General features: G+C 67.0%; 105 protein-coding genes, 1 other RNA gene and 2 pseudogenes (1 of these 108 running past the window's edge). 57 read left to right on the top strand and 51 right to left on the bottom strand.

What is annotated here, in order from left to right:
* Nucleotides 1-414 (bottom strand): annotated as a pseudogene (locus ASE66_RS33025) (alcohol dehydrogenase catalytic domain-containing protein); the annotation flags it as partial.
* 96 nt (nt 415-510) lie between these two features.
* On the opposite strand from ASE66_RS33025, the gene ASE66_RS00180 reads away from it, so the two are divergent.
* Nucleotides 511-867, top strand: a complete 357-nt coding sequence (locus ASE66_RS00180; protein WP_057187563.1) for a winged helix-turn-helix transcriptional regulator — start codon at nt 511-513, stop codon at nt 865-867.
* A 77-nt stretch (nt 868-944) separates the two neighbouring features.
* Entirely contained in the window at nt 945-4,523 is a 3,579-nt protein-coding gene (locus ASE66_RS00185; RefSeq protein ID WP_057187564.1) for a PAS domain-containing hybrid sensor histidine kinase/response regulator, read from the top strand.
* A gap of 125 nt (nt 4,524-4,648) precedes the next feature.
* Here the strand turns inward: ASE66_RS00185 and ASE66_RS00190 are convergent, their stop codons facing one another.
* Nucleotides 4,649-5,209 (bottom strand): thioesterase family protein, encoded by a 561-nt coding sequence (locus ASE66_RS00190; protein ID WP_057187565.1) that lies wholly within the window; start codon nt 5,207-5,209, stop codon nt 4,649-4,651.
* A gap of 289 nt (nt 5,210-5,498) precedes the next feature.
* Here ASE66_RS00190 and ASE66_RS00195 point away from each other — a divergent pair, with 289 nt between their 5' ends.
* A complete protein-coding gene (locus ASE66_RS00195) occupies nt 5,499-5,963 on the top strand; it encodes an Lrp/AsnC family transcriptional regulator (protein WP_200964529.1) in 465 nt (154 codons plus the stop codon).
* A gap of 62 nt (nt 5,964-6,025) precedes the next feature.
* Complete coding sequence (locus ASE66_RS00200) at nt 6,026-6,283, top strand: exodeoxyribonuclease VII small subunit (RefSeq protein WP_057187566.1); 258 nt, start codon at nt 6,026-6,028, stop codon at nt 6,281-6,283.
* An 18-nt stretch (nt 6,284-6,301) separates the two neighbouring features.
* Here ASE66_RS00200 and ASE66_RS00205 read toward each other — a convergent pair whose 3' ends face one another.
* Nucleotides 6,302-7,222 carry a LysR family transcriptional regulator gene (locus ASE66_RS00205; RefSeq protein WP_057187567.1) on the bottom strand — a complete coding sequence of 307 codons (921 nt, stop codon included), beginning with the start codon at nt 7,220-7,222 and terminating at the stop codon, nt 6,302-6,304.
* A gap of 85 nt (nt 7,223-7,307) precedes the next feature.
* Here ASE66_RS00205 and ASE66_RS00210 point away from each other — a divergent pair, with 85 nt between their 5' ends.
* Nucleotides 7,308-7,856: an NAD(P)H-dependent oxidoreductase gene (locus ASE66_RS00210; protein ID WP_057187568.1), complete on the top strand. Its 549-nt coding sequence runs from the start codon at nt 7,308-7,310 to the stop codon at nt 7,854-7,856.
* Nucleotides 7,857-7,908: 52 nt separating this feature from the next.
* Here the strand turns inward: ASE66_RS00210 and ASE66_RS00215 are convergent, their stop codons facing one another.
* Nucleotides 7,909-8,499 (bottom strand): biotin transporter BioY, encoded by a 591-nt coding sequence (locus ASE66_RS00215; protein ID WP_057187569.1) that lies wholly within the window; start codon nt 8,497-8,499, stop codon nt 7,909-7,911.
* 156 nt (nt 8,500-8,655) lie between these two features.
* On the bottom strand, nt 8,656-9,324 hold the full coding sequence (locus ASE66_RS00220) for a GntR family transcriptional regulator (RefSeq protein ID WP_057187570.1): 669 nt from the start codon (nt 9,322-9,324) through the stop codon (nt 8,656-8,658).
* A gap of 113 nt (nt 9,325-9,437) precedes the next feature.
* Here ASE66_RS00220 and ASE66_RS00225 point away from each other — a divergent pair, with 113 nt between their 5' ends.
* Entirely contained in the window at nt 9,438-10,358 is a 921-nt protein-coding gene (locus tag ASE66_RS00225; protein ID WP_057187571.1) for a pirin family protein, read from the top strand.
* A gap of 10 nt (nt 10,359-10,368) precedes the next feature.
* Nucleotides 10,369-11,316, top strand: coding sequence for a DMT family transporter (locus ASE66_RS00230; protein WP_057187572.1), 948 nt, complete (start codon nt 10,369-10,371; stop codon nt 11,314-11,316).
* On the opposite strand, the gene ASE66_RS00235 is transcribed toward ASE66_RS00230, so the two are convergent.
* Complete coding sequence (locus tag ASE66_RS00235; RefSeq protein ID WP_057187573.1) at nt 11,313-12,527, bottom strand: MFS transporter; 1,215 nt, start codon at nt 12,525-12,527, stop codon at nt 11,313-11,315. The two genes, ASE66_RS00230 and ASE66_RS00235, sit on opposite strands and share 4 nt — an antisense overlap.
* 152 nt (nt 12,528-12,679) lie before the next feature.
* Here ASE66_RS00235 and dxs point away from each other — a divergent pair, with 152 nt between their 5' ends.
* The gene (gene dxs, locus ASE66_RS00240) at nt 12,680-14,590 is read left to right on the top strand and encodes a 1-deoxy-D-xylulose-5-phosphate synthase (RefSeq protein ID WP_057187574.1); all 1,911 of its coding nucleotides are present in this window, start codon (nt 12,680-12,682) and stop codon (nt 14,588-14,590) included.
* Between the two features lie 3 nt (nt 14,591-14,593).
* Complete coding sequence (locus tag ASE66_RS00245; RefSeq protein WP_057187575.1) at nt 14,594-15,340, top strand: TlyA family RNA methyltransferase; 747 nt, start codon at nt 14,594-14,596, stop codon at nt 15,338-15,340.
* A gap of 98 nt (nt 15,341-15,438) precedes the next feature.
* On the opposite strand, the gene ASE66_RS00250 is transcribed toward ASE66_RS00245, so the two are convergent.
* Entirely contained in the window at nt 15,439-15,924 is a 486-nt protein-coding gene (locus tag ASE66_RS00250; protein ID WP_057187576.1) for a hypothetical protein, read from the bottom strand.
* A gap of 88 nt (nt 15,925-16,012) precedes the next feature.
* On the opposite strand from ASE66_RS00250, the gene ASE66_RS00255 reads away from it, so the two are divergent.
* Nucleotides 16,013-16,771, top strand: coding sequence for an SOS response-associated peptidase (locus ASE66_RS00255; protein ID WP_057187577.1), 759 nt, complete (start codon nt 16,013-16,015; stop codon nt 16,769-16,771).
* Between the two features lie 62 nt (nt 16,772-16,833).
* Entirely contained in the window at nt 16,834-18,441 is a 1,608-nt protein-coding gene (locus ASE66_RS00260) for a gamma-glutamyltransferase family protein (protein WP_057187578.1), read from the top strand.
* 9 nt (nt 18,442-18,450) lie between these two features.
* On the opposite strand, the gene ASE66_RS00265 is transcribed toward ASE66_RS00260, so the two are convergent.
* From ASE66_RS00265 to ASE66_RS00275, 3 genes are read right to left on the bottom strand one after another with little or no spacing between them, the layout of a single operon-like run.
* Entirely contained in the window at nt 18,451-19,086 is a 636-nt protein-coding gene (locus ASE66_RS00265) for a DUF4166 domain-containing protein (RefSeq protein WP_057187579.1), read from the bottom strand.
* Between the two features lie 3 nt (nt 19,087-19,089).
* Complete coding sequence (locus ASE66_RS00270) at nt 19,090-20,496, bottom strand: FAD-binding oxidoreductase (protein ID WP_057187580.1); 1,407 nt, start codon at nt 20,494-20,496, stop codon at nt 19,090-19,092.
* Nucleotides 20,497-20,514: 18 nt separating this feature from the next.
* Nucleotides 20,515-21,774 (bottom strand): class I SAM-dependent RNA methyltransferase, encoded by a 1,260-nt coding sequence (locus ASE66_RS00275; RefSeq protein WP_057187581.1) that lies wholly within the window; start codon nt 21,772-21,774, stop codon nt 20,515-20,517.
* Nucleotides 21,775-21,853: 79 nt separating this feature from the next.
* Here ASE66_RS00275 and ASE66_RS00280 point away from each other — a divergent pair, with 79 nt between their 5' ends.
* The 12 genes from ASE66_RS00280 (at nt 21,854) to ASE66_RS00330 (ending at nt 32,515) form a co-directional block, all read left to right on the top strand.
* Nucleotides 21,854-22,897, top strand: coding sequence for a cysteine synthase A (locus ASE66_RS00280; RefSeq protein ID WP_057187582.1), 1,044 nt, complete (start codon nt 21,854-21,856; stop codon nt 22,895-22,897).
* Nucleotides 22,898-22,902: 5 nt separating this feature from the next.
* Nucleotides 22,903-23,475, top strand: a complete 573-nt coding sequence (locus tag ASE66_RS00285) for a hypothetical protein (protein WP_057187583.1) — start codon at nt 22,903-22,905, stop codon at nt 23,473-23,475.
* A gap of 177 nt (nt 23,476-23,652) precedes the next feature.
* Nucleotides 23,653-24,717, top strand: a complete 1,065-nt coding sequence (locus tag ASE66_RS00290) for a D-alanine--D-alanine ligase family protein (protein WP_057188614.1) — start codon at nt 23,653-23,655, stop codon at nt 24,715-24,717.
* A 255-nt stretch (nt 24,718-24,972) separates the two neighbouring features.
* Nucleotides 24,973-25,128, top strand: a non-coding RNA gene (gene ssrS, locus ASE66_RS31200) — 6S RNA.
* 6 nt (nt 25,129-25,134) lie between these two features.
* Nucleotides 25,135-25,710, top strand: coding sequence for a 5-formyltetrahydrofolate cyclo-ligase (locus tag ASE66_RS00295; protein ID WP_057187584.1), 576 nt, complete (start codon nt 25,135-25,137; stop codon nt 25,708-25,710).
* 180 nt (nt 25,711-25,890) lie between these two features.
* Nucleotides 25,891-26,724, top strand: a complete 834-nt coding sequence (locus tag ASE66_RS00300) for a TIGR00282 family metallophosphoesterase (RefSeq protein WP_057187585.1) — start codon at nt 25,891-25,893, stop codon at nt 26,722-26,724.
* On the top strand, nt 26,724-27,878 hold the full coding sequence (locus tag ASE66_RS00305) for a benzoate/H(+) symporter BenE family transporter (protein ID WP_057187586.1): 1,155 nt from the start codon (nt 26,724-26,726) through the stop codon (nt 27,876-27,878). Before ASE66_RS00300 ends, ASE66_RS00305 begins: the two co-directional genes overlap by 1 nt.
* Nucleotides 27,875-28,528 (top strand): thiamine phosphate synthase, encoded by a 654-nt coding sequence (locus tag ASE66_RS00310; protein ID WP_057187587.1) that lies wholly within the window; start codon nt 27,875-27,877, stop codon nt 28,526-28,528. The genes ASE66_RS00305 and ASE66_RS00310 overlap by 4 nt, the downstream gene beginning before the upstream one ends.
* Nucleotides 28,525-29,445: a tetratricopeptide repeat protein gene (locus ASE66_RS00315; protein WP_057187588.1), complete on the top strand. Its 921-nt coding sequence runs from the start codon at nt 28,525-28,527 to the stop codon at nt 29,443-29,445. Before ASE66_RS00310 ends, ASE66_RS00315 begins: the two co-directional genes overlap by 4 nt.
* Nucleotides 29,446-29,530: 85 nt before the next feature.
* Complete coding sequence (locus ASE66_RS00320) at nt 29,531-30,319, top strand: inositol monophosphatase family protein (RefSeq protein ID WP_057187589.1); 789 nt, start codon at nt 29,531-29,533, stop codon at nt 30,317-30,319.
* Between the two features lie 86 nt (nt 30,320-30,405).
* Nucleotides 30,406-31,443, top strand: a complete 1,038-nt coding sequence (locus tag ASE66_RS00325) for a hypothetical protein (protein WP_082613116.1) — start codon at nt 30,406-30,408, stop codon at nt 31,441-31,443.
* A 52-nt stretch (nt 31,444-31,495) separates the two neighbouring features.
* Complete coding sequence (locus tag ASE66_RS00330) at nt 31,496-32,515, top strand: peptidoglycan -binding protein (RefSeq protein WP_057187590.1); 1,020 nt, start codon at nt 31,496-31,498, stop codon at nt 32,513-32,515.
* Nucleotides 32,516-32,533: 18 nt separating this feature from the next.
* Here the strand turns inward: ASE66_RS00330 and ASE66_RS00335 are convergent, their stop codons facing one another.
* Entirely contained in the window at nt 32,534-32,926 is a 393-nt protein-coding gene (locus ASE66_RS00335; RefSeq protein WP_274532914.1) for a VOC family protein, read from the bottom strand.
* Nucleotides 32,886-33,230, bottom strand: a complete 345-nt coding sequence (locus tag ASE66_RS00340; protein WP_057187591.1) for an ArsR/SmtB family transcription factor — start codon at nt 33,228-33,230, stop codon at nt 32,886-32,888. Before ASE66_RS00340 ends, ASE66_RS00335 begins: the two co-directional genes overlap by 41 nt.
* Before the next feature lie 145 nt (nt 33,231-33,375).
* On the opposite strand from ASE66_RS00340, the gene ASE66_RS00345 reads away from it, so the two are divergent.
* The 4 genes from ASE66_RS00345 to ASE66_RS00360 all read left to right on the top strand — a co-directional run bounded on the left by ASE66_RS00345 (nt 33,376) and on the right by ASE66_RS00360 (nt 37,080).
* Complete coding sequence (locus tag ASE66_RS00345) at nt 33,376-33,906, top strand: dihydrofolate reductase family protein (RefSeq protein WP_057187592.1); 531 nt, start codon at nt 33,376-33,378, stop codon at nt 33,904-33,906.
* Nucleotides 33,907-34,079: 173 nt separating this feature from the next.
* A complete protein-coding gene (locus ASE66_RS00350; RefSeq protein ID WP_057187593.1) occupies nt 34,080-34,823 on the top strand; it encodes a glucosamine-6-phosphate deaminase in 744 nt (247 codons plus the stop codon).
* Nucleotides 34,824-34,830: 7 nt separating this feature from the next.
* On the top strand, nt 34,831-35,853 hold the full coding sequence (locus ASE66_RS00355) for an N-acetylglucosamine-6-phosphate deacetylase (protein WP_057187594.1): 1,023 nt from the start codon (nt 34,831-34,833) through the stop codon (nt 35,851-35,853).
* Between the two features lie 36 nt (nt 35,854-35,889).
* Entirely contained in the window at nt 35,890-37,080 is a 1,191-nt protein-coding gene (locus ASE66_RS00360) for an ABC transporter substrate-binding protein (RefSeq protein ID WP_057187595.1), read from the top strand.
* A gap of 91 nt (nt 37,081-37,171) precedes the next feature.
* Here the strand turns inward: ASE66_RS00360 and ASE66_RS00365 are convergent, their stop codons facing one another.
* From ASE66_RS00365 to ASE66_RS00375, 3 genes are all read right to left on the bottom strand, one after another.
* Nucleotides 37,172-38,539 (bottom strand): dicarboxylate/amino acid:cation symporter, encoded by a 1,368-nt coding sequence (locus ASE66_RS00365; protein WP_057187596.1) that lies wholly within the window; start codon nt 38,537-38,539, stop codon nt 37,172-37,174.
* Nucleotides 38,540-38,727: 188 nt separating this feature from the next.
* The gene (locus ASE66_RS00370; RefSeq protein WP_057188617.1) at nt 38,728-40,506 is read right to left on the bottom strand and encodes an SLC13 family permease; all 1,779 of its coding nucleotides are present in this window, start codon (nt 40,504-40,506) and stop codon (nt 38,728-38,730) included.
* 37 nt (nt 40,507-40,543) lie between these two features.
* Nucleotides 40,544-41,533, bottom strand: a complete 990-nt coding sequence (locus ASE66_RS00375) for a magnesium transporter CorA family protein (RefSeq protein ID WP_057187597.1) — start codon at nt 41,531-41,533, stop codon at nt 40,544-40,546.
* Between the two features lie 221 nt (nt 41,534-41,754).
* On the opposite strand from ASE66_RS00375, the gene ASE66_RS00380 reads away from it, so the two are divergent.
* Nucleotides 41,755-44,253: a methyl-accepting chemotaxis protein gene (locus tag ASE66_RS00380; RefSeq protein WP_057187598.1), complete on the top strand. Its 2,499-nt coding sequence runs from the start codon at nt 41,755-41,757 to the stop codon at nt 44,251-44,253.
* 13 nt (nt 44,254-44,266) lie between these two features.
* Here ASE66_RS00380 and ASE66_RS00385 read toward each other — a convergent pair whose 3' ends face one another.
* Nucleotides 44,267-45,127 carry an SDR family oxidoreductase gene (locus ASE66_RS00385; protein WP_057187599.1) on the bottom strand — a complete coding sequence of 287 codons (861 nt, stop codon included), beginning with the start codon at nt 45,125-45,127 and terminating at the stop codon, nt 44,267-44,269.
* Nucleotides 45,128-45,141: 14 nt separating this feature from the next.
* The gene (locus ASE66_RS00390) at nt 45,142-45,999 is read right to left on the bottom strand and encodes an SDR family NAD(P)-dependent oxidoreductase (protein ID WP_057187600.1); all 858 of its coding nucleotides are present in this window, start codon (nt 45,997-45,999) and stop codon (nt 45,142-45,144) included.
* Nucleotides 46,000-46,067: 68 nt separating this feature from the next.
* Here ASE66_RS00390 and ASE66_RS00395 point away from each other — a divergent pair, with 68 nt between their 5' ends.
* Nucleotides 46,068-46,859, top strand: a complete 792-nt coding sequence (locus tag ASE66_RS00395) for a class I SAM-dependent methyltransferase (RefSeq protein ID WP_057187601.1) — start codon at nt 46,068-46,070, stop codon at nt 46,857-46,859.
* Between the two features lie 20 nt (nt 46,860-46,879).
* Here ASE66_RS00395 and ASE66_RS00400 read toward each other — a convergent pair whose 3' ends face one another.
* Nucleotides 46,880-48,655, bottom strand: a complete 1,776-nt coding sequence (locus tag ASE66_RS00400; protein ID WP_057187602.1) for an acyl-CoA dehydrogenase — start codon at nt 48,653-48,655, stop codon at nt 46,880-46,882.
* A gap of 168 nt (nt 48,656-48,823) precedes the next feature.
* Here ASE66_RS00400 and ASE66_RS00405 point away from each other — a divergent pair, with 168 nt between their 5' ends.
* Together ASE66_RS00405 and ASE66_RS00410 are read left to right on the top strand one after the other, a co-directional pair.
* Nucleotides 48,824-49,798: an L-threonylcarbamoyladenylate synthase gene (locus tag ASE66_RS00405; protein WP_413814237.1), complete on the top strand. Its 975-nt coding sequence runs from the start codon at nt 48,824-48,826 to the stop codon at nt 49,796-49,798.
* 71 nt (nt 49,799-49,869) lie between these two features.
* Nucleotides 49,870-50,778, top strand: a complete 909-nt coding sequence (locus ASE66_RS00410; protein ID WP_320409738.1) for a LysR family transcriptional regulator — start codon at nt 49,870-49,872, stop codon at nt 50,776-50,778.
* Between the two features lie 4 nt (nt 50,779-50,782).
* Here ASE66_RS00410 and ASE66_RS00415 read toward each other — a convergent pair whose 3' ends face one another.
* Nucleotides 50,783-51,769, bottom strand: a complete 987-nt coding sequence (locus ASE66_RS00415) for an MDR family oxidoreductase (RefSeq protein ID WP_057187604.1) — start codon at nt 51,767-51,769, stop codon at nt 50,783-50,785.
* A gap of 88 nt (nt 51,770-51,857) precedes the next feature.
* Entirely contained in the window at nt 51,858-53,093 is a 1,236-nt protein-coding gene (locus tag ASE66_RS00420) for an MFS transporter (protein WP_057187605.1), read from the bottom strand.
* A 249-nt stretch (nt 53,094-53,342) separates the two neighbouring features.
* On the opposite strand from ASE66_RS00420, the gene ASE66_RS00425 reads away from it, so the two are divergent.
* Complete coding sequence (locus ASE66_RS00425; protein ID WP_057187606.1) at nt 53,343-53,693, top strand: VOC family protein; 351 nt, start codon at nt 53,343-53,345, stop codon at nt 53,691-53,693.
* Between the two features lie 69 nt (nt 53,694-53,762).
* Nucleotides 53,763-53,897, top strand: a complete 135-nt coding sequence (locus ASE66_RS33620; RefSeq protein ID WP_274532915.1) for a hypothetical protein — start codon at nt 53,763-53,765, stop codon at nt 53,895-53,897.
* A gap of 43 nt (nt 53,898-53,940) precedes the next feature.
* Here ASE66_RS33620 and ASE66_RS00430 read toward each other — a convergent pair whose 3' ends face one another.
* The 6 genes from ASE66_RS00430 to ASE66_RS00455 form a co-directional block, all read right to left on the bottom strand.
* Nucleotides 53,941-54,858, bottom strand: coding sequence for a dihydrodipicolinate synthase family protein (locus tag ASE66_RS00430; protein ID WP_057187607.1), 918 nt, complete (start codon nt 54,856-54,858; stop codon nt 53,941-53,943).
* 40 nt (nt 54,859-54,898) lie between these two features.
* Nucleotides 54,899-55,432, bottom strand: coding sequence for an O-acetyl-ADP-ribose deacetylase (locus ASE66_RS00435; RefSeq protein ID WP_057187608.1), 534 nt, complete (start codon nt 55,430-55,432; stop codon nt 54,899-54,901).
* Between the two features lie 75 nt (nt 55,433-55,507).
* Nucleotides 55,508-57,025: a tripartite tricarboxylate transporter permease gene (locus tag ASE66_RS00440; RefSeq protein ID WP_057187609.1), complete on the bottom strand. Its 1,518-nt coding sequence runs from the start codon at nt 57,023-57,025 to the stop codon at nt 55,508-55,510.
* 21 nt (nt 57,026-57,046) lie between these two features.
* Nucleotides 57,047-57,535 carry a tripartite tricarboxylate transporter TctB family protein gene (locus tag ASE66_RS00445; RefSeq protein ID WP_057187610.1) on the bottom strand — a complete coding sequence of 163 codons (489 nt, stop codon included), beginning with the start codon at nt 57,533-57,535 and terminating at the stop codon, nt 57,047-57,049.
* Between the two features lie 91 nt (nt 57,536-57,626).
* Nucleotides 57,627-58,622: a Bug family tripartite tricarboxylate transporter substrate binding protein gene (locus tag ASE66_RS00450; protein ID WP_057187611.1), complete on the bottom strand. Its 996-nt coding sequence runs from the start codon at nt 58,620-58,622 to the stop codon at nt 57,627-57,629.
* 68 nt (nt 58,623-58,690) lie between these two features.
* Complete coding sequence (locus tag ASE66_RS00455; protein WP_057187612.1) at nt 58,691-59,725, bottom strand: 4-hydroxythreonine-4-phosphate dehydrogenase PdxA; 1,035 nt, start codon at nt 59,723-59,725, stop codon at nt 58,691-58,693.
* Between the two features lie 242 nt (nt 59,726-59,967).
* Here ASE66_RS00455 and ASE66_RS00460 point away from each other — a divergent pair, with 242 nt between their 5' ends.
* The 4 genes from ASE66_RS00460 to ASE66_RS00475 all read left to right on the top strand — a co-directional run bounded on the left by ASE66_RS00460 (nt 59,968) and on the right by ASE66_RS00475 (nt 64,502).
* The gene (locus ASE66_RS00460; protein ID WP_057187613.1) at nt 59,968-60,654 is read left to right on the top strand and encodes a GntR family transcriptional regulator; all 687 of its coding nucleotides are present in this window, start codon (nt 59,968-59,970) and stop codon (nt 60,652-60,654) included.
* Nucleotides 60,655-60,870: 216 nt separating this feature from the next.
* Nucleotides 60,871-62,556: an aspartate-alanine antiporter gene (aspT, locus tag ASE66_RS00465; protein ID WP_082613117.1), complete on the top strand. Its 1,686-nt coding sequence runs from the start codon at nt 60,871-60,873 to the stop codon at nt 62,554-62,556.
* 17 nt (nt 62,557-62,573) lie between these two features.
* Entirely contained in the window at nt 62,574-64,169 is a 1,596-nt protein-coding gene (locus ASE66_RS00470; protein ID WP_057187615.1) for a bifunctional aspartate transaminase/aspartate 4-decarboxylase, read from the top strand.
* A gap of 51 nt (nt 64,170-64,220) precedes the next feature.
* Complete coding sequence (locus ASE66_RS00475) at nt 64,221-64,502, top strand: hypothetical protein (protein WP_057187616.1); 282 nt, start codon at nt 64,221-64,223, stop codon at nt 64,500-64,502.
* Between the two features lie 34 nt (nt 64,503-64,536).
* Here the strand turns inward: ASE66_RS00475 and ASE66_RS00480 are convergent, their stop codons facing one another.
* Together ASE66_RS00480 and ASE66_RS00485 are read right to left on the bottom strand one after the other, a co-directional pair.
* A complete protein-coding gene (locus tag ASE66_RS00480; RefSeq protein ID WP_057187617.1) occupies nt 64,537-65,769 on the bottom strand; it encodes an HlyD family secretion protein in 1,233 nt (410 codons plus the stop codon).
* Nucleotides 65,762-66,232, bottom strand: a complete 471-nt coding sequence (locus ASE66_RS00485) for a hypothetical protein (RefSeq protein WP_057187618.1) — start codon at nt 66,230-66,232, stop codon at nt 65,762-65,764. Before ASE66_RS00485 ends, ASE66_RS00480 begins: the two co-directional genes overlap by 8 nt.
* 157 nt (nt 66,233-66,389) lie before the next feature.
* Between ASE66_RS00485 and ASE66_RS00490 the strand changes: the two genes are divergently transcribed.
* The 8 genes from ASE66_RS00490 to ASE66_RS00525 all read left to right on the top strand — a co-directional run bounded on the left by ASE66_RS00490 (nt 66,390) and on the right by ASE66_RS00525 (nt 75,181).
* On the top strand, nt 66,390-67,304 hold the full coding sequence (locus ASE66_RS00490) for a LysR family transcriptional regulator (RefSeq protein WP_057187619.1): 915 nt from the start codon (nt 66,390-66,392) through the stop codon (nt 67,302-67,304).
* 114 nt (nt 67,305-67,418) lie between these two features.
* Nucleotides 67,419-68,303: a shikimate dehydrogenase gene (locus ASE66_RS00495; RefSeq protein ID WP_057187620.1), complete on the top strand. Its 885-nt coding sequence runs from the start codon at nt 67,419-67,421 to the stop codon at nt 68,301-68,303.
* A gap of 63 nt (nt 68,304-68,366) precedes the next feature.
* The gene (locus ASE66_RS00500; protein ID WP_057187621.1) at nt 68,367-69,503 is read left to right on the top strand and encodes an ABC transporter substrate-binding protein; all 1,137 of its coding nucleotides are present in this window, start codon (nt 68,367-68,369) and stop codon (nt 69,501-69,503) included.
* A gap of 275 nt (nt 69,504-69,778) precedes the next feature.
* Nucleotides 69,779-70,657 (top strand): branched-chain amino acid ABC transporter permease, encoded by an 879-nt coding sequence (locus ASE66_RS00505; RefSeq protein ID WP_057187622.1) that lies wholly within the window; start codon nt 69,779-69,781, stop codon nt 70,655-70,657.
* Nucleotides 70,654-71,670 (top strand): branched-chain amino acid ABC transporter permease, encoded by a 1,017-nt coding sequence (locus tag ASE66_RS00510; protein WP_082613118.1) that lies wholly within the window; start codon nt 70,654-70,656, stop codon nt 71,668-71,670. Before ASE66_RS00505 ends, ASE66_RS00510 begins: the two co-directional genes overlap by 4 nt.
* Nucleotides 71,667-72,410, top strand: a complete 744-nt coding sequence (locus ASE66_RS00515; protein WP_057187623.1) for an ABC transporter ATP-binding protein — start codon at nt 71,667-71,669, stop codon at nt 72,408-72,410. The genes ASE66_RS00510 and ASE66_RS00515 overlap by 4 nt, the downstream gene beginning before the upstream one ends.
* A gap of 11 nt (nt 72,411-72,421) precedes the next feature.
* Nucleotides 72,422-73,159 (top strand): ABC transporter ATP-binding protein, encoded by a 738-nt coding sequence (locus ASE66_RS00520; RefSeq protein WP_057187624.1) that lies wholly within the window; start codon nt 72,422-72,424, stop codon nt 73,157-73,159.
* 126 nt (nt 73,160-73,285) lie between these two features.
* Nucleotides 73,286-75,181, top strand: a complete 1,896-nt coding sequence (locus ASE66_RS00525; RefSeq protein ID WP_057187625.1) for a bifunctional sugar phosphate isomerase/epimerase/4-hydroxyphenylpyruvate dioxygenase family protein — start codon at nt 73,286-73,288, stop codon at nt 75,179-75,181.
* A 129-nt stretch (nt 75,182-75,310) separates the two neighbouring features.
* Here ASE66_RS00525 and ASE66_RS00530 read toward each other — a convergent pair whose 3' ends face one another.
* Nucleotides 75,311-76,297 carry an MBL fold metallo-hydrolase gene (locus ASE66_RS00530; protein ID WP_057187626.1) on the bottom strand — a complete coding sequence of 329 codons (987 nt, stop codon included), beginning with the start codon at nt 76,295-76,297 and terminating at the stop codon, nt 75,311-75,313.
* Between the two features lie 205 nt (nt 76,298-76,502).
* On the opposite strand from ASE66_RS00530, the gene ASE66_RS00535 reads away from it, so the two are divergent.
* Entirely contained in the window at nt 76,503-77,465 is a 963-nt protein-coding gene (locus ASE66_RS00535; RefSeq protein WP_057187627.1) for a LysR family transcriptional regulator, read from the top strand.
* A gap of 205 nt (nt 77,466-77,670) precedes the next feature.
* Nucleotides 77,671-78,795, top strand: a complete 1,125-nt coding sequence (locus tag ASE66_RS00540; protein WP_057187628.1) for a zinc-dependent alcohol dehydrogenase family protein — start codon at nt 77,671-77,673, stop codon at nt 78,793-78,795.
* Between the two features lie 3 nt (nt 78,796-78,798).
* On the opposite strand, the gene ASE66_RS00545 is transcribed toward ASE66_RS00540, so the two are convergent.
* Nucleotides 78,799-79,992, bottom strand: coding sequence for an MFS transporter (locus ASE66_RS00545; RefSeq protein WP_057187629.1), 1,194 nt, complete (start codon nt 79,990-79,992; stop codon nt 78,799-78,801).
* Nucleotides 79,993-80,040: 48 nt separating this feature from the next.
* Here ASE66_RS00545 and ASE66_RS00550 point away from each other — a divergent pair, with 48 nt between their 5' ends.
* Complete coding sequence (locus tag ASE66_RS00550) at nt 80,041-80,586, top strand: Lrp/AsnC family transcriptional regulator (protein ID WP_057187630.1); 546 nt, start codon at nt 80,041-80,043, stop codon at nt 80,584-80,586.
* Between the two features lie 3 nt (nt 80,587-80,589).
* On the opposite strand, the gene ASE66_RS00555 is transcribed toward ASE66_RS00550, so the two are convergent.
* From ASE66_RS00555 to ASE66_RS00585, 7 genes are all read right to left on the bottom strand, one after another.
* Complete coding sequence (locus ASE66_RS00555) at nt 80,590-81,318, bottom strand: class I SAM-dependent methyltransferase (RefSeq protein WP_057187631.1); 729 nt, start codon at nt 81,316-81,318, stop codon at nt 80,590-80,592.
* 107 nt (nt 81,319-81,425) lie between these two features.
* Nucleotides 81,426-82,859: an aldehyde dehydrogenase family protein gene (locus tag ASE66_RS00560; protein WP_057187632.1), complete on the bottom strand. Its 1,434-nt coding sequence runs from the start codon at nt 82,857-82,859 to the stop codon at nt 81,426-81,428.
* A 38-nt stretch (nt 82,860-82,897) separates the two neighbouring features.
* On the bottom strand, nt 82,898-83,593 hold the full coding sequence (locus ASE66_RS00565) for an ABC transporter ATP-binding protein (protein WP_057187633.1): 696 nt from the start codon (nt 83,591-83,593) through the stop codon (nt 82,898-82,900).
* A gap of 1 nt (nt 83,594) precedes the next feature.
* The gene (locus ASE66_RS00570; protein WP_057187634.1) at nt 83,595-84,344 is read right to left on the bottom strand and encodes an ABC transporter ATP-binding protein; all 750 of its coding nucleotides are present in this window, start codon (nt 84,342-84,344) and stop codon (nt 83,595-83,597) included.
* Nucleotides 84,341-85,294, bottom strand: a complete 954-nt coding sequence (locus ASE66_RS00575; protein ID WP_057187635.1) for a branched-chain amino acid ABC transporter permease — start codon at nt 85,292-85,294, stop codon at nt 84,341-84,343. The genes ASE66_RS00570 and ASE66_RS00575 overlap by 4 nt, the downstream gene beginning before the upstream one ends.
* Nucleotides 85,294-86,187, bottom strand: a complete 894-nt coding sequence (locus ASE66_RS00580; RefSeq protein WP_244494761.1) for a branched-chain amino acid ABC transporter permease — start codon at nt 86,185-86,187, stop codon at nt 85,294-85,296. Before ASE66_RS00580 ends, ASE66_RS00575 begins: the two co-directional genes overlap by 1 nt.
* 177 nt (nt 86,188-86,364) lie before the next feature.
* Nucleotides 86,365-87,660 (bottom strand): ABC transporter substrate-binding protein, encoded by a 1,296-nt coding sequence (locus tag ASE66_RS00585; protein WP_057187637.1) that lies wholly within the window; start codon nt 87,658-87,660, stop codon nt 86,365-86,367.
* Nucleotides 87,661-87,907: 247 nt separating this feature from the next.
* On the opposite strand from ASE66_RS00585, the gene ASE66_RS00590 reads away from it, so the two are divergent.
* The 4 genes from ASE66_RS00590 to ASE66_RS00605 all read left to right on the top strand — a co-directional run bounded on the left by ASE66_RS00590 (nt 87,908) and on the right by ASE66_RS00605 (nt 93,200).
* Nucleotides 87,908-89,050: a CaiB/BaiF CoA transferase family protein gene (locus ASE66_RS00590; protein ID WP_057187638.1), complete on the top strand. Its 1,143-nt coding sequence runs from the start codon at nt 87,908-87,910 to the stop codon at nt 89,048-89,050.
* Nucleotides 89,051-89,057: 7 nt separating this feature from the next.
* Nucleotides 89,058-90,215: an acyl-CoA dehydrogenase family protein gene (locus ASE66_RS00595; RefSeq protein ID WP_057188620.1), complete on the top strand. Its 1,158-nt coding sequence runs from the start codon at nt 89,058-89,060 to the stop codon at nt 90,213-90,215.
* Between the two features lie 5 nt (nt 90,216-90,220).
* Nucleotides 90,221-91,060 (top strand): MaoC family dehydratase N-terminal domain-containing protein, encoded by an 840-nt coding sequence (locus tag ASE66_RS00600; RefSeq protein WP_057187639.1) that lies wholly within the window; start codon nt 90,221-90,223, stop codon nt 91,058-91,060.
* A gap of 184 nt (nt 91,061-91,244) precedes the next feature.
* Complete coding sequence (locus tag ASE66_RS00605) at nt 91,245-93,200, top strand: bifunctional 2',3'-cyclic-nucleotide 2'-phosphodiesterase/3'-nucleotidase (RefSeq protein ID WP_057187640.1); 1,956 nt, start codon at nt 91,245-91,247, stop codon at nt 93,198-93,200.
* 14 nt (nt 93,201-93,214) lie between these two features.
* On the opposite strand, the gene ASE66_RS33885 is transcribed toward ASE66_RS00605, so the two are convergent.
* Both ASE66_RS33885 and ASE66_RS33890 read right to left on the bottom strand, forming a co-directional pair.
* Nucleotides 93,215-93,454 (bottom strand): autotransporter domain-containing protein, encoded by a 240-nt coding sequence (locus ASE66_RS33885; RefSeq protein ID WP_156411972.1) that lies wholly within the window; start codon nt 93,452-93,454, stop codon nt 93,215-93,217.
* Nucleotides 93,455-93,465: 11 nt separating this feature from the next.
* Nucleotides 93,466-98,169: pseudogene (locus ASE66_RS33890) on the bottom strand (autotransporter domain-containing protein); the annotation flags it as partial.
* 185 nt (nt 98,170-98,354) lie between these two features.
* Here ASE66_RS33890 and ASE66_RS00620 point away from each other — a divergent pair.
* Complete coding sequence (locus ASE66_RS00620) at nt 98,355-100,079, top strand: ABC transporter ATP-binding protein (protein WP_057187643.1); 1,725 nt, start codon at nt 98,355-98,357, stop codon at nt 100,077-100,079.
* 177 nt (nt 100,080-100,256) lie between these two features.
* Here the strand turns inward: ASE66_RS00620 and leuB are convergent, their stop codons facing one another.
* The 10 genes from leuB to ASE66_RS00670 form a co-directional block, all read right to left on the bottom strand.
* Nucleotides 100,257-101,366 carry a 3-isopropylmalate dehydrogenase gene (leuB, locus tag ASE66_RS00625; RefSeq protein ID WP_057187644.1) on the bottom strand — a complete coding sequence of 370 codons (1,110 nt, stop codon included), beginning with the start codon at nt 101,364-101,366 and terminating at the stop codon, nt 100,257-100,259.
* A 91-nt stretch (nt 101,367-101,457) separates the two neighbouring features.
* Nucleotides 101,458-102,030: a Fic/DOC family protein gene (locus ASE66_RS00630; RefSeq protein WP_057187645.1), complete on the bottom strand. Its 573-nt coding sequence runs from the start codon at nt 102,028-102,030 to the stop codon at nt 101,458-101,460.
* On the bottom strand, nt 102,027-102,248 hold the full coding sequence (locus tag ASE66_RS00635; RefSeq protein ID WP_057187646.1) for a hypothetical protein: 222 nt from the start codon (nt 102,246-102,248) through the stop codon (nt 102,027-102,029). Before ASE66_RS00635 ends, ASE66_RS00630 begins: the two co-directional genes overlap by 4 nt.
* A 153-nt stretch (nt 102,249-102,401) precedes the next feature.
* On the bottom strand, nt 102,402-103,970 hold the full coding sequence (locus tag ASE66_RS00640) for a GMC family oxidoreductase (protein ID WP_057187647.1): 1,569 nt from the start codon (nt 103,968-103,970) through the stop codon (nt 102,402-102,404).
* Between the two features lie 27 nt (nt 103,971-103,997).
* Nucleotides 103,998-104,540: a twin-arginine translocation pathway signal gene (locus ASE66_RS00645; RefSeq protein ID WP_057187648.1), complete on the bottom strand. Its 543-nt coding sequence runs from the start codon at nt 104,538-104,540 to the stop codon at nt 103,998-104,000.
* Nucleotides 104,541-104,595: 55 nt separating this feature from the next.
* The gene (locus tag ASE66_RS00650) at nt 104,596-104,991 is read right to left on the bottom strand and encodes a VOC family protein (protein ID WP_057187649.1); all 396 of its coding nucleotides are present in this window, start codon (nt 104,989-104,991) and stop codon (nt 104,596-104,598) included.
* A 12-nt stretch (nt 104,992-105,003) separates the two neighbouring features.
* Nucleotides 105,004-105,441: a c-type cytochrome gene (locus tag ASE66_RS00655; RefSeq protein ID WP_057187650.1), complete on the bottom strand. Its 438-nt coding sequence runs from the start codon at nt 105,439-105,441 to the stop codon at nt 105,004-105,006.
* Between the two features lie 105 nt (nt 105,442-105,546).
* Nucleotides 105,547-105,876, bottom strand: coding sequence for a ribbon-helix-helix domain-containing protein (locus tag ASE66_RS00660; RefSeq protein ID WP_057187651.1), 330 nt, complete (start codon nt 105,874-105,876; stop codon nt 105,547-105,549).
* 175 nt (nt 105,877-106,051) lie between these two features.
* Nucleotides 106,052-107,653: an arylsulfatase gene (locus ASE66_RS00665; protein WP_082613119.1), complete on the bottom strand. Its 1,602-nt coding sequence runs from the start codon at nt 107,651-107,653 to the stop codon at nt 106,052-106,054.
* Nucleotides 107,654-107,818: 165 nt separating this feature from the next.
* On the bottom strand, nt 107,819-109,000 hold the full coding sequence (locus ASE66_RS00670) for a lytic murein transglycosylase (RefSeq protein WP_057187652.1): 1,182 nt from the start codon (nt 108,998-109,000) through the stop codon (nt 107,819-107,821).
* A 145-nt stretch (nt 109,001-109,145) separates the two neighbouring features.
* On the opposite strand from ASE66_RS00670, the gene ASE66_RS00675 reads away from it, so the two are divergent.
* Genes ASE66_RS00675 through ASE66_RS00690 form a run of 4 tightly spaced genes read left to right on the top strand, consistent with a single transcriptional unit; the run spans nt 109,146 to nt 110,897 of the window.
* Nucleotides 109,146-109,406 carry a SemiSWEET family sugar transporter gene (locus ASE66_RS00675; protein WP_057187653.1) on the top strand — a complete coding sequence of 87 codons (261 nt, stop codon included), beginning with the start codon at nt 109,146-109,148 and terminating at the stop codon, nt 109,404-109,406.
* A gap of 40 nt (nt 109,407-109,446) precedes the next feature.
* Nucleotides 109,447-109,803 (top strand): DMT family protein, encoded by a 357-nt coding sequence (locus ASE66_RS00680; RefSeq protein ID WP_057187654.1) that lies wholly within the window; start codon nt 109,447-109,449, stop codon nt 109,801-109,803.
* A 3-nt stretch (nt 109,804-109,806) separates the two neighbouring features.
* Nucleotides 109,807-110,568, top strand: coding sequence for a class I SAM-dependent methyltransferase (locus ASE66_RS00685; protein ID WP_057187655.1), 762 nt, complete (start codon nt 109,807-109,809; stop codon nt 110,566-110,568).
* Between the two features lie 38 nt (nt 110,569-110,606).
* Nucleotides 110,607-110,897 carry a hypothetical protein gene (locus ASE66_RS00690; RefSeq protein WP_057187656.1) on the top strand — a complete coding sequence of 97 codons (291 nt, stop codon included), beginning with the start codon at nt 110,607-110,609 and terminating at the stop codon, nt 110,895-110,897.
* Nucleotides 110,898-110,900: 3 nt separating this feature from the next.
* Here the strand turns inward: ASE66_RS00690 and ASE66_RS00695 are convergent, their stop codons facing one another.
* Together ASE66_RS00695 and ASE66_RS00700 are read right to left on the bottom strand one after the other, a co-directional pair.
* Nucleotides 110,901-112,019 carry a PQQ-dependent sugar dehydrogenase gene (locus ASE66_RS00695; protein ID WP_057187657.1) on the bottom strand — a complete coding sequence of 373 codons (1,119 nt, stop codon included), beginning with the start codon at nt 112,017-112,019 and terminating at the stop codon, nt 110,901-110,903.
* Nucleotides 112,020-112,214: 195 nt separating this feature from the next.
* Nucleotides 112,215-112,682, bottom strand: partial view of an NAD(P)H-dependent oxidoreductase gene (locus ASE66_RS00700; RefSeq protein ID WP_057187658.1) — the end only. 837 nt of this gene lie beyond the right edge of the window; only the last 468 of its 1,305 coding nucleotides appear in the window; its start codon lies off the right edge, out of view; it ends in the stop codon at nt 112,215-112,217.

A 112,682-nucleotide genomic window follows, 5' to 3' on the forward strand; every position in this document is an offset into this window, starting at 1 on the left:
GTCGAACAGCGCCTCCCAGGCGGTGATCGCCGTCAATGGCATCGCCGCCGCTTCCGCAACCGAGAGCGAAGTCGGCCGGCGTCCGACGATGCGCTCGTCGACCAGATGATATTCGGCATTCGTGCCCGAACGGCCGATCGCACCGGCGTAGAAGACCTTGTCGCCCGGCTTGAACAATGTGGCGTCGGGACCGACCGCCTCGACCGTGCCGGCGGCGTCCCAGCCGAGCACCTTCACACCGCCCGGGTCGGGCTGCGAGCGCAGGCGCATCTTGGTGTCGACCGGATTGACCGAGATCGCCTCGACCCTGACCAGCAGGTCGCGGCCGGCTGCGTCCGGCTTGTCGAGCGTGAGGTCGAGGAGTGCTTCGGGATGCTCGATCGGATGGGATGCGCGGTAGCCAACGGCCTTCATCGGAAAATCTCCTGTTGCAGGCCGAGAAATACTGTTACGCTTCGATCCTGCAATACGCACAAAACGGACCAGTAGTATCAAGATGGATACTGTCGGATGCTGAAGACCAAGAAGCGCTATGACTGCGCTGCCGGCTGCCCGGTCGAGGTGACGCTCGACCTGATCGACGGCAAGTGGAAGGGCGTGATCGTCTACCACCTGCTCTCCGGCACGCTGCGCTTCAACGAGATCCGCCGGAAGTTGCCGAGCGCGACGCAGCGCATGGTCACCCGGCAATTGCGCGAACTGGAGGAGAGCGGGCTCGTCACCCGCACGGTCTACCCGCAGGTTCCGCCGCGGGTGGACTATGCCCTGACCGAGGAAGGCCGTTCGCTCGAGCAGATCGTCCGCGCCATGCACGCCTGGGGACAGCAGCGGCTGGAGCGGCTGGCTCAGCTCGCGGCGGCCGCCTGAACACCGCCAAAAGGCCGATGGCGGCGACGGCTCCGCAGCGATAGATTTGCCGGCGATCGCCGTTGCAAGGAGACGCGATGCTACCGGCCTGGTCCGTCGTCCTGAGCGCGCTCGGCTATCTCTGCGTTCTGTTCGCGATCGCCCATCTCGCGGACACTACCGGACGTCGCCTGATGACCGGGCGGGCGCGCACGACGATCTATGCGCTGGCGCTCGGAGTCTACTGTACGTCCTGGACCTTCTACGGCTCGGTCGGCTTCGCAAACCGCGCCGGCTTCGACTTTCTCGGCATCTATGTCGGCCCGGCGCTGGTGATCGGACTGGGGCACCGCTTCGTCGCCCGCATCGTCAGCATCGCCAAGTCGCAGAACATCACCTCGATCGCCGACTTCGTCGGCGCGCGCTACGGCAAGAGCGAGCGCGTCGCGGCGCTGGTCTGCATTGTCGCGGTGGTCGGCGCCCTGCCCTATATCGCCCTGCAATTGAAGGCGGTGGCGAACTCGCTCTCGGTGTTCTTCGCCGCCGCCGGCGGCCCTCCGCCGATGACCGACATCCCGATCCTGAGCGACCTCGCCTTCCTGGTCGCACTGGTGCTGGCCGGCTTCGCCTGCGCCTTCGGCACCCGCCATATCGACGCGACGGAGCACCAGGACGGGCTGGTGCTGGCGATCGCGGCCGAGTCGCTGGTCAAGCTCGTCGCTTTCCTGGCTCTCGGCGTCTTCGTCGTCTACGGGCTGTTCGACGGCGCCGGCGACCTCTTCGTCCAGGCGGCGCGGGCGGCTGCGGCTGCGGACAAGCCGCCGATCTGGGACCGGACGTCGAGCTGGCCGATGTTCCTGACCCTGACGGCGCTATCCTCATGCGCCGCGCTGCTGCTGGCCCGGCAGTTCCACATGGCGATCGTCGAGAACCGCGATGTCCGCGACGTGCGCCGCGCCGCCTGGATGTTCCCGCTCTATCTCGTGCTGATCAACCTGTTCGTGCTGCCTTTGGCGGCGGCGGGCGAGGTCCTCCTGCCCGGCTCGGGCATCGATCGCGACATGACCGTGCTGCTGCTGCCGCTGGAGAAGCAGGCGGGCTTCATCGCGCTCTTCGTCTTCATCGGCGGGCTGTCGGCGGGCACCGCCATGGTCATCGTCGCCTCGGTCGCACTCGCGATCATGATCTCGAACCATCTCGTCACGCCGCTGCTGCTGCGCGGGCGCGGCGTCAGCGTCGATCCCGAGCGCGCGGCCGCGCTGATCGAGCGCAAAGGCCGCAGCGGCCCGACCGGCGGCGACCTCGGCTCGCAGGTCGTGCATATAAGGCGCGGCGCCATCGTCGTCGTCATCCTGCTCGGCTACGCCTATTACCGGGCCGCGGGCGAGGCGGCGCTGGTCTCGATTGGCCTGCTCTCCTTCGCCGCGACCGCACAGATCGCACCGGCCTTCTTCGGCGGACTGATCTGGCGGCGCGGCACGGCGCTCGGCGCCGCCGCCGGCCTGTCCGCCGGCCTGCTGACCTGGCTCTACACACTTCTGATACCGAGCCTGGCGCTGCCCGGCGGGTACTGGGCGGGAATCGTCGAGCATGGGCCGCTCGGCATCGCCCTGCTAAGACCTGAGGCACTGTTCGGCCTGTCATTGCCGCCGTTGCCTCATGGCGTGCTCTGGAGCCTCGGCATCAACCTCGCCTGCTATCTCGGTTTCTCCATGCTGCGGCCGGCAAGCGCGATGGAACGGCTTCAGGCCAACGCCTTCGTCGAGTCCGACCGGGCGACCATGGCCCAGTCCTTCTCGCTCTGGCGCTCCAGCGTCACCGAGGCGGAGCTGCAGTCGACCATCGGCCGCTACCTCGGCCAGGAGCGGACACAGCGCGCATTCGAGGGCTTTGCCCATTCGCGCGGCGAGGTGCTGAACGGGGCGCGCGAGGCGGACATCCATATGCTGCGCTTCGGCGAGCATCTGCTCTCCTCGGCGATCGGCGCCGCCTCGTCACGCCTGGTGCTGTCGCTGCTTCTGAAGCGGCGCAATCTCTCGACCGAAGCCGCCTTCAAGCTGCTCGACGACGCCTCGGCCGCGCTGCAATACAATCGCGATATCCTGCAGAACGGCCTCGACCACGCCGGCCAGGGCATCACCGTGCTCGACCGAGACCTGCGCCTGCTCGCCTGGAACAAGGCCTTCATCCAGCTTTACGATCTGCCGCCCTCGCTGGTGCGCTTCGGCACCGGGCTCGACGAGATCGTGCGCTACAATGCGCAGCGCGGCGCCTATGGCGCCGGCCCACTCGACGAGCTCATGGCGGCGCGACTGGAGAGCTTCATCCACGACCGCGAACCGGTCCGGCTCAAGCTCTTCCCTTCCAAGAACGTGATCGAGATCCGCTCGAACCCGCTGCCCGACGGCGGCATCGTCACCACCTATACCGACATCACCGTTTCGGTCGCCGCCGAGGAGGAACTGGAGCGGACCAACGAAACGCTGGAGAGGCGCGTCGCCGAGCGCACCGAGGAGATCCGGCACGTCAACACCGAATTGCAGCGGGCCAAGGCCGAGGCCGACGAGGCCAACGCCTCGAAGACGCGCTTCCTCGCCGCCGCCAGCCACGACATCCTGCAGCCTCTGAACGCTGCCCGGCTTTACGCCTCGGCCCTGGTCGAGCGCGACCGCACCAGCGCACAGCCCGACCTCGCCGAGAACATCGACGCCTCGCTCGACGCGGTCGAGGAAATCCTGACCGCGCTGCTCGAAATCTCGCGGCTCGACGGCGGCGCGCTCAAGCCCGAGATCAGCAGCTTCCGCCTCGACGAATTGATGCGCCAGCTCCAGCGCGAATTCGAGCCGAGCGCCCAGGAAAAGGGGCTCCAGCTCGTCTTCGCGGCGACCTCGACGACGGTCCGTTCGGACCGGCGCCTGTTGCGCCGCCTGCTGCAGAATCTCGTCTCGAACGCGATCAAGTACACGCCGAACGGCAAGGTGCTGGTCGGCTGCCGCCGGCGCGACGGACAGGTCGCGATCGAGGTGCTCGACACCGGGCTCGGCATCCCGGCGAGCAAACAGAAGACCGTGTTCCGCGAGTTCCAGCGCCTAGACCAGGGCGCCAAGGTGGCGCGTGGCCTCGGCCTCGGGCTCTCGATCGTCGAGCGGATCGCGCGCACGCTCGACCACAAGCTCGTGCTCGCCTCGACACCGGGACGCGGCACGCGCTTCTCGATCGCGGTGCCGCGCGCCGCGCCTCTCCCGGCGATGGCGACGAATGCGGCCGCACGCAGCACGCCGTCGAGCAGCCAGCTCGCCGGCCTCAAGCTGCTCGCCATCGACAACGAGCCGACGATCCTCGACGGCATGCGCCTCCTGCTCGGCGGCTGGGGCTGCAAGGTCGAGACCGGGCGCGACCTCGACGAAGCCGTAGCGGTCATCGCCTCGAATGGGGCTCCGGACGTGCTGATCGCCGACTACCATCTCGACCATGGCGAGAACGGCATCGCGCTGATCTCGGCGCTGCGGCAGCACGTCGGCGGGCTACCGGCGATCCTGCTGACGGCAGACCGCTCGCCCGAGGTTCGGGAGGAGGCCGCGGCGCTCGATATCCATGTGCTGAACAAGCCACTGAAGCCAGGAGCGCTACGGGCTCTCTTGGCGCAATGGCGGGCGACGAGGCTGGCGGCGGAGTGAGAAAGCACGTCATGCTCGGGCTTGCCCGAGCATCTCAGGCCGGATGAGGTGTCGGTAGATGCTCCATCGTTATGAGATTCTCGGGTCTGCGCTTCGCTCCGCCCGAGAATGACGGCGCTGAAGCGCTACGTCCCCGCCGCCCCAGCCTGCCGCAACGCCTCCTCGGCCGCGAGGAAGGCTGAGACCTCTGGGCTGGGCACCGGGCTTTCCACTGCGACGCCCATTTCGGCGAAAAGGCGGGCAGCCGGCACATAGGCCCGGCCCTTGCGGTCGTAGAGCGCGGCGCGCACCAGCGCGACCGCGGCGACGATCTCCTGGCCGTCGCGCCCTGCCGCCAGGATGCGGTGCTGGATCACGACCCAGCCCTCGCTCCAGCAGAGCAGCCGCGTCTCCAGCCTGAGCGCGCGGAACAGGCGGACCTCGCGACGGAAGCGGATCGTGCCGCAATTGACCACCGGAACCCAGCCATGGCGCAGGATCGCGCGCCAGAGACCGCTGCGCAGCATCAGATCGGCGCGGCCGAGATCCATCAGCCCCCAGTAGCGGGCATTGTTCATGTGCAGGCTGGTGTCGAGATCGTGGGGCCAGACCCGGAAGGGCAGGACCGAGGCCTCGAAGGGAGGCTTCAGCTTCGGCTGGAACGGCCGCGTCAGCAGCAGCCAGATGAGGCGGAACCAGAGATTCATCGGCAGCGTCCCGGATAGAATAGTTTAGTTGTAAACGTTTTTACGGGCGCGGCCAGACCTGCCTAGCGGATGCCGTTGAGAGCAAGCCCTCCCGCCTCGCTCGACTGGAATAATCCTAATGCTGCGCTGCACGATCCTGCGGCGCAGGACGCCGCGACAGCGCCGCCATGCGGATAATGCGGGATCGTGCGCAAGATCATGCTTGCCAAGCGCAGTTTTTGCGCAGAAACATCTGCGCTTTCCGGCGACCGCGCCAGCCGCCGCCGGCCCACGGGACGACGCTCCAGCGATGCAGATCGAACTCGACTCGCGCGACAAGACGATCCTGAGGATCCTCCAGAAGGACGGCCGGATCACCAATTCGGACCTGGCCGAGAAGGTGCATCTCTCGCCTTCGGCCTGCCTGCGCCGCGTGCGCCAGCTGGAGGAGAGCGGGCTGATCCGCGGCTATGTGATGATGCTCGACGAGCGCATCGCCGGCTTCCCCGGCACCGCCTTCGTCTTCGTCACGCTCGACCAGCAGGGCCGCGCCTCGCTGGAGAGCTTCGAGAAGGCGGTGCAGGACCTGCCGGAAATCCTCGAATGCCATCTGCTCGCTGGCGCGCATGACTACCTGATGCGGGTGATTTACCGCGACAGTGCCGATTTCGAGCGCATCCACACCGACATCATCACGCAATTGCCGGGCGTCACGCGGGTGCAGTCGACCCTGACGCTGCGCACGATCAAGAAGACTTCGGCCCTGCCGATGTGAGGCTCGGGGTTGCGGCGAAAGGGACCAGAGCCGATAACGGGCCGCCAACAGGATTCGCGCCCGTGACCGACGCCAAGACCAATGCCGATGTCGCCGGCCTGCCCTTCGAGGCGGCCCTGAAGGAGCTCGAGGGCATCGTCGCCCGGCTCGAGCGCGGCGATGTCGCGCTGGAAGAATCGATCGATATCTACACCCGCGGCGAGGCGCTGAAGGCACGCTGCGATGCGCTGCTGAAGCAGGCCGAGGCCCGGATCGAGAAGATCACGCTCGGCGCCGATGGCAAGCCGACCGGCACCCAGCCGCTCGACGTCGGGAACTGACTGGCAATCCAACCAGCATCAGGCCGGTGGACTGACCGCCGCTGCTTCGCCGAGTACGGCCTCGATCAGGCGCGCGACATGCTGGACCGCGGGATCGCGCTCGCTGCGGCGATGCCAGGCGAGGTGCAGCGGGAAGCCATCGACCACGACCGGCGGCTCGAAAGTGGCGAAGCGACCGGCTTCCTCCGGCGGCAGAGTCCGGCTCGGCAGGAGCGCAATCAGGTCCGAGGTCAGCAGCAAGGGCGGCACGCTGAGGAAGCTCGGCACGACCAGGCCGATATGGCGCTTGCGACCGAGCCGGGCGAGCGCTTCGTCGAGCGGGCCATGGCTCTCGCCGCGACCCGAGACCAGGACATGCGGGAATGCGAGCCAGCGATCGAGGTCGAAGCCCGCTTGCGCTGGATGGCCTTGCCGCATCGCAACGACATAGCGCTCGCGCAACAATTCCCGTCGGGTGAAATCGGCGTCGATCATCGGGAAGACCGAGATGGCGAGATCGGCCTGCCCCTGCGCCAACGCGTCGAGCGTCGCCTGCGCCCCCTGCCAGGGCAGGATGGCGAGCGTCAGTCCGGGTGCCGTCCGCATCAGCTGCTCATAGGCCCGGCCCGTCACCAATTCCGGCGGCAGTTCGGCCGTCATCACCCTGACAGTCTGCTTCAGGCTCGTGAGGTCCGGCTCCGGCGCATCGAGCAGCACGGCCACCTGGGCGAGGATGTCACGCAGCGGCTGCTGCAGCGCCTGCGCCTTTGTTGTCAGTCGCATCCGTCCCCTGCCCCGTAGCAGCAGCGGGTCGCCAAAGAGGTACCGGCAGCGTTCGAGCGCGCTGGAAGCGGCCGGCTGCGACAGGCCGATCCGCTCCGCCGCGCGCGAGACATGCGCCTCGTCGAGCAGGGCGTCGAGGATGACGAGCAGGTTGAGGTCGATCGCCCGCAAATTCATAAGATCAATAATACGATATATCGATCATCCATTGGAGTAATTTCTTGGGCACCAACATCCTCCTGTCGAACCCAAGGAGGTCGCCATGATGAACACGCTCATCCTGCTCTTCCACCCCGATTATCAGAACTCGCGCGCCAACAAGGCCCTAGCCGAGGCAGCCTGCAGCCGGCCCGGCACGACCGTCGTCGATATGCAGGCGCTCTATCCGGATGGGCGGATCGATGGCGATGTGGAGGTTGCGCGGCTGCTCACGGCCGAGCGCATCGTCCTGCAGTTCCCGGTGCAATGGTATTCGACGCCGCCGCTGCTCAAGGCCTGGCAGGACGCGGTGCTGACCCGGATGTTCTACATCCACTACGCAGCGGAGGGCGCAAAGCTCGCCGGCCGCCCCCTCCTGATCGCCGCCACCGCCGGCAACGTCCTCGAGGCCTATATGCCGAGCGGGGCCAATTTGTTCTCGCTGCGCGACCTGCTGAAGCCATTGCAGGCGACGGCGCATCGCTGCGGCCTCGCCTGGCAGGAACCGTTCCTGGTCTATGACGTGCGCCGGACCGGCGCCGACGCGCTGGAGGCCGCCGCTGACCACTACGTCGCGCGGCTCGCCCAGCTCGAAACCCGGCAGGCCGCCTGACCGGCCGGGAGAGCGTGAGCGAGGCCGACGAAAAACGCCGGCCCGCTTGGACTTAGGCCTGTTCGGTGTTGCTCGTGCGGCGCACGAGCGCCATCAGGACCGCAGCGCCCAGCCCCGATTTCACCAACGTGCCGAGCAGGAAGGGCACGACACCGGCGAGCATGGCCTTCTCCGGACCGATCAGCGTTGCAAGCCAGAGCCCGCCGAACATCAGGCAGAGCGCATGGCCAAGCAGCATTGATGCGAAAGCCAAAGCCGGCCGGCTGCCATTCCAGCCGCGCTCGGCGAGCCAACCGACCAGCATTGCGACAAACGGGAAAGAGGCCAGATAACCAGCGGTCGGGCCCATGAAGGGCGCCGGTCCGCCGGTCCCGTTGGCGAGCACGGGCAGGCCGAGCGCCGCCTCCCCGAGCCAGGCTATGACGGTGATCGCGCCGAGCCGCCAGCCGTAGAGCGCGCCGATCAGGATCACCGCCAGCGTCTGCATGGTCATCGGCACCGGCAGCATCGGCACGCTGATCTGCGAGGCGATCGCCAGGACCAGGGTGCCGAGCACGACGGCCCCGAGCTGGACGAAAGCCGGGCGCGCCTGCAGATCGAGCGGACTGAAGCGGGCTGGCGTGGCGTAGCTGAGGTCGCTCATGGGTCAATCTCCATCGATTTCAGAATTATAGATAATTCTTTGACTTGATCTATCGTAGAGTCCACAGGCGCGAGCAGATTGCAAGCGAGCAGTACGCGGCTGCCTGCGAGCGCAAAAAAGCACGGCCACGCCGCGACCTTGCGCATGCTCCGGGCTTCAGCCCTGGATGGCGAAGACGTCCCGCGTCCCGCCCGCAGCCGTCCGCACCGGCTTGGAGCCGATCCATTGAACATGGCGGGCGAGGATCGCCGCCGCTTCTTCCACCTGTCCGGTGCGCAGCGCGGCGAGGATAGCGCGGTGGTCGTGATCGGTGCGCGCCTCCCAGTCCGAGCGCCAGGCCGAGAACAGGAAGCGGGCGCTGGCGGCATGGAGATCGTCGATCGCGGCGAGCAGGCGCGGCATGGCGCAGGGCGTGACGATCAGGCGATGGAAACGCCGATTCGCGTCCTCCCAGGCGCGGACATCCGGCGAATTGTCGCCGGCGCGGGTGGCTTCCTCGGCTTCGTCGAGGATGGCGCGCGTCAGATGCGGGCCGGCATGGCGCAAGGCGAGCACCTCCAGCGCCGCGCGCATCTCGGCGACCTCGCGGACCTCGCGCAGGTCGAAGGCAGCGACGCGCACGCCACGGCGCGGCTCGCTGACGGCGAGCCCCTGCGCCTCCAGCCGCTGGAAGGCTTCGCGCACCGGGACATGGCTCGCGCCGAACTCGACCGCGACATGGTCCTGTCGCAGACGAGCGCCCGGCTCGAGCTGCCCGGAAATGATCCGCTCGGCGAGGATGCGGCTGATGCGGACCGGCAGGGTCTCGGATGTCTCATTGGCCATGAATTATCGATAATTTCTCCGAGCGCCGACGTCGAGCCCGCTGCGGCCGGTTGTACCCTTGTCGTGCGCGGCGTCCGGGGCCAGTCTTCCCGGGCTCACAGGAGGACATCGCCATGTCGCAGCTGCCCGACCACGATCCGATCGCGGGCGACACCCGCTCCTGCGAGGCGCTCGAGCAGGTGATCGTGCCGCGCGCGCATGATCTCGGCGGCTTCTCGGTCCGCCGCGCTTTGCCCTCGATCGGCCGCAAGATGGTCGGCCCCTTCATCTTCTTCGACCAGATGGGCCCGGCCGAGTTCCTGCTCGGTGAGGGCATCGATGTGCGCCCGCACCCGCATATCGGGCTCTCCACCGTCACCTATCTCTTCGACGGCGAGATCATGCATCGCGATTCGCTCGGCACGGCGCTGCCGATCCGGCCCGGCGCGGTCAACCTGATGACGGCCGGGCGCGGCATCGTCCATTCCGAGCGCACCGCGCCGGAAGAGCGGCTGAAGGCGCCCAAGCTCTATGGCATCCAGACCTGGCTCGCGCTGCCGAAGACGCATGAGGAGGTCGCACCGGAATTCATCCATCATGCCGCGCCGGAACTGCCGCGCATCGTCGGCGAAGGCAAGCGCGTCAGCCTGATCATGGGCTCGGCCTTCGGCGAGACCTCGCCGGTGAAATTCCCCTGGGACACGCTCTATGCCGAAGCCGTGCTGGCGCCGGGCGCGATCCTGCCGCTCGACCCGGACTATCATGAGCGTGCCGTCTACATCGTCACCGGCAAGATCGACATTGCCGGCGACGAGTTCGGCGCCGGCCAGCTCCTGGTCTTCAAGCCGGGCGACCGCATCTCGATCCTCGCCGTCGACCAGAGCCGGCTAATGCTGATCGGCGGCGAGCCGATGGACGGCCCGCGCCATATCTGGTGGAACTTCGTGTCGTCGTCGAAGGAGCGGATCGACCAGGCCAAGCAGGAATGGAAGACCGGCCGCTTCGACACCGTCCCCGGCGACGCGGAAGAGTTCATCCCGCTGCCGGAGCGCTGAAGCCGCAGCCATGCCTGCCGACAGACCCGACCATCCAGCCTCCGCCGAGCCGGATGCGGCAGGCAGCGCGCGCTCCTCGCGCAAGCGGCTGAGCGGCTTCATCTGGGCGACGTTGACGGTCTCGATCTTCGCCGGCTGGTTCGTGGTCACGCGCTTCAGCGTGACCCGCATCCTCAATGTCTGGGACCTGACCGCGCTGCGCTACGGCATCGGCGCGATCCTGCTGGCGCCGGTATTGCTGCGCGATCTGCCGCCGCGAGCCTGGCGCAACGGCTTCGTCTTCGCCGCGCTCTGGGGCGCGCCCTTCGCGATCCTGGTCGCGCTCGGCGTGCAGATGACCTCCGCCGGACGGGCCGCCTCGGTGACGCCGACATTGATGCCGGTCTTCGCCGGCCTGCTGGGCTGGCTGCTGCTGCACCAGCCTCCCGGCAAGATCAGGCTCGCCGGATACGCCGCCATCGCCGCCGGGCTCTGCGGCCTCATCCTGACCGCGACCGGCGAACAGGGCGCGCCGAGCCTGCTCGGGCTCGGGCTGCTCGCCTTGGCGGCGGTGATGTGGGCTGGCTACACGCTGCTCCTGCGTGGCAGCGGCCTCAACCCGATGCAGTCGGCGGCGCTGATCTGCTTCTGGTCGGGCGTGATCTTCCTTCCCCTCTATGTCGCTCTCGACATCGGCCATCTCGGCCAGGCTCCACGGGCCGAGATCGCGATCCAGGGTGTCTACCAGGGCGTACTGATGAGCATCGCCGCGCTGATCGGCTTCAACCGCGCCGTGGCCCTGCTGGGCCCGTCGGCCGCAGCGGCGATGATCGCGCTCGTGCCGGTCGTCGCCTCGTTGCTCGCCATCGTCTTCCTGGGCGAGGTCCCGACAGTGGCCGAGGGCATCTCGATCGCGTTCATCGTCGGCGGCGTCCTGCTGGCGGCCCGGCCGGAGCGCCCCGCCCCCCAAGCAGCCTAGCCTGGGCTGAGCTCCGCCACCGGCATCACCTTCAGCCGCGGCATCTGCGAGGCGAGGATCGCCAGGGTCGAGAGGGCGAAGAGACCCACCGGCAACCACATGGCCATCTCGACGCCGAACCATTCGCCGGCAAGGCCGCCAGCGAGCGCTCCCACCGGACGCATGCCGTACATGGCGGTGGTAATCGTCGCGCTGACCCGGCCGAGCAAGGGCTGCGGCGTCACCGCCTGGCGTAGGGTCGTCTGGGTGATGAACCAGAGAATCGGGCCGAAGCCGAACAGGAAGAAGGCGAGTGCCAGCGCCGGCCAGCCGAGCGCAGGTGGCGCAAGCGCCAGCGCGGCTGCCCCGAAGAGCGAGACTGCCGGACCGAAGACGAGCAGCACCCCGGTCGGCAGGCGCGCGATCAACCAGGCGCCGGTGAGCGCCGCCGCAATCGCGCCGGCGCCATAGACGGACGAGGCCAGGCCGACGGTCGCCGGGTCGAGCGCCAGCACGCGCAGCGCATAGGGCGCGAGCAGCGCCATGAAAGCGAAGAAGGCGAGGTTCCAGCCGATGGCGCAGAGCGCGATCGGCCTCAGATAAGGATGGCGCGCGACGAAGGCTCCGCCCTCGGCAATGGCGCGATGCAAGGGCTGGCGCGGCTGCGCCGGCGGCCGCTCGGCCGGCAGGCGAGAGGCGGCCATGATCACGACGACGCCGCAGGCGGCACAGAGGCCAAGGCCGAGCCAACCAGAAGCCCGCGCCACGGCCCAGCCGGCGATCAGCGGCGCGACGAGGCTGAGGGCGGCGCGGCCGAGCTCGAGGCGGCTATTGGCCCGCGGCAATTCGGCCAGTGTCACCGCCTTGGGCATCAGCACGAAAATCGAGAGCGCGATGGTGACTGGCCCGGCCGCCGCGATGAAGGTCGAGAGCGCCAGTCCCGGCCCGATCGCGCCGCCGGCGAGCAGAAGCGCACCGAGGCCGGAGCCCAGGGTCATCAGTGCTCCACCCGCGAGGATCAGCGTGCGTGGCGCCATGCGATCGGCGAGCACACCGGCCGGCAGCGAGATCAGGAGCCACGCTGCCGATTGCGCCGCGACGAGGAAACCGACGAAGCGCGGGTTCGCACCGCCCTGTGTCGCCGCGAGCGTGATCGTATCGAGCGCGAGCTTGTCGGCGAACTGCGCCGTGACGCCTGCCAGCAGCAAGGCGATGAAAAAGGGCGAGGTCATGGGAGGCGTCCAGCGAAGAGGATGACCCGATTTTCCAGATCGGGCCTGCCGCTCCCACCCGTTTCCTGTCGACCTGCGACGACGAGCCGGTTTGCCAGCACCGCCGCGAAGGACTATTTCGAAGGCACGATCCAGCAAGCTTCGGCCAGCCCTTGCCTCGCCCCCACACTCCCCTCCTCGACCAGGTACCCGATCCGGCGGCTTTGCGCCGGCTCGACGACGCGCAGTTGCGCCAGCTCGCCGATGAGCTCCGGGCCGAGACGATCGACGCCGTCTCGGTCACCGGCGGCCATCTCGGCGCCGGCCTCGGCGTGGTCGAGCTCACCGTCGCCCTGCACCATGTCTTCGACACGCCGCGCGACCGCGTGATCTGGGATGTCGGCCACCAGGCCTATCCGCACAAGATCCTGACCGGCCGCCGCGCCGAGATCCGCACATTGCGCCAGCCCGGCGGGCTCTCGGGCTTCACCAGGCGCGCCGAGAGCGAATACGACCCGTTCGGCGCCGCCCATTCCTCGACCTCGATCTCGGCTGGTCTCGGCATGGCGGTCGGGCGCGATCTCGCCGGCAAGGCCAACAACGTCATCGCCGTGATCGGCGACGGCGCGATGTCGGCCGGCATGGCCTATGAAGCCATGAACAATGCCGGCGCGACCGGTTCGCGGCTGATCGTCATCCTCAACGACAACGACATGTCGATCGCTCCGCCGGTCGGCGCTATGTCGGCCTATCTCGCCCGCCTCGTCTCCGGCCGGACCTACCGCTCGCTGCGCGAGATCGCCAAGTACCTGGCCGAGAGGCTGCCGCGCTTCTTCCACGAGAAGGCGAAGCGGACCGAGGAATATGCCCGCGGCTTCTGGACAGGCGGGACTCTGTTCGAGGAACTCGGCTTCTACTATGTCGGCCCGATCGACGGGCATAATCTCGACCATCTGCTGCCGGTGCTGCGCAATGTCCGCGACGCCGAGACCGGACCGATCCTCGTCCATGTCGTGACGCAGAAGGGCAAGGGCTACGCCCCGGCCGAGGCCAGCGCCGACAAATACCATGGCGTGGTCAAGTTCGACCCGGTCACCGGCCTGCAGGCCAAGGCGCCGGCGAATGCGCCGAGCTACACCAATGTCTTCGCCAACGCCCTGATCAAGGCGGCGCGCGAGGACGAGAAGATCGTGGCGGTCACCGCGGCCATGCCGTCCGGCACCGGGCTCGATGCCTTCGGCAAGGAATTCCCGGGCCGGACCTTCGATGTCGGCATCGCCGAGCAGCACGCGGTGACCTTTGCGGCGGGCCTGGCGACCGAAGGCTTCAAGCCGTTCTGCGCGATCTACTCGACCTTCCTGCAGCGCGCCTACGACCAGGTCGTGCACGACGTCGCGATCCAGAAGCTGCCGGTGCGCTTTGCGCTCGACCGGGCCGGCCTCGTCGGTGCCGACGGGGCGACCCATGCCGGCGCCTTCGACGTCGCCTATCTCGCCTGCCTGCCCGACATGGTGGTGATGGCGGCGGCCGACGAAGCCGAGCTCACCCATATGGTCGCGACCGCGGCGGCCTATGACGCTGGCCCGATCGCCTTCCGCTATCCGCGCGGCGAAGGCGTCGGCGTCGAGATGCCCCAGCACGGCGTGCCGCTCGAAATCGGCAAGGGTCGGATCGTCAAGCAGGGCACGCAGGTCGCCCTGCTCTCGCTCGGCACGCGGCTGGCCGAATGCCTCACCGCCGCCGAGCAGCTCGGCCAGCGCGGGCTTTCGACCACGGTCGCCGACGCCCGCTTCGCCAAACCGCTCGACGAAGAGATGATTCTGCGCCTCGCCCGTGAGCACGAGGTGCTGATCACGGTCGAGGAAGGCTCGGTCGGCGGCTTCGGCAGCCATGTGCTGCACTTGCTGGCGCGCGAAGGCGCGCTCGATCGCGGGCTGAAGATCCGCAGCCTCGTCCTGCCCGACGTCTTCCAGGAGCACAACAAGCCCGAGGTGATGTATGCGCAGGCCGGGCTCGACGCCGCCGGCATCGTGCGCAGCGTCGAGACCGCGCTCGGCCCCGCCAGCGCCATCCGCCGCGCCTGACGCATGACCGCCGGCCTGCCGCGCCGGGTGCGCGCCGACCTGCTCCTGCTTGAGCGCGGCCTGTTCGAAAGCCGGGCGCGAGCGCAGGCGGCGATCGTCGCCGGCCTCGTCAGCGCCGATGGCGTCGTGCTGCGCAAGGCGTCGGAGACGGTTCTCGCTGCGGCGGTGATCGAGGCGCAGGCGGCGCATCCTTACGTCTCGCGCGGTGGGGTGAAGCTCGCCGCGGCGCTCGATACCTTCGGCTTCGACCCCAAGGGGCTGACCTGCCTCGACGTCGGCGCCTCGACCGGCGGCTTCAGCGATGTCCTGCTCCGGCGTGGCGCGATGCGTGTCTACGCCATCGATGTCGGCCAGGCGCAGTTGCATGAGAGCCTGCACGGCCATCCCCGCCTGACCAGCCTGGAGCGCCAGGACATCCGCACGCTCGATCCCGGCCTGTTTGCTGAGGTGCCGACGCTCGCCGTGATCGACGTCAGCTTCATCTCGCTGAAGCTGGTGCTGCCGGCAGTGGCGAAGCTGCTGGCGCCGCAAGCCCGCCTGGTCGCGCTGGTGAAGCCGCAATTCGAGACCAAGCGCTCGGCGCTGAAGAAGGGCGTGCTGCGCGACGAAGTGCTTCAGCAGCAGATCTGCGCGGAGATCGCGGAGGTCACCGCCGGCCTCGGCTTCGCGATCAGCGGGCTCGTCCCCTCCCCGATCGAGGGCGGCGACGGCAACCGCGAATTCCTGCTCGGCGGCGAGCGGGTTGCCTAGAGAATTTCCGCGTTTCTCCGAATCGCGGAAATTCTCCAGCTCTTTGTTTTATCGCATTTTCTTCACGCGAACCGGTGTCCACTTCGCTCGAAAATGCTCTAGCCCGCCATCACGGCGTCGATATCGGCCTGCACCGCGCCGGCATCGATATAGGCCGCCTCGCCCCGGCCGTTGGCGTTGATGAAGGCGTTGGCGCGCGCGATCAGGCGGCGCAACGACAGGCTGGCGACATCGACGATCAGGCCCGGGTCTTCTTCCGCCGCCATTTCGTCGAGCAGTGCCGTCGCCGTGTAGATCAACCGGTCCATGGCGGCGCAGAGCTGCTCGAACCCCTCCGCCTCGCGCCGGCCGAGCGCACGATAGGCGGCCATGGCATCGCCGGCACAGCGCAGCGGGGAAGCCGCGAAATGCTCGACATAGCCGAGCGCGCGCCAAGCCTTGAGATCACTGAGAATCTCGCGGTCGAGAGGCACCATCTCCAGCAGCATCAGCGCCTCGCTGTGCCGATTGAGATAGTCGGTCGAGAGTTGCGGAGTGGTTCCGCCCGCCGCGGTCGGTGATGTCTCGGTCGCGGAAGCAGACATGAAGAGGCCCCGGAAGCGGCGCGACTATGCTGTGCCAACCGCAAACAAAGTCTTGATCCGGTCACGATAAGGCGAAAGTGATCTCGGCATGTGTGGTCGCTATGCCATTACCTTGCCGCCGGAGGCGATGCGCGAGGCCTTCGCCTATCGGGAGCAGCCGAATTTCCCGCCGCGCTACAATATCGCGCCGACGCAGCCGGTGCCGGTGGTGCGCCTCGACGAGGGTCGGCGCCAGTTCATCCTGATGCGCTGGGGCTTCATCCCGGGCTGGGTCAAGGATCCCAAGACCTTTCCCTTGGTCATCAATGTCCGCAGCGAGAGCGCCGGCGAGAAGCCGTCCTTCCGCGCCGCCCTCGCCCGCCGGCGCTGCCTGATGCCGGCGGATGGCTTCTACGAATGGCATCGCCTCGGCGAAGGCCGCCAGCAGGAGAACAGGCCCTATCTCTTCCGCCGGCCGGATCATGGCCTCTTCGCTTTCGCAGCGTTGTGGGAGACCTGGCACAGTCCCGATGGTTCCGAGATCGACACCGTCGCGATGGTCACCGGCCCGGCGAACGGGCAGATGGCGGCGATCCACCACCGCTCCCCCGTCATCGTGCCGCCCGAGGCTTTCGACGCCTGGCTCGATCCCTCGGCAGAGCCCGCCACTGTGCGGACGCTGATGCGGCCGCCGCCCGACGATCTGCTGGAGATGTTCCGGCTCGGTGCAGGCGTGAACAAGGTCGCCAATGATGGCCCTGAGGTGCAGGAGCCATTCAATCCCGCCTCGGAACCGGCGCCCGCAGCCAAGCCCGTCATGCGTTCTCGTCGGGGCAGCCCGGACGATGCACAGGGCAGCCTGTTCTAGCGCAGACCATGACGGCGCGCTTACTCTGGTCCCAAACGAGACCAACAGAGGAAACGCCCGAGATGGATGGCCGCCGCCCGACGATGAGCTCCCTGCACGGCATGGTCGCCGCCGCCCACCCGCTGGCGGCGCAGGCCGGCGCGCGCATCCTCAGCCAGGGCGGCAATGTCTTCGACGCGGTCGGCGCGGTCGCGGCGGCGCTCAACGTGGTCGAGCCGTTCATGTCGAGCCTTGCCGGCATGGGCTCGGCGACGATGTGGGTCGCGGCCGAGAAGCGCGTTCGCGTCCTCGACTTCGTGCCGCGTGTGCCAGAAAGCTTCCCGATCGAGCGCTTCAACCAGCGTTCCGATCTCGAGCGTGGGGCGCTCGCCGTCGCCCCTCCCGGCAACCTCGCCGGCTGGTGCGAGCTCAACCGGGCCTATGGCCGCCTTTCCCTGGCGCAGATCTTCGCGCCGGCGATCGCGCTCGCCGAGGACGGCTTCCCGATCGCCGAGTTCGGCGTGACCGAATTCAATGAACAGGCGCCGCTGCTGCGCGAGCGGCCGGAGCTCTACGAAAACTGGGCGCGCAACTACCTGCGTGAAGGCGGGACAAGCGTCACGCTCGGGCAGATCCTGCGCCAGCCGGAGCTGGCGACGACCCTGCGCGACATCGCCTCCAAGGGACCTGGCCATCTCTATCAGGGCCCGCTCGGCGAGACGATCATCAACCATCTCAAGGCGCAGGGCGGCACGCTGACCATGGCCGACCTCGCCAAGGTCGCGCCCGATTGGCGCGAGCCGCTCGCCGTCGCCTATCGCGACCGCCAAGTGCACGTGCCGCCGCCGGCCTGCGAAGGCTTCCAGTTCCTGCTGACGCTGCGCATTCTCGACGGCTTCGACCTCGGCAAGCTCGAGCGCAACGGCGCCGAGCATCTCGACATCGTCTACCGCGCCATCCGCCTCGCAGCCGGCGTCCGGATCTCCAACAACAATCCCAAGCCCGAGAAGCTCGCCGAGATCCTCGCCGACGCCTTCGTCGAGCAGCTGCGGGCACGGGTCCGCGACGGCAAGCCGATCGACGGCCCGACCGAGCAATGGATGCCGCAGGCGCCAGCGGGCGAGGACCCCGGCCACACCACCTCGTTCTCGATCGCCGATCGCGACGGCAATCTGATCTGCGTGACGCAGAGCATCGGCAGCCCGTTCGGCAGCGGCGTCGTGGTGCCGGGGACGGGGCTGTGCCTTAACAACTTCCTCTACTGGGCCGACGTCCAGCCCGGCAGCCCGAACCGCTCGCTACCGGGCTCGGAACTGCCGATGTGCATGTCGCCGACACTCTCGACCCGGGATGGCGCGCCGGTGCTCGCCCTCGGCACGCCCGGCAGCTACGGCATCCTGCAGACGCAGGTGCAGGCCATGGTCCAGCATGTCGATTTCGGGCAGCCCCTGCAGGACGCGATCGAGGCCCCGCGCGCCCGGCTCTGGGACGGCCGCTCCATCGAGGTCGAGAACCGCATTCCGGCCGGAACGGTCACAGAGCTGGCCGCGCGCGGCCATGCGATCGTTCCGTTCGATACCGGCTGGACGATGCGGGTCGGCGGCATGCAGGCGGTGTCGCGCGATCCGGCGAGCGGGCGGCTGACGGGCGCCTGCGATCCGCGCCGCGACGGCTATGTCGCGACGCCGTAACGGGCACGCCTAGCCTTCCGCTACAGCCGATCCGGGCGCCTCCTCCGGAAGCGAGAACACCCCGCTGTAGCGGAAGAGCTCGCCGAAGAGCGGATGCCTCAGCGTCATCCGCATGCTGAAGCTGCGATCATCGATCGGCCGCTCCTCGATATAGCCGGTGCCGAGGAGAAGCCCGACCGGCAAGGGCAGATCGTAGCCGAAGAGCCGCCAGACATAGCCCACGTCGCGGAAGACCATCGCCCCCTCCTCCGCCGTCACCTTGAGGCGCATGCCGACGCCGAAGCGGACGAATTCGATGACCTGGTTCGGGCCGGTCTGCTGCATGCGCGAGCGGAAATGGAACGGCTTGCGCCCGGCGAAGTGGAATACCCGGTCCCAGTGCAGCGTCCCGTCTTCTGGTCGGGCGGTGTAGTGCACCTCGATCGGCACGTCGCGGCCGCGATAGGGCACCAGCGCCCCGACGATCCGGGCGAAGGGCAGCAGCACCTTGGCGAAGGCACTGTGCTCGACCTCGTGCATTACGCCCTTGACGCAGATGTAATCGTCGCTGAACGAGCGCAGGAAGTAGTGGCGCCGTATGACCTCGCCGAGCTTCGCCCAGTCCTCGCCAAGCACCTCCTGGAAGACCGGCCGGCGTTCGGGCATGCGCTACAGCACCGAACCGGGATTGAGCACACCCCTGGGATCGAGCGCCGCCTTCACCGTCCGCATCAGGTCGAGTTCGACCGGGTCCTTGACCCCCGGCAGAAGCGAGCGCTTGAGACGGCCGATGCCGTGCTCGGCCGAGATCGAGCCCTTGAGCTCGGTGACGATGGCGTGCACCGCCTCGTTCATCGCGCCCCAGCCGGCGAGATAGGCGGCCTTGTCGGCCCCGACCGGCTGGCTGACGTTGAAATGGATGTTGCCGTCGCCGAGATGGCCGAAGGGCACCGGCCGGCAGCCCGGCACCATCGCCTCGACCCTGGCGATGGCGCGCTTCAGGAATTCCGGCGTCGCATGGAGCGGCACGGAAATGTCGTGCTTGATCGAGCCGCCCTCATGGGTCTGAACCTCCGACAGCATCTCGCGCAGCTTCCAGAGATCGGCGCGCTGGCCGAGCGAACCGGCGAGCACGGCATCGGTGACCAGCCCCTCCTCCAGCGCCTCGCCGAGGAAGGCTTCGACCGCATCGCTCAGTCCGGCCTCGGCCTGGGCCGAAACCTCCATCAGCACGTACCAGGGCGACGGCTCGGAGAGTGGATCGCGGGCACCGCTGGCGTGGCGGACGACGAAGTCGAGGCCGATGCGCGGCATGATCTCGAAGGTGGTGAGCGTGCCGCCGGCGCTGGCCTTGGCCTTGTTGAGCAGGGACAGCGCCGCTTCCGGGTCGGGCACGGCGAGGAAGGCGGTGGCGCGCGCCGCCGGCAGCGGGAAGAGCTTCAGCACGGCGGCGGTGATGATGCCGAGCGTGCCTTCCGAGCCGATGAAGAGGTTCTTGAGGTCGTAGCCGGTATTGTCCTTGCGCAATTGGCGCAGGCCGTTCCAGACGCGGCCATCGGCGAGGACGACCTCGAGGCCGAGGCAGAGCTCGCGCGCATTGCCATAGGCGATCACCGCCGTGCCGCCGGCATTGCTCGAGAGATTGCCGCCGACGGTGCAGGAGCCTTCCGAAGCGAGCGAAAGCGGGAAGAGCCGCCCGGCGGCCTCGGCCGCTTCCTGCGCCTTCTGCAGGATGACACCGGCCTCGACGGTCATGGTGTCGCCATCGACATCGACCGAGCGGATCTTGTCGAGCCGCTGCAGCGACAGGATGATCTCCCGGCCCTCGGCGACCGGGACCTGGCCACCGACCATGCCGGTATTGCCGCCTTGCGGCACGACCGTCGCGCCAGTCTCGCTCGCCCACTTCATCAGGGCCGAAACCTCGGCGACGGAGCCCGGCCGGACCACCGCTTGCGCCTTGCCGTGGAAGAGACCGCGCGGCTCCTTGAGATAGGGCACCATCGCATCGGCGTCGGTGATCACGTTCTTCGCGCCGACGATGCCGGCCAGAGCTTCGATAACGGGCGCGCTCATCCTGCCTCCAAGGCGATCTTATCTGCGGCTGCCGACGGCCTTGCGAAAGACGCCGACGAGTTCGATGTGGGCGGAATAGCGGAACTGGTCGACCGGCGTCACGCGCTCCAGCGCATAGCCGCCTGCGACCAAAAGCGCTGCGTCGCGAGCGAAGCTACCGACATCGCACGAGACATAGGCCACAACGGGCACCTTGGAGGCCGCGAGGCGCTTGACCTGCGCTTCCGCACCAGCGCGTGGCGGGTCGAGCACCACGGCGTCGAACACACCGAGCTCATGCTCCAATAGCGGCCGGCGGAAGAGGTCGCGGGCCTCGGCTGCAACCGGCCTCAGGCCCTGCGTATGATTGGCGGCCCGGCTCAGGGCCTGGACCGCGACCTTGTCGCTCTCGAAGGCCGAAACCTGTGCCTTTTCGGCGAGCCGGACGCTGAACGGACCGCAGCCGGCGAAGAGGTCGGCGACGCGCTTCGCCTTCGGGATCGCATCGAGCACGAGGCGCGACAGGATCGCCTCTCCCTCCGCCGTCGCCTGCAGGAAGCCGCCGGGCGCCGGCGTCACCGCGGCCTTGCCCATCAACTGGAAGGGCGCGCGCCGCTCGACGATGATCTCGCCATGCATGGCGAGGCGGGCAAGATCGAGCCGTTCGGCCGCCTCGGTGAGCTGTCGGCGTAAGGCATCGCCAGCCGGGCCATGGCCGCGAATATCGACATCGAGCCCGGCTTGCGAAGCGGTGAGCTGGATATCGAGTGGCTTGTTCGAGGACCGCAGCCGGTTGGCAAGAAGCTGCGCCACAGCAGGCGCCCGCTCCAGTCCCGGCGCCAGCACCGGGCAGGCTTCGACCTCGATCAGATCGTGGCTCCTGGCCGCCATGAAGCCGACGCGCATGCCATCGTCCTCGCGGCGGGCATGGAAGGTGACGCGCCTGCGGCCTTCGCCATGGGCATCGAACACGGCAGCGACCTCGGTTTCCAGCCCGGCGCGGGAGAGCGCGGTCACCACCTGCTGGCGCTTCCATTCGGCATAGAGCCCCTCGCCCATATGCTGCGCTGCGCAGCCGCCGCAACGGGTGAAGAGCGGGCAGATCGCGGCAATGCGCGAGGCAGATGGCGCGAGAATCTCGATCAGCTGCCCGCGATCGCCGTCGCGCACCACCCGAACGCTCTCGCCCGGCAGCGCGAACGGCACGAAGACCTGCCCCTCGGCCGTCTCGGCGACGCCGTCGCCGCGCTGGCCGAGCCGCGCGATCGTGAGCGTTTCATTCATGGCGAGGGCGGACATGTGCTTCCAGATCGTGACGTGATTGCGGGTTTGGCCTATCAGGTGCCGACCGACAGGGAAATGGCTGGAGTTGCCTAACATGACCATCCGCAACGGCGTCGTCGAAGCGATCGGCAACACACCCCTGATCAAACTGAAGCGCGCCTCGCAGGAAACCGGCTGCGAGATCCTCGGCAAGGCCGAGTTCATGAACCCCGGCCAGTCGGTCAAGGACCGAGCCGCGCTCGCCATCATCCGCGACGCTGAAAGGAGCGGCGCGCTCAAGCCGGGCGGCGTCATCGTCGAGGGCACCGCGGGCAATACCGGCATCGGCCTCGCTCTGGTCGGCAATGCGCTCGGCTATCGCTCGGTGATCGTGATCCCGGAGACGCAGAGCCAGGAAAAGAAGGACATGCTGCGGCTCGCCGGCGCGACCCTGGTCGAGGTGCCGGCTGTCGGCTACGTCAATCCGAATAATTACGTGAAGGTCTCAGGCCGCCTCGCCGAGGAACTGGCCAGAACCGAGCCCAACGGCGCGATCTGGGCCAACCAGTTCGACAACGTCGCCAATCGCCAGGGCCATATCGAGACGACCGGCCCGGAGATATGGCAGCAGACCGACGGCAAGGTCGACGGCTTCGTCAGCGCCGTCGGCACCGGCGGGACGCTCGCCGGCGTCGCCATCGCGCTCAAGAGCTTCAATCCAAAGATCCGCATCGCCCTCGCCGACCCGATGGGCGCGGCGCTGTATTCTTATTACACCACGGGCGAGCTCAAGGCCGAGGGCTCCTCGATCACCGAGGGCATCGGCCAGGGCCGGATCACCAAGAATATCGAGGGCGCACCGATCGACGTCGCCTTCCAGATTCCGGACGAGGAGGCGATCCCGCTCTGCTTCCAGCTGCTGGAGGAAGAGGGCCTCTGCCTCGGCGGCTCCTCGGGTATCAATGTCGCCGGCGCGATCCGGCTGGCGAAGGAGATGGGGCCCGGCCACACCATCGTGACCATCCTCTGCGACTACGGCACGCGCTACCAGTCGAAGCTGTTCAATCCGGAATTCCTGCGCTCGAAGAACCTGCCGGTACCCGGCTGGCTCGAACGCGATGGCGGGCTGGAGGATGTGCTGGCCAAGGTGATGGCCTAAACACCATGCTGCTCGACCGGCGCACGCTTCAGGGCATCGCCGAGGGCCGCATCACTGTCGTCCTGCGGCGCTGGCGCCGGCCGAGCGTCAAGAGCGGCGGCACACAGCTGACGGCGATCGGCCAACTCGCCATCGAGGCGGTCGAGCCGATCACGGAAGACCAGATCGACGCAGCCGATGCGACCGCCGCAGGCTTCGACACCCGCGACGACGCGTTGGCCGCGCTGTCGGGCCGCGAAGGCGACCTCTATCGCATCCGCATTCGTCTCACCGGCGCTGACCCGCGCGAAGCCTTGCGGGAAGCCGACGCAGTGACTGAGGCGGACATTGAGGAGTTGATGGGGCGTCTCGATCGGCTGGATTCCCGCCAGCCCTGGACACGCGCCACGCTTGAGCTGATCGCGGCGTATCCGGCACGGCGCGCCGCCGACCTCGCTGGCCTGCTCGAGCGCGAGACGCTCCCGTTCAAGCAGGACGTGCGAAAGCTCAAGGCTCTCGGCCTCACCAAGAGCCTCGACGTCGGCTACAGGCTGTCGCCGCGTGGCATGGCGCTGCTGGCGAAGCTTCCGCCGCGCTGACGAGCCTGACGCCGCCAGTCTGCTTGGCGACCGCTGTCAACGCCGGGGCCGGCCGGCGCCGCGGTGATCAGGGCCATCGTCGATGGCGAGCAGCATGTTTTCCCGCCGCCTTTGCAATTCCTCAATCATGCCCGACTGACGCTTCTCTATGGAAGCGAATCGATTAAGGCGGCGACGATGAGCGACAGGGTGCGGGTGGCGATTCTCCTCGGCGGCAGGTCTTCCGAGCACGAGGTCTCGCTGATGTCCGCCGCCAATGTGGTCAAGGCGATCGACAAGGCGAGATACGACGTCGTGCCGATCCTGATCACCAAGGCCGGTGAGTGGCGCGAGCTCGAACTGCAGAACGGCGTCCTGCCCGATCCGATCCCGCAGGACGGCGCCGAGCTCTGCCTGCTGCCCGGCGGCGGCGGGCGCCTCCTGCGCCTGCAGGACGACGCCGCTCCGCAAATGCTCCAGAAGATCGACGTGCTCTTCCCGGTGCTGCACGGCCTCGACGGCGAGGACGGCTCGGTCCAGGGGCTGGCCGCGGTCGCCGGCATCCCGCTCGCCGGCTGCGGCATCGCCGGCTCGGCCAATGCGCTCGACAAGGACCTTGCCAAGCGGCTGCTGCGCGAGGCCGGCCTTGGCGTCGCTCGTTCGCTCACCGTCCGCCGGGGCGAGACGCTGAGCTTCGAGCAGGCCAACGCTGCGCTCGGCCTGCCGCTCTTCGTCAAGCCGGCCCGGCAGGGCTCCTCGGTCGGCGTCAGCAAGGCGACGAATGCCGAGAGCTTTACCGCAGCCCTCGCCGAAGCCTTCCGGCACGACAGCGTGGTCCTGGTCGAGGAGTTCATCGACGGCCGCGAGATCGAGCTCAGCGTGCTGGAGCAGGCCGATGGCGAGACCATCGTCTCGCTGCCGGGCGAGATCGTCGCGGCCGCGAGCCATGGCTTCTACACCTACGAGGCCAAGTATCTCGACGAGGACGGCGCCCGCGTCGAGGTGCCGGCCAATCTGCCCGAGGAGACGATCGCAAATCTGCAGGTGCTGGCGAAGCGCGCCTTCTACGCCCTCGGCTGCGACGGCATGGCCCGCGTCGATTTCTTCCTGCGACCGGACGGCAGCGCGCTGGTCAACGAGATCAACACCATTCCCGGCTTCACCGACATCAGCATGTTCCCGAAGGCGCTCGCCGCCAGCGGCATCGCCTATCCCGACCTGATCGACCGGGTGATCCGGCACGGCATCTCGCGTGGTGTCTAAGGCAAGCGGCTAGGGGGCGAATAGCTTCCCCAGGGTTCTTGGTCATCCCGGACGCAGCGAAGCGGAGATCCGGGATCCATTCCGGAGCTTCTCCGATATGGGTTCCGGAATGGATCCCGGATCTCCCTGCGGTCGCCCGGGACGACCCGTGAGGAGATTGGCAGGTGATCAGCAAGCCTGCCAACCGCACGAAATTCCCGCACCTTCCACCAAACGCCTCTGGCGCTTTGCCGGCATGCGTCCTACCTTGTCTCGGCGGGGCTGCCTGGTGCGTGCGAGTTATGTATTCCCGGGCCCATACGACTCCCTAGGGAGCTGTCCCTGACCGGGTCCCTGGACCCGGACACACGGCGCCCACCTACTTTGTAGGTGTCCCGGGATCGAAATCTCCACGGCCAAGGTGGCTCCGCACTTCAGATGACCGATGCCGTCTCTCACACTCCCTCTCCCCGCAAGGCGGCGTTGCGAGCCGAGGCGCTGGCCCGGCGCGACGCCCTCGAACTCGACGACCGCCTGCTCTGGGACGAGGCTATCGTCGCGCGCGTGCTGGCGCTCCCAGTGTTCAAGGAAGGGTCGGTCTCGGCCTATTGGCCGATGCGGTCGGAGGCCGATCCGCGCCCGATCCTGGAAGCCCTGCACGAGCGCGGCCTGCCGCTCTGCCTGCCGGCGATCGTCGAGAAGCACATGCACTTCCGGCGCTGGGCGCCCTGGGAGCCCATCGTCCCCGGCGGTTTCGGCACCCTGGTGCCGGCTCCCGAGCAGCCGGAGGTCAGGCCGGCGATCCTGATCGTGCCGCTCGCCGCCTTCGACCGGCGCGGCTACCGCATCGGCTACGGCAAGGGCTATTACGACCGCGCCATCACCGAGCTCGAACCGATCGCCACCATCGGCATCGCCTATGCCGCGCAGGAGATCGAGGCCGTCCCCGCCGAGGCGCATGATCGCCGTCTCGACTGGGTCGTCACGCAGGACGAGACGATCCGCTGCGGTTGATTTCGCTGCGGCGATCACGTCATTAGCAGGCGCGCCTTTCATTCAAGACGCAGTTGTCCCACCGTGTTTTCTTCCAACCCGCAAAGTCGTACCGCGCGGCCTGGGGAAAGCCGGGACCAGCGTCTGTGAAAGTGCGACAAGACGGGCCGCGATATGGCGGTCCAATCGTTGGATAGTGACATGCGTCTACTCTTTCTCGGCGACATCGTCGGGCGCGCCGGCCGCCTCGCCGTCCAGGATCGCCTGCCCGGCCTGCGCGAGCGCTGGAAGCTCGATTGCGTCGTGATCAACGGCGAGAACGCCGCCGGCGGCTTCGGCATCACCGAGGCGATCTGCGACGAGACCCTTGCCGCCGGCGCCGATGTCGTCACCCTCGGCAACCACTCCTGGGACCAGCGCGAGGCGCTGGTCTTCATCGAGCGCCAGCCGCGCCTGATCCGTCCGGCGAACTACCCGCCCGGCACGCCCGGCCGTGGCGCGACCGTGATCGAGGCGCGTAACGGCGCTCGCGTCCTCGTCGTCAACGTCATGGGCCGGCTGTTCATGGACGCGCTCGACGATCCCTTCGCGGCGCTCGATCGCGAGCTCGCCGCCTGCCCGCTGCGCGAGGCGGCCGACGCAGTCATCGTCGATGTCCATGCCGAGGCGACCAGCGAGAAGCTCGCCATGGCCTATTATCTCGATGGCCGCGCCAGCCTCGTCGTCGGCACCCATACCCATGTCCCGACTTCGGATACGCGCGTACTGCCGGCCGGCACCGCCTACCAGAGCGATGCCGGCATGTGCGGCGACTATGACTCGATCCTCGGCATGCAGAAGGAAGAGTCGATCCGCCGCTTCCTGCAGAAGACGCCGGGCTCGCGGCTCGAGCCGGCGCTCGGCGAGGGCACGCTGTCGGGCATCGCCGTCGAGACCGACGACAGGACCGGGCTCGCCAAGGCGGCCTGGCCGGTGCGTCTCGGCGCGACGCTGGCGGAAACCTGGCCGACCGCCTGGGATCAGCAGGGCGGCTGATGTCGCAGCTCTTCTCCGCTTTCGTCGCCGTCTTCGTCGGCTACGCGGCCTCGGTCGCAGTAATCCTCGCCGCGGCGCAGGCGCTTGGTGCGACGCCGGGGCAGACCGTCTCGATGCTTGCCGGGCTCGCCTTTGCCAAGGGGCTCGCCAGCCTCATCCTGTCCTGGCGGCACCGCATGCCGATCATCTGCGCCTGGTCGACGCCGGGCGCGGCGCTGATCGCGGCTGCGAGCGGCGTCGACATGGCCTCGGCCGTCGGTGCCTTCCTCGCTGCCGCCGCGCTGATGATGGCGACGGCAGCCTTCCGCCCGCTCGGCGCGTTGGTCGAGCGCATCCCGATGAGCATCGCCGCGGCTATGCTCGCCGGCGTGATCTTCCGCTTCGTCGTCGCCGTCTTCGACGAGACGAAGCTCCAGCCGGCCTTGGTGCTGACGCTGCTCGTCGTCTTCCTGCTGGCGCGACTGTGGAATCCCTTCCTTGGCGTCATCGCGGCACTGGGTGCAGGTCTCGCGCTCGCCTTCGCCACCGGCACCGCGACGTTGCCGGCCGGGCCGGTGGCGCTGACCCATATCGAGCTGATCGTCCCGCATCTCGACCTGACCGCGATCGTCGGCATCGGCATCCCGCTCTATCTCGTCACCATGGCGGCGCAGAACCTGCCGGGCTTTGCCGTGCTGCGCGCCGCAGGCTATCAGCCGCCGACGCCCTCCTGCCTGTTCGTCACCGGGCTGATGTCCCTTCTGACGGCCCCGACCGGTGCGCATATGGTCAACATGGCGGCGATCAGCGCGTCGATCTGTACCGGCGCCGACACCCATCCCGATCCCAAGCAGCGCTGGAAGGCCGGAATCTGGTACGGCTTCTTCTGGCTCGCCATTGCGGCGACTGCCGGCCTCCTGCTCGCACTGATCCTCGCCATGCCCAAGGCGCTAATCGTTGCGGTCGCCGGCCTTGGCCTCGTCGGCTCACTGACAGGCGCGCTCGGCCAGGCGATGGGGAGCGACAAGGATCGCTTTGCCGCGGTCGTCACCTTCGCGGTTGCGGCTTCCAGCCTGTCGCTGTTCGGCGTCGGCTCTGCCTTCTGGAGCTTGGTCGCGGGGCTTATGGTCTTGACATTGGATCACGCCGCAGGCCGTTTGCGCGCCAGATCATGACTACGAACCCGCCCCGCACCCGCCTGATGCTCGTCACGCCGCCGATCTCGGATCCCGGCGCGATCACCTTTCGCCTGATGCAGGCCTTCGCCGGCGGCGATGTCGCCGCCGTGCTGCTGCGGCTCGCGCCCGGCGACGAGCGCAGCCTGACCGAACGGGTCAAGGCTCTGGCTGCGCCGGTGCAGGCACAGAACGTCGCTTTGGTGGTCGAGGCCTCGGCCCAGGTCGCCAGCCGCGGCGGCGCCGACGGCGTCCATTTGACCCAGGGGGCCGATGTGATCGCCGATGCGCGGTCCAGCCTGAAGCAGGAGCGCATCATCGGGGTAGGGGGCCTGCGCTCGCGCCATGACGCGATGGATATGGGCGAGGCCGGTGTCGACTATGTCATGTTCGGCGAGCCGCGGCCGGACGGCTCGCTGCCGCCCTTGCCGGCGGTGATCGAACGCGCATCCTGGTGGGCCGAGATCTTCGAGACGCCCTGCATCGCCTATTGCCCGGATGCTGAGTCGGTTCCGGCCCTGATCGAGACAGGTGCCGAATTCGTCGCGCTCGGCGAATGGGTCTTCGCCGACGGCGTCGACATCCGCGCCGCGGTCGCCGCGGCCGATGCCGCGATCGCCGCGCAGCACGCCCGCAGGACGACGCGATGAGGCTTGCGCTCGCCGCGCTTGCCCTGACGTTCGCCCTCCCCGCCGCCGCGGTGGAGCCGGACGTCGCCTATGGCGCCTATCAGGCCGGGCATTATCGGCGCGCCCAGTCGGAAGCGCTGAAGCGGCTCGAGGCCGATCCCAAGGACGCCGCCGCGATGACGCTGCTCGGCGAGATCTATCGGCAGGGGCTCGGCGTCCGCATCGACCCCAAGGCAGCTGCCGACTGGTACCGCCTTGCGGCCGACAAAGGCGACGTCAACGCGATCTTCGCCCTCGGCATGGCGCTGCTGGAAGGCCGCGGCGTGACGCGCGATCCGAAGGCCGGCGGCGCCCTGCTGGAGAAGGCCGCCGCCGCCGGCCACCCCGCCGCCAACTACAACCTCGCCCTCGCCTTGCTCGCGACCGGGCGGCCGCCGGACGACCAGCGCGCTATCGCCGACCTTCGGATCGCCGCCGCCGCCGATCTCGGCGATGCCCAGCATGCGCTCGCCGTGCTCTACAAGATCGGCCGCGGCGTGGCGCAGGATGACGGCATGGCGGCCGAATGGATGGGCAAGGCTGCAGCCAGCGGGCTGATCGCCGGCGAGGTCGAATACGCGATCATGCTGTTCAACGGCGATGGCATCGCCAAGGACGAACGCGCCGCGGCCAGGCTCTTCATCCGCGCCGCCAACAAGGGCAACGCCATCGCCCAGAACCGGCTGGCCAAGCTCTACCAGTTCGGCCGCGCCGTCCCGCCCGACCTGTCGGAGGCGGCAGCCTGGCATCTGGCGGCCCGTGCCCAAGGGCTCGGCGACGCCACGCTCGACCAGATCCTGGAGCGGTTGTCGCCAGAGCAGCGCACCCGCGCCGCCCGCCTCGCGGCCGACCGGATCGAGGCCACGGCCTTGACGACGCCGAGCCAACCGAGCAAGTGACGACCGAATTCGCGCCGCGCAACCGGCGCCGCTCTTTGATAGTCTGTTCCATTCTGCCGCGCTCCTGGCGCCCGAGGTTTCGACAATGATCCGCTCCCCCCTGATGACCGTGATGACCGATGCCGTGATGAAGGCGTCGCGTTCGCTGAAGCGCGATTTCGGCGAGGTCGAGAACCTGCAGGTCCTGGCCAAGGGTCCGGGCGATTTCGTTTCCAAGGCCGACCACAAGGCCGAGGAGATCCTGCGCGCGGCGCTGGAGAAGGCGCGGCCGGGCTACGGCTTCGTCATGGAAGAGAGCGGCGTCGTCGTCGGGACCGACGAGAGCAATCGCTGGCATATCGACCCGCTCGACGGCACCCACAACTTCCTGCGCGGCATCCCGCACTGGAACATCTCGGTGGCGCTGGAGCGCGACAACCAGTTCATCGCCGGCGTGATCTACGACGCCGCCAAGGACGAGCTCTTCATCGCCGAGAAGGGCAAGGGCGCCTATGCCAACAACCGCCGCCTGCGCGTTTCCGGCCGGCGCGAATCGGCCGATATGCTGATCGGCATGGGCGTGCCCCATATCGGCAAGGGCGGCCACCCGCTCTTCCTGAAGGAGCTGGGCGCGGTGATGAGCCGCTTCGCCAATGTCCGGCGCATGGGCTCGGCCGCGCTCGACATCGCCTATGTCGCCGCCGGCCGCATGGACGCCTATTGGGAACGCGGCCTCAACACCTGGGATTTCGGCGCCGGCGCGGTGATGGTGCGCGAGGCGGGCGGCACATTCGGCACGCTCGACGGCAAGCAGCCAACCTCGGCCAAGGACGTGATCTGCGGCAACGAAGCCGGCGAGCCGGCGTTGCGCGCAGTCCTCAAGACCGTTCTTTGACGAAACCGAGGCCGTTTTCGGCTTGATCCCAGCGTGGCGGGAGGCGACAGTCGCCGCCGCGACGAAACCGGATCGGATGAGCAGGCATGGCCAATGACGAGGCGGCCCCCGAGGTCCCGCCGCTGGAGCCCCCAGCGACGGCACCCCATAGGCCGCAGGCGTTCCGTTTCTCCCGCCCGCTGCGCTATTTTCTCCGCGCGCTGGTCTTCCTTGCGCTGATCGGCTTCCTGATCTTCATCCTGCAGGACGGGCTGCGCACCGCCTTCATGACCAATCCGGGCCTCAACGGCCTGATCGTCGGGGCGCTCGCAGTCGGCGTGCTGCTGGCGCTGCGCGAGATCTGGCGCGTCGACAGCGAGGCTCGCTCCGCCAACCGCATGGCCGCCGATCCGTCCGGGACGACGATCCGGCGCAACCAGGTGATCAGCCCGCTGGCACCCGTGCTGCCGGCGCTGGACCAGCGCAACCTCGCCCCCAGCCAGGCGGCAAGCCTGCTCGAATCGGTCGCGGTCAGGCTCGACGACGGCCGCGAGGTTCTGCGCTATCTCGCCGGCCTCCTCGTCTTCCTCGGCCTGCTCGGCACCTTCTGGGGCCTGCTGGAAACCGTCTCCTCGGTCGGCAATGTCATCAAGAGCCTGCGCACCGGCGCGGAAGCCGGCGTGCTCTTCGACGAGCTCAAGGCCGGCCTCGCCGCCCCGCTCGCCGGCATGGGCCTGTCGTTCTCGTCCTCGCTGTTCGGCATCGCCGGCTCGCTGATCCTCGGCTTCCTCGACCTGCAGGTGGGCCAGGGCCAGCGCCGCTTCCGTAACGAGATCGAGGGCTATCTCGGCACCGCCACCGCGAATTCCGCGACCATCCCGCTGGCGATGCCGGTTTCCGGCCCGTCCGGCGACGTCCTGGTCGAGCGCCTCGACAAGCTCCAGGCGGCGATGCAGGACGGCTCCAACAACCGCGCGGCGACGCAGGCGCTGGCCAATCTCGCCGAGGGCATCCAGGGCCTCGTCCAGCACATGCGCTCCGAGCAGCAACTGATCCGCGACTGGGTCGAGGCGCAGGCGGTGCGCGAGAAGGATTTGAAACGCCTGATCGAGCGCCTCGCCGCCGAGCGGGTGGGCGAGTCATGACGCTGCCATGCTGCTGCGGCATCGCTGACGCTGATCGCTGGAAAGGCTGAGCATGGCCCTGTCGCGCGCGCATCGCCGGGAAGAGGTCAATTTCTGGCCGGGCTTCGTCGATGCGCTCTCGACGATGCTGATCGGCATCGTCTTCCTGCTGTCGGTCTTCGTCCTCGGCCAGTTCTTCCTGTCGCAGGAGATCAGTGGCAGGGACACGGTGCTTGACCGGCTGAACCGCCAGCTTTCCGAGCTCACCGACCTGCTCGCGCTCGAACGGTCGACCGGCAAGGAAGCGAAGGACTCGCTCGCTTTGCTGCAGTCCTCCCTCGCCAGCGAGCAGGCCGAGCGCAGCCGGGTCCAGGGGTTGCTCGACGGTGCCGTCAACAACAATGCCTCGGCCCAGCTCGCCGATACGCAGAAGGCGCTCGACGCCGAAAAACAGCTTTCGACCAAGGCGCAGGCGACCGTCGAGATGGTCAACCAGCAGATCGTTGCCATGCGCCGCCAGCTTGCGGCGCTGGAGGAGGCGATCGGCGCGGCCGAGGCCAAGGACAAGGAATCGCAGACGCGCATTTCCGAGCTCGGCTCGCGCCTCAACGTCGCGCTGGCACAGCGCGTGCAGGAGCTGGCGCGCTACCGCTCCGACTTCTTCGGACGCCTGCGCCAGGTGCTCGGCACCCGCCCCGACATCCGCGTCGTCGGCGACCGCTTCGTCTTCCAGTCCGAGGTGTTCTTCGATGCCGGCCAGGCCGTGCTGAAGCCGGAAGGCCGCGGCGAGCTCGACAAGCTCGGCGGCATCATCGCCGATCTCGGCCGCGAGATGCCGCCTGACCTGCCCTGGATCCTGCGCGTCGACGGCCACACCGACAACCGGCCGATCCGCTCGCCGCAATTCCCCTCGAACTGGAGCCTGTCGACCGCGCGCGCCGTCGCCGTGGTCGAATACCTGGTCAGCAAGGGTATTCCCGCCGACCGCATCGCCGCGACCGGCTTCGGCGAGTTCCAGCCGCTCGATGTCGCCAACAACGACGAGGCCTGGCGCCGCAACCGCAGGATCGAGTTCAAGATCACCGAGCGGTGACGGAGCCGAAACGCTGCCTCAATGCCGCTGGGCGATCTGGATCAGGTTGCCGCAGGTGTCGTCGAAGACCGCGGTCGTGACCGGGCCGAGATGGACCGGCGGTTGGGTGAAGGCGACGCCGAGCGCCGATAGCCGCGCATGCTCGGCATGGACGTCCTCGACCCCGAAGGAGGTCGCCGGGATGCCGTCGGCGACGAGTGCGCTCTTCAATGGCTTCGCGGCGGGATGCTCGTCCGGCTCGAGCAGGAGCTCGACGCCGTCGGGATCGCCCGGCGAGGTCAGGGTCAGCCAGCGATGCTGGCCCATCGGGATGTCGTGCTTGAGCTCGAAGCCGAGAATGTCGCGGTAGAAGCGCAGTGCCTTCTCCTGGTCATCGACCAGCACGCTCGTCACGACGATCTTGATCGGCATCGTTTGTCTCCTTCTCCGGCGGCTCGGCCAGCGGCCGCATCCACACATCCCACATCTGCCGCAGCGGCGAGCGCTCGAGGAAATGATGCTTGCTGCGCCAGCGCCATTCAGTACGGAGCAGCCCCGCATCCTCCAGTACCTGCAGATGCTTCGACAGCGCCTGCCGCGAGAGGCTCACGCCGTGCCAGCTGATCAGGCGGACATGCAATTCGAACAGCGTCTGCCCGTCCCGCTCCGTCAGCTCGTCCAGCATGCGGCGCCGCGTCGGATCGGCCAGCGCCCGGAAGAGGCGATCGAAGTCCATAAGCCGTTGCTAGCACGCAGGCTCTCATCATGCAATTATCTGGTTGCATGATGAGAGCATGGCGTCACCGGCCGGCGGACCTTGCCTCCTGTCACGTTCGGGGGGCGTTGGAGCTATCCTCAAGCTGCATTGGAGATTTTGCAGCATGGCGAAACTCGTCTTCGGAATGAACCTATCACTGGACGGCTATGTCGACCTCCAGGCATCCGCGCCTGATGCCGCGCTCTTCTGTCACTGGACCGAGCATGTGCGCGATCTGGCCGGCAGCGTGTACGGCCGCCGCATGTATGAGACCATGCGCTATTGGGACGAAGACCGCCCCGAATGGACGAAGGAGCAGCGCGAATTCGCTGCGGCCTGGCGGCATCAGCCGAAATGGGTGGCGTCGCGCTCGTTGAAGTCGGTCGGACCGAACGCCACGCTCGTTGCCGATGGTGTCGAGGCCGTGGTCCGTGAACTGAAAGCCCGGCTCGTTGGCGAGATCGCCGTTTCAGGGCCGGAGCTGGCGCAAAGCCTGACCGACATTGGTCTCATCGACGAGTATCGGCTCTACCTCCACCCCATCGTGCTCGGACGCGGCATGCCGTTCTTCGCCGGCCCACGCCCGCCGCTCCGCCTCGTCGCCGACGATCGGATTGGCGGAGACGTGATCAGGTTGACCTACGTTCCCGCCTGATCGCGCAACTCCCTCGATAGGTCCGGGAGGCAGCGAAACCTCTACGAGCAAACCCCTGCGAAAAGCAGCGGCGTGCCATGCCACTTCAACAGGTGCGCTGCCGCCCGCTCGTGCTAGGCTGACATCTGGTATGGTAGTATACCAACGCCGCAGCCGAGCCCGGCAGGAGCAGCATGATCGATATCCGCATCACCCCTGACAAGAACGAGCTCGGCCGGCAAGCCGCGGCGCTCGGAGCCGAGACGATCCGTGCTGCGATCGCCCGCCATGGCGAGGCGACGATCATCGTCGCCACCGGCGCGAGCCAGTTCGAAATGCTGCAGAACCTCGTCGTCGCCGAGGGCATCGACTGGTCGAAGGTCACCGCCTTCCATCTCGACGAATATGTCGGCCTGCCCGAGAGCCATCCGGCGAGCTTCCGTGGCTATCTCAGGGAGCGCTTCCTCGCCCCGCTCGCAGTCAAGCCGGCCTTCAACTTCGTCAATGGCGAGGGGGGCCCCGCCGCCGAAACGAAACGCCTCAATGGCCTGATCGCTGGCCGGCGCGTCGATCTCTGCTTCGCCGGCTTCGGCGAGAACTGCCATCTCGCCTTCAACGATCCGCCGGCCGATTTCGACACCAACGAGCCCTATATCGTCGTCACCCTCGACGAGGCCTGCCGGAACCAGCAATTCGGCGAGGGCTGGTTCGAGAGCTTTGCCGCGGTGCCGGAGCAGGCGATCTCGATGAGCATCCGCCAGATCCTGAAGAGCGAGTTGATCATCCTGTCGGTGCCGGACGCCCGCAAGGCGCAAGCGGTGAAGGATGCGCTCGAAGGCGAGATCACGCCGCTGCATCCGGCCTCGATCCTGCAGCGCCACCCCAATACGGTTCTGTTCCTCGATCCGCCGGCCGCCTCGCTGCTGAAGAAGGGCTGAGGCGAAGATGCCCGTCTCGCCCGGCCTCGTCGATCTCCAGATCAACGGCTTCGCCGGCGTCGACTTCAACGACCCGGCGATCACGGCGGCCGATCTCGACCGGGCGCTGGAGGCGATGCTCAAGACCGGCGTCACGCACTGCCTGCCGACGATCATCACCGCCCACCCGCATGAATTGATCGAGCGCTTCGGCGCGCTCGACAAAGCCGTGGCCGGTAGCAGGCTCGGGCCGCTGATGTGCCCGGGCTATCATCTCGAAGGCCCGTTCCTGAACCCGGCTCCGGGCTATCATGGCTGCCATCCACCGCAGGCGATGACGGCGGCGCGGCCGGAGCTGATCGCGGAGGCCGAACGCGGCCTGTCGCGGCCGATCCTGATGGTGACGCTCGCCGCCGAGCGCGAGGGCGCCGTCGCGTTGACGAGGACATTGGCCGAAGCCGGCAAGATCGTCGCCATCGGTCATTCGGCCGCCGATTTCGATCAGGTCTCGGCAGCAGCCGATGCGGGCTTGTCGCTCTCGACCCATCTCGGCAACGGCCTGCCGCAGACGCTGCACAAGCTCGCCAATCCGCTCTTCGCCCAGCTCGCGGAGGACCGGCTGATGGCCGGCTTCATCGCCGATGGCATCCATATCCACCCTAGGGCGCTCGCCGCGCTGATCCGGGCCAAGGGCTTCGAGCGCTCGATCCTGGTCACCGATGCGGTGGTGGCCGCCGCCGCGCCGGTTGGCCGCTACCATTTTGCCGGCATGGCCGTCGATCGCATGCCTGACGGTTCGGTGCGGCAGGGCGAAGGTCTGCTCGCCGGCTCGGCGCTCTGCCTCGACGAGTCCATCAGGAATGTCGTCGCCTGGGGCATCGCGACGCCGCAGCAGGCGTTCGCCATGGCATCCGGCCACGCGCTCGCCGCGATCCGGCCAGCCCTGAAGGCTTACGGCATCGCGCTTGCGGAGGGCGAGGTCGAGTGGTCGGATGATCTTTTCGTCCGGCGGGTTCGCCTCGCCGGTCAGGAACGCCGTTACGACGCATGACCGCCGGCTGACCGGCGGCATAATAAGGGGAAGGCAATGACCAAGCATCTCAAGGGCATCGACCGCCGCACCGTGCTCGGCGGCTTAGGGGCGCTCGCCGCCGGCGGGCCGGCGCTCGCCGCCTCGCCGCCGCTGCCGACCAGTCCCGTCGTGATCAGCGTCATGGATGTCGGTGGCGCGCTCGCCTTGATGCAGAGGGCGTTCGAGGATTACCGCACCGCCAATCCCAAGCTGGTCTCGCGCATCGCCTTCGTGAAGGCCCCTGCCCCCGAACTCGCCAGCAAGCTCAAGGCGCAGCAGGATGCCGGCAAGGTCGATCTCGACCTGATCCTGACCGGCAGCGACGGTCTCGCCGCAGGCCTCGACCAGAAGCTCTGGCAGAAAATCTTGCCCGACTTCGCCGACAAATTCCCGAACATCGAGGCGAATTACGAGCCGGCGGCGCTCAACCTGCACAAGGTCCAGGGCGACGGCTTCGGCGTCGTCGTCAACTACTACCCGTCCGGCCCGCTGCTCGAATACATGCCCGACCGGGTCAAGAGCCCGCCGACCACGGCCGAGGAATTGCTCGCCTGGGCCAAGGCCAATCCGAACAAGTTCATGTATGCCCGCCCGACCAATTCCGGCCCGGGCCGCACCTTCATGATGGGCCTGCCCTACATCCTCGGCGACAAGGACCCGCAGGACCCGGTCGGCGGCTGGGACAAGACCTGGGCCTATCTGCAGGAACTCGGCCAGTACATCGAGTACTACCCGGCCGGCACCGGCGCGACGATGAAGGAGTTCGGCGACGGCTCGCGCGACATCATCATCTCGACCACCGGCTGGGACATCAATCCGCGGGCGCTCGGCATCGTCCCGAAGGAAGCCAAGATCCAGACGCTGAAGGGCTTCCACTGGGTCTCGGACGCGTTCTTCATGTGCGTGCCCAAGGGCCTGCCCAATGACCGTCTCGCCGTGGTGCTCGACATCATGGCGCATGTGCTGACGCCGAAGATGCAGGCTTATTCCTATGACGAGGGCTATCTCTATCCGGGTCCGGCGGTGAAGAACGTGCCGCTCTCGCTGGCTCCGGAGGCGAGCCAGAAGGTGATCGCCGAGTTCGGCCGACCGGAATATGCCGACCTCATCGCCAACAACCCGATCGAGCTGCCGCTGAAGCCCGACAAGATGGTCGTCGCGTTCAGGAAGTGGGACGAGTTGGTCGGCGCCAAGCGGGCGAAGTGATCTCGCGCCTATAGAGAACACATGATCCGATCAGATTGCCGCGCAATCTGATCGGATCATGCTCGTGCATCAGAACCGACGCACGCCCGCCTCAGGCGGTTTGCGCGCCGGCGTCGATCGCCTCGATGTCGCCGGCGCGGTCGTATTGCGCCTGATCGAGAATACCTTGCCGCTTGGCGACGATGGTCGGCACCAGGGCCTGGCCGGCGACGTTCACGGCGGTGCGGCCCATGTCGAGGATCGGGTCGATGGCGAGCAGCAGGCCGACGCCGGCGAGTGGCAGGCCGAGCGTCGACAAGGTCAGCGTCAGCATCACCGTCGCGCCTGTGAGTCCCGCGGTCGCGGCCGAGCCGATCACCGAGACGAAGGCGATCAGCACATATTCCTGCAGGCCGAGCGGGACGCCGTAGAACTGCGCCACGAAGATCGCCGAGATCGCCGGATAGATTGCGGCGCAGCCATCCATCTTGGTGGTCGCGCCGAGCGGCACGGCGAAGGCGGCGTATTCCCGGGGGACGCCGAGGCTCTTCTCGGTCACGGCCTCGGTCACCGGCAAGGTGCCGACCGAGGAGCGCGAGACGAAGGCGAGCTGGATCGCCGGCCAGGCGCCGGCGAAGAAGCGCAGCGGCGAAAGCCCGTGCAGGATGAGCAGCGCCGGGTAGACGATCAGCAACACGATGGCGAGGCCGAGATAGATCGCGAAGGCGTACCAGGAGAGCTGCTGCAGGGTCTGCCAGCCATATTGCGTCACCGCGTTGCCGAGCAGGCCGATGGTGCCGATCGGCGTCAGCCGGATCACCCACCACAGGATCTTGCGGACGATCGCCAGCAGCGACTCGTTGAAGGCGAGGAAGCTGTTGGCGCGCTCGCCGACCTTCAGCGCCGCAACGCCGATGACGATCGAGATGACGAGGAGCTGCAGCACGTTGAAGCCGAGCCGCGTGGTCGCCGCCCCGCCGTCGATCCGGGTCGACGCCTGCAGGCCGAGCATGTTGGCGGGAACCAGGCCCTTGAGGAAGTCGAGCCAGGAGCCGACCGAGCCGGGCGCCTTGGCGCTGGCGGCGATCGCGCCTGAATTGATGCCGGGCTGGATGACGAGACCGAGCGCGATGCCGATCAGCACGGCGATGAAGGCGGTGAGCGCGAACCAGAGCAGCGTCTGCCAGACCAAAGCGGCCGCATTGGAGAGCTGCCGGAGGTTGCTGATCGAGGCGACGATCGCCGTGAAGATCAGCGGCGGCACCAGCGCCTGCAACAGCTGTACGAAGATCGAGCCGGTCGTCTGGAGCGCGACAGTCAGCCCGTTCGGCTGCCCGGCCGCATCCGGCCCGATATTGCGCGCGATCCAGCCGAGCACGAGCCCGACGACCATCGCCGCCAGAACCTGGAAGCCGAAATTGGCGTAAAACGGCTTGGTGCCGGCGGCCGCCGCGCCGGCTCGGGATGTCACTGTGGTCATGATAGGAACTCGTCGATCGCCGCCACGCGGCTGAATATGTCTGCCGCTTATATAAGCGCCACGGGAACTTGCCGGAAGCCAAGCACATCCATTTTGCGCCATCCCGACAGCAAGGATGTTCTAAACGGAACCGCTCTGAGGAGAATTATTTTCTCCAAACCGGATTGGGCATCCGCATATGCCTCCGTTCAGCGCAGCGGCCAGACCCAGAGGATCAACGGCACCGCGAGCAGGATCACCAGCAGCGACAATGGCGCGCCGAGCCTGGAATAGTCGCCGAAGCGATAGCCGCCCGGCCCCATCACCAGCGTGTTGCACTGGTGGCCGATCGGGGTGAGGAAGTCGCAGGCCGCGCCGATCGCCACCGCCATCAGGAAGGCGTCGGGATTGTAGCCGAGCGTCTTGGCGAAACCGGCGCCGATCGGCGCCATCACCAGCACGGTCGCGGCATTGTTGAGGAAGGGCGTCACCGCCATGGCGGCGACGAGCATCAGCCCGACCGCGCCCCAGCCCGGCAGGCCGGAGCCGATCTGCGCCAGAAGTCCGGCGAAGACATCGGTCGCGCCGGTGACCCGCAGGCTGTCGCTGACCGGGATCAGTGCCGCCAGCATGATCAGGATCGGCGCCTCGACCGAATCATAGGCATCGCGCAGCGTCAGCGCGCGCGTCACCAGCAGGAGCACCGCAGCGGCGAAGAAGGCGATCGCCACCGGCAGCAGGCCGAGTGCGACGACGATCACCGTCGCGGCGACGATCGTCCCTGTGACGAGGCGGCGACGCGTGCTGCCGAGCTGAAGGCTGCGCGCCGCCAAGGGCAGCAGGCCGAGCTCGCGCAGGCGCTCGGGCAGCAGATCCTCGTCGCCCTGCAGCAGCACGACGTCACCGGCGCGCAGGCGGATGTCGCGCAGGCGCTCGGTGATGCGCTCGCCGGCTCGGCTGATGCCGAGCAGGTTGATGTGGAAGCGGGCATGCAGGTCGATCTCGGCGGCGCTGAGGCCTTCGAGCAGCGAGCCCTGCGTGACGATCGCCTCGCCGGTGCGGGCCGGGTCGAGCGAGCCCTCGCGCTGCGTGGACCGGTGCTGGCCGACAAGCTCGAGCTCGCCCGCCGCAATGACGCGCTCCAGCGCCTTGGGCTCGCCGCGCAGGAGCAGGATGTCGCCAGTGTGCAGGCTGGCATCGGGCAGCGGCGCACGGCGGCGCTCGCCATCGCGCAGGATCGCCACGACCTCGACCTCGCCATCGCCCGGCTTCCGGAGGTCGGCGACGGTCTTGCCGGCGAGCGGCCCCTTCTCGGGAAGGCGCGCCTCGGTCACGTAATCCTTGATGTCTACAGCCTGATCGAGCGAGCGCGAGCCCTGGCGATCCTTCGGCAACAGACGGTAGGCGACGCTCAGGAAAGCGCAGCCGATGACCGCAATGCCGATACCGACCGGGGTGAAGTCGAACATCGCGAAAGGCTCGCCACCGAGTTCCTGCCGCACGCGCGAGACGATGACGTTGGGCGAAGTGCCGACCAGGGTGACGATACCGCCGAGCAGCGAGGCGAAGGCCATCGGCATCAGGAAGATCGAGGGCGACTTCCCGTCCTTGCGGGCGAGCTGGTAGGCGATCGGCAGCATCATGGCGAGCGCGCCGATGTTCTTGATGATCGCCGACATGCCGGCTACGACGAAGACGAGCACAGCGACCTGCGCCTGCGTCGAGCGCAGCGCCGGCGCGATGCGCGCCAGCGCCGTTTCGACGAGGCCCGAGCGTGCCACGGCGGCGCTGACGATCAGGGCGCTGGCGACGATAATGACGATGTCGTCAGAGAAGCCCTTGAAGGCCTCCTTGGCCGGGACGACGCCGATCGCGACACCCGCGAGCAGGGCCAGAAGTGCGACGACGTCATAGCGCAGCTTGCCCCAGACGAAGGCCACCATCATCGCGGCGACCAGGGAGCAGGACAGAATCTGCGGCAGTGTCATCATGCGCCTTTACGTAAGGCGCGAGGCGCCGGCCAGGTCAGAGCCACTTCTTCCAGCGGAAGAACAGGTAGGGCAGGATCGCCGCGACCACCATGATGCCGAGCGACATCGGATAGCCGAGCTCCCACTTCAACTCCGGCATCTTCTCGAAGTTCATGCCGTAGATCGAGGCGACGAGCGTGGGCGGCATGAAGACCACGGCGACGACCGAGAACAGCTTGATGATCTTGTTCTGCTCGATGCTGACCAGGCCGAGCGTCGCGTTCAGCATGAACTGCAGCTTGTTCGACAGGAAGGTGGCGTGCTCCTCGATCGCCTGGACGTCGCGGATCGCGGCCCGCCATTCCGGGGTGAAGCCACTCGCCGCCTTCTTGGTGCGCTTGAAGTTGGCGGATAGGTAGAGCAGCACGCGCTCGACCGAGACCATGCTCTCGCGCACATTCGAGATGATGTGCTCGTACTGGCCGATCTTGCGCACCACCGCCTGATAGACACGGCCCTGCTCGACGGTGGCGCTGTTGCCATCGAAGATCTGGCGCGAACGCATGTCGATTCGGTCGCCGACGCCACGCAGCACCTCGGCAGCCCGGTCGACGATCGCCTCGATCAAGCCCTCGATCACACCGGCCGGTTCCAGCTCGCAACCGCCTGGCTTGGTGACGCGGTTCATGAAGATATTGAAGGCGCCGGGCTCGTCATAACGCACCGTGACCAGCGCCTTCTCGGTCAGGATGAAGGTGACGTCGGCGAGCCGGGGGACATTGGTGTCCGACTGGCAGATGACGCGCAGCGTCATGTAATGCGCGCCGTCCTCGGCATAGATCGTCTCGGAAGGCTCGAGATCGTGCATCTCCTCCCGCGTCGGGATCGAGATCCCCAGATGCTGCTCGACCTTGGCGTCTTCGGCCGGCGTCGGGTTGAGCAGGTCGATCCAGATCGCGCCGGGCGGAATCTCCTCCTCGACGGCAAGGGTCCGATGCGCGAGCTTGTCGCCATGCGTCTGGCAGATACCGTGGATCAGGAGCATGGCCGGTCATCCGGAATCAGGCGCAGCGGGGCGCGGATTTGCACTGCACCAACTCCAAACGTCCGGCAGTGTCAAACCGATGACGGGTCCCGGGCGATGGCCGATCCCGACGCGCTATTCACGTGCCCCGGCAAGCGGATCCAGAGCGCGGCGGCGTGGTTAGCATAAAATAAATGGCGGGATGAGACACAGAACGGATCAGTCGCCCCTCCGGATTTGCCATGCTCAACGCCGCGAAGAACCTCAGCATCAAGACCATGCTCCTGACCGTCCTCGGTCTTGCCAGCGCGGCGATCGTAACGCTCTCGACGCAATCGCTCTGGCAGGCCTGGACGCGCTACAACACGGCCGTCGAGGTTTCGGTTCTCGCCGATCTGAACAAGGCTTATTTCGCCGCGCTGCAGAACCTCCGTTACGAACGTGGCAACGGCGCGAGCGCCATGACCATGCCCACCGACAAGAACGGCGGGATGATCGAGGACGTGCTGACGCGGCGCAAGCGTTTGGACGATGCGATCGCCACGGCGCAGGCGATCGTCCGGAAGAACGGCTACAGCGTTGCGACAACCGTTTCGACCGAGATCGACAGCCATGTCGCGGCGCTGAAGCCCTTGCGGGCGAAGGTCGACGGCAACTGGAAGCTGCCGCTGGAGTCGCGTGAGAAGGAACTCGTCGGGACCAGCATGGCCCAGACCGGCAAGTTCCTGACAGCGCTCGAAAGCGCCTCGGCGACACTCGAAGAACGCATCCTCGTCCTCGATGCCAACTTCGCGAACCTTACCACCATCCGCGCGATGGCCTGGGCGGCACGCTCGCTCAGCGGATCTTCGACGATCGTGCTCAACAACGCTGTCGCCCAGGACCGGCCGCTCGATGCCAAGGAGAGCAATGCCGTCATCGTCAACGATGCGCGCATGGAATTCGCCTGGGGCGTGGTGAAGCAGCTCATCGGCCAGGCGAGCACCCCGCAGGCGCTGAAGGATGCGCTCGCGACGGCCGAGAACACCTATTTCGGCGGTACCTTCAAGGCGACGCGGGCCGACCTGGTCGCCAATGCGACGGGCGGCCGCAAGCCCGCGATCAATCCGGACCAATGGCGTGACCAGATCGTCGCCGCCTCCGAAACCGTCGGCGCCGTGGCGAGCCGCGCCATCGATGTCGTATCGGATGCCGCGGACGCGAAGGCAGCCGCAGCGATGCGCTCGCTCGTGATGTACGGCCTCGTCCTCCTGGCCGCGCTCGCGCTGGCGCTCGTCGGGCTCTGGCTGGTGCAGCGCCGCGTGACGCGCCCGATCACCGCGCTGACCGCCTCGATGACGCAGCTGGCAGAGGGCGACTTCACCGCCGAGGTCATGGATACTGGCAGGAACGACGAAATCGGTGGGATGGCGGCCGCCGTCCGGGTGTTCAAGGAGAACGGGCTGCGCGTGCAGGCCCTGGAGGCGCAGGAGCGCGTCGCTGCGGCCGAACGCGCTGCGCGGACGGAATCGATGATCGCCGTGGTCAACGATGTCGGGACGGTCGTCGCCGCAGCGGCGGCGGGCGATTTCAGCGCGCGGTTGCAGCTGGAGAACGCCGACGCGCAGATGCAGCAGCTGGTCAACGGGATCAACCAGATCAACGCTGTCGTCGATGGCGCGACGACGGAATTCGCCGACATCCTGGCATCCGTCTCGCAGGGCGATCTGACCCGCAGGATCGCTACCAGCTATCAGGGCCGTTTCGCCGAGCTGAAGCACTCGGTCAACGAGACGGTCGAGAGGCTCTCGGAGACGATCGGCGGCATCCAGGCGACGACCTCGCAGGTCTCGGCCTCAGCCCGTGAGATCAAGGCGGGCGCCGACGATCTCGCCAAACGGACCGAGGAGCAGGCCGCCTCGCTGGAGGAGACCGCGGCCACGACCGAGGAGCTCGCAGCCTCGGTCAAGGCGAGCGCCGGTTCCTCGAAGGTTGCGGCGTCGGCCTCCGACGAGGCCACGACCGTGGCGCAGCAGGGCGGCACGATCGTCCAGAACGCCGTCGCGGCGATGGAGCGGATCGAGGCGGCCTCGCGCAAGATCACCGACATCACCTCGGTGATCGATGGCATCGCCTTCCAGACCAATCTGCTGGCGCTGAACGCCGCGGTCGAAGCAGCCCGCGCCGGCGATGCCGGCAAGGGCTTCGCGGTGGTGGCTTCGGAGGTCCGGACACTGGCGCAACGCTCGGCCGAGGCGTCGAAGGACATCACGACCTTGATCCAGTCCTCGACCGTCGAGATCGAGGAAGGGGTCAAGCTGGTCCGCTCTGCCGGTACGGCTCTGGACAAGATCGTCTCGGCCTCCCTGCAGGTCGCCGCGACGGTGGTCGAGATTTCAGCAGCGGCGGGCGAACAGGCCAACGGCATCGAGGAGATGAGCCAGACGGTCGCCCATATGGACGAGATGACCCAGCAGAACGCCGCGCTCGCCGAGGAAAGCGCCGCTTCCGCGGCCTCGCTCGCCGACCAGATCCACAGCCTGGATCAGCTCGTCGCGGCCTTCCGCATCGCCGATGGCGGTGCGCGGTCGACCAATGAGCCGGAGCGCCTGCGCAATCTCGCCGCAGCCGCGATGTCGGAACCCCGCTCTGCCCCGCGCGCACCGGCACGAAAGGCGCAACCCGCCCCCGCAGCTCCGATGCCCGCCCGCAAGGTCGCGGGCGGGGGAGCGCGCGACAACCATAGCTGGGAGGAGTTCTGAGCCCTACTCGGGCTCAGACGCCGCCCTTCACCCCTTGCGGCGGCGCGATCTCCTCGGGCACGAAGAAGTCCGGCATCAGCGGCACCGACGGATCAACTCGGTAGGGCGTGAAGTCGGTGACGCCCTCGCCCGCCATGAAGTTGTCGTCGATCAGGAAGTTGCCCGAGAAGCTGCGCGAGGGCTTGCTGAAGACCATGTAGGCCGCATCGGCCAGCATCTCGGGCGTGCGGCTCGCCTGCACCATCTTGTCGCCGCCGAGCAGGTTCTGGACCGCGGCTGTCGCGATCGTCGTCCGCGGCCAAAGCGCGTTGACGGCGATGCCCTTCGGCGCAAGCTCGCCGGCAAGGCCGAGCACGCACATGCTCATCCCGTATTTCGCCATGGTGTAGGCCAGATGCGGGGCGAACCAACGCATCTTCATGTCGAGCGGCGGCGACAGCATCAGAATGTGCGGATTCTCCGCCTTCTCCAGATGCGGAATCGCGTATTTCGAGACCATGAAGGTGCCGCGCGTATTGATCTGGTGCATCAGATCGTAGCGCTTCATGTCGGTCATCTGGGTGTTGCTCAGCGAGATCGCGCTGGCATTGTTCACGACGATGTCGATGCCGCCGAAGGTCTGCGCGGTCTTCGCGATCGCCTCGGCGACGCTCGCCTCGTCGCGGACATCGACCATCAGCGGCAGGCACTTGCCGCCGGCAGCCTCGATCTCGGCGGCGGCGGTGTAGATCGTGCCCTCGAGCTTCGGATGCGGCTCGGCCGTCTTGGCGGCGATGGTGACATTGGCGCCGTCGCGGGCAGCCTTGATGGCGATGGCGAGCCCGATGCCGCGCGATCCGCCGGTGATGAAGAGCGTCTTGCCCTTGAGCGACATGGTGTCCTCCCTCGTTAAGTCTGCAAACTGAACCGGTCCGGCTGGCTGCCGTCCGCATCAGTGAAACCGTAGGTGCGCGCCAGGTCGGCGACGTGGAGCACTTGCCCGGCATGGCGGGCAGCGTCCGGGTCGGCTGCAAGCGCGGCGACGGCGCGGCCGGCATAGAGCGGCGTCTCGGTGGTCTCGTCCGCCATGCCGGCGTCGCGCACGCGTTCGGTCAAGACATGGCCGGGCGAGAGGCCGAGCGCGGTCACGCCAAAAGGCCTGAGCTCCTGCGCCATCGCCAGCGTCAGCCGGTTCATCGCCGCCTTGGCGAGGTCGTAGAAGACATCGCCGAGATAGCCGCCGGCGGTGTCGAAGCTGACCGTGACAATCAGGCCCTGGCGCATCTGCACCATGGCCGGTGCCACCGCACGCGCCAGCAGCAATTGCGCATAGACGCCGCTCTCGAAGCTCTGGCCGAGCCGCGCGACCGGGCGGCGCCAGAACGGCGCACCGAAGGCGGAACCATCAGGATAGCGCTCGCCGTCATAGCCTTCATTGCCGCCCCAGACCGCATCGACGACGCAATCGAGCCGGCCGAAGCGGCGCAGCGACCAGGCGACGAGTTGGTCGACCTCGCGCTCATTGGTGTGGTCGCAGCGATAGGGCTCGCCACGCCCGCCGGCAGCCTCGACCTCGCGAGCGGTGTCCTCGAAGGTTTCCGAGCGCTGGTCGGTGCGCGGTCCGGCTTCGCTGGAGCGGCCGGTGACGATCACGCTCGCGCCGGCCTGGCCGAGCGCCCGGGCGATGCCGCGCCCGAGCCCGCGCGAGGCGCCGGCGACGAGGCAGACCTTACCGGCGAGCGGCTTAAGCGGGCTGTCATCGGTCATGGCGATACCGCTGGCGCAATGCGAGCGGCTCCGCTAGAAGCCCCCTCCCCCGAACGGCGAGGACGATCATGGAAGCGAGCGAAGTCGCGGCCTGCTGGGAGGCCAATGCCGAAACCTGGACCCGGCACGCGCGCGCCGGCTACGATCTCTATCGGGACGCCCAGAACACCCCGGCCTTCTTCGCGCACCTCCCCGATGTCGACGGGCTGGATGGCCTCGACATCGGCTGCGGCGAGGGCTCGAACACCCGCAAGCTCGCTGAGATCGGCGCGAGCGTCACCGCGATCGACATCGCTCCGACCTTCATCCGCCACGCGCAGGAGGCTGAAGCCGCGAACCCGCTGGGGATCACCTATCGCGTCGCCGACGGCATGGCCCTGCCCTTCGCCGATGCCTCGTTCGATTTCGCTACCGCCTTCATGTCGCTGATGGACATGCCGCACCAGGACCGCGTGCTCGCCGAAGCCAAGCGCGTGCTGAAGCCCAGCGGCTTCCTGCAGTTCTCGATCCTGCATCCCTGCTTCGCCACGCCCGGCCGCAAGGTCATGCGCGATGAGGCCGGCACTGTGCTCGGCATCGAGGTCCGCGAGTATTTCCGCGTCAGCGACGGCGAGATCGAGAGCTGGCGCTTCGGCGCCGCTCCGGCCGAGGAGAAGGCCAAGGTCGAGCCGTTCCGCGTGCCGCGCTTTCACCGCACGCTCAGCGACTGGATCAACCTCCTGGTCGCCACCGGCTTCCGGATCGAGCACATGCACGAGCCGGGCGTGGATGCGGAAACGGCCAAGGCCGTGCCCTATCTCGCCGACACCTATATCGCGCCGCTCTTCCTGCACATGCGCGTGAGGAAGCCGGTCCGATAGGCCAGGCGCGGCCAGCGGCGTCACGCCGCGAAGACCGCAGCCGAATCCTCGACGGCGCCGGCACCCTCCGTCACGGCAAGTTCCAGCGCGGTGGCTTCGCCGACATGGTGCTCGGCATAGAAGCGGGCGGTGGCGAGCGCCGCGGCGCCCTGATCCTCGCCCTGCATCGCCAGCGCCTTCTTCGCCAGGCCAGTACCGCCCTGGGCGAGCGCGAAGAGCTTGAGATAGGGCGTCGCGCCGGCGAGCGCGCTCGCCTGGTCGATGCCCATGGTCGCCAGCATCCACTCGGTCGCCCGCTCGAGCGAGTCGACGGCCGCACCGAGCCGCGCCGCGCTGTGGCCGAAGCCGGGTGCGTTGGCCTCGCGCACCTGCGCGACGACGCCGCGCATCTCGCCGATCAGCGCCTTGACGGCATCGCCATTCGAGAGCGGCAGCTTGCGCAGCACGAGGTCGATCGCCTGGATGCCATTGGTGCCCTCATAGATCGTGGCGATGCGGGCATCGCGCAGATGCTGGGCCGCGCCGGTCTCCTCGACATAGCCCATGCCGCCATGGACCTGGACACCGGTGGAGGCGACCTCGACGCCGATATCGGTGGCATAGGCCTTGGCGACCGGCGTGATGATCGCAGCGCGTTCGGCCGCGGCCTTGCGCTTGCCCTCATCGGTCTCGCGATGCGAACGGTCGAGCAAGGCGGCTAGCAGCAGCGAGAGCGAGCGCGCGGCCTGCGTCTTGGAGCGCATCTCCATCAGCATGCGGCGGATGTCGGGGTGGACGATGATCGGGCTCATCGGGGCGCCCTTCGGCGCATCGAGCGCCGTGCCCTGCTTGCGCTCCTGCGCGAAGGAAAGTGCCTGCTGATAGGCGCGCTCGGCGATGGCGACGCCCTGCACCGCGACGTTGAGGCGGGCATTGTTCATCATCGTGAACATGCAGGCGAGGCCGCGATTCTCCTCGCCGATCAGCCAGCCGATGGCGCCGCCCTCGTCGCCATAGCTCATGGCGCAGGTCGGCGAGGCATGGATGCCGAGCTTGTGCTCGACGCCGGTGCAGCGGACATCATTGCGCGAGCCGAGCGAGCCGTCGGCGTTGACCAGGTATTTGGGCACGAGGAAGAGCGAGATGCCGCGCGTGCCGGGAGGGGCGTCGGGCAGGCGGGCGAGGACGAGATGGACGATATTGTCCGTCATCTCGTGATCGCCATAGGTGATGAAGATCTTCTGGCCGCTGATGCGGTAGGTGCCGTCGCCGGCGCGCTCGGCCTTGGAGCGCAGGGCGTTGAGATCCGAACCGGCCTGCGGCTCGGTCAGGTTCATCGTGCCCATCCACTCGCCGGAAACGAGCTTGGCGAGGTAGGTCTCCTTCAGATAGTCGGAACCATGGGCGTGCAGCGCCTCGATCGCGCCGACCGTAAGCAGCGGGCCAAGCGCAAAGGCGAAGGCGGCCGAATTCCACATCTCGGTGCAGGCCGACTGCACCAGCGTCGGCAGGGCCTGGCCACCATAGGCCTCCGGCCCCGGCAACGCATTCCAGCCTCCTTTAGCCCAGGCGTGATAGGCCTCCTTCCAGCCCGGCGGGGTGACGACGATGCCGTCCTTGAGCCTGGAGCCGTGCCGGTCGCCGACGATGTTCAACGGAGCCAGGACATCGCCGGCGAACTTCGCGGCCTCCTCCAGCACCGCCTCGGTGACGCCGTCGGCGAGTTCCGGTGCCAGCCCCTCATTGATCAGGGCGTCGAGCCCGGCGACATGGCGCATCGTCGCCAGGATATCCTCGACCGGAGCACGGTACGACATCGTTTGCCTCCCTCGGCGCCCGCGCATTCCCGGCGGGCATTCTGCATCGTTGCGTTTGACGGCCATGCTAGCCGCGAACTATTCGCTTGCCCACGCGTCAGCCGGCGCGCCTACACGCATGCCATCCCGGCATTGTTATAGTTTACATATGAACTTTCAAGAGTGCCCGTGACAGGATCTCGCCAGACCCAGCGCCTTTCCGCCGATGAGGCCGGCATCGCCGCCGCCGCGGAGCTGTTGCGCGCCGGCAGGCTGGTCGCGTTGCCGACCGAGACGGTCTATGGGCTCGCCGCCGATGCGACCGACGATCGAGCCGTCGCCTCGATTTACGCCGCCAAGGAGCGCCCGAGCTTCAATCCGCTGATCTCGCATTTGCCGGACATCGACGCCGCAAGGCGCCAGGGCCTTTTCGACGCCCCTGCGCTGGCGCTGGCGAAGGCGTTCTGGCCGGGGCCGCTGACGCTGGTCGTACCGGCCTCCTCTGCCTGCACGGTCTGCAGCCTCGCCCGCGCCGGGCTCGACAGCGTCGCGCTCCGCGTGCCGTCGCATCAGGTGGCGCACGCCGTGCTGCAGGCGGCGGGCCGGCCGATCGCCGCGCCCTCGGCCAATCGCTCTGGCAGGGTCAGCCCGACGCAGGCCGATCACGTATTCGCCGATCTCGACGGCCGCATCGACGCTGTGCTCGATGCCGGGCCGACGGCAGTCGGCGTCGAATCCAGCATCGTCGCCTGCCTCGGCGGCGTGCCGCGCCTGCTGCGGCCGGGCGGCGTACCGCGGGCGGCGCTGGAAGCGGCGATCGGGCAAGCCCTCGTCATCGTCGAGGAAGGCGGCTCGGCGCCGCTCGCGCCCGGACTGCTCGCCTCGCACTATGCGCCGCGGGCGGCCGTCAGGCTCGACGCGGAAGCGGCGCGTCCCGGCGAAGCCTGGCTCGGCTTCGGGCCGGAGCCGAACGGCGCCCTGCCCGCGCTCGCCTTCAACCTCAGCTCGACCGGCGATCTGACCGAGGCGGCCGCCAACCTCTTTGCAGCCTTGCGCCGGCTCGACGATCGCGGTCCAAAGACGATCGCCGTCGCGCCAATCCCGATGCATGGGCTTGGCGAGGCGATCAACGACCGACTAAAGCGCGCCGCCGCGCCACGCTGAGGCCCGGCGGGATCGCTTGCATTTCCGCAAGATCTGGCAATGCTGCACGCCGAATTGCCGGAGTGTGGCCATTGTCGATCTCCAAGCTCGCCTGGGATGATTTCCGCCTGATCAAGGCGATCGCCGATGCCGGCGGGCTGACCGGAGCGGCCGCGGCGCTCAACGTCAATCACTCGACGGTGTTCCGCCGGCTCGGGCAGATCGAGGAGCAGCTCGGCCACGCCCTCTTCGAGCGGCGCAAGACCGGTTATGTCGCGACCTCGGCCGGCGAGGAGATGACGACGCTGGCCTCGCGCATCGACGACGACGTCACCGCCTTCGGACGCAGGCTGGCAGGGCGCGACCTCGCGCCCTCAGGCGACTTGCGCGTGACCACCACCGATACGCTCTATCTGCACGTGCTGCTGCCGATCTTCGCGGTGTTCCGGGCCGCGCACCCCTTGATCCGGCTCGACATCGTCATGGCGAGCCAAACCCTCAATCTCTCGCGCCGCGACGCCGACGTCGCCATCCGCGCCAGCGATTCCCCCGGCGAGACGCTGGTCGGCCGCCGCCTCGCCAATCTGAACTGGGCCGTCTATGCCCGCGCCGATGCGCCGACCACGGAGGCGGAGGCGCACGAGCCGAAGCTGCTATTCCGGCGCGACTGGGTCGCGCTCGGCGACCCGCTCGGCTACGTCAAGGCGGCCCGCTATGTCCGCGACCATGTTCCGGCGGACCGGATCGCGCTGCGCTCCTCCGCCGTGCTCGGACTGACGGAAGCGGTCGAGCAGGGCATCGGCATCGGCCCGCTGCCCTGCTTCATCGCCGACCAGCGGCCGGGGCTCGTCCGTTTGCTGCCGCCGGATCCGGACTTCGCCACCGGCCTGTGGATCCTGACCCATCCCGACATCAGACACGCGCCGCGGGTGCGTGCCTTCATGGATTTCGTCGGCGGCGAACTCGCCAAACGCAAGGCGCAGCTCGAAGGCGCGGGCTGAGCATTCAGCCGATCTCGACGACGACCCGGCCGCGCACCTTGCCGTCGAGCAGCGCCCGGCCGGTCTCGACGACGTCATCGAGCGGGATCGTCGTGGTCATCGCCGCGAGCCTGTCGCGGTCGAGGTCGCGCGCAAGCCGGGCCCAGGCTTCGAGCCGGCGCGGCTTCGGGCACATCACCGAATCGACGCCCAGCAGCGCGACGCCGCGCAGGATGAAGGGCGCCACGGAAGCCGGCAGGTCCATGCCCTGCGCCAGCCCGCAGGCGGCGACGGCGCCCCCATATTTCGTCATCGAGAGCACGTTCGCCAGCGTGTGCGAGCCGACCGCGTCGACGCCGGCGATCCAGCGCTCCTTGCCGAGCGGGCGGCCGGGGTTGGAAAGTTCGTTACGGTCGATGATCTCGGCGGCACCTAGGCTCTTGAGATAGTCCGCTTCCTCGGGCCGGCCGGTCGAGGCGATCACATGCCAGCCGGCCTTGGCGAGCAGCGCGGTCGCGACCGAGCCGACACCGCCGGCAGCGCCGGTGACGACGACCGGCCCGTCGGCAGGCTTCAGGCCATGGCGCTCGAGCGCGAGCAGGCAGAGCATGGCGGTGTAGCCGGCGGTGCCAATCGCCATCGCCTCGGCCGGCGTCATGCCGTCGGGCAGCGGCACCAGCCAGTCGCCCTTGACCCGGCTCTTCTGGGCATAGGCGCCCAGATGCGTCTCGCCCGTGCCCCAGCCATTGAGGATGACGAGGTCGCCGGGCTTGAAATCGGGGTGATCAGAAACTTCGACCCGGCCGGCGAAGTCGATGCCGGGGATCATTGGCCAGCGCCGCACCACGGGGGCGCGGCCGGTGATGGCGAGGCCGTCCTTGTAGTTCAGCGTCGAATGGGTGACGCGGACGGTGACGTCGCCTTCCATCAGGTCCGCTTCGGCGAACTCGCCGAATGCGACGTTGGTGCCGGCTTCGCCCTTGCTGGCGATGAGGGCCTTGAAGGTCGACATGAACTCACTCCTGGGAAGCCATGGAACAGGCCCCTAGGAGTGGCCCGCCCGGCTGCCACCCGCAAGCGGCAAGCCGGTGCGTCTTTGGTCAGGCTGGCTGCGGCACCGCGCGCGCGACCGGCTTTTCGACGATCGGCAGGTTGATCAGCGCCGAGGCGACGCCGAGCGCGACCGAGAGCCACCAGACGATCGTATAAGAGCCGAACTGCTCATAGAGGATGCCGCCGAGCAGCACGCCGAGGAAGCCGCCGACCTGGTGCGAGAAGAAGGCGAAGCCGTAGAGCATCGCCATGTACTTGGTGCCGAACATCAGCATGACCAGCGCCGAGGTCGGCGGCACGGTCGAGAGCCAGAACACGCCGATGACGATGCCGAAGGCGATCGCGGTCATCGGGCTCGGCGGCAGCAGGATGAAGACGGCGATGGCGACGGCCCGGCCGAGATAGATCCAGGCGAGCAGATGGCGCTTGGGCATGCGCGCCGTCAGCCAGCCCGAGCCGAGCGAGCCGACTGCATTGGCGAGGCCGATCGCGGCCAGCGTCCAGCCGCCGACCCAGGCCGGCAGGCCGGTGTCCTTGAGATAGGCCGGCATGTGCACGGTGATGAAGGCGAGCTGGAAACCGCAGGTGAAGAACCCCAGCACGAGCAGGACGTAGCTCCGGTGCTTGAAGGCCTCGGCCAGCGCCTGCGCGATGCTCTGGTTGGGGGCGGCAACCGCGCCGGGCGCAGCGGCAGGCTGCTTTGAACCCCGCATCGCCAGCATCACCGAGAGCGGCAGCACAGGCAGCAGGGTGAAGGCGAAGACGATCAGCGCCTGCTGCCAGCCCAGCGTCTCGATCAGGATGTTGCCGATCGGCGGGAACAGGAACTGGCCGAAGGAGCCGGCGGCGGTGCCGGCGCCGAAGGCGAGCGGCCGCCATTGCTCCGGCAGAAGCTTGCCGAAGGCGGCGAGGATCAGGTTGAAGGAGCAGGCGGAGAGGCCGAAGCCGATCAGCACACCGGCACCCAGATGGAGTTGCAGCGGCGTCGTGGCATAGGACATCGTCACGAGGCCGGCGGCATAGAGCAACGCGCCGACGCAGAGCACCCGCACCATGCCGAAGCGGTCGGCGATCGCGCCGGCGAAGGGCGCGCCCAGGCCCCAGAGCAGGTTCTGGATCGCCAGCGCGAGGCTGAACGTGTCGCGACCCCAGCCGAACTGGGAGATCATCGGGAGCTGAAACAGGCCGGCGCTGGCACGCGGACCGAAGCTGATCAGCGCGATCAGGCAGCCGGCGGCAACGATGATCTCCGGCGCGTAGCCGCGCTTGGCGGTTGCGGTCATGACGAGCTCCGGAGCAGGAAACGTGTGTCTGCACGATAGAGTGTGCAAACAGAGCATGCCAACGCGATTTCGTTACGTGGCGCATCACAGGATTGCATGGGGATCCGCGCTCCGAACACTCCGAAGAAGTGAAAAATCCGGTTGGCCACGATACACGACACGTCCTCGGTCATTGCTGCCAGGAGCCGACCGCGCCGGCGCCATGATGCCTGGGTAGAATGACCTCGGAAGACCGCAAGGAGACTGCCCGTGCCGCCGAGCAACGACCGCCGCATCGACTATATCGAGTTCGTCGTCACCGACATCCCGCGCGCCCGCGCCTTCTACGAGAAGGCCTTCGACTGGACGATGACGGAGTACGGCCCGGAATACTGCGCTTTCGCCGATGGCCGGCTTGAGGGTGGCTTCACCACGATCGGCACGGTGAGACCAGGCGGGCCGCTGGTGATCCTCTATGCCGACGATCTCGCCGCAGCGCAGGCGGCAGTCGAAGCGGCCGGCGGCCAGGTCGTCAAGCCGGCCTTCGACTTCCCCGGCGGCCGACGCTTCCACTTCACCGATCCGGATGGTTACGAGCTCGCGGTCTGGACCAAGGCCTGAGGCGAAAGAATTCGCCGGCAACCAGCGTGTTTTTCTGCTATGGTCGTCCCTGCAATCTTGGAGGCGACCATGCGTGCCGTCATAGCGTTGCTAGCTGCCTACAGCTCCTGGCTGTCCCGGATGCTTCTGGTGACGCCGGAGTTCATCACCAAAGATCGACGGGGCAACATGCCGCCGCCTTCCGGCGGCATCGGAGCCTATTGATCGACGCTGCCCGCCTTCAGGACGGGCAGCATCAGCGCCTGGGTTACTTGCCCCAGCGCAGCGCCAGCGGATCGAGTTCGCGCGCGAGCTCGAGCAAGCCTTCGCGTGTCTTCGGATGCAGCGGCGTCAGCGGATGACGGACGGCGTCCGACTTGATCACGCCACCGGCCTGCATCACCGCCTTGGCCGAGCGCAGGCCGCATTGCCGGTTCTCGTAGTTGATGATCGGCAGCACGCGGGCATAGAGCGCCGCCGCCTGCTTGCGGTCGCCGGACGCATGCGCCGCCAGGATCGGCTTGATCAGGTCGGGGATCATCGCCGATGTCATCGTGCCGGTGGCGCCGGCGTCGAGATCGGCCATCAGCGTGATCGCCTCCTCGCCGTCGAACGGCCCGACGATGGCGTCGCCCCCGGCCTCGATCAGCGAGCGCAGCTTGCCCGCCGTACCCGGTACCTCGATCTTGAAGTAGCGGACGAGCGGCACCTCCTTGTTGAGCCTGATCATGAAGGGCACGGTCATGGTCACGCCGGAGAGCGGCGCGTCCTGCAGGATGATCGGGATACCGCAGGCGTCGGCGACGATCTTGAAGTGCTCGATCATGCCCTGCTCGTCGGCCTTGAGCAGCGCGCCGTGATAAGGCGGCATCATCATCAGCATCTTGGCACCGGCATCGGCCGCCGCCTTGGCGCGCTGGGCAGCGATGCGGGTCGAGAAATGCGAGGTGGTGACGCAGACAGGCACCCGGCCCGCGACCTGCTCGATCGAGAGCCGCATGACCTCGTCACGCTCGGCATCGGTCAAGAGGAACTGCTCGGAGAAATTGGCGAGGATGCAGATGCCGTCGACACCCTGGTCGACCATCAGGTCCATGACCCGGCAGTTGCCCTCGTGGTCGACGTCGCCGTTCTCGTGGAAGATGGTCGGCGCGATCGGGATGATGCCCTTGTAGGGTTCGCTCATGGCAAGGCCTCGGCTGCTCGTGGTTGGGAAAGGGTTGCGCTCATTGCGCCCGCAGGTCGCCGGCCTCGACGAGCTCGCGCTGGTAGATGGCGAGGTCCTCGGGCGAGAAGCAGCAGAAGGTGATCTCGTCGAAATCGGGCCTGGCTTTCAGCGCTGCAGCGACCGTCGCCACGGCGATCTTCGCCGCAGCTGCGATCGGATAGCCATAGACACCGGTGCTGATGCTGGGAAAGGCGATGGTTCGCGCGCCCGCTCCAGCCGCAACCACCAGGGAGCGGCGATAGCAGGAAGCGAGCAGTTCCGCCTCGCTCTGGCCGCCGCCCTGCCAGACCGGCCCGACCGTGTGGATCACGAAGCGCGCCCGCAGCCGGTAACCCTGGGTCAGCTTGGCGTCGCCGGTCTGGCAGCCGCCGAGCCTGCGGCATTCCTGCAGGAGCTCCGGCCCCGCCGCGCGATGGATCGCACCGTCGACCCCGCCCCCGCCCAGCAGCGAATTGTTGGCCGCATTGACGATGGCGTCGACGGGAAGCGTCGTGATGTCGGCCTGGATGGCGCGCAGCCTTGCATCCGTCATCGGCGATCCGTCCTCGGCTCGGTTCTGGACGGTTCACCATAGCGTCGGTAGTCAGCCTCCGGCAGTGCGTCTGGATCAAGCCTTGGCTGCGCGGGCGGTCACCAGTTTGCGGATGCCGCGGCGGGTCGAGCCGATCAGCGGGAAGAGCAGCAGCGCGAGGCCGATCGCCATCAGGCTCGCCACCAGCGCATTCGACCAGAAGATCGAGAGCGAGCCCTGGCTGAAAATCATCGACTGGCGGAAGGCGTCCTCCGCCTTGTCGCCGATGACCATGGCCAGCACCAGCGGTGCGATCGGATAGTCGAGCTTCTTGAAGAGATAGCCGACGATGCCGAAGGCGAGCGCCAGCCAGATGTCGAACTGCTTGTTGCCGACCGTATAGGCGCCGATGAAGCAGACCACGACGATCGCCGGCCCGATGATCGAGAACGGGATGCGCAGGATCGAGGCGAAGAGCGGTACCGTTGCCAGCACGACGATGACGGCGACGACGTTGCCAAGATACATCGAGGCGATCAGGCCCCAGACGAAATCGGGCCGCTCGACGAAGAGCATCGGGCCGGGGTTCAGACCCCAGATCATCAGGCCGCCCATCATCACCGCAGCGGTCGCGGAACCCGGGATACCAAGCGCCAGCATCGGCAGCATGGCGGCGGAGCCGGCGGCATGGTCGGCCGTCTCGGGCGAGATCACGCCTTCGGGCTCGCCCTTGCCGAACTTCTCCGGATTGCGCGAGGAGCGCTTGGCCATGGCGTAGCTCATGAAGGAGGCCGCGGTCGGGCCGCCCGGCGTGATGCCCATCCAGATGCCGATGATGCTAGAGCGCAGCAGCGCCAGCCAGTAGCGCGGCAGCTTCAGCGCCGTCGCGAGCACGTCGCGCGGACGCACCTTGGCCTTCACCCCGTCGAAACGAAGCCCCTCCTCCATGGTCTGCAGCAGTTCGCCGATGCCGAACAGGCCGATCACCGCGATGAGGAAGCTGACGCCGGCAAGCAGCGCATCGAATTCATAGGTCAGGCGGACATTGCCCGAGACAGAATCCATGCCGATCGTGGCGAAGGCGAAGCCCATCGCCATCGAGACGATGGTCTTCAGCGGCGAGGCGCCCCCAAGGCCGACGAAGCTGGCGAAGGTCATGAAGTAGACCGCGAAATATTCCGGCGAGGAGAATTTCAGTGCAAAGCGAGCGACCCAGCCCGAGAGCAGCGTGATCAGGATGACGCCGGCCATGGCGCCGATGCCGGCCGAAAGGAAGGCGAAGGAGAGCGCTTCAGTCGCCCTGCCCTGCTTGGCCATCGGGTGGCCGTCGAAGGTGGTGGCGACAGAGGACGGCTCGCCCGGGATGTTGAACAGGATCGAGGTGGTCGAGCCGCCGAAGAGCGCGCCCCAGTAGAGCGAGGTCAGCAGGATGATCGCCGAAACCGGGTCCATGCTGAAGGTCAGCGGCAGCATCAGCGAAACACCGTTGGGCGCGCCGAGGCCCGGCAGCACGCCGACGAGGATGCCGAGCAGCACACCGGCGAACATCAGCGCGATGTGATGGGTCGTCAGCGCGACTTCGAAGCCGTGGAGGAGCGAGGCGAAGTTTTCCATGGAAGGCTCCGGCGCGCTGGATCAGAGGCCGAGCATCGCTTCGACCGGCCCCTTGAGGAGGCCGACCTGGGCGAATTTCTCGAGGCCGAAATAGAAGAAGGCGGCAGTGCCGAAGGCCGTCGCGAGCGAGGGCAGCCAGCCATAGCGGCCCTGGAAGCGCATCGTGAAGACGAGATAGAGCAGCATCGCGACGTACATGCCGAGCGTAACGCTGAGCACGACGAAGGCCAGCATCGGCACGAAGAAGGCGAGGACGCGCTTGCCCTGCTCCTTGTCGAGGAAGATCCCGGCGAGCGCCGCCGAGCCGCCCATCCGCCGGCCGATCGTCGTCACGATCGTGCCCGCGCTGGCGAGCGCGATCAGCAGGCCGCAATAGAATGGGAAGGCGCCGGGCTGCGGGCCGGACGAATCCCAGCCGAGACCGAACTCGCGGGCGCCGTTGACGATGATGAGGCCGAACGCGAGCGTCGCCAGCGCTGTGGCGATCTCGGCCTGGAAGCGGCTGATCATCGGCGCTCTCCCGAATTCTATTGGTGTTCCGGACAATCATCCCGGACCGGGCTGCGCCCGTCCGGGATGATCCAAGCGTGGTCTGGCGAGGTCAGTTGATGACCCAGCCTTCGTTCTTGAAGACCTTGGCGTTGGCGGCCTCGTCCTTGGCGACGAAGTCGGTGAGTTCCTTGCCCTTCATGAAGCGGGCGGTCTGCGCGGTGCGGGCAATGAACTCGGCCCATTCCGGCGTCTTGCTGACCTTCTCCATCACGTCGGCGTAGTAGGCGACGGCGTCGGCGGGAACCTCGGCCGGCAGCCAGACGGTGCGCGGCATCTGGAAGGCTTCTAGCGGCAGGCCCGCTTCCTTGCAGGTCGGGATGTCGCCCCAGCCCTTGCCGTCATGGATCGGATCGCTCTTGGCGAGGCGCACCGGCGAGAAGACGCAGAGCGGCTTCACCTGACCGGCCTTCCACTGGCCGATGTTCTCGTTCGGGTTGTTGGTGTTGGAGTCGACATGGCCGCCGGCGAGCTGGGTCGCAGCCGCGCCACCGCCCTGGAAGGGTACGTAGATCCATTTGGCGCCGGTCGCCTCCTGGATCATCGCGGTCAGCGTCTGGTCGGTGTCCTTGGACTGGCTGCCGGCCATCTTGAAGCTGCCGGGCTTGGCCTTGGCGGCCTCGACATAGGCCTTGGCGTCGTTGAAGGGCGCGTCGCCCTTCACCCAGATCAGGAACTCGTCGAGCGCCAGCGCCGAGACGGGCGTCAGGTCGGAGAGCTTGTAGCCGAGCTTGGCGACGTAAGGCAGCAGATAGGCGTTGTTGGTGCCGAAGACGACCTTGTGGGCATCACCCTTGGCACCCTTGCCATAGATATAGCCCTCGGCGCCGCTGCCGCCGCCCTTGTTGAGCACGACGACCGGCTGCTCGACCAGTTTGTGCTTGGCGATGATCGACTGGACGATGCGGGCGAAATTATCGGTGCCGCCGCCGGGACCCGAGGTCACGACGAACTCGATCGGCTTGGTCGGCTGCCAGGCCACGGCCGGAGCCACCGCGGCAATGACGGAGGCAAGGGCAGCGCCCGCTGCGATACAGAAACGTTTCATGCTGTTTCTCCCTGGATAATCGTTGAAATGAGGTGCGGCTCTTCGCGACCGCTGTACCGGGACATGACTCAGGCGGCCTTGCGGGCTGCCTTGCCTTCGCTCGCCATCTTGATCGCGAGCGACAGCGCCGCGCGGGTCGCGCCGAGATTGGCGACGCCCTTGCCAGCGATCTCGTAGGCGGTGCCGTGGGCCGGCGTGCAGATCGGAAACGGAAAGCCGCCGATCAGCGTGACGCCGCGGTCAAAGCCCATCAGCTTCATCGCGATCTGGCCCTGGTCGTGATACATCGTCAGCACGGCGTCGAAATCGCCGTTCTTGGCGCGCAGGAACACCGTGTCGGACGGGAACGGCCCTTCGACCACATAGCCCTTGGCTTTGGCCGTCTTCACCGCCGGCTCGATCGTCTCGATCTCGTCGCGGCCGAAATTGCCGCCGTCGCCGGCGTGCGGGTTGATGCCGGCCACCGCGATGCGCGGCGGGTTGAAGCCGGCGGCGCGCAGGTTCCGGTCGGCAAGGTCGAGCGCCCGCAGGATGCGCTCCTGCGTGATGTTCTGGGCGACTTCGGAGAGTGGGATATGCGAGGTGACGCGCGCGTTCCAGAGCTTGTCCAGCACGTTGAACTCGCTGGCCGGCCCCTCGAACGCGATCGCGTCGCGCACGAAGCGGATCTCGTCGTCATAGCCGGGATAGGCAAAGCGCATCGCCGCCTTGTTGAAAGGGGTGAAGAACACCGCATCGGCCTTGCCGGAGGCGGCAAGGCGCAGCGCGCGGCGGAAATTGTCGGTCGCCGCCTTGCCGCCGGCAAGCGTCGCCGTGCCGCGCTTGAGGTCAGCCGGATCGTGGTTCTTCAGGTCGACGAAAACAGGCTTGCCGGCATCGGCCGGCATGGCGTCGCCCTCGCCGATAACATGCAGGTCGGGCGTGAGGCCGGCATCGTCGGCGCCAAGCTGGAACAGGCGCAGATCGCCGAAGACGATGTAGCGGGCAGCGTTGCGCAGATCGGATTCGGCCAGGATGCGGGCGGTGAGTTCGGGGCTGATGCCGGAAGGGTCGCCCATCGCGACCGCAATCACCGGCAAGGAAGCCTGCGCCTTGATGTCCATCTCGTCCTCCCGAGGCCGGCCGCGGCCGGTTGCTTGCCTCCGGCCTATCATGCCGGCGCCTGCGTAGGCAAGTATGCTGTATGCAGCATAACATTACTGCACTACTCTGCCGCGAGTCCGGCAGCGGCTTCGCCTGTCCACAGGCCAGGCTGCATCCGGTCGGGAGGTCGCCGTCAGAGCCGGGCCGGTCGCGTTGACAGCGCGAAAGCGCCATGCCGTACAGAAGACAAAGGAGAGCCGCGATGACGAACGAGGCCGGCATGTCGAACGAGGCGCAGGAGCTCTATCCACGCATCACGCGGCGCACCTTGCACGAGGAGGTGCTGGAGCGACTGCGCGACATGATCATCGAGGGCCGGCTCACGCCCGGACAGCGCATCAACGAAGGCGCCGTCGGCGCGCAGCTCGGCGTTTCCCGCACTCCCTTGCGCGAAGCGATCAAGACGCTGGCGAGCGAGGGCCTGGTCGAGATCCAGCCGGCCAAGGGCGCGATCGTCCGCAAATTCTCGGCGCACGACCTGCTGCAGATCCTCGAAGTGCTGAAGACGCTGGAGCAGCTCGGCGGTCGGATGACCTGCGCCCAGGCGAGCGACGAGACGATCGCCGCGATCAAGGCGATGCACGACGAGATGATGGCGCTATACGAGACCCGCAACCGGCTCGACTATTTCAAGCTCAACCAGGCGATCCACAGCGCCATCGTCGTCGCCTCCGGCAACGACGTGCTGGTCGAGATGCACACCACCCTGCAAGCCCGGATCAAGCGCCTGCGCTTCGTCGGCAATGAAGGCCCGGAGAAGTGGGCCGGGGCCGTGGCCGAGCACGAGGAGATGATCGAGGCGCTGCTGAAGCGCGACGGCGAGGCGCTGGCGGCGATCATCGGCAAGCACATGGATTCGACGCTGATACGCGTGCGCGACGTGCTGTGAGTCCGGCGCGGACTTTACAACTGCAAGGCGTATCGACGGGCGCCGCCGCTGCCTGACATATCGGTGCATGCCCCGTCAGCGGATGAACACGCTGGACATCGTCCGCGACAGTTGCGTACTATGTATATATTCAATCAGAACGAATATAAATTAAGTCAATAACAGCACAGCAGACGACCTTGGTTTCCGAAGACTTCAATGTCGAGGGACGCGCTCATGTCCTGGCTCCATGCCGTATTGAACCAGTCGCCCGAGATCGCGCTGTTCCTCTCGCTGGCGGTCGGCTACTGGATCGGCAAGTTTCAGTTCGGCAAGTTCCAGCTCGGCGGGGTCGCCGGCTCGCTCCTGGCCGCAGTGATCATCAGCCAGGTCGGCGTCTCGATCGACAACGGCATCAAATCCGTCCTCTTCGCCCTGTTCATCTATGCGGTCGGCTTCGAGAGCGGGCCGCAATTCTTCCGCTCGCTTGGGCGCCAATCACTGCGCGAGATCGCGATGGCGACCGTGCTGGCGGTGAGCGGGCTCCTGACCGTCATCGTGCTGGCGCGCGCCTTCGGTCTCGACAAGGGCCTCGCGGCCGGCATCGCGGCCGGCGGCCTGACGCAATCGGCGATCATCGGCACCGCCAGCGCCGCGATCGGCAAGCTCGGACTCGCCGCGGACGAGACCCAGCGCCTGCAGGCCAATGTCGCGATCGGCTATGCCGTCACCTACATTTTCGGCTCGTTCGGCGCGATCATCGTTTGCGTCAACATCCTGCCCTGGTTCATGCGGCGGAGCATTCGCGACGACGCGATCAAGGCCGAGGCGGAGATGCTGGCCGGGGCGCGCAGCTACGGTGTCGGCGAGTACGCGGCAGCGCCTGATCTCGTCGGACGCATCTATCGCATCGAGACCGCGGCCGGCCGCAGCGTCGCCGAGATCGAAGGCGCCAGTGCGCAGCCGATCAGCATCGAGCGCATCAAGCGCGGCGGCTCGCTGATCGGCGCGGAACCGTCGCTCAAGCTCCAGGCCGGCGACATCGTCCTGCTGGTCGGGCGTCGCTCCGGTGTGGTCGGCCTGTCGCAGCAGCTCGGGCCGGAACTCGAATCGTCTGAGGGCATGGATGTGGTCGTCGTCACCCGCGACGTCGCGATCACCGCGGCCACCTTCGTCAAGCGTACCGTCGCGGAGATCCGCGCATCGACGGCTGCGGATCTGCGCCATGGCGTTTACGTGGTCGCGGTCAAGCGGGCCGGCAATCCGTTGCCGCTCGAGGGCGAGACCGTCATCGAGCCGGGCGACGTCGCCACGCTCTACGGCACCGCCGATGACGTGCAGCGCGTGGCGCGGCAGGTCGGCAGCATCATCATCCCGAGCGACAAGACCGATTTCGTCTTCCACGGCTTCGGCCTGGTCGTCGGCCTGCTCATCGGCCTCCTGGTGGTCCGGTTCGGCGATATTCCGCTGACCCTGGGCAGCGGTGGTGGCGCGCTTCTCTCCGGCCTTGCCTTCGGCTGGTATCGCAGCCGCAACATGGCACTCGGAAACATGCCGACAGCCGCCTCGACGCTGCTGCGCGACCTCGGCCTCGCCGGCTTCGTCGCGGTGGTCGGCCTGCAATCCGGGCTGCAAGCCGTCAGCACGATCGCCGAGAAGGGCCTGTCGATTTTCATGATCGGCGTCGTGGTGACCCTGCTGCCGCTGCTGATCACCATGCTCTTCGGGCGCTATGTCCTGCGCTACGACAACACCGCGATCTTCGCTGGCGCGCTCTCGGGGTCGCGCAGCGCCAACCCGGCCTTCGGCGAGATCCTCGACAAGGCCGGGAACTCGATCCCGACCACGCCCTTCGCCATCACCTACGCGCTCGCCAACGTCTTCCTGACCCTGCTGGGGCCGCTCGTCGTCGCCTTTGCCTGAACCGATCGGAGTTTGCCATGACCGCCGATTACGCAAAATACGCCAAGCTGAGCCCGTTCGAGCTGAAGGACGAGTTGATCAAACTGGCATCGGGCAAGGCGAACCGCACGATGCTCAATGCCGGCCGCGGCAATCCCAATTTCCTGGCCACCCTGCCCCGCCGCGCCTTCTTCCGGCTCGGCCTGTTCGCCGTGGCCGAGGCCGAGCTTTCCTATTCCTACATGGAGAACGGCGTCGGCGGCCTGCCGAAGATCGAGGGCATCGAAGGCCGGTTCGAGCGCTTCACTGCCGAGAATCGCGACCAGCAGGGCGTCGTCTTCCTTGGCCGGGCGCTGAGCTATGTCCGCGACCAGCTCGGCCTGCCGCCTTCCGACTTCCTGCACGAGATGGTCGAGGGCATCCTCGGCAGCAACTACCCCGTGCCGCCGCGGATGCTCAGGATCAGCGAGGAGATCGTCAAGCAGTACATCGTCAAGGAGATGATCGGCGGCTTCCTGCCGGCCGGCAGCATCGACCTCTTCGCCGTCGAGGGCGGCACGGCGGCGATGGCCTATATCTTCAACACGATGAAGCAGAACGGCCTGCTCAAGCGCGGCGACAAGGTCGCGATCGGCCTGCCGGTATTCACGCCCTATATCGAGATCCCCGAACTCGAGGAATACGGGCTCGTCGAGGTCGCGATCAATGCCGACCCCGCGATGGAGTGGCAGTACCCGGACAGCGAGCTCGACAAGCTCAAGGATCCGGCGATCAAGATCTTCTTCTGCGTCAACCCGAGCAATCCGCCTTCGGTCAAGATGGACGATCGCAGCCTCGACCGCGTCGCCGCGATCGTGCGCGAGCACCGGCCGGACCTGTTCATCCTCACCGACGACGTCTACGGCACCTTCGCCGACGGGTTCCGCTCGCTGTTCGCGACCTGCCCGCAGAACACCATGCTGGTCTATTCGTTCTCGAAATATTTCGGCGCGACCGGCTGGCGCCTCGGCGTGATCGCCACGCACAAGCAGAACGTCTTCGACGGAGCTCTCGACGCCCTGCCCGAAAAGGCCAAGAAAGGTCTCGACCACCGCTACGGCTCGCTCCTGCCCGATGTGAGGTCACTGCGCTTCATCGACCGCATCGTCGCCGACAGCCGGGCGGTGGCGCTCAACCACACCGCCGGCCTGTCGACCCCGCAGCAGGTCCAGATGGTGCTGTTCTCGCTGTTCGCACTGATGGACGAGAGCGACAGCTACAAGGCCGAGCTGAAGAAGCTGATCCGCCGGCGCGAGGCTGCGCTTTATCGCGAGCTCGGCATCGAGCAGGACACCGATCCGAACGCCGTCGACTACTACACCCTGCTCGACCTCGAGGAGATCTCACGCAAGCTCTATGGCGACGCCTTCGCCAAATGGGTCACGAAGCGCTCGGCCACCGGCGATTTCCTGTTCCGCATCGCCGACGAGACCGGGATCGTGTTGCTGCCGGGGCGTGGCTTCGGCACGAAGCAAGCGGCGGGCCGCGCCTCGCTCGCCAATCTCAACGAGTATGAATACGCCAATATCGGCCGGGCGCTACGTGCCATGGCCGACCAACTCTACGCCGAGTACGAGAAGAAGGGCCGGGGATGAGGCGCCCAAGGCGCCGCGAATCTCCTCACCTGACGACTATGGAGAACGCGGATGATCGCAAGGGTCACCGCCGGCGCGCTCGCCGCGTCGGCCATCATCGCCTTGTCTGCAAGCCTGCCCGCTGGTCCCGCCGCGGCCTGCAATCGGATGGATGGCTGCATCCACGACACCCAGCTTGAGAACTACGGCATGATGCATGACGGCCGCATGGGCGCGGCGATGCGGAGCGGCGAGGCGAACATCGAAGCGTTCCGATCGATGGACACAGCGGCCCGCCCGCAGGCGCAGCCCCGACGGACCTCACCACCGGGCCCGGCCGGCCGACGCTTCTGACCCTCCCGGGACCAGTTGATCGGCCCAGCGGGCTTTAGTGCCCGCTGAGGACGAGGGTCTTGATCGGCAGCACTTGCGCCTGGATGCGCAGCAGCAGGGCATGAACCAGCCCGACCGCGTCGACCGCATGCAGGACGATGCGCCGGAAGGTGCTGGTATCCTTCGCAGCAATCACGTCGTGGTTGCTGGTATAGGCATTGGCGATGCAGCTCGAACCCGGCGTCACGCCGTCCATCCCGCCCGGGTGGAGGGGCTCGAGATAAGCCAGAAGCGTTCCGGGGCGCACCACCTGCTGCACGTCGATCAATTGCTCGCCGCTGCGAAGCTGGCCGGCGGCGATGAAATCCTGCACGCCGGTCACCACCATCGGGATCACCGTCCACGGCTTCGAGACGCACGTGGCCTCGGCGACCATGCCGACCTTGATCACCTGGGCCTCGATCTGGCCGAAGCCGGCCTGCAGTCCGACCCGGCCGGCCTCTGCCGGAATGATGGTCCCGGCGGGGCGCATGAAGGGGTTGACGATATCGCCAACCCTCAGCGTGAACTGCTCGACATGCCCGGTGAAGCCGGCCCGCACCACGGTCTTGCCCAACTCCACCTCGGCCTGCGCCAATGCTGCCTCGGCGCTGGCGCGCTCGGCCGGCAGCAGCGTCACGATCTTGGTCTGGGCAGCCGCCTGCGAGGCTGTCGCGGACGCAACCGCGGCCTCGCGGCCGGCCACGATGTTCTCGAGCCGCTCGATCTCGCGGGTCGCGACGACGTTTTCATTGCGCTGCCTTAGCTCGCGCTTGGTCTGCAATTCGTCGAGCCCCTGCTGCAGCGCGCTCCTCGCCTCCTGGATCTTGCCGTCAAAAGCGAGGATATCGGACTTCGCGACCACCAGTGTCGCGTCGACCTCGGCGATCTTGCGCCGCGCCGTCTCGACGGCTGCCTCCTGGCTCTTGCTGTCGAGTGTGAAGATCGGTGCGCCCTTTTCGACCTTCGCGCTGTAGCCGACGTGGACCTGCGCGACGCGGCCATTGATCTCCGGCACGATCGGCACGCTCCGGAAGAACACCGTGGCTGATGTCGTCGAGGGATGATTGTAGAAGATCACCGTGATCAGGCCGACCGTCAGCATCACGCAGGTGACGATGCCCCAGCGCAGTTCGAACCAGACCGAATAGAACGTGATCTCCTTGCCCAGCCGCTTGCCCTGGCCGTAACGGCGGTAGAGGTAATCCGGGACGATGGTGAAGAGCGCGCAGACGAGAAGCTCAAGCATCGCTCACCCCTCGATGCTGGCCGGTCGGCGCGGCCGCGGTCGATACTTGCACCGGCTTGTCGTCTGGCGGAGCGATGCCATGCTCCACGTCCGAAGCGGCCTCCCCGCCATGGCCGGGCGCGATGCCGGCGATCTTCTCGAGCGCGCCCGCCATCCGGCCGAACATCCCGGGAATGTCGGGGATGTCGATCAAGGCGAGGAACAGGCCGATCACCCAGAAGAGATGGACATGGGTGAACAATGCGAGCAGCCCGAGCACGGCAACGATCTCGAATTGCAGCTTGTGGGTCTTGTGCGCGATGCGTTCCGGCAAGGTGTGCAGGCGCAGGAAAAGCACGCCGATGCCCAATACGGCACCGATCAGGATGACCGCCGCGACGACCATCAGATAATCCGTCCCGCCCGGACTGGTGATGAACGCCGGCAGGTGATCCGGCGCCGCGGGATGAAGTTGTTCCGCCATGCCATCCCCCCGGATCGATCGACGACCTAACGGGAGGTGACCGGCAAATCATGCGCAAGTCAACTCGGTCCCATCGGGCTGGCGCGCGCCCGTCTTGACAGGCAAGCGGCCGTCCCTTCCGCTGCCGGCAAGAAGCGGACAGAGGGAACACGCAGCCATGCTGACGCTGCGCCAGATCGAGGTGGTCCGGGCGATCATGATCACCGGCACGATCGCCGGCGCGGCGAAGCTCCTCAACGTCTCGGCGCCCGGTATCAGCCGATTGATGAAGCACACCGAGCGCACGCTGCGGCTCAAGCTGTTCGAGCGCAGGCACGGCCGCTATGTGCCGACGCCGGAGGCCAAGGACATCTTCGAGCAGATCAACGGCGTCTACCGCAAGGTCGACGACCTGCACTCGATGCTGGCCCGAATCGAGCGCGGCGGCGATGTCGAGTTCAAGCTCGGCTCGGTGCCGAGCATCTGCCATGTCATGGTGCCGCGCGCGATCGAGCGCCTCAGGCGCAAGCATCCGGACCTGCGCATCGACATCAACATCCTGAAGATCGAGGAGGCGCTCGACTATCTCCTGCTCGGCAAGGGCGAGATCGTGGCGATGAGCTACAAGCTGGATCATCCCGGCCTCGACTTCATGCCATTGGCGATGGGCGAACTGCTCTGCATCGTCCCGCAGAACCACGCGCTCGCCGGGCGCACCAGCATCTCGGCCCGCGAGATCGTCAGCCATGAGCTGATCGGCATCGACCCGACCGACCCCTATGGCCGGATCATGAGCGAGATCTTCCAGCGCCAGGGCCTGCACTACGACATGGCGATCAAGGCACGTTTCGGCACCACGGTCTGCTCGCTGGTCCGGGCCGGGCTCGGCATCGCCATCATCGACCAGTTCACCGTCGCCCATGGCTCGATGCAGGGCATCGCCACGATCCCGATCGAGGAGCCGACCCATTTCCAGACCTATATGGCGATGAAGAACGACAAGGCGCTCTCGCTCTATGCAGAAACCTTCGTGAAGCTGCTGCGCGAGGAGATGAATGCGGTGGTCGGACCACGGCTCGCGCGCTCGTCGTGAAAGATAACATCAAGTTAGGCATTCGCGACAAATTGGTTATCGCGTTAGCAGTTCAAATCGGTTTATCTCGAAGCCACTGATGAAGCCTGCCGAGACGGGCGCCAAGGGACCGGAATGTCGACCATCGTCACCGCCAGGAAGAGCAAGCGGGTGTTGCTTGGGCTGATCGGCTCGCCGATCGCGCATTCAGCGACACCGGCGGCGCAGGAAGCGGCGGCGCGCGCGGCCGGCATCGAAGCGCATTACCATCTGATCGAGGTCGCCGGCGCCGGGCGAGATGATCTCGCCGCCATGCTCGACGGCATCCGCCGCCTCGGCTTTTCCGGCATCAACGTCACCTTCCCCTACAAGGAAGCGGTCGTGCCGCTCCTCGACGGGCTGTCCGAGCAGGCTGCCGCGATGGGCGCGGTCAACACCATCGTCGTCGACGATGGCAGATTGATCGGCCACAACACCGACACCTCGGGCTTCGCCACCGCCTATCGCCGGCTCGGCCGGCAGGATGGCGACGGGCCGGTCGCGATCATCGGCGCGGGCGGCGTCGGCAAGGCGATCGCCTTTGCGCTGGCGGGCTGTGGCGTGCGCCATCTGACACTCTACGATGTCGAGCGCGGCAGGGCCGAGGCCCTGGTCACGCTCCTCGGCGAGCGGGCGCGCGTCGTGATCGCGGCCAACGCCGAGGACGCGGCGAAGGGCGCCGCCGGCATCGTCAACGGCACGCCGATCGGCATGCTGCCGAACCGCGACATCCCAATCCGGGCCGGCGCGATCCGGCCCTCGCAATGGGTGGCGGACGCGGTCTATCACCCGCTCTGGACACCGCTGCTGAAAGCGGCGCAAAAGACCGGCGCGACGGTGATGACCGGGCGGGAGCTCGCGATTCACCAGGGCGTCGACGCCTTCCGGCTGTTCACTGGGCTGGAGGCGTCGGAAGCAGTCATCGGCGCCGCCTTCGACGCCGTGGTCGCGGCGCAAGAAGGTGGCGAACGCGCCGCCTGAGCAAGACGACCCGGACAGCACCGGGCGGGGATCAGAAACGTAAGAATAAGTGGAGGAACGAACATGAATAGGCACTGGATCATCGCTGCCGCGCTCGGCATGGCCGTCAGCCTGCCGGCTCTGGCGCAGGACAAGGTCAAGCTGGTCGACGTCGTCGAGCTCTCGGGCGCGGGCGCGACCGCCGGCACCAACTGGAAGAACGGCATCGACCTCGCCGTCGCCGACATCAACGCCAAGGGCGGCATCCTCGGCAAGCAGATCGAGATCGTCCACTACGACACCCAGACCAATCCGGGGAACACCCGCGCCGCCGTGCAGCGCGCCATCGACGAGGGCACCTATGCCGTGCTCGGCCCGGTCTTCTCCGGCCCGATCGGCGCCTCCATGCAGATCGCCCAGCGCGCCGAGATCGCCCAGCTCGTCGGCGGCGAGGCTGCCGGCCTGACCAAGCAGGGCAACCAGTACCTGTTCCGGACCTCGCTGAGCCAGACCGCGGCGATGCCGAAGATCGCCAAATACCTCAAGGACACGGTCAAGGCCGGCTCGGTCGCTGTCGTCTGGGTCAACAACGACTTCGGCAAGGGCGGCCGCGACGCGATCATCCCCGAGCTCGAGAAGGCCGGCATCAAGCTCGCCGTCGACGTCGCCACCGAGCAGGGCCAGGCCGACTTCGCCGCCGACGCGATCAAGGTCAAGAACTCCAATGCCGACGCGGTCTTCGTCTATCTGAACGAGGAAGAGAGCGCCCGCTTCCTGCGCGCCGCCAAGCAGCAGGGCATCACCAAGCCGATGGTCGGCGAAACGACGCTGCTCGGCGCCAAGGTGATCGAGCTCGCCGGCGATGCCGCCAACGGCGTCAAGGGCCATGTCGGCCTGTCGATCGACGCACCGATCCCGGCCTTCCAGGAGTTCGGCAAGAAGTTCCAGGCCAAGTACAACTACGTCTCGGACCATAACGGCATGAAGGGCTACATGGCCGTCTACATGGTGAAGTGGGCGACCGAGAAGCAGAAGAAGTTCGACAAGAAGGGCGTCGCCGACACGCTGCGCGGCGCCACGATCAAGACCTCGGAGGAGCCGGGCATCCTGATCGAGACCACGATCGAGACGAACGGCGACCTCGACCGCGAGAGCTTCCTCGCCGAGGTCAAGGACGGCAAGCAGGTGATCACGGCGACGTTGCCGAAGATCAACCCGTAAGAGCGACGAACGCCGTCTCACTGTGAACGGCAGACAGGACAAGCGCGGGGGAAACCCTCTCCCGGATGGGAGAGGGGCAGGGGTGAGGGACCGCCGCTGATTGTTGAAGTGCGACGGCCCCGCTGCGCCTTCTACGGATAGGGCACTCCCTCATCCCTACCCTTCTCCCACACGGGAGAAGGGTTCCGCGGATGTCCCACCCGTCGGCATCTTCTGGAAGGTCTTGGCGACAACAAGCTTTTCAGCCCACGGCCCAACACTAAGCGAGAACCGCCATGGCCGAATTCCTCGCCTACCTCATCGCCGGCATCGCCACGGGCGCGATCTATGCCCTCGCGGCGATCGGTTTCACCCTGGTCTGGCAGACCTCGCAGACGATCAATTTCGCCCAGGGCGAGTTCGTCATGCTGCCGGCGGTGCTGGTGCTGCTCGCGATCAAGCTGTTCGGCGCGCCGATCTGGCTCGGAGCCCTGATCGGCATCGCCGCCTTCATCCTGATCTTCGGCGTCGGCTTCAAGCTGACGATCGTCGACCCTATGATCCGGCACGGCGTACTGCCGCTCGCCATCGCCACCATGGCGCTGTCGATCATCATGAAGGAAGGCGCCAAGGACGGCTTCTCGGCCGAGGCGCAGAAATTTCCCTCCTTCGTGCCGACCGAGACGATCTCGGTGTTCGGCGCGGCGATCTCGCTGCAGCACGTCGCGATCATCGTTGTCGCCTTCGGCGTGATCGGCCTGCTGCAATGGTTCGTCGGCGGGACGAAGCTCGGCCGCCAGATGCAGGCGACCGCGCAGAACCCAACGGTGGCGCGCATCCTCGGCATACCCGTCGAGCGCATGGTACTGCTGACCTTCGTGATCAACGCGGCCCTCGCCGTGGTCGCCTCGGTGCTGATCTCGCCGATCTATCTGGCAAAGTTCTCGAATGGCGAGGTGATCGGCCTGTTCGCCTTCATCGCGGCGATCGTCGGCGGCTTCAACCAGGTCCGCGGCGCCCTTGTCGGCGGGCTGATCGTCGGCATCGTCGACAGCATGGCGGCGGCCTACATCTCGACCTCATACCGGCTCGCCGTACCGCTCCTGCTGCTCGTCGTCATCATCCTCGTCAAGCCGGAAGGCCTGATGGGCCGCAAAGAGGAGCGCCGGGTATGACCGCGCCCGCAACCCATGGCGCCACCGCCCCGGTGGCGCGCCGCCTGCCCCTCCCTGCCTTCGTCGACGGCACGCTGCTGACGCTGGTCGCAGCTGCAGTGATCCTCTGGTTCGCTCCATCAGGCATGGGCCGCTACGGCACCTATGTGCTCTCGCTCTGGCTGGTGATGAGCGTCGCGGTGATGGGCCTCAACCTGACCCTCGGCTATGCCGGCCTGAAGTCGCTGGCCCAGGCCGCCTTCATGGGCATCGGCGCCTATGCGACGGCGCTTTTGACCAGCAAGGTTGGGCTCAACTGGTACGCCTCCTTCGCGATCTCCGGTCTCCTGACCTTTGCAGTCGGGCTGGTGCTCGGCTTCCCGGCGCTGCGGGTCAAGGCGCACTACCTCGCCTTCGTCACGCTGGCTTTTTCGACGCTGATCTGGCTCGTCCTGCGCAACGAGCAATGGCTGACCGGCGGCGTCTTCGGCCTCTCCAACATCCCGCGCCCGAGCTTCTTCGGGCTCAAGCTCGACGGGGCGCTCGCCTTCCACCGCTTTGTCGTCGTGGTCACCTTCCTGCTCGCGGTCGTGCTCTGGTGGATGATCCGCTCGCCCTGGGGCCGGGCCTTCACGGCGCTGCGCGAGAACCCGATCCGCGCCGCCAGCCTCGGCATCGACACCCGCATGTATACCCTGCTCGCCTTCGCTATCGGCTCGGCCTATGCCGGCTTCGCCGGCGCGCTCTATGCGCCGCTGGTCGAGTTCATCGACCCTTCGCCCTTCTCGCTGTCGCAGAGCTTCTTCCTGCTGCTGATGGTGGTCGCCGGCGGCGCCGGCTACCTGCTCGGGCCGTTCATCGGCGCGCTGCTCGGCGTGGTGCTGCCGGAATGGCTGCGCTTTGCCGGCTCGCTCTACCTGATCATCTTCGCGGCGATCGTCATGCTGCTGCTGATCGCCTGCCCGCAGGGCATGAGCGGCCTGCTGGAACGCGGCTGGACGAAGCTCACCGGCAAAAAGGAGGGCGCGCGATGAACCAGGTCCTCGAAGTCTCGAACCTCCACAAGGCCTTCGGCGGCATCAAGGCGGTGAACGGCGTCTCCTTCAAGGTCAACGAGGGCGAGATCCTCGGCATCATCGGCCCGAACGGTTGCGGCAAGTCGACCCTGTTCAACTGCATCCTCGGCCAGCTCGAGCCGACCGAGGGCGCGGTGAAGCTCGACGGGCGCGACGTCACCAATATGCGCCCCTCCGAGCTCAACAAGCTCGGCGTCAGCCGCACCTTCCAGCTGCTGCAGGTCTTCCCCGAGCTCTCGGTCCGCGAGAACCTGATCCTCGCCGGCCAGGAGCACGAAGGCACGATGCTCTCGCGCTTCTTCGGACCGCGCGACGCCGGGCTGACGGCCAAGGCCGAGCAGATGATCGGCTTCTTCAAGCTCGGCCATCTCGCAGAGGCCAAGGCCGGCGGCCTCTCCTATGGCCAGCAGAAGCTGCTCGACGCCGCCATGGCCTTCATGGCCGGCCCGCGCCTCGTCCTGCTCGACGAGCCGGCCGGCGGCGTCAACCTGACCATGCTCGGAGACCTGAAGGAACGCCTGCGCGCCATCAATGCCGAGCAGGGCGCGACCTTCGTGGTGATCGAGCACAACATGGATTTCGTGATGTCGCTATGCTCGCGCGTCATCGTGCTGGCCGAAGGCAAGGTGCTGGCCGAGGGTACGCCTGCCGAGGTCCGCGCCAATCCCGCCGTGATCGAAGCTTATCTCGGGCATTGAGGAGCGATCCAATGACCACTCCCATCCTCGAACTCGACGGCGTGGTCGGCGGCTACGGCGCCATGACCATCCTCAACGGCACGACCTTCAAGGTGCCGCGCGCCGCGATCACCACGGTGATCGGCCCGAACGGCGCCGGCAAGTCGACCGTGTTCAAGGCCATCTTCGGCCTGCTCAAGGTCCGCGAGGGCCATATCCGGCTGGAAGGCCAGGAGATCACCAACTGGAACCAGCGCAAGCTGCTCGAAGCCGGCATCTGCTATGTGCCGCAGGGCCGCAACATCTTCCCCGAGCTCTCGGTACGCCACAATATCGAGCTCGGCGCGGTCGCGGCCGGCAGCCAGATCACCGATATGCCCAAACGCATCGAGGCGGCGCTTGATCGCTTCCCGTCGCTGCGGGCGAAGGCGGATGTGCAAGCGTCGACGCTGTCCGGCGGCCAGCAGAAGCAGCTCGAGATCGTGCGCGGGCTGCTGCTCGATCCCAAGCTGGTGCTGATCGACGAACCGTCGATCGGGCTCTCGCCGATGCTGGTGCAGGAGACCTTCGACATCCTGAAGGAGCTGCGCGCCAAGGGCGTCACCATCCTGATGATCGAGCAGAACGCCCGCTCGGCGCTGGAAATATCCGACGAAGGCCTGGTGCTGGAACTTGGCCAGACCCGCATGCAGGGCCCGGCAGCGGACATTCTCGCCGACCCCCGCGTCGCCCAACTCTTCCTCGGCGGGGCGATGACGGAAGCGGCGTGATAGCCTCACCGTCATTGCGAGCGCAGCGAAGCAATCCAGAGCGGAAGTACTCTACGTCCCCCTGGATTGCTTCGTCGCTGACGCTCCTCGCAATGACGGATAATGCGATCTGACTACGGAGCCTCCATGAACCCGACCTCGATCGCCACCGTCTCGCTCTCCGGCGACCTCGCCGACAAGCTCCGCGCCATCGCCGCCGCCGGCTTCGACGGGGTCGAGGTCTTCGAGAACGACTTCCTGACCTTCGACGGCAATCCGCGCGATGTCGGCAAGATGATCACCGATCTCGGCCTTGCCATCGTCGCCTTCCAGCCCTTCCGCGATTTCGAGGGCATGCCGGAGCCGCTGCGCGCGCGCACCTTCGAACGGGCGCGGCGCAAGTTCGAATTGATGAACGAGCTCGGCGCCGGGCTGATGCTGATCTGCTCCAACGTCTCGCCGCAATCGCTGGGGGGGATCGACCGCGCCGCCCATGACCTCGCCGAGCTTGGCGACCTCGCCAGCAAGCACGATGTGCGCGTCGGCTTCGAGGCCCTCGCCTGGGGCAAGCACGTCAACGACTATCGCGACGCCTGGGAGATCGTGCGCCGGGCGAACCATGAGCGCATCGGCCTCATCCTCGATTCCTTCCACACGCTGGCGCGGCGCTCGCCACTGGAGCCGATCGCCTCGATCCCCGGCGACCGGATCGAGCTGGTCCAGCTCGCCGACGCACCGCTGCTCGACATGGACGTGCTGAGCTGGAGCCGGCACTTCCGCAACTTCCCCGGCCAGGGCGACCTCGCCGTCGCCGATTTCCTTCGGGCGGTCGAGGCGACCGGTTATTCCGGCCCGCTCTCGCTTGAGATTTTCAACGACCAGTTCCGCGCCGGCTCGGCCAAGCGCGTCGCGGTCGATGGTTTACGCTCGCTGATCCAGCTCGCCGACCAGGTGGCCCGCCTGAACGATCCCGCCAAGGCGGAGATGCCGGACCGCGCGCCGCTGCTCGGCGTCGAGTTCCTCGAATTCGCGCTCGACGAGGAGCCGGCGCAGGCACTGTCCAGCCTGTTCAACGCGCTCGGCTTCCACAAGAGCGGCGAGCATCGCAGCAAGGCGGTGACGCGCTGGAGCCAGGGCGGCATCAACCTGATCGTCAACACCGAGAAGGACGGCTTCGCCCAGTCGCATGCGATCATGCACGGGCCCGGGGTGTGCGCACTGGCGCTGCGCGTCGCCAATGTCGAGGCGACGATGGCGCGCGCCCGGGCACTGAAGGACACGACCTTCGAGCAGTCGGTCGGGCCGGACGAGATGGAAATCCCGGCGATCCGGGGCGTCGGCGGCAGCCTGATCTACTTCACCGAGCCGCGCCCGGACGGCGCGCAGAGCTGGCACGACGACTTCATCGCCACTGACGCCGGCAGCAGCGCCCCTGCCCTGCTCACCGATGTCGACCACATCTCGCAGTCGATGGACTATGACGAGATGCTGTCCTGGCTGCTGTTCTACACCTCGCTGTTCGCGCTCGACCGCGTCCCCCAGCTTGCCATCGCCGATCCGGCCGGGCTGGTGCAGAGCCGGCCGCTGGTCAGTGCGAATGGCTCCGTCCGCCTCATCCTCAACGGTTCACAGGCGACGCGGACGCTGTCCTCGCGCTTCGTCTCCGAACATTTCGGCTCGGGCGTGCAGCACATCGCCTTCACCTCGCCGGACATCTTCGCAGCCGTGGCGGCGATGCGCGCCGCCGGGCTCGATTTCCTCGATATCCCCGCGAACTATTACGACGATCTGGAAGCCCGCTACGGGCTGGAGCCGGCCTTCCTCGACCGGCTGCGCGAGCACCACATCCTCTACGATCGCGACGGCGAGGCCGAGTTCCTGCAGGTCTACACCCACGTCTTCGCCCAGCGCTTCTTCTTCGAGATCGTCGAGCGGCGTGGCGGCTATGCCGGCTTCGGCGCGGTCAACGCGCCGGTGAGGCTGGCGGCGCAGGCGCGCGAGGCGCGGCCCGTGACGGTGCCGCGCCCGCTGCACGAGGATTAGTTCGTCCCGCGCAGATATGGCGCCGGCTGCCCGGCATCATGGTGTCGAAAGGGATGTGGCCATGGGTGCCCGGGGCCGCGCCCAGGCACCCATGGCCGCCGCACAAGCTGAGCCTGGGGGAGGGCCGGCTCAGCCGCGCAGCATCTGCATCGGCGCTGGATAGTATCGGAAACCGTCGCCGGCCTTGGCGAGGTTGCCGAAGCCGGGCCAGGCGAAGTGATAGGACATCACCGGCGTCTTCTGCTCGGCCAGCATGGTGAGCAGCTTCACCCGCGACTGCACCGACATTTTCGGGTCCCAGTCATAGGCGAATTCGACGCGCGGATTCTCGGTCAGCAGCACCGGGTGATGGGTCAGGTCGCCGAGGAAGGTGAAGGACTTTCCGCCCGAGGAAACGTTGAAGATGGTGTGGCCGGGGCTGTGGCCCGGTGCCGAGATCGCCGTGATACCCGGCAGGAATTCCTGCCCGTCCTTGAAGAAGACGATGCGGTCGCGCACCGGCCGCAAATTGGCGCGGGCATGATCGCCGAAAGCCTTGAACGGCGTGCCCAGCCGGGCGTCGTCGAGCCAGTAGTCATGGTCGACCTGGCTGATATAGATTTGCGCGTTCGGGAAATTGGGCTTGCCCTCGGCCGAGCAGAGGCCGCCGGTATGGTCGATATGGGCGTGGCTGCAGACGATCGCGTCAATCGAAGCCGGGTCGATGCCGGCTTCCTGCATGCTCTTGAGCAGCCGGCCGGTGGTCGGCCCGAAGGCCTTGGAGAAGCCCATGCCGGTGTCGAACATCACCAGCCGGTCGCCGAAATTGACGATCGGGATGTTCTGCTCGAGCACGACATTATCCTTGGCCAGGAAATTCGTTTCGAGCAGGCCGTAGACCTGCTCCTTCGGCAGGCCGAGGAAGCTGGAGCCGGGATCGCCGAGCGGCAACGGCCCGTCGGAGACCACCGTGATCTCGGCCTGGCCGAGCATGAAGCGGTAGTAATACGGCACCTGGCTGTTCGCGAGCGGAGCCTTGGCAAGGACGCCGCTGGGCAAGGCGGCCCCGGCGGCGAGCGCGGCCGCGCCCGAGAGGAAACCGCGGCGGCTGGTGAGCGGGACGAGCAGGTTCGACATGGCGTTCCTCCGGGACAAAAGGGAGCGGCGTCGGGCGCCGTCTTCTTCGCGCGAAAGACCTGGCATCGCGTCAGGCCTTGCCGGAGAGGAAGGATGCACGCCTGCGGAGTGGACGGCCAATAAGGCTTCGCTCTAGTCTGCATAAGCGAAAGCTGCCGCTCCATATGGCGGCAGCGCAACAGAACCATTGGGGGATTACGCGGCGATGGATCTGCGCCAGTTGCGCTATTTCACGGCCATCGTCGAACAGGGCTCGTTTTCCAAGGCGGCAGTCAAGCTAAGGGTGGCGCAGCCGGCGCTGAGCCAGCATCTGCGCCATATGGAGGACGAGCTCGGCGTCGCCCTGCTGCATCGCGGCACCCGCGGCGTGCAGGCGACGGAGGCCGGCGAACGCTTGCTCGCCAAGGCCCGCATCATTCTCGCCGAGTTCGCCGATTTGCGCGACAGCGTCCGCGGCGAGCAGGCGGCGCCGGCGGGCGAGGTCCGCATCGGCCTGCCCGGCACTGTCAGCGAGCAATTCAGCGTCCCGCTGATCGAGGCGGCGCAGGAGCGCTATCCGGATGTGCGCATCCGCATCGCCGAGGCGATGAGCGGCTTCGTGCTCGACTGGCTGCGCAAGGGCGAGGTCGACCTCGCGGTGATCTACTCGACCTCCGACCCGAAGGGGCTCGGGATCCACCATATCCTGACCGAGGAGCTCTGCCTGTTCGGCGTGCCGGCGCTGAAGGCGCTCAAGACCTCGCCCGGCAAGGCGGTTACGCTGAGCGAGGCGGCCGGACTCGACCTGATCCTGCCCGGGCCGGGCCACGGCTTGCGCGACCAGATCGACGAAGCCGCGGCGGGGATCAACGCCACCGTCCATGCCGCGGTCGAGATCGAATCCTATGCGCAGATCAAGCGCCTGGCCGAGCGCGGCCTCGGCTACGGCATCCTGCCGCGCATGGCTGTGAGGGCGCAGGAGAAGGCCGGCATCTTCCGGACCTGGCCGATCGAAGAGCCCTCGCTCTATCGCAAGGTCTATCTCGCCTATTCGACCGAGCGGCCGATGACGGCCGCCGCCCGCGCCATCGGCCAGCTCTCCTGGGAGATCCTGCGCGGCCTCGTCACCGAGGAGAGCTGGACCGCGACGCTCGGCGACGAGAGCGATCCGCCGGCCTTATACGGCTGATCGGGATTTCGTCTTTGACAGGCGAGGGCTGCACAACCCACTCTCGCAGCTATCCTCAGCCCTCATCCTGAGGAGCCGCGCAGCGGCGTCTCGAAGGATGCTCCAGGAGGCTCCGGAGACAACTGGAGCATCCTTCGAGACGCGATCTACGATCGCTCCTCAGGATGAGGGCTGAGATGAAAAATCGAAGCCACGAGGATACGCCTTGAAGACCCGCGCCGCCGTCCTGCACGCCAGCCCCGTCGCCGCGCCCTATGCGCAGTCGAAGCCGCTCCGGATGGAGGAGGTCGAGCTCGCCCCGCCTGGCATGGGCGAGGTGCTGGTCAGGGTCCGCGCCGCAGGTCTCTGCCATTCCGATCTCTCGGTGATCGACGGCAATCGGACGCGCCCGGTACCGATGGTGCTCGGCCATGAGGCTGCCGGCGAAGTCGAGGAGGTCGGGCCCGGCGTCACCGACCTCAGGAAGGGCGACCGTGTCGTCATGGTCTTCGTACCCTCCTGCGGCCATTGTGCGCCGTGCAGCGAGGGGCGCCCTGCTTTGTGCGAGCCCGGCAATGCCGCCAATGGCGTCGGCGAGTTGATGGCCGGCGGACGCCGCCTCTCGCAGGACGGCAAGCCGGTGCACCATCATGTCGGCGTCTCCGCCTTCGCCGAGCATGCGGTGATGTCGCGCCATTCCCTGGTGAAGATCGAGGCCGACATCCCGCATGAGATCGCGGCGCTGTTCGGCTGCGCCGTGCTGACCGGTGTCGGGGCCGCGGTGAACACCGCCAAGGTCCGCGCTGGCGAGACGGTCGCGGTCGTCGGCCTCGGCGGCGTCGGCCTTTCGGCCCTGCTCGGCGCCGTCGCCTGCGGTGCCTCGCGTGTCATCGCCGTCGATCTCTCGGACGAGAAACTCAGAATCGCCCGCGAGCTCGGCGCGACCGACACCTTCAATGCCGGCGCGCCCGACGTGGTCGAGGCGATCCGGGCCACGACCAGAGGCGGCGTCGACCACGGACTGGAGATGGCCGGCTCGGTGAAGGCGCTGGAGCTCGCCTACCAGGTCACCCGGCGCGGCGGCACGACGACGACGGCCGGTCTCGCCAATCCCACGCACACGATGGCGCTGGCGCCGGTTCGCCTCGTCGGCGAGGAACGGACGCTGAAGGGCTCCTATGTCGGCTCCTGCATCCCGGTGCGCGACATCCCGCGCTTTATCGATCTGTATTTGCGCGGCAAGCTGCCAGTCGACAAGCTCTGGACCAGTTCGAGCCCGCTCGAGGGCATCAATGAAGGCTTCGACGCACTGAACGAAGGCCGGACGATCCGGCACGTCATCCAGATGTAGGACTCAGGCTGCGGGCTGGTCGCTCGCCGTTGCGGCGCGGGGCGCGAGCGTGGCGGCAAGGGCCGCGACCAGCATCAGCGCGACTGCGAGCCCAGCCAGTGCCGGAAAGCCGGCGCGAGCATAGAGCGGCCCGAACCCTGTCGTGCCGGCGAAGAGCGCGAGATAGGTCACGCTGCTGTTGAGCCCCATGATCGCGCCGCGACGGGAGGGATCGAGCGCACCCAGCCGGAGGATCAGCACGTTAAGCCCGGCGTGGTTGGCCATGCCCCAGAAGAACACCACGGCGAGCAGCGCTGGATAGGACGCAGCGACCAGGCTCATCACCAGGTAGACGCAGCCGACCACTGCAAAGAACAGCGGCAGCAGCCGGGCCGGGCCGATCCGATCGATCCAGCGGTCGAGGAAGGTCGTCGCCCCGAAGCCGAGCCCATAACACAGGGCGAGCAGGCCGCCGGCGCTGACCGGCAGGCCGAGCACGCGGTGCAGATGATCGCCGACATAGGCGTAGACGCCATAGAACGAGGCCATGAAGGCGGCGCAGGCGAGCAGCAGTGGCACGATGCCGGGAACCCGCAGGGCCGAGAGCGGCGACGGCGCAGCGCGTCCGATCGCGTTGCCCCCTGCGGTCAGCTTGGTGGTTCCGGCGATGGCCGCGAGCCCCGCGATGACGACGATGGCGTAGACCATGCGCCAGCCGAACAAGTCGGCGATCACGGCCGAGAGCGAGACGCCCGCGACCATGCTGAGCGTCCAGCCGAACAGGACGACGCCGAGCGTGTCGCTCTCGCGGCCGGCAGGCGCCGCCAGCGCTGCGAGCGTGTAGATCGACGGCAAGGCGAGACCCGCTGCAATCCCCGCCAGCAACTGCGCGCCGACGAAGGCCGGCAGAGCCGGCGCCGCCCCGCTCGCCGCGAGCGCGGCCAGGAAAGCGAGCAGGGCATAGCGCAGCACGCGCCCCGCGCCGAAGCGGTCGATCAAGCCGGCGAGCAGCAAGGCGCTCGCTGCCGTGCCGATGCCGAAGGCGGCCGAGGCCATCATCACCGCCGGCACGCCGCTGGCGAAGCTTTCGGCCACCCGCGGCGCGATCGGCCCCAGCGCCAGTGAGTTGGCGCCGACCAGCCCGATGCACAGGCAGAGCGCATAAGCTGCCGGGGGGATCCGAGGCGTTCCCGAAGCTGTTTGATTTTTGTTCGTCATTTTTGCAGAATGGCCGAATGAAATTCTGGATCAATCGGAGATCGCCGAATGCTTGAAAAAACAGATGGCGTTCGGCGGAGCCGGGGAGCCGAGCGCGAACTCGATGCCATGGACCGAAAGCTGTTAGGCGTTCTCGTCGAGGATGCGACGATCAGCTACGCCGATCTCGGCGAGCGCGTCGGCCTGTCGCCGCCGGCGGCGCATGAGCGGGTGAAGCGATTGCGGCGCTCCGGCGTGATCAGGCGGGTTGCGGCGCTGATCGAGCCGGAGGCGACGGGCAAGACGCTGCTCGCCTTCGTCCATGTCGACACCACCGGCTGGGGCAAGACGACGACGCTCTTGGCGATCGAAGCCCATCCCGAGGTCGAGGAGATCCATTCGGTTGCCGGCGACACTTGCATGATGCTCAAGGTCCGCACCGAGAGCACCCATGCGCTCGAAGGCCTGCTGGCGAAGATCTACGACGTGCCCGGGGTCACCGCGACCCGCAGCTATGTCGTGCTCTCGACTTATCTGGAGCGGCCGGTCCAGCCGGGCATCACTGGCGAATGGCCCGGACGCGTCAAGAATCCGCGCGGCGTCGGCACCGCTTGAGCCTCAGCCGAACATCGCAGAGTTGCCTGACGGCCTAGGCGTGAACGGCACCTTGAGATGATGCAGCCGCAGCGGCTGGTGCAGGACATAGCCGCCCTTGTCGTGATCCGAGAGCGCCTCGAAGCGCGCGAGCAGCTTGCCGCGCGCCGCCTGCGCCCGCTCCTCGCGCGACGGATCGGCCACGACGGCACGCTCGAGGAAGGCCTCGGCATCGGGAAACGTTTCGATGCGGTCGTACTCGATCCGCCTGATCTCGCTGATGATGCCGCGGCGCCTCGCCCTGACGATAGCGTCCTGCGCCGCCTGCCGGACGTCGGTCTCGTCCTCGATCAATCGCAGCGCATCGAAGAACGATCCTTCCGACAGGGATTCGACGACGATGACGCTGCCACCCTTGCCGACGACGCGGGCGGCCTCCTCCAGTGCCAGCAGCATGTCGGGGACGGGGATATGATGCAGGCTGTTGAGGAAGATCGCGGCGTGCATGCTGGTGTCGCCCCAGGGCAGGAGCTGGGCGCAGCCCTGCTTCAGCACGGCCTTCGGCACGAGCGTCTGCGCGACCTCCAGCATCGCCTCGTCCGGATCGAGCCCAGCAACGCTGGCGCCTCGCTCAGCCAGCGCCTGCAGCAGATTGCCCCGGCCGCAGCCGATATCGAGGATGCGCCGGCCCTGCAGGGGCGCAAGTAGTCCTCCCAGGATATCGACGGTATCGCCTGCCGGCAGCATCCACATGGGTCAATCAATGCTTGCGCCCGCAAGGGGGCGCAAGACCTGTGCGCTTGCGATCCCAAGCTACTCCTTACGGATGAACAACCTGGCCGCGATCCACTCGTTCCGCCTCACCCGTGCTTGTGCACGATCGTCTTGGTGACGGCGAACTCCTCCAGCGCCATGAAGCCCTTCTCGCGGCCATGGCCGCTCTTGCCGGTGCCGCCGAAGGGCAGTTCGATGCCGCCGCCGGCGCCGTAGCCGTTGATGAAGACCTGCCCGGCCCGGACCCGCTTGGCGACACGCTGCTGACGCCCGCCATTATTGGTCCAGACACCGGCGACGAGGCCGTAGGCGGTGGAGTTGGCGAGCTTCACGGCATCTTCCTCGTCGTCGAAGGAGAAGGCGGCAAGGACGGGACCGAAGACCTCTTCCTGCTCCAGCCGGTTGCCGCGCGGGACCTGGCCGAACAGGGTCGGGGTCACGTAGAAGCCGCCATTGGGCACGCCCTGGGCGATCGCGCCCTCGGCGAGCACCGGAATGCCCTGCTCGCGGGCCTGGTCGACGAAGCTCTGCACCCGGCCGCGCTGCTTGGCGTTGACCACCGGGCCGCAATCGAGGTCCATTTCGGGCGTGCCGGCGCGCAGTTTCGAGAACTGCTTGGCGACAGCGCCGACGAAGTCGTGATAGACGGTCTTCTGCACCAGCACGCGGCTGCCGGCCGAGCAGGTCTGGCCGGTGTTCTGGACGATCGCCTTGCAGACGATCGGCACCGCCGCGTCGAAATCGGCATCGTCGAAGACGATCTGGGGTGATTTGCCGCCCAGCTCGAGCGTGCAGGTGATGAAGTTATCGGCGCAGGCCTTCTGGATGATCTGGCCGACCTGCGGCGAGCCTGTGAACGAGATGAAGCCGACGCCGGGATTGCGGCAGAGTGCCTCGCCCGCCTCATGGCCGCGGCCGGTGACGATGTTGATCGCGCCGTCGGGGAAGCCGACCTCGGTGGCAAGCTCAGCGAGGCGGAGTGCCGTCTGGCAGGCATCCTCGGCGGGCTTCAGCACCACGGCATTGCCCATGGCGAGCGAGGCGGTCAGCGAGCGGCCGAACATCTGCGCCGGATAATTCCAGGGCAGGATATGGCCGGTGACGCCATAGGGCTCGTGCACGACGTTGACGCTGTAGCCGTTGAGGAACGGGATGATGTGGCCGTGGACCTTGTCGGCAGCGCCGCCATAGAACTCGAAATAGCGCACCGTCGCCTCGATATCGGCCCTGGCCTGCGCCATCGGCTTGCCGGTGTCCTGCGCCTCGATCCTCGCCAGCTCCTCGAAATGATCCTGGACCTTGAAGGCCAGCTTCGCGATCAGCCGGCCGCGCTCGGCGGCGGTGAGCTTGCCCCAGGCGCCCTCATAAGCGGCACGCGCCGCCTTCACGGCGTCGTCGATGTCATCGGCGTTGCCGCAGGCGATGCGGGTGAATTCCTCGCCGGTCGCCGGCGCAAGCACCGCCATGGTCTCGCCGGTGCGCCCGGCGACATGCCGGCCGTTGATGAAGTGCTGGGTCATGGTGGTCTCCGTCTACGGCAATGCCGTCTCGTATCGTCTCAATGCAGCCCGGCCGCGGCGAGCGAGCTTTGCGCCAGCACTGTCTCGCTGACCTCGCCGCGCTCGATTGCATAAGCCCGGCCCGCGAAGTTGCGCAGCAGACTGGGGTTGGATTCGGTGATCAGCAAGGCGATGTCGGGATGGCTGTCGCGCAAGGCGCGCAGGGCAGCGGCATAGCGGTTCGCCAGCACCGGGGCGAGGCCCTGGAAGGGCTCGTCGAGCAGGATGACGCGGCTGCCGACCATCAGCGCGCGGGCAAGCGCCGCCATCTTGCCCTGCCCGCCGGAGAGCCCCGCGGCCGGGCGCTGGCGCAGGTCGGCGAGTTCCGGCAGCACCGCGTAAATGCGCTCCAGCCGCCTGATGATCTCGGCCTCGCCGAGCTTCATCACCTCGGCCGGCAAGCGGATGTTCTCCTCGATGGTGAAGGTCGAGAATAGCCGGCGATCCTCGGGCGCATAGCCGATACCGAGCCGCGGCCGCTCATGCGCCTTCACCGTATCGAGCGGCTTGCCGTCGAAACTGATCGCGCCGCCAGTCACCTTCATGAAGCCCATGATGGCGCGCAGCAGGCTGGTCTTGCCGGCGCCGTTGCGGCCGATGAGGGCGACGGTCGCGCCCTCCTCCAGCGACAGCGTGGCGCGGCGCAGCACCTGCACGCCTTCGATCTCGGCCGAGAGCTCCCTGATCTCCAGCATCTCAGACCCCCACCCCGATCACGGTCTCGCGAACCTCCGGATGGCTGAGGATCTCCTCCGGCGTGCCCTGATGGGCGATGCGCCCGCCGGTCCAGACTGCGACACGATTGGCGTAGCGGGCGACGACGTCCATGTCGTGCTCGACGAAGACCGCCGTGGTGGCGCGGGCGTCGAGGACGCGGGTCAGCGTGTCCATCACCTGGAATTTCTCCGTGGAGGAGACGCCGCTGGTCGGCTCGTCCATGAAGATCAGCCTGGGTTCGAGCGCGAGCGCAACGGCGATGTCGATCAGCTTGCGCATGCCTTCCGGCAATTCGCGGACGATGCGGTTGCCGGTTTCCTTCAGGCCGACGAGGTCGAGCAGCGCCCACATCTCCTCGGCCTTCGGATGCCGCAGCATGGGCAGGAAAGGCGACCATGAGCCTTCGCGCGCCGACAACGCCAGCAGCAGGTTCTCGATCACGGTGTTGTCGAGGAAGAGCTGCGGGATCTGGAAGGAGCGGCCGACACCGAGCCGGGTGATCGCGCGCGGCGACAGGCGCGTCACGTCCTGTCCGGCGAAGAGAACTCTGCCGGATTGCGGCTTGAGATAGCCGGTGCAGAGGTTGATGAAGGTGGTCTTGCCGGCCCCGTTCGGGCCGATGATGGCGATGCGTTCGTTCGCAGCGACCTTGAGCGAGGCGCCGTTCGCCGCCTGCACGCCGCCGAAGCGCAAATGCAGGTCGTCCGCCTCGAGGATGACGCCGCTCATCGCCCGCCCTCCCCGCGCTGTGCTTTGCCAGCCTTGCCGGCGACGATGCCGTAGAGGCCCGCCGGCGCGAAGAAGATGATGACGAGCAGCATCACGCCAAGCACGGCATGCCAGGTTTCGGGCGCATACACCGCCGCATAGCCGCGGATGATCTGGAACATCAGCGCGCCGAGGAAGGGCCCGGCGACGCCGCCGATGCCGCCCAGGATCGCGATGAAGACGAATTCGCCGGAGCGCACCCAATAGGCCAGCTCCGGTGTGACGTGGCCGGAGACCAGCGCAATGATCGCACCACCCAGTCCTGCCAGCAGGCCGGAGAGCAGATAGGCGCCGTAGAGCACCTTGCGCGGGGAGACGCCGAGATATTCGAGCCGCGTCTCGTTCGACTTGATCGCCTCCAGCGCCTTGCCGCCAGGCGAGGTGAGATAGCGCGCAACGAAGAGCGCGGCGAGGATGCAGAGCACCAGCGTGACGTAGAAGGTCGCGAGCTCGAACTGCTCGCGGCCGAATTCGATGCCGGCGAAGGTCGGGCGCGGGACGCGCTTGCCGTCGGCGCCGCCGGTGATCGAGAACAGCTTTTCGAGAAGCGAGAAGAACACCATCGAGATGGCGAGGTTGAGCATGCCGAAGAAGATTGCCCGATAGCGCACCACGAAGAGCCCGACGATCGCCGCAAGCAGGCCGGAGGCCGCCATGCCGACCGGGATCAGGATCAGGGCCTCGTGTCCGACCTTGGCCGCCGCCATGAAGGCGACTGCATAGGCGCTGAAGGCGAAGAACAGGCCATGGCCGAAGGAGACCTGGCCGGCGCGCAGCAGCACCATGATGCCGAGCGCCGCCAAACCTTCGCACAGAGCCACTGTGAGGATCACCGTCGACCAGGGCGAGAACAGCGGGAAGACGGCGAGCGCTGCGATCAGTGCGCCGCCGAGAACGAGCTGGCGCGTCATCACACCTTCCTCGTCTGCACGGTCGAGAACAGGCCCTGCGGGCGGACCAGCAGCACGAGCATCATGATGAGATAGGGGATCAGCACGTCGAATTCCGGCGCGAAATAGACCGCGACCGAGCGCCCGAGCCCGATCAGCAGCGCCGCCACGGCCGCGCCCTCGATCCGGCCGAGCCCCGCGGTCGCGGCGACCGCAAAGGAGAGGACGAGCGTGCCGGCGCCGATGCCGGGCGTCAGCGATGTTGTGGCCGAGGCAAGCGCGCCGCCGAGCGCCGCCAGCGACGCGCCGATGATGAAAGTGATCAGGTAGACCCGGGCCGCATCGATGCCCATGGCGGTCGCGGCCTCGCGGTCCTGCGTCACCGCGACGATGGCGCGGCCGAAGCTGGTGCGGCGCAGGAAGAAGCGCAGGCCGAGGAGGACCGCGAGAGCGACCAGCGGCATCAGGATGAGCTGGTAGGTGGTGTAGAAGATGCCGAAGACCTCGACCGTGCCGAGCCAGTTCATCGGCGCGTTGGCGAAATAGGGCTGCACGCCGAAAACGACCTTCTGCGCATCCTCCAGGATCATGAAGACGGCGAAGGTGACGATCAGCTGCAGCACCTCCTCCTTGCCGTAGACGCGGCGCAGCAGCGCGATTTCGACGAGGCCGCCAACGAGGATGCCGACCAGCGCCGCCGCGATCAGCAACGTTGGAAAGGCGAGCCAGGTCGGCAGCCCGGCCGCGCCGATGGCGAGCACGCCGGCCGCCGCGACATAGGCGCCGATCGCATAGAACGAGCCATGGGCGACGTTGACGATGCCAAGCACGCCAAAAATCAGCGACAGCCCGACCGCGACCAGGAAGATCAGCGAGCCATAGGCGAGGCCGTCGAGCGCGGCGAGAAGGAGCATTTCAGGGGGCATGCGTTCCGTTCTTCAGGTTCTGACTCAGCTGCTCGCCCTCAATGCGAGTCGTCCCGGGCGGAGCGAAGTGCAGACCCGGGACCCATGCCGGAACGGTTCAGGCGTGGGTCCCGGACCGGCGCCGCTGACGCGGCTTGTCCGGGACAACTGGCGAGGAAAACCGCCTCACTTCGCGTAGTCGAAGGTCTCGATCGACTTGTCGGTGACGAGGTCGGGTTTCACCTTGGCGAACCAGTCGAGCGACTTCTCGCCGAGCGGCGTGGTCACCAGCTTGCCGGGATAGAGCGCCATCTTGTCGTAGACCGCGAAGGGATAGTCCGGCACGCGCTTGGTCGTGCCGAGCAACTGATCCTCCAGCCCCTGATGATCCCCGCGGATGGTGATCATGCCGGTGAGCGACTTGAATTCCAGCCCCTCGAAGGCGGCGATGACCTCCTCCTTGCTCGGCCATTTGCCACCGGCGCCCGCCTTCTCATAAGCCTTCACCAGCCCGGTCAGGGCCTGCTGCATGTGGAAGGTCGGATAGATCGGGTAAACCCCGGTCTTGTCCTTGTATGCCTTGACGAAGCTCTGCATCTCCGGGGTGTTCTTGTGCTTCGGGTGCAGCCAGTAATGGTCGCCGCGCGAGCCGACGATGACGCCCTCCGGCAGCACGGCGCCGAGCCGCTCCAGCGAACTTTCGGCCAGCGGCAGCACGAAGGTCGACTGCTTCAGCAAACCGCGCGCCGCCGCCTGCTGGACGAAGGTGTCGAGATCGCCGCCCCAGGAGGTCGAGATCACGACATCGGGCCGCAGCGCCGAGAGCCTTGTGATCTCGGTCGAGAAATCGGGCGCGCCGAACTTCGGGAAGAGCTCGGCGACGACCTTGACGTCGGGCTTCAGCGCCTTGAGGCCGGCCTGCAGCAGGGCCCAGGATTCACGGCCCCAGGCATAGTCCTGGTTGACCACCGCGACCGTCTTGAAGTCGGGCTTCACCTTCATCAGGTAGAGCAGCGTCGCCATCATCTCGGCGCCGGCATGGGCCTGGGTCCGGACCGAGTATTTCCACTTGCCGTCCTCGAAGATGGTCTGCGTGCCGCAATCCCACATCACGTTGACGACCTTGAGGTCCTCGGCGACCGGAGCGAGCGCGTTGCAGGAGCCGGACGAGATCGCGCCGAGCATCACCTGCGCGCCTTGCTCCTGCACGACGCGGCGGTATTCGGAGAGCAGCTGGTTGGTGCCGGCGCCCTCGTCAACATAGACCGGCTTCAGCGGCACGCCGAGCACGCCGCCCTTGGCGTTGATCTCCGCGATCAGGAGGTCGGCGGCGTTGCGGCCGGGCACGCCGAAGACCGAGGCCGGGCCCGAGAGGAAGGTCGCGATCCCGACCACCAGCTCCTTGGGCTTGTCCTGCGCCAGGGCCGAGCCCGCGAGCAGCGCGCTGGCCAATGCAGCCACGGCCAGTTTCATCGTATTCATGAGTGTCCTCCCTGAACCTCGCACGACGGCTGGGCGCTCTTGAACGGCGCCTCGTCCTGATCGAAAGGGGCGCATAGCCGCCCCGGCCGGACAAGTAGGATAAAGCGATGAAGGCCAGACGCTTTTTCTATGGAGCCGCATCGGCTTAGCGAGCCGGCGGCGCTATGGCGGCCATCGCAAAACGCTATTTGACTTCGAGGGCGCGACATCGGTGTCTCGCGCAAAATAAACGGCGCGTGGCGATCTGATGGTGAATGCTCTCGACGGAATCCTGGTGGTGGCGCTGGAGCAGGCGGTGGCCGCTCCAATGGCTAGCTGCCGCCTCGCCGATGCCGGCGCGCGCGTCATCAAGCTGGAGCGGCAGGAAGGCGATTTCTCGCGCGGCTATGACGACTACGCGCAGGGCCTGTCGTCCTATTTCGTCTGGATCAACCGAGGCAAGGAATCCTGCCGGGTCGACCTCAAGGACCCCAAGGACCTCGCTTTGGTCGAGGCGATGCTGGCCGAGGCCGACGTCTTCATCCAGAACTTCGCCCCCGGCGCGACCGACCGTCTCGGCATCGGCAGCGAGGCGCTGCGCCAGCGTCATCCCAGGCTGATCACCTGCGACATCTCCGGCTATGCGCCGGGCACCCCGCACTACACCCGCAAGGCCTACGACCTGCTCATCCAGGCGGAAGCCGGCCTTGCCGCCGTCACCGGCAGCGCCGATTCCGGCCCGACACGTATCGGTGTCTCGATCGCCGACATCGCCACCGGCAACGCCGCCTATGCCGCGATCCTGGAGGCGTTGATCCGGCGCGGACGCACCGGCGAGGGCTCGCGCATCCAGCTCTCGCTGTTCGATACAATAGCCGACCTGATGAACGTGCCCTACCTCACCCGGCGCTACGGCGGGATCGAACCGCCGCGGCTCGGCCTCGCCCATCCCTCGATCGCGCCGTATGGCGTCTTCCGCCTCGCCGATGCCGAGGTGCTGATCTCGATCCAGAGCGAGCGCGAATGGCAGATACTTGCCCGCGACGTGCTTCGCGATGCCGGGCTCGCTGGGGATGCGCGCTTCGCCAGCAATGTGCTGCGCGTACGCAACCGCCCTGCCCTCGATGCGGCGATCCAGGCGATCCTCGCCACTCGCACCTATGCCGAGACGGCGGCTGGGCTCGATGCGGCCCGCATCGCCTTTGGCACGGTCTCGACGGTCGCCGACCTGATCGACCACCCGGCTGTGACGGCGCTGCCGGTTCCGACGCCGAACGGAGATGTCGAGGTACTGGCGCCGCCGGTGCTGGTCGATGGCAAGCGCGTGTCGATGCGCGCGATCCCGGGCCTCGGCGAGCATGACGAAAAGCTGCGCCGCGAATTCACGGCGAAGGCGACGCGATCAGCCTGAGATGAGCATGACGACACTCAACGACCATACCGACATCCGCGAGGCGGTGGCGCGGCTCTGCGCGGATTATCCGGGCGAGTACTGGCGCAAGCTCGACCGCGAGATGGCCTATCCGAGCGAGTTTGTGACGGCCCTGACCGAAAGCGGCTTCCTTTCGGCGCTGATCCCGGAGGAATACGGCGGCGCAGGCCTTCCCCTCTCGGCCGCCGCGGCGATCATGGAGGAGATCCAGCGCCAGGGCTGCAATGGCGGCGCCTGCCACGCCCAGATGTATGTGATGGGCACGCTGCTCCGCCATGGCAGCGCCGACCAGAAGCAGCGCTATCTGCCGAAGATCGCCTCGGGCGAGCTGCGCCTGCAGGCCTTCGGCGTCACCGAGCCGACCAGTGGTACCGACACCACCGCGCTCAGGACGACCGCACGACGCGAAGGCGACAATTATGTCGTCAACGGCCAGAAGATCTGGACCAGCCGCGCGGCGCAGTCCGACCTGATGCTGCTGCTCGCCCGCACCACGCCGCGCGACCAGGTCACGAAACGCACCGACGGGCTCTCGGTCTTCATCCTCGACATGCGCGAGGCGTTGAAGGACGGCCTGACCATCCGGCCAATCCGCACGATGATGAACCACGCCACCACCGAGGTCTTCTTCGATAACGTCAAGGTTCCCGCCGCGAATCTCGTCGGCGAGGAGGGCAAGGGCTTCCGCTACATCCTCGCGGGCATGAACGCCGAGCGCATCCTGATCGCCGCCGAATGCGTCGGCGACGCGAAGTGGTTCATCGACAAGGCCTCGAGCTACGCCAAAGAGCGGCAGGTCTTCGGCCGGCCGATCGGCCAGAACCAGGGCATCCAGTTCCCGATCGCCCGCGCCTACGCCAATATGCGCGCCGCCGAACTGATGGTGCGCGAGGCGATCCGCCTCTACGAGGCTGGTGAAAACCCCGGCGCGGAAGCCAACATGGCCAAGCTGCTGGCGGCGGATGCCTCGTTCGAGGCGGCCAACGCCTGTATCCAGACCCATGGCGGCTTCGGCTTCGCCGAGGAATACGACATCGAGCGCAAATTCCGCGAGACGCGGCTCTATCAGGTCGCGCCGATCTCGACCAACCTGATCCTGTCCTATCTCGCCGAGCACGTGCTCGGCATGCCACGCAGCTATTGAGCCCGATGAACATCGACCAACTGAAATCCTGGATCGGCAAGAGCGAAGCGGCCTCCGACCTGATCACGCCGCGGCTCGTCGCCAGCTATGAGGCGACATTCTCCCCTCACCTGGCGCCATACCAGCAAGGCGAGGCGCCGCTCGCTCTGCACTGGTGTCTCGCCCCGCCGATCTCGCCGATGGCCGCGCTCGGCCAGGATGGGCATGCCGCCAAGGGCGAATTCCTGCCCCCGGTTGCGCTGCCGCGGCGGATGTGGGCCGGCGGGCGGATCGAGACGATCGCTCCTTTACGAACCGGCGACGAGGTTACGCGCCGCTCGACCATAGGCGACGTCACCTGGAAGGAAGGCCGCACCGGCCCGCTCTGCTTCGTCGCGGTCGACCATGAACTGGTGACTGAGCGCGGCGTCGCGCTGCGCGAGCGCCACAACATCGTCTATCGCGAGGCGGCGAAGCCGGGCGCCGAGCCGCCGCCCGCCACCGCCCCGGCAGAGCCGCGGGCGGCCGACCTGACCTGGACGGTCGAGGCCTCGCCGGTGCTGCTGTTCCGCTATTCGGCGATCACCTTCAACAGCCACCGCATCCATTACGATCAGCCTTATGTCACAGGCGTCGAGGGCTATGATGGGCTCGTCGTGCACGGGCCGATCCAGGCGACCCTGATCATGAACATCATCGCGACGCTGTCGGGTGGCAAGCCGATCCGGCTCGACTATCGCGGGCTCGCGCCGCTGATCGCGGGCGAGGCTTTCCAGGTGAAGGCGAAGCGGCTGGAAGACGGCGCCATCGCCGCCTGGACCGAAGGCGCCGACGGGCGGGTGCGGATGGAGGGCGTCAGCCGGTAAGCGCCAACCGTCATTCTCGAGCGGAGCGAAGCGCAGACCCGAGAATCTCGCGCAGGATAAGGCGCCTCGCGTCATGAGATGCTCGGGTCAAGCCCGAGCATGACGTCGCGCGTCATCTTCCCCCGTGTCACGGTCCTGCCATGGTGCTAGCGTCTGTCGCAGCACCTCGCCTCAGGAGCCGACGATGGACCGCGCCCCCCGTTTCAGCCGCCGCGACACGCTCAAGGCCGGGGCCGCCATCGCCGCGGCCGGCGCGTTTTCCACCCCGCTCGCGGCGCAGGCTCCGGCCAAGCTCAAGCTGCGGCTGCTGGAGACCAGCGATCTCCACGTCAATGTCGTGCCTTACGATTATTTCCGCGACGCGCCCGACGACACGGTCGGCCTCGCCAAGACGGCGAACCTGATCAAGGCGGCGCAGGCGGAAACGAAGAACAGCCTGCTCTTCGACAATGGCGACTTCCTGCAGGGCTCCTCGCTCGGCGATTTCGTCGCCTACAAGAAGTGGCTGAAGGCCGGCGAGACCCATCCGATGATCGCCGCGATGAACGCCCTGCCCTATCAATGCGGCACGCTCGGCAATCACGAGTTCAATTACGGGCTCGACTTCCTCGAGCACGGCCTCGCCCGCGCCGAATTCCCGATCATCTGCGCCAATGTCGACCGTGTCGGCGGTGGCACGCTGGTCGAGCCCTGGCGCATCTTCGAGCAGAGCTTCGAGGACGAGGCCGGTACGAAGCACGTCCTCAACATCGCGGTGATCGGCTTCGTGCCGCCGCAGATCATGCAATGGGACAAGGGCAATCTCGACCGGAAGGTGACCGCGACCGACATCGTGGAGGCCGCGCAAAAGTATCTGCCGGAGATCGCGCAGGCCCATCCCGACCTCACCATCGCGCTCTGCCATTCCGGCATCGCCGGCGGCGAGCGCAAGGGTGGCGAGGAGAATGCGGCGCTGCACCTCGCCAAGCTCGACGGCATCGACGTCGTCCTGACCGGCCACCAGCATCTCGTCTTCCCCGGCGGCAAGGCCTTCGACGGCATTCCCGGCGTCGACAACAAGAAGGGCTCGCTGCACGGCAAGCCGGCCTGTCAGCCCGGCTTCTGGGGCTCGCATGTCGGCATCGTCGACCTGGAGCTTGAGAAACGCGACGGGCGCTGGCGCATTGCCGACTTCAAGGTCGATCCCAAGCCGATCTATGAGCGCACGCCCGACCGCAAGATCGTGCCGAAGGCGGAGGTCGAAGCTGCCGTGCTCGCCACCGTCAAGGCCGACCACGAGGCGACACTGAGCTATATGCGCGAGCCGGTCGGCACGACGAGCGCCCCGATCAACAGCTACTTCGCCCTCGTCGCCGACGACCCTTCCGTGCAGATCGTGGCGGAAGCGCAGATCGCCTATGCCAAGCCGCTGATGGCGCAGACGCCGCACAAGGACCTGCCCGTCCTCTCGGCCGCCGCGCCGTTCAAATCGGGCGGTCGCGCCGGCCCCGCCTTCTTCACCGACATCCCGGCCGGGCCGATCGCGATCAAGAACGTCGCGGATATCTATCTCTACCCGAACACGGTGCAGGTCGTGAAAGTCACCGGCGGCCAGCTGCGAGAATGGCTGGAGCGCTCAGCCGGCATCTTCAACCATATCGACGTCGCCAAGACCGAGGAGCAGCCGCTGATCAACCCCGGCTTCCCGGCCTTCAATTTTGACGTGATCGACGGCGTCACCTACCAGATCGATGTGACGCAAGGCTCGCGCTATGACGGCGACGGCAAGCTGGTGGCTCCCGACGCGCACCGCATCGTCGACCTCGCCTACCAGGGCAAGCCGGTGGACGAAAAAGCCGAGTTCATCGTCGTCACCAATAACTACCGCGCCTCCGGCGGCGGCAATTTCCCCGGCACCAAGACGACGGTGGTGCTGGAGGCGCCCGACCTCAACCGCGACGTGATCGTACGCTTCATCATCGGGAAGAAGACGATCAACCCGGCCGCCGACAACAACTGGTCGCTGAAGCCCCTGCCGGCCAACCTCAACGTCACCTTCCCGACCTCGCCGGCAGCCGTCAGCAAGAAGCCGGAGACGCTGAAGGCGCAGCCGGTCGGCGATGCCGGCGAAGGTTTTGTGAAGTATAGGCTGGGCGGCTGAGCTCTTCGCCCCTTTCAGAAGCGCATCTCGACGCGGCCTTTGAGGGCGTGGTCGCGTGAGCGTTCGCCGATGGCGGCGGAGTAGGTCAGGCCGAGCGCGGTGGAAGAGGAGATGCGCCAGTCGAGGCCGGCTTCCGCCACGAGGGCCTCGCGATCGATCGGCGCGGCGAAGACCTGGGCTGGCGTCGTGCCGAGCGCGAACGCCGTCTTCGCCACCGGGGTGAGCTCGCCGAAACCGTGACGCCAGCCGATCAGGCCGCGGGCGNGCGCAGGCCGAGGGTGGTGAAGCCCAGCGTCTGCTCAGAGGAGAGAACCCGGAGCGCCGCGGCCCCGCCCTGCTCGGTTCCCGCATCCGTGCTGACCCGGATCAAGGCGAGCTGTGCGAAGGGCTCGAGCGCAAAGCCGCTGAAGGCAAAGCCATAGCCGAGTTCGGCGAAGCCCTGCGCCACTGCTCCCGGACGCTGCAGCCGCAAGCTGTCGCCGAAGCCACGGATCTGGACCTGCCGGCGGATATCGCTCTCGGACCATGAGTAGGCCAGGCCCGCGTCGAGCCTGAGATTACCGAAGCGGGCCCCGGCATAGAGCGCGGCATGACCGCTATCGAGTTTGCCCGAGGAGCGCCTGGCATCGAGATCGAAGCGCGACTGGCTGTAGCCGCCGGCGACGCCGACCCTGAGCGACGAGCCGGGCGCGTCATAGAGCAGCATGTCCGCCCCGAGCAGGGCGCCGCCGCTGCGGCGCGACAGTCCCGCCGCGTTACCGTCCGCGTTGGTGTTGCCTGCTCCGCCAAAAGCCTCGCTCCAGATGGCGTAGCGCGGCTGAGGGACTGGCGCGTTCATCGGCACCGCGCCCTTGCGGCCGGGCAGATCGGCAGAAAAGCTCGCCGCGACTTGGCTAGCCGGCGCGGTCAGCAGCGGCCCGCGCAAATGGCTGAGGATCGTCTCGCGCACCAGCCGGCTCTCGTCGATCATCACGCGGACCGCCTGCGCATGCGCCTCGCCGGAAAGCGAATCGAAGCCGGCACGGGCCTCGGCCGCCGTGCCCGAAAGCAGCGTGTTGTAGACTGGGTTGCCGACACCGAGACGCTCGGCGGCATACCCGATCAAGGCCTGATTGCGCGTTCCCGCCACATCCACGAAGCTCGTGGCAGTTCGAGTCATGGTCAGGGTTACATTGTTGCTGTCATAGGCCAGCGACGGCGTCAGGAAGACGAGGTTCGAGGTCACGCTGGCGAAACGGCCGCTGACGCCGCCCGCTGCGGTCAGGATGGTGTAGTTGGTGCTCGCGGCGTAATTGCCGGCCTCGGCCAGGACCTGGACCGTGCCGCCCGACAGCGCCGCAGTGCCCGAGGTGGCGATCCTGTCGCTCTGCCCGGCGGCGTTGATCTCGACCTGATAGGTCGAGCCCGCCGCGAAGGCGACATTGCCGGTGATGTTGAGTGTGCCGATCGAATTGCCGGGCGCAATGGTGGCTCCGGCACCGGCCGTCACTCCGCCAATGGTGCCCGAGCCGCCGAGCGTGCCGCCGTCGAGCGTCACGCGGCTCGCCAGCGAGCCGTTGACCACCAGCTTGCCGCTGGAGACCCTGGTCGAACCGGTGTAGGTGTTGGTCCCGGTCAGCGTTAGCGTGCCCGTGCCGGTCTTGGTGACACCGCCCGTGCCGCTAATCGTGCCGGAGAAGCTCGTCGACGTATTGTCCGAGCCGGCGGTCAGCGAAGCGCTGCCGAGCGTGATCGTGCCCGCGCCAGCGAGCGAGCCAATCGTCTGATTGAAGCCGGCGAAATCGAGCCGCGCACCGCTCGCAACCATGAAAGCCGAGTTCGCCGAGAACGCGCCGGCGACGCCGGCCTGCAAGGTGCCGCCCGACACCGTGGTCGCGCCGGAATAGCTGTTCGTACCGTTGAGGACCAGCGTGCCGGCACCGGCCTTCGAGAGCGAGCCCGTGCCGGAGAAGGACTGCGAGACCGAGAAGGTGTTGGCGGCCTCGACGATGTCGAAACCGCCGCCATTGCTGCCGAAAATGATGTTGCGGGTCAGCTCGTGCAGCAGCGTGTCGGTCACCTGCAGCACGCCGCCATCCAGCGTCAACGCTCCCGAGGTCGCGCCGAGCCTGGACTCCTTGGAGATGCTGATCGCCCCGCCCGCGATCGTGGTGCCGCCGGAGTAGGTGTTCTCCTGCGTCAGCGTCAGCGTGCCCGTGCCGACCTTCCGCAGCCCGCCGGCGTCGTAGATCATGCCGATGAAGGTCGTCGAGGTGTTGGTCGCGCCCGTCTCAAGCGTCGAGGCGAGCCCGATCCGGATCTGGCCAGCGCCGGCGATCGAACCGGCCGTGACCGTGCCGAACCCATCGTTCACATTGAGCGATGCGCCCGCCGCGACGGTGTAGCCCGAGGCCGCCGACATGGCCTGCGCGCCATCGATGAGGAGCTCGCCTGCCGCAATCGTGGTCGCGCCCGAATAGGTGCTGGTGCCGGACAGGACCAACTGGCCGTCCCCGCTCTTGGTCAGCCCGCCCGTGCCCGAAATCGTGCCGGACAGCGCCAAGGTATAGCCGCTATCGACCTCGATGCCGCCACTGGCGTTGCCCAGTGTCACCGTGCGCGCGGAGGAGAAGCTGTTTGTCACCATCAAGGTGCCGCCATCCAGCGTCAGCCCGCCCGAGGCAGCGCCGAGATTGGCGTCCGACGAGACCGAGAGCTTGCCGCCGGACACCCTCGTCCCGCCGCTATAGGTGTTGCTCCCGGTCAGCGTCAGCGTGCCGGCGCCCTGCTTGGTCAGCCCGCCCGTGCCGCCGAGAGCGGCCGAAGCCCTGATGTCGTAGCCGTTGCTGTCGAAGACCACGCCATTGGCGCCAAGGGTCAGCGCGGTGAAGCCGGAGAGGTAGTCGGCCTCGTTGCGCGTCGCGCGCAGGATGCCGCCGTCGAGGTTGAGCGTCGCCGTGCCGGCGCCCTTGATCACCTGCCCGGTCTCGAGCACGCCGCGGCCGTTCACGGCGTCGCCGAGCAGGTTCAGCGTGCCGCTGGAGCCCGAGCGGGTCGCCAAGGTCGTCGTCAGCGCACTGACCTTGCCGCCATTGCTCACGGTCAGCGTGCCGGTGCCTTCCCAGCCGACAGAAAGCTCCTCGCTGTTGGTCCAGGTCGAACCGGCGCCTGTCACCGTCACCGTGCCGGTGCCGCCGGGACTTACGCCGAGAGAGCTATTACTGCCCGTGACGGTACCACCATTCTCGACGATCAGCGTCCCGGAGCCTGAAATGCCGACCGAGAACCCGAAGTAACTACTCCAGGTCGAGCCCGCGCCGGTCACCGTCACCGTGCCGGTGCCGAAGCCAGCGCCGATGGAGGTGCGGCCGCTGGTGACCGTGCCGCCATTCTCGATTCTCAGCGCGCCAGTGCCGCCGTAACCGACGACGATCGCGTCGTCACTGCTCCAGCGCGAGCCGGCGCCAGTGACCGTCACGGTGCCCGTGCTACCGGCAGAAGAGCCGACATAGGCGTAACTGGTGCTCGTGACCGTGCCGCCATCCGAGATGGTCAGCGTACCGGTGCCCGAAGCGCCGACATGGAGTTCGCCGCTATTGGTCCAGGTCGAGCCGGCGCCTGTCACCTTCACCGTGCCGGTGCTGCCGGCATTGAAGCCGATCACGCCGTTGGAATCGGTGAGCTTGCCGCCGTTCTCGATAGTCAGCGTGCCAGTGCCGGAGTAGCCGACAAAGAGTTCGCCGCTATTGGTCCAGGTCGAGCCGGCGCCCCTCACCGTCACCGTGCCGGTGCTCCCGGCGCTGAAGCCGATATGGCCAGCGGTGTTCGAGACCTTGCCGCCGTTCTCGACGGTGAGCGTGCCCGTGCCGAAATAGCCGACATAGAGGTCGCTGCTATTGGTCCAGGTCGAGCTCGCGCCGGCCACCGTCACCGTGCCGCTTGCAAGATAGCCGATAGCGCCCATGGTGTTCGAGACCATGCCGCCATCCGCGACGGTCAGCGTCCCGGTGCCCATGTGGCCGACCAGGAAGTCGGCGCTGTTGGTCCAGGTCGAGCCGGCGCCCGTCACCGTCACCGTACCGATGCTGCCGGCCTGACGGCCGACAGAAGCAATAATGGTGTTCGAGACCTTGCCACCATTCTCGATCGTCAGCGTGCCGGTACCGGCGTCGCCGACATAGAGCTCGCCGCTATTGGTCCAAGTCGAGCCGGCGCCCGTCACCGTCACCGTGCCGGTTGAGCCGGCCTCGCGGCCGATCGTGGCATTGGTGTTCGAGACCGTGCCGCCATTCTCGATCGTCAGCGTGCCGGCGCCTGAGTTGCCGACGATCAGCTGGCCGCTATTGGTCCAAATCGAGCCGGCGCCGGTCACCGTCACCGTGCCCCGGGCGATGGAGACGTCGCCGAGAACAGCAGTGGCGTTGGAAACCTTGCCGCCATTCGCGATGATCAGCGTCCCGATGCCGTAACTGCCGACAATGAGCTGGGAACTATTGGTCCAGGTCGAGCCGGCGCCGGTCACCCTGGCCGTGCCGGTGTTGGTGCCGGCGTAGCCGACGAACCCGACACTGCTGGTGACGGTGCCACCGTTCTCGATGGTCAGCGCGCCGGTGCCGAAATAGCCGACATAAAGATCGCCGGCATTGGTCCAGGTCGAGCCGGCACCGGTCACCGACACCGTACCGGTGCTGCCGTTATTGTAGCCGAGATCGGCGCGGCCATTGCTGACCGTTCCGCCGCCTGCGATAGTCAGCGTTCCCGTGCCAAAGTCGCCGACGAAGAGTTGCCCGCCGGCGAGGTCCCAGTTGGTCAGCGGCGGCGCGGGTATCCCTGGATTGACGTCGCCGGTGCCGGTCACCGACTGGGCGAGAGCCGCGGGCGCGGCTAGCATAGCAAGGCCGAGCGCGAGCATCGAAACGGACTGACATAGCTGCGCCGGCTGCCGGCCACGCGCCGGCAGCGGCCGTGCAAGCTTCAGATCGTTCGACATCAACAAATCAGGCCCCAACCGCAGCCCGAGGCTCAGGCCAAAGGGAGCGACAAGGCAATGAACAGCCGTTCACACCCGGCAAAATCGCTCCGCTGTGGCAAATCTGCCGCCGGCGCCGGCTCCGCCCCTGCCCCGCCTCCAGCTCATGGCTCCCCATCGCGGCGCGTGCTACAGCCCCGCCCGCCATGCTCAAGCGCTTCTTCGCCTATTACCGCCCGCATCGCGGCCTGTTCCTGCTCGACTTCGGCTGCGCCGTCGCGTCAGGGCTGCTCGAGCTCGGCTTTCCCATCGCGGTGAAACTCTTCGTCGACCAGCTGCTGCCAAGCGGGAACTGGAGCCTGATCGTGCTGGCCTCGCTCGGCCTGCTGGTGATCTATCTGGTCAATGCCGGCTTGATGGTGGTGGTGACCTATTGGGGTCACATGCTCGGCATCAACATCGAGACCGAGATGCGCCGCAAGGCGTTCGACCATCTGCAGAAGCTCTCCTTCGGCTGGTTCGACAACCAGAAGACCGGCCATCTCGTCGGGCGGCTGACCAAGGACCTCGAAGAGATCGGCGAGGTCGCCCATCACGGGCCGGAGGATTTGTTCATCGCGGTGATGACCTTCATCGGCGCCTTCGCGCTGATGCTGAGCGTGCATCCGCATTTGGCACTGATCACCGCGACGATCGTACCGCTGATCGCCTGGTTGACCAGCCGCTATGGCAGCCGGATGACGGCAAACTGGCAGAAGCTGTTCGGCAGCGTCGGCTCGTTCAATGCCCGGATCGAAGAGAACGTCGGCGGCATCCGCGTCGTCCAGGCCTTCGCCAACGAGGAGCACGAGCGCAACCTGTTCGCGGTCGACAACCAGCGCTATCGGCGGACCAAGCTCGACGCCTACCGGCTGATGGCCGCCTCGACCTCGCTCTCCTATTTCGGCATGCGGCTGACGCAGATGGCGGTGATGATCGCCGGCGCCTATTACGTGCTGATCGGCGACCTCAGCGCCGGCGGCTTCGTCGGCTTCCTGCTGCTGGTGACGGTGTTCTTCCGGCCGATCGAGAAGATCAATTCGGTGATCGAGACCTATCCGAAGGGGATCGCCGGCTTTCGGCGCTACACCGAATTCCTCGACACGCGGCCCGACATCGCCGACCTGCCCGGCGCCATCGCCGTCTCGGATCTCAAGGGCGACATCGCCTATGAGAGCGTGAGCTTCGGCTACACGCCGGACCGCACGATCCTCAGGGGTATCGACCTCTCGATCAGCGCCGGCGAGACCATCGCCTTCGTCGGCCCGTCAGGAGCCGGCAAGACGACGATCTGCTCGCTCTTGCCGCGCTTCTACGATGTCGAGGGCGGGCGCATCACGATCGACGGCATCGACATCCGCCAGATGACGCTGGCCTCGCTGCGCGGCCAGATCGGCATCGTCCAGCAGGACGTCTTCCTCTTCGCCGGCACGCTTCGCGAGAACATCGCCTATGGCAAGCTGACGGCGAGCGAAGACGAGATCATCGAGGCTGCCAGGCGTGCCAGGCTCGACGAGATGATCGCGCGTTTGCCCGATGGCCTCGACACGGTGATCGGCGAGCGCGGCGTCAAGCTCTCGGGCGGGCAGAAGCAGCGCCTCGCCATCGCCCGGATGTTCCTGAAGAACCCGCCGATCCTGATCTTGGACGAGGCGACCTCGGCGCTCGATACCGAGACCGAGCGCGCCATCCAGGCCTCGCTCGCCGAATTGTCGAAGGGTCGCACCACGCTGGTGATCGCGCACCGGCTCGCGACGATCCAGGACGCCGACCGCATCATCGTCATCGACGAGAGCGGTGTCGCCGAGCAGGGAAGGCATCAGGAACTGGTGCAGCGAGCGGGCATCTATCGGCGGCTGCACGAGGCGCAGTATGGCGGGGTGCGAGGGTAAAGGCAGGCGCGGGATCCCTCTCCTGGAAGGAGAGGAGTAGGGGTGAGGTGTTCGGGAGAGGAATCGTTGGCCTGAACCGAACTGCGCCGTGAGCGCTCGCGGAACTGGTCGCAGGACCTACACCTCACCCTGCCCTCTCCTTACAGGAGAGGGTTCCCCGAGCCCTTCACATACGTCTCACCCCCGCGCTTCGAGCGCCTTGACGATGGCGTCGCCCATCTCGGTGGTCGAGACGGCGTTGGCGCCGGGCGCGGCGATGTCCTTGGTCCGGGTGCCGGCGCCGAGCACGTCGGCGATCGCGCCTTCGAGCCGGTCGGCCGCCTCGATCGCGCCGAAGGAATAGCGCAGCGCCATGGCGAAGGAGCCGATCATCGCGATCGGATTGGCCAGGCCCTTGCCGGCGATATCGGGCGCCGAACCGTGCACCGGCTCGTAAAGCGCCTTGCGCTTGCCGGTAGCCGGGTCTTCCGCGCCGAGCGAGGCGGAGGGCAGCATGCCGAGCGAGCCGGTCAGCATCGCCGCGACGTCGGAGAGGATGTCGCCGAACAGGTTGTCGCAGACGATGACGTCGTATTGCTTCGGCCAGCGCACGAGCTGCATGGCGCAGTTGTCGGCCAGGACATGCTCGAGCTCGACGTCCTTGTAGCTCTTGGCGTGCAGGGCGGTGACCGTCTGCTTCCAGAGCACGCCGGTCTTCATGACGTTGTGCTTCTCGGCCGAGGAGACCTTGTTGTTGCGGGTGCGGGCCAGCTCGAAGGCGACGGCGCAGATGCGCTCGATCTCGCCGGTGGTGTAGATTTGGGTGTCGACGCCACGCTTGGAGCCGTCCTCCAGCGTGACGATCTCCTTGGGCTCGCCGAAATAGACGCCGCCGGTCAGCTCGCGCACGATCAGGATGTCGAGCCCCTCGACCACTTCGGGCTTCAGCGACGAGGCTGAGGCCAACGCCGGATAGCAGATTGCCGGGCGCAGGTTGGCGAACAGACCGAGATCCTTGCGCAGGCGCAGCAAGCCGGCTTCGGGACGGTGCTGATAGGGCACATCGGCCCATTTCGGCCCGCCGACCGCGCCGAAGAGCACGGCATCGGCCTCCTGGGCGAGCTTCATGTCGCCTTCGGAGATCGCCGCCTTGTGCGTGTCGTAGGCGATGCCGCCGACGAGGCCGCGCTCGAGCGAGAACGAGCCGAGGCCCTGCTTCTCGAACCAGGAGACGATCTTCTCGACCTGTCCCATCACCTCGGGGCCGATGCCGTCGCCGGGGAGCAGCAGGAGCTTGTGGTTCGCCATCGATTGAGCCTCGCGTCACGAAATGCGTCGCCGGCTGATTAGGGGCGCAAGGCGTAGGGCGCAAGCGCGCCGTTGCAGGACCGCCACCCGTTCACGGCGCGATGATCGCCCTCCGGATGCAATCGCCGAACAGGCCATGCTCGCCAGCATGTGCCGCCGTGGAAGCCGCCATCCATTCATCCCTGACGATCCGGCGCAGGTCGAGCGGATGGCCGGCCTCGCGCGCGAGATGCTCAAGATAGAGCGCCTGCGTCCGGCCATTCCCCTCGCGAAAGGGGTGGACATAATTGATGTCGCCGATGATCTCGCCGGCGCGAGCCGCAAAGTCGCCAGGCGCGAGATTTTTCAGATAGCCGCCCGCGACGATCCGCCGATGAACATCGGCCATGCCGGTGCTGATGTATTGCCGGAACTGGAACTGGTTGCCGCCCTTGGCGATCTCAACTGTGCGCAGCTCTCCGGCCCATTCATAAACGTCCTGGAAGAGATGACGATGGATGGCGCGCAGATGGGCGAGATCGAACTGGCCGGAGGGAATGCCTTGGGCGGTCCGTTGAGTGACGAATTCGCGCTCGACGTAGTCGAGCTGCGTGGCAACGCGCAGATCGAGCTTGTTCCTGAGAACAACATGGTCAGGCGGATAGCAATAGACCGGGTCGCTCATTCCGCCGCGGAGGCAACTCGTAATGCGAACGCCCGGGCACGAATGTAGTTCAACCGCTGCTCGTGCGACCACGCTTCTCGTTCAAACATCTCAAACATGGCGACCTGTTCGGCATCGAGCGGATTGTCCTCGATACTTTGCAGATGCATCGCGACGAACCTGCGCTCGACCACGTCGTCGGCTATTTCGGTCGGGGCTCTGTCTGGCTTGCGAACCATGTTGGGATTTTACCCCAACAGTCACCCGACCGCCAGAGCGCCGCACTGCGCCCGGAATGGACATGACGATGCCCGGCCGGGGAGGATGGCCGGGCATCGCATCCGGGCGGCGCGGCGAAACCAGCCGCCGCGCCCTCGGACATGAGCGAGACCTCAGACGGCCTTCTGTGCCATCTGCTTCTCGATGTAGTCGGCCTGGCGCAGCGCCAGCGCCACGATGGTCAAGGTCGGGTTCTCGGCCCCGCCGCTGGTGAACTGGCTGCCGTCCGAGACGAACAGGTTCTTGATGTCGTGGCTCTGGCCGAACTTGTTGACGACGCCGTCCCGCGGCTTCTCGGACATGCGGTTGGTGCCGAGGTTGTGGGTCGAGGGATAGGGCGTCGTCGGGAAGGTCCGCGTCGCCCCGACAGCGCCGTAGATCGCCGCGCCCTGCTTGTAGGCGTGGGCCCGCATCGCGAGATCGTTGGGATGGTCGTCGAAATGGACGTTGGCGACCGGCATGCCGCCCTTGTCCTTCTTGTCGGAGAGGGTGATGCGGTTGCTCTCCTGCGGCATGTCCTCGCCGACGATCCACATCCCCGCCATGTTCTCATAGGAATCGAGCGCCGTGGTGAACTCACGGCCCCAGGAGCCGGGATCGAGGAAGGCGGCCATGAACGGCAGGCCGATCGACAGCGTCTCCAGCTCGTAGCCGCCGACGAAGCCGCGCTTGGTGTCGTGATGTGCCTCGTCCTGGACGATGCCGGCCATGGTCGTGCCGCGCCACATCCTGACCGGCTTGTCGAAGACACCATAGACCGAGCCGGTCATGTGCCGCATGTAGTTGCGGCCGACCTGACCCGAGGAATTGGCGAGCCCGTCCTTGAACAGGTTCGAGGCCGAGTTGAGCAGCAGGCGCGGGCTCTCGATCGAGTTGCCGGCGACCGCGACGATCCGCGCCTTCTGGCGCTGCTGCACGCCCTTGCCGTCGAGATAGACGACGCCAGTGACCTTGCCCGAAGCATCGTGCTCGATTTTCTGGACGAAGGATTCCGGCCTGACCTCGAGCTTGCCGGTGGCCTCGCCCTTCGGCAGCTCGGCATAGAGCGTCGACCATTTCGCACCGGACTTGCAGCCCTGGAAGCAGAAGCCGATCTGCTGGCAGGCGCCGCGGCCGTCGCGAGGCTCGGAGTTGATCGCCATCCGGCCGGTGTGGACCTGCTTGTAGCCGAGCTTCCTCGCCCCCTTCTCCAGCACCTTGAAGTTGTTGTTGCCGGGCAGGCCGGGGATGCCGTTGGTCAGCGTCACCCCCATCCGGTCCTCGGCCTTGGCGTACCAGGGCGCCATCTCGGCGAGGTCGACCGGCCAATCGAGCAGGTTCGCGCCCTTGAGTGCGCCATAGGTGGTGCGCGCCTTGAACTCATGCGGCTGGAAGCGCAGCGAGGCGCCGGCCCAGTGCGTGGTCGAGCCGCCGACCGCCTTGACGATCCAGGCCGGCAGGTTGGCGAAGTCGCGTGCGACGCGCCAGGAGCCCGAGGTCGTGCGCATATCGGTCCAGGCGAGCTGCGCGAAGGAACCCCATTCGTCGTTGAGGAAATCCTCCATCTCGTGGCGCTTGCCGGCTTCTAGGCAGACCACCTTGATGCCCTTCAGCGCGAGCTCGGTCGCGAGCGTGCCGCCGCCGGCGCCGGAGCCGACGACCACCACGACCGTATCGTCGTTCAGATCGAATGTTGCAGCCATGGCTGCCTCCTCCCGATTTTATGGTTGTCAGAGCCAGGTGATGTCGCCGAAGCCGCGCGCGATGTAGCCGCCCTTGGAGGCGCTCTCGCCCTCGTAACCGAACAGCGGCCAGATCTCGGACTGGTTGTAGAGCGAGACGACGAGGCCGCCGCGTACGCCCTGGAAGAACTTGCCCTTCTGGATGGCGCGCAGCAGGTTCACCCGCTGGCTCTCCCAGCCGACCTGCGCATAGGGCAGCTTGTGCTGCTTCTGGGCGAGCGCATCGAGCTCGGCGACATTGCGCTCGGTATCGGCCCTGGCGGCTGCGTCCTTCGCCGCCTTCTCGTCATAGGGCTTCATCGCGACCGCGTAGAAGCGGTCGGCCAGCCGGTCGTGCGGGTAGATGTCGCGCGCCAGCTTGATCAGCGTCAGCATGGTCTCAGGCTTCAGCGCCTTGACCTCGAGTCCCCAGGCCTCGCCGGCATGGATCAGCGCGCCGCCGGAAATCGCGATCGCGGCGGCGCCTGTCCCGGCGATGAAGCGGCGACGGTCCATCGTCGCCGCCGGCGCGGCTTCGTGCAGTCTGGCCATGGTGTCCTCCCGTTTTTCCGGCGCGTTTCTCCGCTGCGCCGGTTAGGTGCCTGCGCTAGCGGTAGCGGCCGTGTTTCTGGAGGACCTCGATCTTGTAGCCGTCGGGGTCCTGGATGAAGAAGAAGCGGGCAAGCAGCGCGCCGTCGCGCTGGAATTCCTTGATCGGATTGGGCGAGAGACCGGCCTGGACGAGGCGTGCATGCTCGGCGTCGAGATCCTCGACCGCGAAGGCCACGTGGCCATAGCCGTCGCCGAGCGCGTAGGGCTCCTTGCGATCGTGGTTGATCGTCAGCTCGACCTCGAAATCGGCCGCGGCACTGCGCAGATAGACCAGCGTGAAGCCGTCGAAGGCGAAGCGGTCGGCGACCGTCAGTCCGAAGGCCGTCTCGTAGAAGGCCAGCGAGCGCTGCTCTTCCAGCACGCGGATCATCATGTGAATGGCTTTGGCCACGAGAGCGGGCTCCTATTTCGGCTCTGTCAGGGTCTTGAGATAGGCGATGACGAGCTTGCGCCGTTCGGCGTCGCGCTGGCGGTAGGCCATGCTCGTGCCCGGCCGCATCGCCGCCGCATCCTCGATCCAGCGGTCGAGCGTCGCCTCGTCCCAGACCAGGCTGGAGGTCTTCAGCGCTTCCGAGAACTTGAAATCGGTGCGTCCCGCCGCCGACTTGCCGACGACGTCATGCAGGTTCGGGCCCTGGCGATTGGCCCCGCCTTTCTCGGCGGTGTGGCAGACGCCGCAGCTCGACAGGAACTGCGCCCTGGCCTTGGCCGGATCGATCTCCTGCGCGGAAAGGGGCGCATGGGCGGCAAAGCCGCAAAGTCCCAGCACCGCGATGGCGGCCAGTTGGCAGGCAGGTGCGCGACGCCAAATAGGGGCGCGGTCGACGAACGCTGAAGGCAAGGCTCTCGACCTCTTCGGTTAAGGTCGAGAGAGCTTAAGAGTGCCCCGGAGCGCGCGGGTAGTATAGGACTACTACAATTCGAAAGAGTGCGAGGTAGTCCTTCCCTACTCGGCGGCAGTGTGGAAAGCCTGCACCGCATCACGCCTCACCCGCTCGCAATCCTCCTCCTGGCCGCGCACGTCGGAGAGATAGGTCAGGCAGGCGCAGCGCAGCAGCGAGGTGAAGTTCATCGTCTCCTCCTGGAACTCCAGCACCTCGTCATGGAGCTTGCTCAGGAAGCGCCCGAGGGTAACGCCCTGCAGCAGCGCGATCTCTTCGAGGATGTCCCAGAAGGCGGCTTCGAGCCTGATCGAGGTCGCATGCCCGCCCAGGCGGATCGAGCGCGTCTGATAGGCATAGCGATCGGCGGTCTGGGCCGAGAAAATCCGGCACATGGTCACCTCCCTGATGGCGTTTCGTCGCCTTGGGGACAGGATGGCCTTGGCGAGGAGCGCTGTAAACCGTCGGATGAGAGGTTGAAGACCGAGAACCGGACGGTGTGACGAAACACGTCATGCGCAAACCGCAGCGTTCAGACCGTCTGCCTGCCTTCCGAGATAGGCGGCGGCTCTATTGCCCGAGCCCGATGTTCTTGGGTGGATACTTCTTGAAGGTCGCCGCATGCCCCTTCATTTCGGCCGCCATCGAGGCCAGGAACGCGTTCATCCGGTGGCCGACCGGGTATTGCTCCTTGGGATCGATGTAGAGATTAAAGAGCCAAGGCGCGAGACCGACATCGCTGATGGTCGTCATGTCGATGTTCAGCCACTGCGCGTGCTCTTGAACCACTTTCACATGGATTTTGTACTCGTACATGCGCATCGCCATCAGATCGCGCTCGGCCCAGATATAGACCTTTTCGCGGTTTGAACGGCCCTTGTCGCCGAGCAGGAACGATGTTTGATCGATGCCGTCGATGTAGCGATCGGAAGGGATCTTCTTCTCGAGACCGGCCAGCCGCACCGACGTGTTGAAAAGATCCATGAGGTCGAAGAGGTCATCGCTCTCCCGGCCCGGGGCGATCATGCCCCTCCAATAAGCGATACCCGGAACGCGCACGCCGCCCTCCCAGGCTGAAGCCTTGGCGCCGCGGAAGGGCGTATACCCGGCATCCGGCCAGCTATCCAACTGCGGTCCATTGTCGGAGGTGATGAAGATGAAGGTGTTGTCCAGCACTCCGGCATCCTCGAGCGCCTTGGTGATTTCGCCGATATAGGCATCAACCTCTACGACATCGTCCTTGTACGGGTACTTGCTGGCACTTTTCCCCTCGAACGCCTTGCTGGCGAAGTTGTCGGCGTGCACCTTCATGAAGGCATGTTCGAGAAAGAAGGGTTGGTTGCCCGCCGCCAGTTCCTTGATCTTGGCGACACTGAATTCCTTCGTCATACGGTCGCCTTCCGCCATTGCAGCGGTGCTATCGATCTTTACGACGTCGGTCGTCTGGCCGCCCTTGAAGCCGTGAACGAGGGCATCGCTGGCGCCGGTCTTGCGCAACATCGCGAGGCGCTCCGGATTCAAGACCAGATCAGGATAGCGACGCTTGTCGACGGCCTGGCTGATCTCCTTCTCGGCTTCATAGAAGCCGTAAAACTCGTCGAAGCCGATGTCGTGTGGACGCATGCCCTGGGCTGCACCGACATGCCATTTCCCGGACAGAACGGTTCTGTAACCGGCCTCGCCAAGCAGCCGGGGCAATGAAATTTCGTCCGCCCACGGGTTCCGGGTGATGGTGTCCCCCGCAAGAATCGGCCGGGTCAGGCCAGTTCTCACCGGCAACCGCCCGGTCAGAATTGCGGATCGGGTCGGCGTGCAGGTCGGTTGCGAGTAGGCCGAGGTCAACTTCAGGCCCTCACGGGCGAGCCGGTCCATGTTGGGTGTGGCCGCCCCGATGGCGGCTCCTCCGCCGAAGGCGCCGGGATCGCCATAGCCCATGTCGTCGACCACGAGCCAGACGATGTTGGGTTGCTTGCCCATCCGCGCCCGCAGCGCCTCGAGCTTGGCTCGGGCTTGCGCATCCTGATCAGGGTGCCTGAGCGCGGGCTCCATGCTCTCGCTGGCTCGCTCCGCCTTGCTCAGAACGGATTGCGCCGATGCCTCGGGGAAGCCCGCGCTGAGCATGAGTGCCGCCGCGACAGCAATGGCACTGGAATGGCGCTTGAAGGCATACATGGGAAGTCCCCCGGCCACGACGCTTGCATGACGTTAGGACGTCGCGTTGCTCGACAGCAAGCGCCGCGAGATTACGATTGATCCGACGGAGGCTTCGCCCTCTGGCGCTGGCATCCTTCGCGTCCGCATTGGGTCGAAAGCAGCCGCACCAGCTAGGAACCCACCCTAAACCCGCCCGCCCTTCAGGGCGCGCAGCACCTTCTCGCCCGGGCGGCCGGTCTGCGGCATGCCGATCTTGGCCTCGATCTCCTTGATCGCCGCCCGCGTCAGCGCGCCGACGGCGCCGTCTGGCTCGCCGACATTGTAGCCGCGCTGGGTCAGCAGGCGCTGCAGTTCGCGGCGCTGCTCGCGCGACAGCGGCAGGTCGTCGGTCGGCCAGTCGCCCTGCACGCCCGCCCGGCCGCGCAGGCGGTCGGAAAGGAGTGAGATGGCCAAAGCGTATGAATCTGCGCCGTTATAGCTGTAGGCGGCGTCGTAGTTCTTGAAGACGAGGAAGGCCGGGCCGTTGCGGCCGGCCGGCATCAGCAGGCCGGCATTGCCTAAGCCGGAGAGAGCCGAGCCGTCGAACTTGACGATGCCGCGCGCCGCCCAGGACGAGACTGGCTGCTTGGGATTGCGCCCGGTCGGGCCAGAATAGCCTGATGGCACGCGGACCTCGTAGCCCCAGCCCGCGCCGGTGACCCAGCCGGCCTTGGCCATGAAGTTCGCAGTCGAATGCAGCGCATCGGGGATCGAGTCGACGAGGTCGCGCCTGCCATCGCCATCGCCGTCGACAGCGAGCCTGAGATAGGTCGAGGGGATGAACTGGGTGTGGCCGAAGGCGCCGGCCCAGGAGCCGAACAGCCGGTCGGCCCTGACGTCGCCGCGCTGGATGATCTGCAGGGTAGCCAACAGCTCGCCCTTGAAGAAGGCGTTGCGGCGCGGCGCCAGGCAGGCGCCGGTCGAGAGCGCCTGGACCAGCGGCATCTTGCCCCGTGCCTTGCCGAAATCGCTCTCGACGCCCCAGACCGCCGCGATGGTATGGCGGTCGACGCCGAAGCGCTGTTCGGCGGCGGCCAGCGTCGAGGCGTGCTGGCGCATCATCGAGCGCCCTTCCGCGACCTTCTCATCGTCGACCAGCGTGCCGAGATAGTCCCAGATCGGGGTCTTGAACTCGGGCTGGTTGTTCATCGCCTCGATCACCTTCATGTCGGGCGTAACGCCCGCCATGGCACGATCGAAGGTGGCGCCGGAGACGCCCTTGGCGGCGGCGGCCGAGCGCAGCCCGGCGACGCAGGAATCGAAATCGGCTCGGGCCGCGGTCGCGGCGGCGAGGACGAGAGGCAAGGCCAGGATCAATGTGCGCATAAGTCCACCGAATCGCAGGATTGGCGCGAATCTAGGGCGCGGCGGTTAACGGAGGTTAACCATGCGACGCTTGCCGAGCGCGGAACGCCGAAACCGGCTATGTCTGCTCGACCTTCCGTTCCGCGCGAATCGCCGACAGACCGCTATGTCCACCGCCGCCATCGAAGCGCTCGGCTTCTGCGCCGCCCTGCTGACAACCTTCTGCTGGCTGCCGCAGGCCTGGCAGACGATCAAGACGCGCGACACCAGCGGCATCTCGCTATGGACACAGGCACTCTTCGCCACCGGCATCGTGCTCTGGCTGGTCTACGGCGTGCTGATCGCCTCCTGGCCGCTGATCGGCGCCAACACGGTCACTTTGGCGCTGGTCCTGGTTATCCTGACGATGAAGCTGCGCTACGGCTAAGCTCGACACCTCGCCGCCAACCGCCCCCTCCGGAAGCCCCATGCCAGCCCTCAGCACCGCCCATCTCTTGCCGATCGGCATGTTGATCGGCTCGAACATCTTCATGACCTTCGCCTGGTACGGCCATCTCTCCTACAAGAGCACGGCGATCTGGCTGGCGATCCTGGCGAGCTGGATGATCGCTTTGCCGGAATACATGCTCGCCGTCCCGGCCAATCGCATCGGGTCGGCCGTCTATTCGGCAGCCGAGCTGAAGACGATGCAGGAGGTGATCACGCTCTGCGTCTTCGCTGGCTTCTCGGTGTTCTGGCTCAAGGAGCAGCTGACCTGGAATCACGCCATCGGCTTTGCGCTGATCGCGGCCGGCGCCTTCTTCATCTTCCACGCCAAGGCCTGAGCGATGGCGCCGATCCCGCATTCCGGCCATCCCGCCGTCGAATCCTATCTCGCCGATGGCTATGAGCGCGTCGTCGGCATGTCCTCGCGTTTTGCCGCCGCGATCTGTGCCCGGTTGCTGCGATTGCAGACGGAAGAGGGAGTCAGCGGGCCGATCGCCGAGATCGGCGCCTTCGAGGGCCGCTTCTTCATCGCCCTGGCGCATGCGCTCGAACCCGGCGAGATCGCCCTCGGCATCGACATCTTCGAATGGCCGAACCCGCAGGTGCAGGATCGCTTCGAGGCGAACTGCCTGAAGCACGGCATCGCGCCGGAGCGCCGCGTCACCATCAAGGCCGATGCCGGCACGATGTTGCCGGCCGAGCTGATCGGCCATGCCCGTGGCGAGAAGCTGCGCTTCATCCATATCGATGGCGAGCATTCGCGCACAGCCTTGAGCAAGGACCTTGCGCTCGCCACCGCCTGCCTCGCCGAAGGCGGGCTGATCGTGCTCGACGACATGCTGCACCCCGGCTACCCGACGCTGATGGTCGCGGTGCAGGACTATCTTTCGGCCAATCCCGGCATCGTTCCGCTGTGCATCATCGATCGGGAGACCATTGTCGGCGCGACCAAGTTCGTGCTTTGCCAACGCGACTGGTTCGAGCGCTACCAGGCGGCCATGCTCGGGATCTTCGAAGAGCAGATCTGGCCGCTCGGAGCCGACTTCGAGCCACATTGGTGCCTCGTTTTGTCGCTCGATACGCGGCTCGCCGAGATCACCTGATTCTGCCCAGCCTGAGGACACCTGCCTTGCTAAAGCCGATGACGCTCGCCCTTTGCCTCGCTGCCCTCTCCGGCCCCGCCCTTGCCGGACCGACCTGCTCGCCGAGCGACGAGCGCGCCCGCATCCTCGCCTCGGCCTCGACCGGCAATCTCCATCGCGATTGGAAGGGCGGGAACCATGTCGGCTATGGCTGGTCGCTGCAGGTCGAGCGCAGCATGCGCGACGGATCCGGCACGGAATACTATGTCGGCGATCTCTACGACACACGCGGGCAGCTTTCGACCCGCAAGGTCTTCGTCGTCGAGCGCGAATGGGATTGCGGGCCATAAGGCTCAGCGCGCCGGCCTGACCCGCAGCACCTTGCCGTTCGAGTCGTCGATCAGCAGGTAAAGATAACCGTCCGGCCCCTGCCTGACATCGCGGATGCGCTCGCCGAGAGTGGTCAGCAGACGCTCCTCGCCGGTGACCTTCTCGCCATCGGTCGAGAGCCGCGACAGCAATTGGCCGGCGAGCGCCCCGACGAAGAGCGAGTTCTTCCAGGCCGGCCAGCGATCGCCGGTGTAGAAGGCCGCGCCCGAGGGCGCGATCGACGGGTCCCAGTAGAACAGCGGCTGCTCCATCCCGGACTTGTTCGTGCCGTCGCCGATCTTCACGCCGGAATAGTCGATGCCATAGGTGATGACCGGCCAGCCATAGTTCAGGCCGGCCTTCGGCGTATTGATCTCGTCGCCACCGCGCGCGCCGTGCTCGGCCGTCCAGAGCTGGCCGGCCTGGGGGTGGAGCGCTGCCCCCTGCACGTTGCGGTGGCCGATCGACCAGATCTCCGGCGCCCAGCCCGGCTTCTTCGGGTTGCCTTCCGCCGCGCCGCCCTCGGGACGGATGCGCAGGACCTTTCCGATATGGTTCTCCGGATTCTGCGCCTGGTCGCGCTGGCTGTAGCGGTCGCCGACGGTGACGAAGAGCGCCCCGGTCCGGTCGAAGACCAGTCGCGAGCCGAAATGCATGTTGCTGGCGATCGTCGGCATCTGCCGGAAGATCACGCTCATGCCCTCCAGCGCATTGCCATTGGCGCTCAGCCGGGCGCGGGCGACGCTGGTGCCGTTGCCGTTGGCGCGCGGCTCGGCGAAGGAGAGATAGATGTAGCGGTTCTGCGCGAAGTTCGGGTCGAGCACGACATCGAGCAAGCCGCCCTGCCCGCGCGCCACGACATTGGGCACGCCTGAGATCGGCGCCGAGAGCTTGCCGTCGCTGCCGACCAGCCGCAAGCGCCCCGGCCGCTCGGTCACCAGCATGCGCCCGTCCGGCAGGAAGGCGAGGCCCCAAGGGTTCTCCAGCCCGCTCGCCACCGTCTCGACCACGAGCTCGCCGGCACTCGACGGATAGCGCTGCTGCGCCGCGGCGGGCGCTGTCGCAAGGGCCATGGCAAGGGCGGCAGCAAGAACGGGACGCATCGGCTTCTCCTGATAGCGGTTAGGCTTTGACACCAATTCGGTGTCGTCCCGGACAAGCCGCGCAGCGGCGCTGATCCGGGACCCATGCCTGAGCCTCTATCGGTGAGGCTCAGGCATGGGTCCCGGGTCTCCCTCCAGTCGCCCGGGACGACCAACTCGGGAGCAAGAACAATCCGCTCAGGAAGAATGCACGATTCAGCCGCCGGTTGCTTCGAGCTCACGCCGAAGTGAGACGATCTGCGAGGTTTCATCCAGCACGACGTCGGCGCTGGTGACCACCGCGCCCGCGGCAACGTCACGCTTCAATGTCACGCCATGGGCAAGCCCGATCGGCAGCGCCTTCGCGGCGCGGCTGGCGGCGGCCGGCATCAGCTTGCCGTAGACGGTGTAGCCGCCCTCCCCGTCCAGCATCTCGCCGGCCTTGAGATCGCGCTTGGCGGTCGCGACCGCATCGCCGCGCCAGCTGCGGGTCGCGCCGGTGGCCTCGCCACGCAATGCCGCGTTCAGCACCGAGATCGAGAGTTCGAGCCCGATCAGGTGGAAGGGCTTGTACATCGCCGCATAGAGGCCGGTGGAATCGGTCGGCAGGCCATATTGCTTGAAGCAGGCGGCGGCATAGGGGTTCGGCGCCTTCAGCACGACATAGACGCCCCAGCGCAGGTC

The sequence above is a fragment of the Allobosea sp. Root483D1 genome, from assembly GCF_001429505.1.
Classification (GTDB): domain Bacteria; phylum Pseudomonadota; class Alphaproteobacteria; order Rhizobiales; family Beijerinckiaceae; genus Allobosea.

Coding starts and splice junctions, on each gene's coding strand:
- ASE66_RS00180 (WP_057187563.1), top strand. CDS start 511: ATGCTGAAGACCAAGAAGCGCTATGACTGCGCTGCCGGCTGCCCGGTC.
- ASE66_RS00185 (WP_057187564.1), top strand. CDS start 945: ATGCTACCGGCCTGGTCCGTCGTCCTGAGCGCGCTCGGCTATCTCTGC.
- ASE66_RS00190 (WP_057187565.1), bottom strand. CDS start 5,209: ATGAATCTCTGGTTCCGCCTCATCTGGCTGCTGCTGACGCGGCCGTTC.
- ASE66_RS00195 (WP_200964529.1), top strand. CDS start 5,499: ATGCAGATCGAACTCGACTCGCGCGACAAGACGATCCTGAGGATCCTC.
- ASE66_RS00205 (WP_057187567.1), bottom strand. CDS start 7,222: ATGAATTTGCGGGCGATCGACCTCAACCTGCTCGTCATCCTCGACGCC.
- ASE66_RS00210 (WP_057187568.1), top strand. CDS start 7,308: ATGATGAACACGCTCATCCTGCTCTTCCACCCCGATTATCAGAACTCG.
- ASE66_RS00215 (WP_057187569.1), bottom strand. CDS start 8,499: ATGAGCGACCTCAGCTACGCCACGCCAGCCCGCTTCAGTCCGCTCGAT.
- ASE66_RS00220 (WP_057187570.1), bottom strand. CDS start 9,324: ATGGCCAATGAGACATCCGAGACCCTGCCGGTCCGCATCAGCCGCATC.
- ASE66_RS00225 (WP_057187571.1), top strand. CDS start 9,438: ATGTCGCAGCTGCCCGACCACGATCCGATCGCGGGCGACACCCGCTCC.
- ASE66_RS00230 (WP_057187572.1), top strand. CDS start 10,369: ATGCCTGCCGACAGACCCGACCATCCAGCCTCCGCCGAGCCGGATGCG.
- ASE66_RS00235 (WP_057187573.1), bottom strand. CDS start 12,527: ATGACCTCGCCCTTTTTCATCGCCTTGCTGCTGGCAGGCGTCACGGCG.
- ASE66_RS00245 (WP_057187575.1), top strand. CDS start 14,594: ATGACCGCCGGCCTGCCGCGCCGGGTGCGCGCCGACCTGCTCCTGCTT.
- ASE66_RS00250 (WP_057187576.1), bottom strand. CDS start 15,924: ATGTCTGCTTCCGCGACCGAGACATCACCGACCGCGGCGGGCGGAACC.
- ASE66_RS00255 (WP_057187577.1), top strand. CDS start 16,013: ATGTGTGGTCGCTATGCCATTACCTTGCCGCCGGAGGCGATGCGCGAG.
- ASE66_RS00260 (WP_057187578.1), top strand. CDS start 16,834: ATGGATGGCCGCCGCCCGACGATGAGCTCCCTGCACGGCATGGTCGCC.
- ASE66_RS00265 (WP_057187579.1), bottom strand. CDS start 19,086: ATGCCCGAACGCCGGCCGGTCTTCCAGGAGGTGCTTGGCGAGGACTGG.
- ASE66_RS00270 (WP_057187580.1), bottom strand. CDS start 20,496: ATGAGCGCGCCCGTTATCGAAGCTCTGGCCGGCATCGTCGGCGCGAAG.
- ASE66_RS00275 (WP_057187581.1), bottom strand. CDS start 21,774: ATGTCCGCCCTCGCCATGAATGAAACGCTCACGATCGCGCGGCTCGGC.
- ASE66_RS00280 (WP_057187582.1), top strand. CDS start 21,854: ATGACCATCCGCAACGGCGTCGTCGAAGCGATCGGCAACACACCCCTG.
- ASE66_RS00285 (WP_057187583.1), top strand. CDS start 22,903: ATGCTGCTCGACCGGCGCACGCTTCAGGGCATCGCCGAGGGCCGCATC.
- ASE66_RS00290 (WP_057188614.1), top strand. CDS start 23,653: ATGAGCGACAGGGTGCGGGTGGCGATTCTCCTCGGCGGCAGGTCTTCC.
- ASE66_RS00295 (WP_057187584.1), top strand. CDS start 25,135: ATGACCGATGCCGTCTCTCACACTCCCTCTCCCCGCAAGGCGGCGTTG.
- ASE66_RS00300 (WP_057187585.1), top strand. CDS start 25,891: ATGCGTCTACTCTTTCTCGGCGACATCGTCGGGCGCGCCGGCCGCCTC.
- ASE66_RS00305 (WP_057187586.1), top strand. CDS start 26,724: ATGTCGCAGCTCTTCTCCGCTTTCGTCGCCGTCTTCGTCGGCTACGCG.
- ASE66_RS00310 (WP_057187587.1), top strand. CDS start 27,875: ATGACTACGAACCCGCCCCGCACCCGCCTGATGCTCGTCACGCCGCCG.
- ASE66_RS00315 (WP_057187588.1), top strand. CDS start 28,525: ATGAGGCTTGCGCTCGCCGCGCTTGCCCTGACGTTCGCCCTCCCCGCC.
- ASE66_RS00320 (WP_057187589.1), top strand. CDS start 29,531: ATGATCCGCTCCCCCCTGATGACCGTGATGACCGATGCCGTGATGAAG.
- ASE66_RS00325 (WP_082613116.1), top strand. CDS start 30,406: ATGGCCAATGACGAGGCGGCCCCCGAGGTCCCGCCGCTGGAGCCCCCA.
- ASE66_RS00330 (WP_057187590.1), top strand. CDS start 31,496: ATGGCCCTGTCGCGCGCGCATCGCCGGGAAGAGGTCAATTTCTGGCCG.
- ASE66_RS00335 (WP_274532914.1), bottom strand. CDS start 32,926: ATGCCGATCAAGATCGTCGTGACGAGCGTGCTGGTCGATGACCAGGAG.
- ASE66_RS00340 (WP_057187591.1), bottom strand. CDS start 33,230: ATGGACTTCGATCGCCTCTTCCGGGCGCTGGCCGATCCGACGCGGCGC.
- ASE66_RS00345 (WP_057187592.1), top strand. CDS start 33,376: ATGGCGAAACTCGTCTTCGGAATGAACCTATCACTGGACGGCTATGTC.
- ASE66_RS00350 (WP_057187593.1), top strand. CDS start 34,080: ATGATCGATATCCGCATCACCCCTGACAAGAACGAGCTCGGCCGGCAA.
- ASE66_RS00355 (WP_057187594.1), top strand. CDS start 34,831: ATGCCCGTCTCGCCCGGCCTCGTCGATCTCCAGATCAACGGCTTCGCC.
- ASE66_RS00360 (WP_057187595.1), top strand. CDS start 35,890: ATGACCAAGCATCTCAAGGGCATCGACCGCCGCACCGTGCTCGGCGGC.
- ASE66_RS00365 (WP_057187596.1), bottom strand. CDS start 38,539: ATGACCACAGTGACATCCCGAGCCGGCGCGGCGGCCGCCGGCACCAAG.
- ASE66_RS00370 (WP_057188617.1), bottom strand. CDS start 40,506: ATGACACTGCCGCAGATTCTGTCCTGCTCCCTGGTCGCCGCGATGATG.
- ASE66_RS00375 (WP_057187597.1), bottom strand. CDS start 41,533: ATGCTCCTGATCCACGGTATCTGCCAGACGCATGGCGACAAGCTCGCG.
- ASE66_RS00380 (WP_057187598.1), top strand. CDS start 41,755: ATGCTCAACGCCGCGAAGAACCTCAGCATCAAGACCATGCTCCTGACC.
- ASE66_RS00385 (WP_057187599.1), bottom strand. CDS start 45,127: ATGTCGCTCAAGGGCAAGACGCTCTTCATCACCGGCGGATCGCGCGGC.
- ASE66_RS00390 (WP_057187600.1), bottom strand. CDS start 45,999: ATGACCGATGACAGCCCGCTTAAGCCGCTCGCCGGTAAGGTCTGCCTC.
- ASE66_RS00395 (WP_057187601.1), top strand. CDS start 46,068: ATGGAAGCGAGCGAAGTCGCGGCCTGCTGGGAGGCCAATGCCGAAACC.
- ASE66_RS00400 (WP_057187602.1), bottom strand. CDS start 48,655: ATGTCGTACCGTGCTCCGGTCGAGGATATCCTGGCGACGATGCGCCAT.
- ASE66_RS00415 (WP_057187604.1), bottom strand. CDS start 51,769: ATGTCGACCTTCAAGGCCCTCATCGCCAGCAAGGGCGAAGCCGGCACC.
- ASE66_RS00420 (WP_057187605.1), bottom strand. CDS start 53,093: ATGACCGCAACCGCCAAGCGCGGCTACGCGCCGGAGATCATCGTTGCC.
- ASE66_RS33620 (WP_274532915.1), top strand. CDS start 53,763: ATGCGTGCCGTCATAGCGTTGCTAGCTGCCTACAGCTCCTGGCTGTCC.
- ASE66_RS00430 (WP_057187607.1), bottom strand. CDS start 54,858: ATGAGCGAACCCTACAAGGGCATCATCCCGATCGCGCCGACCATCTTC.
- ASE66_RS00435 (WP_057187608.1), bottom strand. CDS start 55,432: ATGACGGATGCAAGGCTGCGCGCCATCCAGGCCGACATCACGACGCTT.
- ASE66_RS00440 (WP_057187609.1), bottom strand. CDS start 57,025: ATGGAAAACTTCGCCTCGCTCCTCCACGGCTTCGAAGTCGCGCTGACG.
- ASE66_RS00445 (WP_057187610.1), bottom strand. CDS start 57,535: ATGATCAGCCGCTTCCAGGCCGAGATCGCCACAGCGCTGGCGACGCTC.
- ASE66_RS00450 (WP_057187611.1), bottom strand. CDS start 58,622: ATGAAACGTTTCTGTATCGCAGCGGGCGCTGCCCTTGCCTCCGTCATT.
- ASE66_RS00455 (WP_057187612.1), bottom strand. CDS start 59,725: ATGGACATCAAGGCGCAGGCTTCCTTGCCGGTGATTGCGGTCGCGATG.
- ASE66_RS00460 (WP_057187613.1), top strand. CDS start 59,968: ATGACGAACGAGGCCGGCATGTCGAACGAGGCGCAGGAGCTCTATCCA.
- aspT (WP_082613117.1), top strand. CDS start 60,871: ATGTCCTGGCTCCATGCCGTATTGAACCAGTCGCCCGAGATCGCGCTG.
- ASE66_RS00470 (WP_057187615.1), top strand. CDS start 62,574: ATGACCGCCGATTACGCAAAATACGCCAAGCTGAGCCCGTTCGAGCTG.
- ASE66_RS00475 (WP_057187616.1), top strand. CDS start 64,221: ATGATCGCAAGGGTCACCGCCGGCGCGCTCGCCGCGTCGGCCATCATC.
- ASE66_RS00480 (WP_057187617.1), bottom strand. CDS start 65,769: ATGCTTGAGCTTCTCGTCTGCGCGCTCTTCACCATCGTCCCGGATTAC.
- ASE66_RS00485 (WP_057187618.1), bottom strand. CDS start 66,232: ATGGCGGAACAACTTCATCCCGCGGCGCCGGATCACCTGCCGGCGTTC.
- ASE66_RS00490 (WP_057187619.1), top strand. CDS start 66,390: ATGCTGACGCTGCGCCAGATCGAGGTGGTCCGGGCGATCATGATCACC.
- ASE66_RS00495 (WP_057187620.1), top strand. CDS start 67,419: ATGTCGACCATCGTCACCGCCAGGAAGAGCAAGCGGGTGTTGCTTGGG.
- ASE66_RS00500 (WP_057187621.1), top strand. CDS start 68,367: ATGAATAGGCACTGGATCATCGCTGCCGCGCTCGGCATGGCCGTCAGC.
- ASE66_RS00505 (WP_057187622.1), top strand. CDS start 69,779: ATGGCCGAATTCCTCGCCTACCTCATCGCCGGCATCGCCACGGGCGCG.
- ASE66_RS00510 (WP_082613118.1), top strand. CDS start 70,654: ATGACCGCGCCCGCAACCCATGGCGCCACCGCCCCGGTGGCGCGCCGC.
- ASE66_RS00515 (WP_057187623.1), top strand. CDS start 71,667: ATGAACCAGGTCCTCGAAGTCTCGAACCTCCACAAGGCCTTCGGCGGC.
- ASE66_RS00520 (WP_057187624.1), top strand. CDS start 72,422: ATGACCACTCCCATCCTCGAACTCGACGGCGTGGTCGGCGGCTACGGC.
- ASE66_RS00525 (WP_057187625.1), top strand. CDS start 73,286: ATGAACCCGACCTCGATCGCCACCGTCTCGCTCTCCGGCGACCTCGCC.
- ASE66_RS00530 (WP_057187626.1), bottom strand. CDS start 76,297: ATGTCGAACCTGCTCGTCCCGCTCACCAGCCGCCGCGGTTTCCTCTCG.
- ASE66_RS00535 (WP_057187627.1), top strand. CDS start 76,503: ATGGATCTGCGCCAGTTGCGCTATTTCACGGCCATCGTCGAACAGGGC.
- ASE66_RS00545 (WP_057187629.1), bottom strand. CDS start 79,992: ATGACGAACAAAAATCAAACAGCTTCGGGAACGCCTCGGATCCCCCCG.
- ASE66_RS00550 (WP_057187630.1), top strand. CDS start 80,041: ATGCTTGAAAAAACAGATGGCGTTCGGCGGAGCCGGGGAGCCGAGCGC.
- ASE66_RS00555 (WP_057187631.1), bottom strand. CDS start 81,318: ATGTGGATGCTGCCGGCAGGCGATACCGTCGATATCCTGGGAGGACTA.
- ASE66_RS00560 (WP_057187632.1), bottom strand. CDS start 82,859: ATGACCCAGCACTTCATCAACGGCCGGCATGTCGCCGGGCGCACCGGC.
- ASE66_RS00565 (WP_057187633.1), bottom strand. CDS start 83,593: ATGCTGGAGATCAGGGAGCTCTCGGCCGAGATCGAAGGCGTGCAGGTG.
- ASE66_RS00570 (WP_057187634.1), bottom strand. CDS start 84,344: ATGAGCGGCGTCATCCTCGAGGCGGACGACCTGCATTTGCGCTTCGGC.
- ASE66_RS00575 (WP_057187635.1), bottom strand. CDS start 85,294: ATGACGCGCCAGCTCGTTCTCGGCGGCGCACTGATCGCAGCGCTCGCC.
- ASE66_RS00580 (WP_244494761.1), bottom strand. CDS start 86,187: ATGCTCCTTCTCGCCGCGCTCGACGGCCTCGCCTATGGCTCGCTGATC.
- ASE66_RS00585 (WP_057187637.1), bottom strand. CDS start 87,660: ATGAATACGATGAAACTGGCCGTGGCTGCATTGGCCAGCGCGCTGCTC.
- ASE66_RS00590 (WP_057187638.1), top strand. CDS start 87,908: ATGGTGAATGCTCTCGACGGAATCCTGGTGGTGGCGCTGGAGCAGGCG.
- ASE66_RS00595 (WP_057188620.1), top strand. CDS start 89,058: ATGACGACACTCAACGACCATACCGACATCCGCGAGGCGGTGGCGCGG.
- ASE66_RS00600 (WP_057187639.1), top strand. CDS start 90,221: ATGAACATCGACCAACTGAAATCCTGGATCGGCAAGAGCGAAGCGGCC.
- ASE66_RS00605 (WP_057187640.1), top strand. CDS start 91,245: ATGGACCGCGCCCCCCGTTTCAGCCGCCGCGACACGCTCAAGGCCGGG.
- ASE66_RS00620 (WP_057187643.1), top strand. CDS start 98,355: ATGCTCAAGCGCTTCTTCGCCTATTACCGCCCGCATCGCGGCCTGTTC.
- leuB (WP_057187644.1), bottom strand. CDS start 101,366: ATGGCGAACCACAAGCTCCTGCTGCTCCCCGGCGACGGCATCGGCCCC.
- ASE66_RS00630 (WP_057187645.1), bottom strand. CDS start 102,030: ATGAGCGACCCGGTCTATTGCTATCCGCCTGACCATGTTGTTCTCAGG.
- ASE66_RS00635 (WP_057187646.1), bottom strand. CDS start 102,248: ATGGTTCGCAAGCCAGACAGAGCCCCGACCGAAATAGCCGACGACGTG.
- ASE66_RS00640 (WP_057187647.1), bottom strand. CDS start 103,970: ATGGCTGCAACATTCGATCTGAACGACGATACGGTCGTGGTGGTCGTC.
- ASE66_RS00645 (WP_057187648.1), bottom strand. CDS start 104,540: ATGGCCAGACTGCACGAAGCCGCGCCGGCGGCGACGATGGACCGTCGC.
- ASE66_RS00660 (WP_057187651.1), bottom strand. CDS start 105,876: ATGTGCCGGATTTTCTCGGCCCAGACCGCCGATCGCTATGCCTATCAG.
- ASE66_RS00665 (WP_082613119.1), bottom strand. CDS start 107,653: ATGTATGCCTTCAAGCGCCATTCCAGTGCCATTGCTGTCGCGGCGGCA.
- ASE66_RS00670 (WP_057187652.1), bottom strand. CDS start 109,000: ATGCGCACATTGATCCTGGCCTTGCCTCTCGTCCTCGCCGCCGCGACC.
- ASE66_RS00675 (WP_057187653.1), top strand. CDS start 109,146: ATGTCCACCGCCGCCATCGAAGCGCTCGGCTTCTGCGCCGCCCTGCTG.
- ASE66_RS00680 (WP_057187654.1), top strand. CDS start 109,447: ATGCCAGCCCTCAGCACCGCCCATCTCTTGCCGATCGGCATGTTGATC.
- ASE66_RS00685 (WP_057187655.1), top strand. CDS start 109,807: ATGGCGCCGATCCCGCATTCCGGCCATCCCGCCGTCGAATCCTATCTC.
- ASE66_RS00690 (WP_057187656.1), top strand. CDS start 110,607: ATGACGCTCGCCCTTTGCCTCGCTGCCCTCTCCGGCCCCGCCCTTGCC.
- ASE66_RS00695 (WP_057187657.1), bottom strand. CDS start 112,019: ATGCGTCCCGTTCTTGCTGCCGCCCTTGCCATGGCCCTTGCGACAGCG.